Consider the following 114,255-nt stretch of genomic DNA (forward strand, 5'->3'; position numbering starts at 1 on the left):
GGAGCGCGCAGATCGGGTCGATCTCGGTGACGATCACGCGCGCGCCCTGGCCCCGCAGCGACTCCGCGCAGCCCTTGCCGACGTCGCCGTAACCGCAGACGACCGCGACCTTGCCGCCGATCAGGACGTCGGTGGCGCGGTTGATGCCGTCGATCAGGGAGTGGCGGCAGCCGTACTTGTTGTCGAACTTCGACTTGGTGACGGCGTCGTTCACGTTGATCGCCGGGAAGAGCAGCGTGCCCTCGTCCATCATCTCGTAGAGACGGTGGACACCGGTGGTGGTCTCCTCGGTCACGCCGCGGATCTCGGACGCGAGCTGCGTCCACTTCTGCGGGGCCTCGCCGAGGGTGCGGTTCAGCAGGGTGAGGATGTGCGCGTATTCCTCGGAGTCCGCCGTGGACGGGTCCGGGGCCGCGCCGGCCTTCTCGAACTCGACGCCCTTGTGGACCAGCAGGGTGGCGTCACCACCGTCGTCGAGGATCATGTTCGGGCCGCCGGTGGGGGTGTTCGGCCAGGTCAGCGCCTGCTCCGTGCACCACCAGTACTCCTCCAGGGTCTCGCCCTTCCAGGCGAAGACGGGGACGCCCTGCGGGTTCTCCGGGGTACCGTTCGGGCCCACCGCGATGGCGGCGGCCGCGTGGTCCTGGGTGGAGAAGATGTTGCAGGAGGCCCAGCGGACGTCGGCGCCGAGGGCGACGAGGGTCTCGATGAGCACGGCCGTCTGCACGGTCATGTGCAGGGAGCCGGTGATGCGCGCCCCGGCCAGCGGCTGGGCGGCCGCGTACTCGGCGCGGATCGACATCAGGCCCGGCATCTCGTGCTCGGCCAGCGTGATCTCCTTGCGGCCGAACGCGGCAAGGGAAAGGTCTGCGACCTTGAAGTCCATGGGTGCTGCTCCTCATGGTTCGAGAGGGTGGGTACGGCTGAGCCGTGCGCCTGCCGTGCCTGAGCAGGGGGCGGCGCACCGAGCACAGTCCGTCGGGGGCCCTCTCTCCCCTCGGCCGGTCGCGAGACCGCCCGACCGCCATCAGCAGCGACGCCTGACACTGATGACGAATCTACACCGATCGAAGCAGCGCGCCCCAGTCGGCCGAGGGGGAAGTCTGCCGGGGTTTCAGGTCTTACGGCGGCGTTCCGTACGCTGCCCGCGCACACGGAAGCTTCTGAGGGGGATGAGCCGATGGAACGCAGGCGCGGCCGGAGACGGGGCATCTGGGCGATCGTGCTGTTGGTGGCCGGCGGCCTGCTGGTGATCGGCGGGCTGATCTGGGCGGCGATGTCGGACCGGCACCCCGACGTGGCGTACGAGAAGCACGTCATCGCGAGCCAGAACATGCGGCCGACGTACGAGGAGGGAAGCACCGGCTGGTTCGCCATGGGCGGCGGCGGCCACGAGCTGGAGATCGGGCGCGGAGACGTGGTGCTCCTGTCGGTTCCGGAGTGGGTGCCGGACGGGCTCCTGCTGTCCCGGGTGGTGGCGGCCGGCGGCGATCGGATCGAGTACCGGCGGGGCGAGACCGCGCTCAGGCTCAACGGGGAGCCGCTGGACGAGCCGTACGTCCTGGACCGGTCACTGCCGTCGACGGTGCCCTTCGACGTGACGGTGCCCGAGGGGCGGATCTTCCTGATGGGAGACAACCGCGGGAACTCCTTCGACTCCTCGCTGCGCCCCGGGAAGGAGCAGGGCACGGTCCCTCTGTCGGCGGTCCGCGGCGAGGCCGTCGCGCGGCCGACGGATCTCGTGGTCGCGGGCGGGGTCATGGTGTTCGGGGCCGTAGCGTTCCTGGTCGGGGGCGGGCTGGGGGTCTGGGCGCTGGTGGTGCGCCGACGGCGTCCGGAGCCGGTCCTGCCGACCTGGCCCGTGCCCTGACCTGATCCTGAGCGGCCGGGGCCGGGGCCGGGGCCGCCGGGGCCGCCGGGAACGTAACGAAGGCCCCCGCGGGCTGCTGCTCGCGGGGGCCTTCGGGCGTCCGTGGATGTGGATCACGTGGATTACTTGGCGGCGGCTTCCGGACGGTAGATGTCCGGCTCCAGGTAGATCACCCGGGCGATCGGGACGGCCTCCCGTATGCGCGCCTCGGCGGCGTCGATCGCGTGCGCCACCTGGCTCGCGGTCTCGTCGTGCTCGACCGCGATCTTGGCGGCGACCAGCAGCTCCTCCGGGCCCAGGTGCAGGGTGCGCATGTGGATCACGCGGGTGACGGTGACCCCGTCGACGAGCGCGGCGTTGATCTTCTCGATCTCTTCGGTGCCCGCGGCCTCACCGAGCAGCAGGGACTTGGTCTCGGCGGCCAGGATGATCGCGATGACGATCAGCAGGGCGCCGATGCACAGGGTGCCGATGCCGTCCCAGACGCCGTTCCCGGTGGCCAGGGCGAGGCCGACGCCGCCGAGGGCCAGGACCAGGCCGACGAGGGCCCCGAAGTCCTCCAGGAGGACGACGGGCAGCTCGGGTGCCTTGGCGCGCCGGATGAACTGGGTCCAGGTCTGGCGGCCGCGGAGCTCGTTCGACTCCGTGATCGCGGTGCGGAAGGAGAAGGACTCGGCGATGATCGCGAAGAGGAGGACGCCGACGGGCCAGTACCAGGCCTCGATCGGGTGCGGTTCCTCGATCTTCTCGATGCCCTCGTAGATGGCGAACATGCCACCGACGGTGAACAGGACGATGGAGACGAGGAAGGCGTAGATGTAGCGTTCGCGCCCGTACCCGAAGGGGTGCTGCGGCGTCGCCTCGCGCTGGGCCTTCTTCCCGCCCAGGAGCAGCAGCGCCTGGTTTCCGGAGTCGGCCAGCGAGTGGACGCTTTCCGCGAGCATCGACGAGGAGCCGCTGAAGAGGAATGCCACGAATTTGGCCACAGCGATGGCGAGGTTGGCGGCGAGTGCCGCCACGATCGCCTTGGTACCGCCCGACGCGCTCATGGGTGCAGGGTGTCCTTCCTAGCCACTGACTACCGGCCGCACATTGTTGCAGCTGACACCGGGGTCGCTGCGTCAGACCAGCACGGTGGCACGGAAGACGGTACCCGTTCCGGACAGTTCGGCCTTTTCGCCCACCGGTACGAAGACCGACTCGCCGGGGGACAGGGACAGTTCGCCGACCCGCGGTGAACCCGCCGTGCACAGCAGGATCTGCGGGGTGTCCCCGGGGAGCACGCGGGAGGCCCCGCCGGGCGCCAGGAGGAAGCGGGAGAGCCGGAATTCGTCGATGGGGGTCTCGTAGACCTCCTCGCCTTCGTCCTCCGGGCGCAGCAGGTGCGGGTCGCCCGACTCCAGCTTCACGATCTTCATCAGCTCCGGCACGTCCACGTGCTTGGGGGTGAGGCCCGCGCGCAGCACGTTGTCGGAGTTGGCCAGCAACTCGACGCCGAGGCCCTGGATGTAGGCGTGCGGGATGCCCGCGCCGAGGAACACCGCCTCGCCCGGCTGGAGTCGGAAGTGGTTGAGCAGCATGGCCGCGATGACGCCCGGGTCACCGGGGAACTCGTGGGCCAGAGCGACGTACGGGGCGTACGGGCCGCCCAGGCGCTCGGCGGCGGCCGCGACCTCGGTGACGGTGTGGGCCATCTCCTCGCGGTCCGCGGTCAGGACGGCGGTGAGCATCTCGCGCAGCGCGGCGTCCTCGGGGTGGGCCCGCAGCAGGTCGGCGTACGGCTTGAGCGAATCGACCCCGAGGCCTTCGAGCAGATCGGCGGACTGCTGCGGCGGCCGGAAACCGCACAGTCCGTCGAACGGGGTGAGCGCACAGAGCATCTCGGGCTTGTGGTTGGGGTCCTTGTAGTTGCGGTGGCCCGCGTCGATCGGGATCCCGCGGCGCTCCTCGTCCTCGAAACCGGCCTTGGCCTGGGCGAGGTCGGGGTGGACCTGGAGGGAGAGGGGGGCGCCCGCAGCGAGGATCTTGAGGAGAAACGGCAGCCGGGGACCGAACTTGGCGACGACGGCGGCGCCCAGCTCACCCTCGGGGTCGGCGGCGATGACCTCCGACAGAGCCGTCTCCCCGGCGCCGCGGTCGACGCGGGAGGGGGCGCCCGGGTGGGCTCCCATCCACATCTCGGCCTGGGGCTCACCGGTGGGCTCCACGCCGAGGAGCGTGGGGATGGCGGTGGTCGATCCCCAGGCGTAGGGGCGGATCGTGTTCGTCAGGCGGTCCATCGTCGTCTTCCTGGATAGAGCCGGGTACGGACGTACCTCAGCTGTGACCCGCGGAAGCCAACGCCAGGTAGGCGGTGGCGAAATCCGTGACGGCGAGGAGTTCGGCGAGCTGTTCCAGCTCCACGCCCTCCTCCGGTTCGAGTTCGCTGATGGCCGTGTCGTGGCTGAGGGCGAGCTCGCGGGCGGCGGGGGCGGCGCTGAGGCCGCCGGCCGGCCGGTCACGCAGCAGGACGACGCGGGCACGCAGGGCCTGGGGCTCTTCGACCCGGTCACGGAAGAAGTCTTCGGGGTCGGCGCCGGCGGCGAAGGAGCCGGCGAGCAGGACGCCATGGGCGGGGAGCGCCTCGGGGAGCGCCGCGGACAGTGCGGGACGGCCCGCGAGCTCGGCGAGGGTGGCGGCGAAGCGCCGTCCCGCCGGTCCGGCTCCGGCGCCCTCGCTCCAGATGAGGGGGAGGGAGTCGGCCAGCTCGGCCGCCAGGGTCTTGGCCGGGTTGGAGTAGGTGGCGATGGCGGGTCCGCAGCGCTCGGCGGTGCGGTCGAGCCGGTCGGCGACGAGCTGGAGGGTGTCGGGGGCGGCGGAGACCAGGCCCACCTTGTCGAGGAGCACCAGCAGTGGCGTCAGCAGGGCCCACAGGGCGCCGGGTCCGGCCGCCGCGGACTCGTCGTACTCCTGGTACGGGGCCTTGGCCATCGGTACGAGGAGTCCGTGCGCGCCGTCCACCGCCTCGCTCAGCGGTGAGCGCTCGGGGGCGACCGCGACGACGCTGCAGCCGCGCCGGTAGGCCTGCTCGGCGAGGAGGCCGAGCCCGGGCTCGGTGCCGTCGGTGGTGGCGATGAGCAGCAGGTCGACGGGGCCGGCCCAGCCGGGCAGGGCCCAGCGCAGGGCGCCGGCGGCGTGTGCCACGCCGGTGGGGTCCAGCCGGGTGACGGGCGCGGAGGCTCCGGCGAGGGCGCCGAGCAGGTCGGCGACGCCGGTGGCGGCCGTGCCGGGCCCGGCGATCAGGACGGAGCGGGGGCGGCCGTCCGGGTGAAGGTCGCCCAGACCCGCCTCGGCCGCGTGCCGGGCCGCGGTGCGGACCCGGGCCCCGGCTTCGGCGGCGCCGCGGAGCAGGCCCCGCCGGTCGGCGCGGGCTAGATCATCCGGTGCGTCGAGGAGCGACTCGTCGAGCATGGTGGCCTCCGGCTGTTGTGTGACGGAACCAGTCTGCGCGTCTCGTGGTGCGGAGGGGAGCGGCGCGGCCTAGGCGGGGCGGCGGGCCTCGTCCACGAGGAGCACGGGGATGCCGTCCCGGACCGGGTAGGCGAGGCCGCAGTCCTGGCCGGTGCAGATCAGCTCGGGGGCCGTCTCGTCGGCCGACTTGTCCTCAAGGGGCGAGTGGCAGGCGGGGCAGGCGAGGATCTCCAGAAGACCGGCTTCGAGCGGCATGGGGCGCGTTCCCTTCGAACATGCGGATTGGGCGTGGTCAGCGTACCGCCGAGTCACCTCCGGTGCGGTGTTGTGCCGTCCGCAGGTGCCGCCGGGGCGGGTGTGGCGCCGCGGCCCGGGCTCCGCGCGGCGCGATCCGGGCTCCCTGCCCCGGGCGTGGGCGCCGGGCGGGGCCGGCCGGTGCGGCCTCGGCGCCGGGCGGGGCTGGATCCGCGCGGGGCGCGGTCCGGTCCCGCCCGGCACTCCCATCAGGCCCGGATGAGGGACAGGACCTCGTCGCGGACCTTGGCGAGGGTGGCCGTGTCGCGGGCCTCGACGTTGAGGCGCAGGAGCGGCTCGGTGTTGGAGGCGCGGACGTTGAACCACCAGTCGGCGCCGGTGACGGTCAGGCCGTCCAGCTCGTCGAGGGTGACGCCGTCGCGGTTGCCGTAGGCCTCCTTGACGGCGGCGAGGCGGGCGGCCTGGTCGGCGACGGTCGAGTTGATCTCGCCCGAGCCGGCGTAGCGGTCGTAGGAGGAGACCAGCTCGGACAGCGGGCCGTCCTGGCCTCCGAGGGCCGCCAGGACGTGGAGCGCGGCGAGCATGCCGGTGTCCGCGTTCCAGAAGTCCTTGAAGTAGTAGTGCGCCGAGTGCTCGCCGCCGAAGATGGCGCCGGTCTTGGCCATCTCCTCCTTGATGAAGGAGTGGCCGACGCGGGTGCGGACGGGGGTGCCGCCGTTCTCCCGGACGACCTCGGGGACGGACCAGGAGGTGATCAGGTTGTGGATCACGGTGCCGGTGCCGCCGTTGCGGGCGAGCTCGCGGGCCGCGACCAGGGCGGTGATCGCGGACGGGGAGACGCCCTCGCCGCGCTCGTCGACGATGAAGCAGCGGTCGGCGTCGCCGTCGAAGGCGATGCCGAGGTCGGCGCCCTCGGCGAGGACGCGGGCCTGCAGGTCGACGATGTTCTTCGGGTCGAGGGGGTTGGCCTCGTGGTTGGGGAAGGTCCCGTCCAGCTCGAAGTACATCGGTACGAGGTCCAGCGGGAGGCCCTCGAAGACGGTCGGGACGGTGTGGCCGCCCATGCCGTTGCCCGCGTCGACGACGACCTTGAGGGGGCGGACGCCGGTGAGGTCGACCAGGCCCTTGAGGTGCGCGGCGTAGCCGGTGAGGGTGTCCTGCTCGGTGATCGTGCCGGGGACGGTGCCGGCCGCGATGGCGGGGGCGCCCTCGTCGGACCACTTCTCGACCAGTTCGCGGATCTGCGAGAGGCCGGTGTCCTGGCCGACCGGGGCGGCGCCCGCGCGGCACAGCTTGATGCCGTTGTACTTCGCCGGGTTGTGCGAGGCCGTGAACATGGCGCCGGGCAGGTTCAGGGAACCGGAGGCGTAGTAGAGCTGGTCGGTGGAGCACAGCCCGATGAGGGTCACGTCGACACCGCGGGCGGCCGCGCCGCGGGCGAAGGCGGCGGACAGGCCCGGGGAGGAGGGGCGCATGTCGTGGCCGATCACGATCGCCGTGGCGCCGGTGACCTCGACGAACGCGGCACCGAACAGCTCGGCCAGGGACTCGTCCCACTCGTCCGGTACGACACCGCGTACGTCGTACGCCTTGACGATGTTCGAAAGATCTGCGGCCACTGCCTGCCCTCCTGAAGGTCCTGTGCGGTACGCAAACCTACCCTGCCCACTGCGGGGCCCTTCAGGCGATCGGAGTGTCAGGAATCGGGCGAACGCAGGACGCGCAGGTGTCCGCGACGGGTCTCGCCGCCGCCCGGGCCCCCTTGGCCGGTAGCTCCCCCGGAGTCCTTCCGGGCGGATCCCCAGGCCTCGGCGGCGCGCTGGGGCGGGCGGGCCGCCTCGCGCACCGCGTTGGCGAGGGCTTCGAGGTCGTCGCCACTGGGGCGCGACGGCGCGGAGCCGTCGGACAGGCGGACGACTTCCCAGCCGCGCGGGGCGGTCAGGCGCTCGGAGTGCTCGGCGCACAGGTCGTAGCAGTGGGGTTCGGCGTAAGTGGCGAGCGGGCCGAGAACTGCGGTCGAATCGGCGTAGACGTACGTCAGTGTCGCGACGGCAGGGCGGCCGCACGCGGTGCGCGAACAACGACGTACAAGGCTCACGACGTTGGACGGTACCGCACTCTTGACCGGGCCGCGACGACTCTCCCGCCGCTCACTCCCCCGTGTCGTACTGGGAGATACCCTGCGGGGGTGACCGACAGCCCTCTGACTTCCCGTCCCGCCGAGCCCCCGGCCGAGCCCCGGCCGCGTCGGCGGGACCGGCACGGGCGCGGGATGCGCGGGCCCGTGGCGCCGCCGCAGGTGCCGCTGTCGGCGAGCCGGTCGGAGCTGTTCGGGGACCTCGTACGGGACTCCGTGGAGCGGCTGGAGCGGCGCTGGCCGCAGCTGGCCGAGGTGGAGTTCCTCGTCGGTGACGTGCCGGGGCCGCCGGGTGGCGCGGACGGCGGCTGGAACGACGAGGCGGTGCCGTTGGGCGCGGTCGCGGAGCCCCGCCAGGGCCTGCCGGCCCGGATCGTGGTCTTCCGCCGACCGGTGGAGATCCGTACCAAGACGCGGGACGAGAAGGCGCTGCTGGTCCACGAGATCGTGGTGGAGCAGGTCGCGGAGCTGCTGGGACTCTCGCCGGAGACCGTGGACCCGCGCTACGGCCAGGACTAGGGGCTGTCTGACGGTCCTGGTGTAGCGCGGGGCCGAGCGGTCAGCGGGTCAGGACCGACAGGTCCTGCGTCGCTCTGGGGACCGAGACCGTGGAGTGGTCGTCCGACAGGGTCTGGACGGTGAACATCGCGATGCCCTCGTGCGGGAGGGACAGGGTGCGGGCCGCGTGGACCGGGCCGCCGGAGAGGGTCTCGACGGTGAGGGCGTAGGAGCCTTTGGCGCCCGCCGGGGCCACGGTCACCGTCTGGGTGGTGCCCGCCTTGACGGTCACCTCCTGGGAGGACGCCTCCCCGCCGCCGGTGCCCGGCGAGGCCGTCACCTTGACCTTCGCGTCCTTGTCGCCCGGCGCCGTCAGCGACAGGACGGTCGCGTTCTCCTCGGGCCGGTTGTCGGCCACGGTCGCCCGCGTGCCCACCGGCCCGGAGGCCGGGACGAAGCCCAGATCCTGCTTCGCGCCGGTGCCGCGCACCACCCGTACCGCCGCGACCAGTGGGGAGACCTTCTTGGCGTCGACCGGCGTCAGCAGCAGTGAGCCCGGCTCGCCGCGGGTCACGTCCTTGAGGTCCACGCTCGCCGTCATACCGGCTTTGACGTGCAGTTGTTCGTTGCCCGCCGGGGTGATGGCGCCGCCGGGCCCGGCCAGTCGGATCTTCAGGTCCGCGTCCTCCTCGCCGGGCACGAAGGCGACCAGCCTGACGGAGGCGGCATCGGCCGGGATGCCCGGCAGGACCAGGGAGCCCGCCGGGTCGGTGGCGGCGGGCAGCCAGTCGGCGCCCACGCCTTCCTCGCCGACCTGCACGGAGGCGCCGACCCGGCCGGCCCGGGTCGTCACGTGGGCGGTGGCGTCCGCGAGCTGGGCGCCCGGGATCAGGGAGGAGAGCAGGACGGACTTGCTGGACTTGGGGTCGATGCGGATGTTCTCGCTGGTGCCCGCGTCGGGCTTGGCCACGCCGTCCGGGCCGAAGAGCTTGATGTCGACGACGGCGGCGGCGTCGTCGGGGTTGGTGAGGTGGACGTAGTCCTCGCGCCCCTTGGCGGTGCTCACCGCGGGGAACCAGAAGTCGGTGCCGGGAGCGGTGCAGCCGGCGCCGAGGACGCCCCGGGCCCGGCCGACGGAGACCTTGGTGGTCAGCTGCGCGGTCCAGCCGGGGGCGAGGATCCCGTCGGCGCTGCCGGTGAGCGCGGGGGCGTCGGCGCCGGAGGCGGTGGCCCCGAAGGGCTTGCCCGCCTCCTTGGGCTCCAGCACCGGCTTGGCGTCCTTGGTGGCGCCGAGCAGCCGGGCCGAGCCCTTGCCCTCGGCGGATCCGGCCGCGCCGGGGGTGAACGCCGTGTACGTGGTGTCCGCGATGTCCGAGGAGCTCGGCGCCGGGCAGACCAGCAGGGACCGCTCCACCGGCATCCGGGCGGCGGCCGCGGCCTTGCCGTCGGCCGCGGTGCCCCCGGTGGCGGGGGCCGTGAGGGCGGCGACGCCGGTGAGGGCGGCCAGCGCCGCGGTCACGGCCGCGAGCGTCAGGGGTGCGCGCTGCTTCACTGCTGGGGGCTCCCGTCCGGACGCGGGTCGTACTGTCCGTAGGTGTCGTACGGGTAGGGGTACTGCTGCTGGTCCGGCTCCTGGACCGGCTGCTGTTGCTGCGGGTACGGGTACTGCTCGTACCCCGGCGCCTGCCCGCCGTACGGCTGCGCCTGCGGCTCGTAGGCGTAGCCGCCCTGGTCCGGGTGGGGCTGGTAGGCGTACGCGTCCTGCCCGTACGCCTCGTCGCCGTACACAGGCTGCGCCGGGATGTCCGCGTACGGGTCGGCGGCCACGGCGGCCTCGACCGGTGCGGGGGCGGGCGCGGCCTCGGCGCGCAGGCGGCGGGCGCGGCGGCCCTCGCCGGCCTCGCCCGGGCCGGGCTGGGCGGGGATCGCGGCCTCTTCCTCGGGCAGGTCGTCGTCGAGCCGTTCGCGGCGGCCGGGCAGGGCCATGACGAGCAGGACCAGGGCGAGGACGCCCTGCGCCCAGTGCCAGACGGTCCGCACGAGGGAGTGCTCGTGGACGAGGTCGAGGCGGCCGGCGTCGGCGGGCAGTTCGAAGCCCTGTGCCCAGCCGTCGAGGGTCTTCGGCTTGAGGGGCTTGCCGTCGAGGGTGGCCCGCCAGCCGGAGTCGGCGCGGTCGGCGATGCGCAGCACGCGGCCCGCCTCACCGGCCGGGATCTTGCCGTGGGCCTCGACGGGACCGGCGGCGACCGGGATCGGGGCCTCGCCCTGCTTGCCGGAGACGATGACGGCGCGCGGCAGCCAGGGCTCGACGCCCCAGAGCGCGGTGCCGTCCTGCTGGTGGCGTCGGCTGAGCCCCGGGGTGGCGTCGAGGACGCGGCGGATGTCCTCGGGTCCGCCGGGGCGGAACATGACGAAGCGGATGGCGTAGGCGCTGAGCTGGCTGGACTGGTCGGCGCCGGAGCCGGCGACGAGGTTGGAGACGACCTTGTCGAGGCGGGGGTCGCTGCCGGTGCGGGCGGCGGTCTCGGCGTCGCCGAGGCGGCCGCCGGAGCCGCGGACGAGGCTGTAGGAGACGGTGGCGGGCGGGTCCACGGCGAGGATCAGGGTGCGGGTCTGGTTGTCGTCACCGCCCGCCTCGGCGACGAAGGCGGGCACCTGCACCGGGTCACGGCGCTGGAGCGGGCCGTCCGCTCCGCCGATGAGCCAGCCGGCCGCGGCGAGGAGTGGTCCGGCGGCGGCGGTGAGGGCGATGAGCGCGGCCAGCGGCTGGCGCCAGCCGAAGTTGCGGGCGGCGACGCGCTCCCTGGCGCCGTCCGCGCCGAGCGCGGCGGCCGCCAGCAGGGCGAGCCCGTAGACGAGGGTGGCGGGTCCGGCCCAGGCGGTCCGGTTGAGGAGCACCGCGAGGAGCAGCCCGGCGAGGGCGGTGGCCCAGGCGGCTCGGACGGCGAACCGCCGGTCGGTCCGCAGCAGGGCGCCCAGGGCGGCGAGGACGATGCCGAGCAGCAGCACGCCGCCGGTGGTGCCGGGGCCGCCGGGGCTGGTGCCGAGCAGGTCCAGGGCGGAGGCGGAGCCGGTTCCGTAGGGCAGTCCGGCCTCGTGCAGCAGGCGGCCGGGGTGAGTGAACAGGCCCAGCGACCAGGGGGCGAGCACGAGGACGGGGACGGCGAGGCCGGCGATCAGCCGCGGTCCGTACGTCTTCCACTGCGCTCGGCGCATGACCAGCGCGGCGACTCCGAGGGCGGCGGCGAGCGGCCACGCGACGGGGGTGAAGGCGGTGGCCAGGCTCAGCAGGAGGGTGTACGTCCACACCGCGCGCCAGCCGGTCCGTTCCCCTTCGGCTCCGCCGAGGGCGAAGGCGGCGACGGCGGAGCGGGCGATCAGCGGGAGCAGGACGGCGAGGACGGCGGTGCCGAGGCGGCCGCCGGCGAGGGCTCCGGTGACGGCGGGCAGGAAGGCGTAGGCGACGGCGGCCCAGGCACGCAGCAGCCGGGATTCGACGAGCGGCCGGGAGGCGAAGTACGCGGTGAGTCCGGCCAGCGGGACCGAGCCGACGAGCAGCAGGGTCAGGGCGGCCTGGGTGGAGCCGAAGAGCAGGGTGGCGAAGGCGCCGAGGACGGCGATGTACGGGGGTGCGGGGGCGGTGGAGCCGGTGGAGACGGGCTGCCAGCCGTCGGTGTAGGCGCGCCAGAGCTCGGTGCTGCTGTCGGGGGCGGGGAGCAGGGCGCCGCCCATGAGGGAGCCGCCGCCGATGAGGGAGCGGCAGGCGGCGAGGGAGACGAGCAGGAGGAGGCCGAAGAGGACGGGCGCGGGGTTGCGGGCGATCCGCTTGAGGCGCGCGAACCGCTCGGTGTCCCGGAAGTCGTCCTCGCCGGGCGCGTTGAGGATGCTGCCGCCGCCGTGCCGGCCGGCGGGGGCGGCTTCGGTGTCGCGGCCGTCGGCGAAGTAGCCGGCGAGCTGTTCGGCGTTGGCCCGCAGGGAGGCGCCCGGCGGGGGGAAGAGCGGGCGCAGGTCCGCGGCGGGGACGACGGGACGGCGGCGGCGCCTGCGGGCGGCGAGGATCCGGCCCGGGCGGAGCAGGGTGGCCAGGAGGCCGGTGAACTCGTCGACGGCCTGGCCGGGGGCCTTGCCGACGAGGTAGGCGAGGGTGCGCAGCACGGTGCCGAGCAGGACGCGCAGCAGGACGTAGGGCAGGGCGCGGCCGGAGCTGTTGGCGAGCATCGTGTAGACGGCGCCGGCCTTGTCGACGCGGTGCGGGCTCGCGCTCGTACGGCCCGCGCAGTCGACGGTGCGGCGTTCGCGGGCGGAGGCCTCGGCGTGGCGCATGACGGCGTCGGGGGCGACGAGGACGGTGTGGCCGGCGCTCTGGGCGCGCCAGCAGAGGTCGACGTCGTCGCGCATGAGGGGCAGGCGTCTGTCGAAGCCGCCGAGCTCGTCGTAGACGTCGCGGCGCACCAGCATGCCCGCCGTGGAGACGGACAGGACGGGGCGGACCTGGTCGTGCTGGCCCTGGTCCTGTTCGCGGCGGTCGAGTCCGGTCCAGCGGCGGCCGCTGCGGGCGATGGTGACGCCGGCTTCGAGGAGCTGCTTCTTGTCGTACCAGCCGCGCAGCTTGGGGCCGATGACGGCGGCGTCGGGGTTCTCCTCGGCGACGCGGAGCAGTTCGGTGAGGGCGTCGGGCTCGGGCGCGCTGTCGTCGTGCAGGAGCCAGAGCCACTGGACGGGTTCGCCGTGGGGGAGGTCGGGGAGGTCGTACGCGTCGTCGCGCCAGGTGCGGCTGACGGGGTCCCAGCCGCTGGGGCGCTTGAGGTACGGGAGGTCCTCGGGGGTCAGCGTGCCCGCGCTGCGGGCGGATTCGTCGACGGCGGTGCCGAATCCGGTGCGGCGGGCGAGGTGCAGGACGCGTTCGTCGCCGAACGCCTCGGTGAGCAGCCGCGCGGATTCGTCGGCGCTGCCGGTGTCGGCGGCGATGTGGTTCTGCGCGGGGCGTTCCTGGCCGAGGAGGCCGGCGAGTGTCCGGGGCAGCCAGCGGGCGCCGTCGTGGGCGACGAGGACCGCGGTGACGACGTGCCGGGGGAACTCGGGTGTGGCGGGGGCCTGATAGGAGGCCGCCGACTGGCTGTGCAGGGACATCGCGCTACTGGCCCTCCGGCCTGGGGGTCCTCCCGGACGGAGTCCGGGGGGAGGGTCCGGGGGTGGTGTGCCCTCGGAGGCTGCTGGACAGCACCCCACACTAACGGCTGGAAAAGCGACGGTCCGCCTCCTGCGGGGAAGGTGCAGGAGGCGGACCGTTTGCTCTGCTCGGTGAGTTGCAGGCCGGGCAGTTCGATATGTCGTGCGATGTGCGGTAGGTGCGGAAGGTACCTGTTGGGAAGCGTCCCGGGCGGATCAGACCGCTGCCTTTTTCAGCCGGCGGCGCTCGCGCTCGGACAGACCGCCCCAGATGCCGAATCGCTCGTCGTTGGCGAGGGCGTACTCAAGGCATTCGGAGCGGACCTCGCAGGCCAGGCAGACCTTCTTGGCCTCGCGGGTGGAGCCGCCCTTCTCGGGAAAGAAGGACTCGGGGTCGGTCTGGGCGCACAGTGCGCGCTCCTGCCATCCGAGCTCCTCGTCCGCCTCCTCGACCAGCAGTTCCTGAAACAGCTCGGTCATGTGCGCCCCTCGCTCTGTCTGTGCGTCCCCGTGGTGATGTCGTTACTGATCGCTACGTAACGACACGAGTGAAATTACAAGTGCGTGGCTCCGGAGCAGTCAAGCCGAGATCTGCTATTGGGCCCCTTATTCACTCTGCGGAACCAAGCCTATGCAGAAAGTGTTCATATCGCCAAAAATCGTGACACATGCAACGGGCGTCACATGATGCCCGCCTTTACCCCTAATCCACGCGTCACCCCGGGGCAGGGTTGCGATCCAGCCAAAGAAGCGGCGCAGATCACATTCCGGTCACGAAGCTGCCGGATCTGGTTTGAGCTCGATTGCAGCGCCACATCCCCGGACACCGACTGCACAAACCTTTCTCCGCGCACAGCAACCGGATGAGGTGAAACTTTTCCCCCGAACCGGACATTGGGTTGACAGTCCGACCCTCGACCCGCTCTCCTTGTTCCCATGTCAGCGAGCGCAACCACCACCCGAACCCCCATTCGTGGGTTCCTGTGCGCTGCCCAGGTTCGCTGTTGCTGTTGCAGCTGTTGATGCCTCCGGAGCCCCGGCTCCGTACCGCTCCAGCCAGCCCCCGCAGCAACCGCCAGCACCACTGACATCCGTCGAGGTATCCCCACGATGAACAGCGCCAGCACCCCCACGTACGCCGAGAGCGACCTCCAGATCGCCGGCGACATCCTCGCCGTCCAGCACCTCCTCCAGCCCGCCCGCGAGCACCCGGCCACCGTCGCCGAGTTCGTCGGCCTCGCCCGCTCCATCGCCGAGGACCGCGCCTCCTGGGAGCACCTCGTCCAGTACGACGCCACCACCCGCTGGTACCACCGGCTGCGCACCGGCCCCGGCTACGAGGTCTGGCTGCTCAGCTGGGTCCCCGGCCAGGGCAGCGGCCCGCACGACCACGGCGCCTCCTCCGGCGTCCTGACCGTCCTCGAAGGCGAGCTCACCGAACACCACACCCGCGGACAGCTCGCCCTCGGCGCCGGCTCCCAGCGGGTCTTCGCCCCCGGCTACGCCCACGAGGTCGTCAACGACACCCTCGAAGGCGCCGTCAGCCTGCACGTCTACTTCCCCGGCCTGACCGAGATGCCGATGCACAGCTGCTCCCCGGCGCGCCAGGAGTCCGTCCCCGCCTGACCCCGGCCCGGCCCGACCACCGCCCCTCGACGACAGCCTGCGGCTGACAGGCCCGCCCGTCGCCCGACCACCACCCCTCGACGACAGCCTGCGGCTGACAGACTGTCTGCATGCGCATTGTTGTTCTGGCCGGCGGTATAGGCGGCGCCCGGTTCCTCCGCGGCCTCAAGGTCGCAGTCCCCGACGCGGACATCACCGTCATCGGCAACACCGGTGACGACATTCACCTGTTCGGGCTCAAGGTGTGCCCCGATCTGGACACGGTGATGTACACCCTCGGCGGTGGCATCAACGAGGACCAGGGCTGGGGCCGCACCGACGAGTCCTTCACCGTCAAGGAGGAACTCGCGGCGTACGGGGTCGGGCCCACCTGGTTCGGCCTCGGCGACCGCGACTTCGCCACCCACATCGTCCGTACGCAGATGCTCGGCGCGGGCTACCCGCTGAGCGCCGTCACCGAGGCCCTGTGCGACCGCTGGCAGCCCGGGGTACGGCTGCTGCCCATGTCCGACGACCGGGTCGAGACCCACGTCGCGATCACCGATCCCGACACCGGCGAACGGCGGGTCGTCCACTTCCAGGAGTACTGGGTCCGGCTGCGCGCCGCCGTGGACGCGGAGGCCGTCGTCCCCGTCGGGGCCGAGCAGGCCAAGCCCGCGCCGGGCGTCCTGGAGGCCGTCGCGGCCGCCGACGTGATCATCTTCCCGCCGTCGAACCCGGTGGTCTCGGTGGGGACGATCCTCGCCGTGCCCGGCATCCGGGAGGCCGTGGCCGCCGCCGGGGCGCCGGTCGTGGGCCTCTCCCCCATCGTCGGGGGCGCGCCGGTGCGCGGAATGGCGGACAAGGTGCTGGCCGCGGTCGGCGTGGAGGCCACGGCCGCCGCGGTCGCCCGCCACTACGGGACCGGGCTGCTGGACGGCTGGCTGGTGGACACGGCCGACGCGGACGCCGTAGCCGAGGTCGAGGCCGCCGGGATCCCCTGCCGCGCGGTGCCGCTGATGATGACCGACCTGGCGGCCACCGCGGAGATGGCCCGGGCGGCGCTGGAGCTGGCGGAGGCCTCGCGGTGACCGACGCGCACGCCTCCGTCGCGCCCGTTCCCTCCTACGAGGTGCGGGCCGTCGACGGGATACCCGAGGTCAGGCCGGGCGACGACCTGGCGAAGCTGATCACGGTGGCCGCGCCCGACCTGCGGGACGGGGACGTCCTGCTGGTCACCTCGAAGATCGTCTCCAAGGCCGAGGGCCGGATCGTGGAGGCCCGCTCGCGCGAGGACGCCATAGACGCGGAGACCGTACGGGTGATCGCGCGCCGGGGCCCCCTGCGGATCGTGGAGAACCGGCAGGGCCTGGTGATGGCGGCCGCCGGGGTGGACGCCTCCAACACCGCCCCCGGCACGGTGCTGCTGCTGCCCGAGGACCCGGACGCCTCGGCCGCCGCGATCCGCGAGGGCGTGCGCGACGTCCTCTCCGTGGACGTGGGCGTGGTCGTCACCGACACCTTCGGGAGGCCCTGGCGCAACGGGCTCACGGACGTGGCGATCGGCTCGGCCGGGGTGCGGGTCCTGGACGACCTGCGCGGCGGCACCGACGCCCACGGCAATCCGCTGAGCGCGACGATAGTGGCGACGGCGGACGAGCTGGCCGCGGCCGGAGACCTGGTCAAGGGCAAGGCGGCCGGGCTGCCGGTGGCCGTCGTACGCGGACTGGACCGCGTACTCGGCGAGGGCTCCACGGCCCGCGACCTGGTGCGCCCCCCGGCCGACGACATGTTCCGGCTGGGCACCTCGGAGGCGGTACGGGAGGCCGTGACGCAGCGCCGTACCGTACGGGCCTTCACGGCCGAGCCGGTGGACCCGGGCGCGGTGCGGCGGGCGGTGGCGGCGGCCGTGACGGCGCCGGCCCCGCACCACACGACGCCGTGGCGGTTCGTGCTGCTGGAGTCCGAGGCCTCGCGGGTGCGGCTGCTGGACGCGATGCGGGACGCGTGGATCGCGGACCTGCGGTCGGACGGCAAGTCCGAGGAGTCCATCGCCAAGCGGGTGCGGCGGGGTGAGGTGCTGCGCAGCGCGCCGTACCTGGTGGTGCCGTGCATGGTGACGGACGGCTCGCACGACTACGGGCACGCCCGCCGGGACGCGGCGGAGCGCGAGATGTTCGTGGTCGCCATGGGCGCGGGCGTGCAGAACTTCCTGGTGGCGCTGGCCGGGGAGCGGCTGGGCTCGGCCTGGGTGTCCTCGACGATGTTCTGCCGGGACGTGGTGCGTCAGGTGCTGGGGCTGCCGCAGGACTGGGACCCGATGGGGGCGGTGGCCGTGGGTCACGCGGCGGAGCCGCCGCGGGAGCGGCCCTCGCGGTCCGCCGCCGACTTCATCGAGGTGCGGTAGGCCCGTACGGTCGGCGCGGTCAGAGCCTTCCGATGTCCGTCCGGGGCATGCGGGGCATGCGGCGGGGCGGTGTGTGACCGGCGAGGAGGATGAGGCGGGCGGCGCGGTGGCGCTGGCCTTCGTACGGGGCGAGGAGCTCCAGCATGGCGGCGTCGTCGGCGTCGCGGTCCCCGGCGAGGGCGTAGCCGATGATGCCGGGGAGGTGGAGGTCGCCGGTCGTGACGGCGTCGGGGTCGCCGTTGCTGCGCTGGAGGGTCTCGGCGGAGGTCCACGGGCCGATGCCGGGAACGGCCTCCAGCCGTCGCGCGGCTTCGGGCAGGGCCATGGCGGCCGCCTCCTCCAGGCGGTTCGCCACGCGGGCGGCCCGGACGATCGCCGCGGAACGCTTGGCGTCGACCCCGGCCTTGTGCCAGTCCCAGGACGGGATCATCGCCCAGGTGCGGGCGGAAGGCATGACGTGGAGGCCGAGGTCCTGCGGACCGGGGGCGGGCTCGCCGTACTGGCGTACGAGTCGGCGCCAGGCGCGGTAGGCCTCGTCGGCCGTGATCTTCTGCTCCAGCACGGTGGGGATCAGGGACTCCAGGACCAGGCCGGTACGGGTGAGGCGCAGGCCCGGGCGGCGGCGGTGGCTGGCGTGCACGAGGCGGTGGCGGGGGACGAAGACGGCGGGGTCGTCGCCGTCGCCGAGGAGCGCGGGCAGCTGTTCGAGGATCCAGTCGGCGCCGGGGCCCCAGGCCTCGGCGTGCACCTCCTGGCCGGGCCGCCCGGCCAGGCGCAGGGTGGCGGCGCCGTCGGGGGTCCGGGTCGCCCTCCAGACCGATCCGTCGGGGGTGGTGCGGAAGGTGGGGTCGGCGGGACCCCGTCTGAGCGGGCCGAGGGTGAGCCCGAGGTCGAGCGGGCCCCCGGGGGTCCAGCGGCGTTCCTTGGCGCCCGCGCCGACCGGGCGCCCCTGCCCGGCGGGCACTGCGGTCCGGCCGCCGCGCACGGTGGTGGGGGTGAGGGGATCGACGGGGTCGAAGCGGCCGGCCATGCGTCGAGCGTAGCCCTGCGGGGCCCCGCCCGGACCCGCGGTCGAGGCGCGGGTCCGGGCGGAGCCCCGGCAGCGGCGGCGCGCCCCGGACACCGCCCACCGCCGGCGGCTGCTAACGGCCCTGGAGCTTTGCCGAGGAGGTGCGGGTCGTCGGGAGTTTGCCGTAGAGCTTCTTGCCCGGGCATTCCGTCGCGAAGCCGTCCCGGTGGCCCGAGATGACGTTCATCTTCACGTTCGTGCCCTTGGCGTAGAGGTTGCCGCCGCCCGACTTCAGGGTGGTCTTCGCGCGCGGGTCCCTGCCGAAGAGGCCGAGCTTCCAGGCCGTGAGGCGGGCGACCGCCTCGACCGCCGCCGCGGGGGGCGCCGTGGAGGTGTACGTGCCCAGCACCGCGACGCCCATGCTGTCGGCGTTGAAGCCCATGGTGTGCGCGCCGAGCACCGGATTGGAGACTCCGCCCGCGCGGCCCTCGTAGACCGTGCCGCACTTGTCGACGGCGAAGTTGTAACCGAAGTCGCGCCAGCCGCTGCTGAGCACGTGGTAGCGGTACAGGCTGCGCAGCACCGCCGGGGCGTCCTTGCAGGCGTAGTTGTTGCCCGAGGCGCTGTGGTGGACGAAGGCCGCCTTCACGGTGTTCGTGTAGAGGAAGCCCTTCTCGCGCAGGCTCTCGTCCGCGCCCCACCCCTTTCGCGTGACGATCCGCGGGCGCGGACCGATGAACGGAACGGCCGCCGCGCTCAGTGCGCCCTCACTCGCGTAGATCGCGTCGGCGGTGGAGTCGGCCTTGTCGAGGGCGATGATCTCGTTCGCGCCCAGCTCGGCGTGCGGGAGGTTCGCCGCGGAGGACTCGGCCATCTCCATCGTCAGGCCGGGCGCAACCATGTCTCCCTTGTCGTCGCCGACGGGGCCGCCGTTCTTGCCGTCCGCCCCCGCGCCGGGCACCTCCGCGCCCGGGTCGATCAACTCGATCCGCATGCCCGTGGGGAGCCGGGACGGAGCGCGGCTGGACGGGGCCGCCGGTTCCGCCTGGACGCGGACCTCCACGCCGTCGGACTCGCCGACCCACAGCGGGGCGGTGGCGCCGCGGACCCGGCCGGAGCCGCTCTCCACCGCGTCGGGGTCGGCGGCGTGCTCGCTGTTGTGGGTCTCGACGTCCTGCCAGCCGGACCAGGCCGAGGTCTTCGCCGAGCGGGTACGGACCTGGACCCGGCCGTGGAGCTGGGTGGCGACGTCGTCCCAGACGACGCCGACCAGCGAGAACGTCTTGACCTCACGTGCGGCCAGGCCCTGTGCCTCGGGGAGTCGGGGCGAGGCGCTCATGCCGGGAACGCCGGGGGTCCGGTCCGCGGAGGGTCCCAGTGGGACGAGCGGCAGCGACTGGGTGGAGCCGGCGGGGGTGACTTGGGAGGCCTCGGCCAGGGCCGGAGTAGGAAGCGCGACGGGGAGGGCCAGTGCGGCAGCCGTCACGACGCCGATCGAGGAAGCAAGGAATCCACGCATGAAAAGGATGGTGAGCAGGCTCAGCCCCCGGCGCCATCCGGGAACTGACGCCCCGTCTGGTGACACGCCGGTACCCCTCCCCCGTACGGCGTAGTCACGGGCCGCCGGACGGAGGACGCGCCCGCGTAACCTGTGCCGGGTGAACTCCACTGACCGCACCCCTGCCGACCTGCTGCGATCCGCGCTCGCCGCCGATCCGGGCCGCCCGCTCGTCACCTTCTACGACGACGCCACGGGCGAGCGCGTGGAATTGTCCGTCGCCACCTTCGCCAATTGGGTGGCCAAGACCGCGAATCTGCTCCAGGGCGACCTGGGCGCCGGGCCCGGTGACCGGCTCGCGCTGATGCTGCCGGCGCACTGGCAGAGCGCCGCCTGGCTGCTCGCCTGCGCCTCGGTCGGGGTGGTCGCCGAGGTCGGCGGCGACCCGGCCGAGGCCGACCTCGTAGTGAGCGGGCCGGACTCGCTGGAGGAGGCCCGGGCCTGCTCCGGGGAGCGCGTGGCGCTCGCGCTGCGGCCGCTGGGCGGGCGGTTCCCGCAGCCGCCGGCCGGGTTCGCGGACTACGCGGTGGAGGTGCCGGGGCAGGGCGACCGGTTCGCGCCGTTCGCGCCGGTGGACCCCGAGGGGCCCGGGCTGGTCGTCGGCGGCGAGGAGCTCTCGTACGCGGAGCTCACGGACCGCGCCCGCGAGGACGCGGCGAGGCTCGGCCTCGGGGACGGCTCCCGGGTGCTGAGCGGGCTCGGCTACGACACGTGGGAGGGCCTCTCGGCCGGGCTCTACGCCGCTCTGGCGTCGGGCGGATCCGTGGTGCTGTGCCGGAATCTGGACCGGCTGCCGAAGGACGCGCTGGCGCAGCGGATCGAGAGCGAGCGCGTCACCCACACGGTCTGATCACTGCCTGACCGCGGTCGGCCCGCCCGTCACCCGGACTGGCCAACGGCAGGAACGGGCGATTTGTCACCCGCATGGTCCTAGACACACCCCTGCCCCCGGGCCGCTGCCACGGCCCGGGGGCAGGATCGGCAGTGGCCGTACTCACCCGTACGGCCCGCGGTCTCAGCGGCGAGGGGACGGACGCCAGTGTCGGACAGCGCAGGCATACCAGGCGGAACGCAGTCGGCCGCAGGCTTCCCGAAGCCTCCGCGCAGCCGTCGGCGCCGGCTGCTGCGCTGGATCGGAGTCGGGGCGGCCACCGTGGTCCTGGCGGGCTCTGCCACCGGGTGGTGGCTCTACCGCAAGCTCGACGGGAACATCACCGAGGACGCTTCGGCGGAGGCCGAGCTGCGGCGCTACGAGCGCGACCGCCCGGCGCACTTCGTGAGCGGCGCCCAGAACATCCTGCTGATCGGCTCGGACTCGCGCTCGGGCAAGGACAACGCCCGCTACGGGCAGGACCAGAGCGGGCAGCGCTCGGACACCACCATCCTGCTGCACCTGCCGGCGGACCGGCTGAGCGCGACGGCCGTGTCGATACCGCGGGACCTGATGGCGGACATCCCCGCCTGCCTGATGGCGGGCGGAAGCCGTACCCGCGAACAGTTCGCCCAGTTCAACTGGGCCTTCCAGTGGGGCGGGGCCGCCTGCACCATCCGTACGGCCGAGAAGCTCACCGGGATCCGGATCGACCACCACATGGTGATCGACTTCGGTGGCTTCAAACAGATGGTCGACGCCATCGGCGGCGTGGAGGTCTGCCTCAAGCAGCCGGTCAACGACTCCGAGGCCAAACTGAGGCTGCCCGCCGGGCGGCAGACCCTCCAGGGCGAGCAGGCGCTCGGCTTCGTGCGCGCCCGCTACAGCCTGGGCAACGGCAGCGACACGAAACGGATGGAGCGCCAGCAGCAGTTCCTCGGCTCGCTCGTCAAGAAGGTGCAGAGCAACGGGGTGCTGCTGAACCCGGCCCGGCTGTACCCGCTGCTGGACGCGGCGACCTCCTCGGTGACCACGGACCCGGGTCTGGCCTCGCTGCGCGGCCTGTACGAACTCGTACGGGGCGTACGGGACATACCGACCAACCAGGTGAAGTTCCTCACCGTGCCCCGCAGACCGTACTCCGGGAATCCGAACCGCGACGAGCTGGTGGAGCCCGACGCGGAGCGATTGTTCGAGCAGTTGCGGACGGACAGGCCCGTGACGGTCGCCCCGCCGAAGCCCGAGAACGAGATCGCGCCGGTGGAGTCCACGCCGAGCGCAGCCAAGACGGGCGGAGCAGATGAGGGGCGCGAGGGAACCGCCACGCCCTCCGCACCCGTCCCCACCTTTACCGGAACTACGGCGGGAGTCGCCGACTGCCGGTAAAGCAATCCCAAAAGCCGGTGACCGAACCGAGTGGGATGGGCAGTTCGCCCCGTTATAAGGGGAGTGGAATTTGTCACCAGCATGGTTTGCAGCCGAACCTGACGGATAGGGTGAGCGATCCGGTGCCCCGGCCGAACCAGAGGCCGGGCACCAGTAGCCGGATCGTTGACCCTGCGTCTTGGGGGAGGCGCGTCGCGAGGCACCGACGGAGGATTCGAGCAACCGTGGATGCGCAAAGCCGTGGCCGGGCCGACGAGATCGACCCCGCAGACCAGTGGGTGCTCAACCCCCGCACCGGTCACTACGAACTGCGACTGGCCGACTCCGAAGCGCAGCAGCGGCCCAAAGTCTCAGCCCCCCGCAAAGCGACGGCGCCCTCGGCGCCCACCGCCCCCTCCCCTTCCCCCGCCGTGCCGAAGCCGCGGCGCGGCGACGCGCCGCCCCGTCGGCGCGGTGGCCGCTCCCGCAAGGGCGCAGGCGGCGGGCGCCGCAAGAAGGCGCTGATCATCACCGGTGGGACGCTGGCGTTCCTGCTGGTCGGCGGTTCCGTGGCGGCGTACCTCTACTACGAGCACCTGAACGGCAACCTCAGCGTCACCGACGTGGCGGGAGCGGGCACCGGCGGTTTCAAGAAGGACCAGCCCATCAACATCCTGGTCATCGGAACCGACAAGCGCACCGGTGCGGGCAACGAGAGCTACGGGGACAAGGACAGCGTCGGCCATGCCGACACCACGATCCTGTTCCACGTCTCGAAGGACCGGACGAACGCGACCGCGCTGTCCATCCCCCGCGACCTGATCACCAACATCCCGGCCTGCCCGACGAAGCAGCCGGACGGATCGACGAAGACGATTCCCCCCACCAAGGGCACCCGCTTCAACACCAGCCTGGGCCAGGAGGGCCGCGACGCGGGCTGCACCATGCGAACGGTCAAGGAACTCACCGGCATCGAGGTCGACCACTTCATGATGGCCGACTTCAACGCCGTCAAGACGCTGAGCACGGCGGTCGGCGGAGTACCGGTGTGCCTGGCCAAGCCCGTCGACGACGAGGAAGGCTCCCACCTCAAGCTGGACGCCGGCGAACACCGGTTGGAGGGCGAACAGGCCCTCGCCTTCGTCCGCACCCGGCACGGCTTCGGCAACAACAGCGACCTCGACCGGATCAGGATCCAGCAGCAGTTCCTGGGTTCGATGATGCGCGAGATGAAGTCGAAGGAAACGCTGACCAGCCCCAAGAAGTTCCTCTCCCTGGCGGAGGCCGCCACCAAGTCGCTGGGGGTGGACTCGGGAATCGGGTCCATCGGCAAACTCACCGATCTGGCAGGTGAGTTGAAGAGCATCGACACGAAGAACATCACCTTCACCACCCTCCCGGTGCTCGACAACCCGGCCGAACCGGAGGGCAAGAAGGCGACCGTCGTCGTCGACAAGACCCTGGCCGAACCGCTGCTGCAGATGATCCGGGGGGACGTCTCGCTCACGGAGGTCGAGAAGAAGGAGCAGGCCGCGAAGGAGTCGGCCGACGCGGACGCGAAGGCCAAGCAGGACGCGCTGCTCCAGGGCAACAAGGCACCCGCGGCGGACGTACGGGTGGACGTGTACAACGGCGGCGGCCCCTCGGGCTCCGCCTCCACCACCCTGAAGTGGCTGCAGATCACCAAGGGCGTGTCCAAGGCCGGCAACCTCGGCAACGCGCCCGCGAAGGTCGGGGCCACGCAGCTGGAGTACGCGCCCAACCAGGCCGACCAGGCCCGGGCGCTGGCGGAGATGATGGGGCTGTCGGCCTCGGCGATGAAGATGGGGACGGCCGACGCCGCGGCGAAGACGCCGATGAAGCTGACGCTGGGCCCTGACTTCCAGCAGCCGGGCACCCCGCTGGCGCCGCCCGTTCCGCAGGAGTTGCCCAAGGACGTCCAGCAGGCCCAGGCCGACAAGGCCGTCTGCGCCAAATAACGGGCCGTAGCAGGCAATACCGGCACCATGCCGGGTCATCAGGACCTTTTAGGGGGAGTACGCGTGAGGCAGAGCAGCGTGCGGGGGGAGGGGGCGACCGCCCGCGCCGCCGACGACACGTCCGGGGACATATCCGGCGGTGGTACGGGCGCGACCGGCTCGGTACCCCCACCGCGGGGCGGATCCCGCGCCGCCGGCCGGACGGCGGGCGGCGGCCCGAGCAGGCGGGGCCGTCGACGCGTGCTGCGCTGGGTGGCCTCCGTACTGTCCCTGCTCATACTCGGAACGGCGGCGGCCGGTTACCTGTACTACCGCCATCTCAACGGCAGCATCAAGACGGACCCGCTGAACCTGGGCGAGACCAAACTGGGCGGTTCCAAGCCCAACGCCTTCGGGCAGACCCCGCTGAACATCCTTCTCATCGGCTCCGACGCGCGCAACGACGCGGCGAACCAGGCCCTCGGCGGGGCGACCGACACCTTCGACGGACCGCCGCTGGCGGACGTACAGATGCTGCTGCACCTGTCCGCGGACCGCAGCAACATGTCCGTGGTGTCGATGCCCCGCGACACGATGCTGATGATGCCCAAGTGCACCGAGCCGAACGGCAAGGTGCACCCCGCCAGCAAGGGGCTCGTCCAGACGAACGAGTCGCTCCAGCGCGGCGGACCGGGTTGCACGGTCGCCGCCTGGACCGAGCTGACGAAGATTCCCATCGACCACTTCATGATGATCGACTTCAAGGGCGTGGTCTCGATGGCGGACGCCATCGGCGGCGTCCCCGTCTGCGTCGAGCAGAACGTCCACTCCCGCACCCGCGACGGCAAGGGCTCCGGCCTGAAGCTGGCGAAGGGCACGACCGTCATCCAGGGCGAGCAGGCCCTGCAGTGGCTGCGCACCCGCTACGGGTTCGAGGACGGCACGGACATCGGCCGGACCCACGCCCAGCACCAGTACATGAACTCGATGGCCCGCGAGTTCCGCAAGAACGCCAAGCTCACCAACCCGGTCAAGCTCAACAGCCTGGCGCAGGCGGCCATCGAGGCCATGGTCGTGGACCCCGGCCTGAACAAGATCGACAAGCTGTACGACCTCAGCATGGAGCTCAAGAAGGTTCCCCCGGGGCGGATCACCATGACCACCATGCCGTGGGTCTACAGCACGAAGCCCGGCATGGACGGACGGGTCGAGCCCATGGCGGGCGAGGCCGAGTCCGTCTTCCGGATGGTCCGCGAGGACATCGCGCTCGACGGCAAGGGATCGGGAACGCCCGGCGACGCCGCCTCCCCCGGGGCGGCCGCCTCCGCGACCGCGACTCCCCCGGCCGCCCCGACCACGGCTCCCGCGTCGGCTCCTTCGAAGATCGCGGTCTCGGTCCGCAACGCCACCGGCGGCAAGGACGGCGCCCAGGCCAAGGCCAAGGGCCGGGCGAGCGAGGTCGCCACGCTGCTGACCGGCAAGGGCTTCACCAAGGCCACCGCCGACGTCCAGACCGGGGCCGAGGACACCACGGTGATCCGCTTCGCCTCTGACGGGCAGGCGGCCGACGCCGCCGCCGTGGCCACCGCGCTCGGTCTGCCGGCCTCCTCCGTGCAGAAGTCCGACGAGGTACCGGGGATCACGCTGTTCGTCGGCAAGGACTGGCGGACCGGCGACGCACCGACCCCGCCGCCGCCCGCCCCCACCAAGGCCCCGGACTCCGCCCACGCGCTCAACGGCGACAACGACCAGGCCTGCATGCCGGTACAGCCGGGCTTCACCTGGTAGGCGCGTACGCGAAAGGGGCCCGGCGCGGCGGCTGTGATCAACACAGCCGCCGCGCCGGGCCCCTTCGTACGTCTCAGACCTGCGAGGGGTTCTGGTGCACGGCCGGGCGGCGGCTCGCGATCAGCTTGTTCGCGAGCGAGCGCGGGCTCGTCAGGAAGCCGTAGCCCCAGCACAGGTGCATCGTGGCCAGGGCGACCGGGATCTGCGCCCGGGCCTTGAGGGAGAGGCCCTTGCCCGCCGGGACGGAGCCCGCGGCGATCGCCGCGAGGTAGCCGGCCGGGACGGCGAAGCCCAGCGGGCTCACGGTCGCGCCCACGACCACGCCGGCCGCGATCGCGCAGACCAGGGTCGGCGGGGCCAGGTAGCGCAGGTTGATGGAGCCCTCGTGGTAGCGGGCCACCACGTGCCGCCACCGGCCGTAGTCCTTGTACTGCTTGGCCAGGGCCCGTACGGAACGCCGCGGGCGGTACTGGACCTTCAGCTCCGGGGAGAACCAGATCAGGCCGCCGGCCTCACGGATGCGGAAGTTCAGCTCCCAGTCCTGGGCGCGGATGAACTCCTCGTTGTAGCCGCCCTGCTGCTCCAGCGCCTCGCGGCGGAAGACACCGAGGTAGACGGTCTCGGCCGGTCCCGCCTGGCCGCCGGTGTGGAAGGGCGCGTTGCCGACGCCGATCTTGGACGTCATCGCGGCGGCGACGGCGTCTTCCCAGGCGTTCTGGCCCTCGGCGTGCATGATGCCGCCGACGTTCTGCGCACCGGTCTCCTCCAGGAGGCGGACGGCGGTGGCGATGTAGTTCGGCGAGAGCATGCCGTGGCCGTCGACGCGTACCACGATCGGGTGACGCGAAGCCTTGATGGCGGCGTTGAGCGCCGCCGGGGTCCGGCCGGTGGGGTTCGGGACGGTGTGGACTCGGGGATCCTCGGCGACGAGCTCGGCGGCGATCTCGTCGGTGCGGTCCGTGGAGGGCCCGAGCGCGATCACCACCTCCATCTCGCCCGCGTACTCCTGTTCCAGGATGTGGCGGACGGAGTCGCGGAGGTAGTGCTCCTCGTCGAGCACCGGCATGATCACCGAGACTGCGGGCTGCTGGGCGGGCATGTGGTCCTTCAAGGTCGGGTATCGGTGTCACGTTACCGCTTACGGGGGAACCGGGTGCGCGCCGAGCGAGCGGTACGGACAGATGCTGATCGTATGGGCCTACTGTTCTGGCGAATCAGACCGATCTGGCCCGTCCGTCGACCGGGGTTCCTGCTGATCCCCGCGGAGGTGTCCACCGTGCCCCAGCCGCACCGTCCCGCCCGTCCCGCCAGGCGGCCCCGGCCGCAGCCGCAGCGCGGCGGTGCGGGCGGCGGTCCGGCCCGGCACCGGGGCGACAGACCCCGGTGGGGGGTGCGGATCGCGGCCGGGCTGTCGCTGGTGGTGCTGGGCTCCGGGGCCGTCGGGCACGCCGTGATGACCGGGCTGGACACCGGGATCGAGCGGGTGGACCCGTTCAAGGACATGAAGAACCGCCCGCAGGCCGGGCACGGCCTGAACTTCCTGCTCGTGGGCACCGACGGCCGGGAGAAGGTCAGCCCCGAGGAGAAGCGCGAGTACCGCCTCGGCGGAGCGCCCTGCCACTGCACCGACACGATCATGCTGGTGCACCTGTCGGCGGACCGGAAACGGGCGAGCGTGATCAGCCTGCCCCGCGACAGCTACGCCGAGATCCCCGAGCACCAGGACCTGAACAGCGGCAAGCCCCACAAGGGGCACCCCGTGAAGCTGAACGCCGCGTACGCGGAGGGCGGGCCCAGCCTGACCGTGCGGACCGTCGAGAGCATGACACGGGTGAAGATCGACCACTACCTGGAGGTCGACTTCACCAGCTTCATGAAGACGGTCGACGCGGTCGGCGGCGTGGAGATCTGCACCTCCAAGACCATGCGTGACGCGAACACCGGCCTCGACCTGCTGCCCGGCACCCACCGGCTGACCGGCGGGCAGGCCCTGCAGTACGTACGCTCACGCCATGTCGACGGGGCCTCCGACCTCGGCCGGATGCAGCGCCAGCAGCGGTTCGTCGCCGCCCTGATCCAGCAGGCGACCGGTGGCGGGGTGCTGCTCAACCCGGTGAAGTTCAAACAGGTCAGCTCCACGCTGCTCGGCTCGGTCCGGGCCGACACGGGCTTCGGCTCGGAGCAGATGCTCGCGCTCGGGCAGGCCATGCGGGACTTCACCCCGTCCTCCTCGGAGTTCGCCTCCGTGCCCGTCGGCGACCCCTCGTACCCCGTCAAGGGCATCGGCTCCACGGTGAAGTGGGACGAGCCGAAGGCCGCGAAGCTGTTCGAGGCGCTGCGGCAGGACCGGCCGCTCGCCCCGGCCCGGCCCGGGAAGCCCGGCGGCCCGGAGGCGGTACCGGTGGACGTGCCCCCGGAGCAGATCCGGGTCCAGGTGGAGAACGGGACCCGGATCGACGGACTGGGCGGCCGGGTCGACGCGGCGCTGCGCGCCACCGGCTTCGACACCACGCGGGCGCCGGGCAACGGCGCCAGCCGCGACGTCAAGCGCACGGTGGTCTCCTACGACCCGCGCTGGGACCGCTCCGCCCGCTCGGTGGCGGCCGCACTGCCGGGCAGCGAGCTGCGGGCGGTGGCCGGCCAGGGGCGGACGGTGCTGGTGGTCGCGGGCTCGGACTACCGCAAGGTGGTGCCGGTGCGCGCGGAGGACCCGTACCAGGGCGGTGCCACCGGGGTGATCACGGGCAACGACGTGGTCTGCGGGCACTAGGTGCGGGGCACCCCGTGCAGCCCGGCGGCCGTCATTCGTCGAAGCCCTGGGCCGCCCGCTCCTCGCGCAGGGCCCTGATCGCCTTGCGGCGGGCGAGCCGGTGCGTGCGGCGGATCTGGGCCTCCTGGTAGCGCCGCTCGTCCTGTTCCGTCTCCGGGAGGACGGGCGGGACCGGGCGGGGCTTGCCGTCGGCGTCCACGGCCGCGAAGACGAGGTAGGCGCTGCCGACCTGGGTCGCGGGGGTGGACTCGTTCCACCGCTCCGCGAGGACCCGTACGCCGATCTCCATGGAGGACCGGCCGGTCCAGTTGCACTGGGCCTTCACGTGCACGAGGTCACCGACGCGTACGGGGGCGAGGAAGACCATCTCGTCCATGGACGCGGTGACCGCCGGGCCGCCGCAGTGGCGGCCGGCCACGGCGCCCGCCGCGTCGTCCACCAGCTTCATGATCACGCCACCGTGCACCGTGCCCAGGAGGTTGGTGTCGTTGGCGGTCATGATGTGGCTGAGGGTCGTACGGGAGGCCGCGGTCGGCTTCCCGGGCAGCTCGCCCGGTATCTGTGTCATACGGACACCTTAGATGCGTATCGGAGGCATCAGCTCTGCAACAGCCCCGGTACGGATCGCACCCCGGGCTGTCGGACGACGCGCCCGGGCAGGCATCCTAGGGCGCATGAATGACTGGCCAGAGGGGTGGAGCGGCGACCGCGACGAGCGTGGCCGCCGTGACGACGGGTACGGGCGCGGCAGCGCGCAGGCGCAGCCCGAGGGCGCGCAGCGGATGCGGCACGTCCAGCGGCAGCAGGCTGCGCGCCCGGCGGTCCCGCCGCCCGCCCGGCGGCCCGGAACGCCGCCGTCCGCAACCGGTGTGCCCTCGCAGCAGACCCAGAGCCCCGACACGTTCGGCGGCTACGACAGCGGCTACAACACGGGCCAGGTCTACGGCTCGCCCGCGGGGCCCGGCGGCGGCGCGCAGCCGCCGTCCGGGCCCGGCGGCCCCGGCGGCCCCGGGCGGGCGCCCGGCCCGGCGCCGGACTGGCGCAAGCGGATCAAGATCGGCTCGGTCGTGCTGGTCTCCGCACTGCTGGTGACCACCGTCTCCACCTACTTCTGGGCCGACTCCAAGGTGCGCCGCGAGGTGGACCTCTCCAAGGTCATCGAGCGCCCGAAGGAGGGCGACTGCACGACGTACCTGATCGTGGGCTCCGACAGCCGCGAGGGCATGTCCGACGAGGAGAAGAAGAAGCTCCACACGGGCTCGGCCGAGGGCAAGCGGACCGACTCGATGATGATCCTCGCGAAGTGCTCCAGCGGGAACACGATGATCTCGCTGCCGCGCGACTCGGACGTGGAGATCCCGTCCTTCGTGGGCTCCGAGTCGGGCAAGAAGTTCCCGGCGCAGGGGCGGCGCGTGAAGCTGAACGCGGCGTACGCGGAGGACGGCCCCGAGCTGCTCGTGCGGACGGTGGAGTTCAACACCGGCCTGCGCATCGACCACTACGCGGAGATCGGCTTCGCCGGCTTCGCGAACATCGTGGACTCGCTCGGCGGGGTGGAGCTCGACATCGAGCAGGGCTTCAAGGACGAGAAGTCGGGCGCCGACTTCAAGGCGGGCAAGCAGACGCTGAACGGCGAGCAGTCCCTGGCCTTCGTCCGGACCCGGTACGCCTTCGCGGAGTCGGACCTCCAGCGGACGAAGAACCAGCAGAAGTTCCTGTCGGCGCTCGCCAACCAGGCGGCGACCCCGTCCACGATCCTCAACCCGTTCAAGCTCTACCCGCTGATGGGCGCGGGCCTGGACACGCTGATCGTGGACAAGGACATGGGCCTGTACGACATGGGCCAGATGTTCTTCGCGATGAAGGGCGTCAACGGCGGCGACGGCGTCTCGATGAACATGCCGATCTCCGGCCAGCGCGGCGGCAACCTCGTGTGGGACAAGGCGAAGGTGCAGCAGCTGGTGAAGCAGATCCAGAACGACGAGAAGGTCACCGTCCGCGGCAACTGACCGGGCCGGTCCGGGCGCCTGCCTCCAGGCGCCCGGGATCAGGCGCCCGGGCTCAGGCGCCTGGGCTCAGGCTCCTGGGATCAGGCGTCCGGCTCAGGCGTCCGGGGAGAAGCGGATGGCGGCGGCGGGCAGCTGCGCCCCGCACCACACCCGGGCGCCCGCGCGGAGTTCGTTGTCGGCTCCCACGACGGCGTCGTCACCGATGACGGCGCCGTCCAGCACGGTCCGCGCGCCCACCGAGGCGCGGGCACCGATCAGGCCGGCGGTCACCTGCGCGTCGGGGCCGATGAACGCGCCCTCCAGCACGATGGAGCCCTGGACGACCGCCCCCGCTTCGATCCGGGCGCCGGCGCCCACGACGGTGCCTCCCGACAGCTTGGCCCCGGCGTCCACCTGAGCGCCCGGCAGTACGAGGAACTCGCCGCGCCGTCCGGGGACGGCCGGGGAGGACACCACGCCGCGGACCAGGTCCGCGGAGGCCTGGACGATGGCCTCCGGCTTGCCGAGGTCCATCCAGTACGTGTTCTCGGTGACGCCGTGCAGCTTGGCCCCGGAGGCGAGCAGACCGGGGAAGGTCTCGCGCTCGACGGAGACCGGGCGGCCGGCCGGGATGGAGTCGATCACGCTGCGCCGGAAGACGTAGCAGCCGGCGTTGATCTGGTCGGTGATGATCTCCTCGGGGGTCTGCGGCTTCTCGGTGAAGGCCAGCACCCGCCCCTCGGAGTCGGTGGGGACCAGACCGAAGGCGCGCGGGTCGTCGACCTGCACCAGGTGCAGCGAGACGTCGGCGTCGGCCGTCTCGTGGGCCTCCACGAGGCCGGCGATGTCCAGGCCGGTGAGGATGTCGCCGTTGAAGACGAGGACGGAGGAGTCGGGGCCGCCCGTGAGCAGCTGCGCGGCGTTGCGGATGGCACCGCCGGTGCCGAGCGGCTCGTCCTCGACGACGTACTCCAGGTCGACGCCGAACTCGGATCCGTCGCCGAAGTAGGGCTCGAAGACCTCGGCGAGGTAGCAGGTGGCCATGACGATGTGCGTGACACCGGCGGCGGCGGCCCTGGCTATCTGGTGGGCGAGGAACGGGACGCCGGCCGTGGGGACCATGGGCTTGGGCGTGTTCACCGTCACGGGACGCAGCCGCGTCCCCTGTCCGCCGACCAGCAGGATCGCTTCCGTCATTGCGTTCTCCCCAACCGATTCCGGCGTACGAAGGTCCAAATTTAGCCCATCCGGGGGCGCCCGGAGGCCGGTGCCGGATGTGTCCACCGGCGCGCGCACGCCTACGGACGCCGCGCTCGATGTGTCATGAAATGAGTATTTCGTTCGCCCGGTCAGGGGGCGAACGGATTGGCATGGCCGGGCAGTTGCTGCCCGGGCCGCAGGAAGCTCTGCCTGCCGCGCTCGTCCCGTACCGGGACGAACCCGGCGTCCGTCAGCCGCCGGGCGATCCGCTGTCGGCGGATGTCGTTCAGCTTGAACGCGCCGGCCAGGAACGCCGCGAGCACGCCTCCGCCGGCCAGCGCGACCAGCGGCTTCCCGGACATGAGCAGGACGAGGGTCAGGACCACGCACATCCCGTAGCCGGCCAGCTTCCGGCCGCCGTCCGCGGCGTGGGAGGACAGGGCGTCGAACATGATCCGGTCCTTGACCCGGGCGACGTCGTCGACCGCCCCGGGGAGGGGCCGGAAGGACCCCTGCTGCATCCCGGGCACCGCGCCGCCGTTGCCCGCCTGCGGGTACGCGGCGATGGTGGCCGCCTCGCGGGCCCGGGCCACGGGGCGGGGGTCCCGGTACATCTCGACCAGGGCGAGCTGCTTCTTGTGCCCGGTCCTGTGCGTGCGCCCGTACTCGAAGCCGTAGTGCTCCGCCACGTGGGCCAGGGCCGCCATCCGCCCCAGGGCGGCCGAGGGGCCGATCTCGATGACGTCCTTGCGGGCAATCTGCCGCAAGAGCCCCGATATCTCGCGTTCCACGGACATCTTTCCCCGCCCCCACCCCACGCGCCGACGACTGGATCGGCGCACAGCCTAGCCCGCCGCCCCATGCGCGAACGTCCCCGGCGGGCTGCCGGGGGCGTTCGCGTCGATGCAGGTCAGACCATGGGTTACGGCAGGTTGCGGGCCATGACGATCCGCTGGACCTGGTTGGTGCCCTCGTAGATCTGGGTGATCTTGGCGTCGCGCATCATGCGCTCGACCGGGTAGTCACGGGTGTAGCCGTACCCGCCGAGGAGCTGGACGGCGTCCGTGGTGACCTCCATGGCGATGTCGGAGGCGAAGCACTTGGCCGCGGCGCCGAGGTACGTCAGGTCGGCGTCGCCGCGCTCGGAGGCGGCGGCGGCCTGGTAGGTCAGGGCGCGGGCGGCCGAGACCTTCATGGCCATGTCCGCGAGCATGAACTGCACGCCCTGGAAGTCGCCGATCGGCTTGCCGAACTGCTTGCGCTCCTGGACGTAGCCCTTGGCGTAGTCCAGGGCGCCCTGGGCGATGCCGAGCGCCTGGGCCGCGATCGTGATGCGGGTGTGGTCGAGGGTCTTCATCGCGGTGGCGAAGCCGGTGCCCTCGGCGCCGATCATGCGGTCGGCGGGGATCCGGACGTTGTCGAGGTAGACCTCGCGGGTCGGGGAGCCCTTGATGCCGAGCTTCTTCTCCGGGGCGCCGAAGGAGACGCCCTCGTCGCCCTTCTCGACGACGAAGGCGGAGATGCCCTTGGAGCGCTTCTCCGGGTCGGTGACGGCCATGACCGTGTAGTACTCGGAGACGCCCGCGTTGGTGATCCAGCGCTTGACGCCGTTGAGGACCCAGAAGTCCCCGTCGCGCACGGCGCGCGTCTTCATGCCGGCGGCGTCGGAGCCGGCGTCCGGCTCGGAGAGCGCGTACGAGAACATCGCGTCGCCCTTGGCCAGGGGACCGAGGTACTTGGCCTTGAGCTCCTCGGAGCCGGAGAGGATCACCGGGAGGGAGCCGAGCTTGTTGACGGCCGGGATCAGGGAGGAGGAGGCGCAGACGCGGGCCACTTCCTCGATCACGATCACGGTCGCGAGGGCGTCGGCGCCCGCACCGCCGTAGGTCTCGGGCACGTGGACGGCGTGCAGGTCACTGGCGACCAGGGCGTCCAGGGCCTCCTGCGGGAAGCGGGACTCCTCGTCGACCGCGGCGGCGAACGGGAGGATCTTCGCCTCGGCGAGCGAGCGGACCGACTCGCGGAGCATGTCGTGCTCCTCGGCCGGGCGGTACAGGTCGAAGTCGGCAGAACCCGCCAAGATCTCTCACTCCCCAAGGGTGATGCGTGATGCTAACTACCGTTAAGTAACCCAAGCTTAGTCGCCCGGTCACGGATGGCGATATGGACGGCCGACGTGAGTTGCGTGACAGCAGTGGTGCTCCTGGGGAACGTCCCCGCGGGTGGGCCCGACTATGCTCAGTGGCCGCAATCGGCCCCGCACCTCTGGAGCACCCATGGCCCCCCTCAGGATCACTGTGATCGGCACCGGATACCTCGGCGCGACCCACGCCGCGGCGATGGCGGAGCTGGGCTTCGAGGTGCTGGGGCTGGACGTGGTGCCGGAGAAGATCGAGATGCTGGCGGCGGGCCGGGTGCCGATGTACGAGCCCGGGCTGGAGGAGCTGCTCGCCTCGCACGTGGCCGGGCTGCCGGGTTCGACGGGGCGGCTGCGGTTCACGACCTCCTGGGAGGAGGTCGGGGAGTTCGGCGACGTCCACTTCGTGTGCGTGAACACTCCGCAGAAGCACGGCGAGTACGCCTGCGACATGTCCTACGTCGACGCGGCGATGGCCTCGCTGGCCCCGCACCTGACGCGGCCGGTCCTCGTGGTCGGCAAGTCGACGGTGCCGGTGGGGTCGGCGGAGCGGCTGGCGGCGAAGCTCGTGTCGCTCGCTCCGGCGGGCGCGGACGTGGAGCTGGCCTGGAACCCGGAGTTCCTGCGCGAGGGCTTCGCGGTGCAGGACACCCTGCACCCCGACCGGATCGTGATCGGCGTGCAGGGCGAGCGCGCGGAGAAGCTGCTGCGTGAGGTGTACGAGACGCCGATGTCGGAGGGAACCCCGCTGGTGGTCACCGACTTCCCGACCGCCGAGCTGGTCAAGACCGCCGCCAATTCCTTCCTCGCCACCAAGATCTCGTTCATCAACGCGATGGCGGAGGTGTGCGAAGCCGCCGGCGGTGACGTGGTGAAGCTGGCGGAGGCCATCGGCTACGACGAGCGGATCGGCGCGAAGTTCCTGCGGGCCGGGATCGGCTTCGGCGGCGGCTGCCTGCCCAAGGACATCCGGGCCTTCATGGCGCGCGCCGGTGAGCTCGGCGCCGACCAGGCGCTGACCTTCCTGCGCGAGGTCGACTCCATCAACATGCGGCGCCGCGGGCACATGGTCGAGCTGGCCCGGGAAGCGGTGGGCGGGTCCTTCCTCGGCAAGCGGGTCGCGGTCCTGGGTGCGACCTTCAAGCCGGACTCGGACGACGTCCGCGACTCCCCCGCGCTGAACGTGGCCGGGCAGATCCACCTCCAGGGCGGCCAGGTCACCGTCTACGACCCCAAGGGCATGGACAACGCCCGGCGCGTCTTCCCCACCCTGGGGTACGCGGACTCCGCGCTGGAGGCGGCGCGGGGTGCGGAGGTGGTCCTGCACCTGACCGAGTGGCGCGAGTTCCGCGACCTGGACCCGGCGGAGCTGGGCCGCGTCGTCACCGACCCGCTGATCCTGGACGGCCGCAACGCCCTCGATCCCGAGCTCTGGCGCGCGGCGGGCTGGACGTACCGGGCGATGGGCCGCCCCCGCGCGTAGCGCCGGGCCGCCGGGCCGCGGCCCCGGACCCCGCCCCGCCCCGCCGAAGCCCGGGGGGGCCGGTCAGGGCCGGGGCGCACGAGGGCCCGTCGAGAGGCGCGTCATGAAGGGCCGCGCCGGTGTTGGGCGGCGCGGGAGGTGAATTCCGCGTCGCGGAGGACCCGTTGGGCGTTGCCCCAGGTCAGCAGGGCCAGGTCGGCCTCCGGCCAGCCTCGGTCCAGGAGTTCCGCGATCAGGCGGGGGTAGCCCGAGGGGTCGGTCAGGCCGGTCGGGCGGGAGGCGCCCTGTTCGGTGCCGAAGGCGGCGCCGAGGCCGACACCGTGGGGGCCTGCGACCGCGCGGACGTGGTCGACGTGGTCCGCCACCGCGTGCAGGGAGTCCCCGGTCCGCGTGGCGTCGAAGGTGACCATCGCCAGGCCGTTCGCCTCCCGCAGCGCGAGCAGGACCTCGTCCGTGACGTTGCCCGGGTGCGGGTTCAGGGCCGCGGCGGCCGTGTTCGAGATGACCACCGGGGCCTTCGAGGCCGCCGCGATCTGACGGGCCGCAGTCGGCGCGCACCCGGTCAGGTCCAGCACGATCCCCAGCCGGTTGGCCTCCTGGACCACCTCGTGGCCGAAGGCCGTCAGGTCCTGCTGGGCCCAGGGCGCTCCGGCGGGCGCGAAGATCCGTACGCCCAGCGCGTGGAAGGCGTGCAGCGCGCCCAGGGAGTCGGTCAGGGTCCGGCCGGGCACCGGGCCGAGGAACGAGGCGATCCGGCCGCGGTTGCGGGCGTCGGCCATGTCGTCGGCGGTCAGCGCGAGGCAGAGGCTGTCCGGGTAGCGGCGGATCAGGGCCAGCGCCACGTCGATCTGTTCCAGGGTGTCGGAGACGACCTGGTCGGTCGGGGTCCCCGCCTCGTGCGGGGTCAGGAGCGACCAGAACTGCGCGCCGACTCCGCCGGCGCGCAGCCGGGGGATGTCGGTGTCGACTCCGCTGTCCCCCGGCTTGTCGATGTCGTGGTACGGGCTCTGGCGCAGCGTCCAGACGAGCGTGTTGCACCCGTCGGCGACGGGCTGCACCGACAGCAGCGCGGCGGCCCGTTCCAGGGCGCCGACCGCCGTTTCGCTCGGTGCGGGGAGGTCTTCTGCTCCGATGCCCACGGAGTGGGGTTCATCCTGCAGGTCGGCCATGGCGTTCGCTCCGGTCTCGGCGGCAGCAGGGAGAGGTGCTGCCACCGTGACATGCGGGAGGCCCGGGTCGCCCGGCAGATGTGGCATTCGGGTGTAACCCGCAGGTCAGCGGGTCACACCCGGTCGCCGTACCGCCCGGCTCCCGTTAGATCACCGCGTTGGACGGGCCCCGGGACGCCGAGAGGTCCCGCGCCACCGCCTCCGCGTCGCGCAGCGCCCGTACCGCGTTCGACCAGGTCAGCTTGGCCAGGTCGGCCTTCGACCAGCCGCGCGTCAGCAGCTCCGCGATCAGGTTCGGGTAGCCCGCCACGTCGTCCAGGCCGGACGGGGTGAAGGCCGTGCCGTCGTAGTCCCCGCCGATGCCGATGTGGTCGATCCCGGCCACCTCGCGCATGTGGTCCAGGTGGTCGGCGACCGTGGCGGCGGTGGCCACCGGGCGCGGGCGCCGCGCCTCGAAGGCCCGGTGCAGGGCCATCGCCTCGGGCGTGGTGTCCAGGTGGTGGAAGCCGTGCGCCCGCAGGTTCGCGTCCGCGGCCAGCGTCCACTCGACGGCCGCCGGGAGGATGAACTTCGGTACGAAGGTGGCCATAGCCACCCCGCCGTTGGCCGGGAGCCGCTCCAGCACGTCGTCCGGGATGTTGCGCGGGTGGTCGCACACCGCGCGCGCCGAGGAGTGCGAGAAGACCACGGGCGCGGCCGAGACGGCCAGTGCGTCGCGCATCGTCGTCGCCGCCACGTGCGAGAGGTCCACCAGCATGCCGACGCGGTTCATCTCGCGGACGACCTCGCGGCCGAAGTCGGTGAGGCCACCGTGCCGGGGCTCGTCGGTCGCCGAATCCGCCCAGTCGATGGTGTCGTTGTGCGTGAGCGTCATGTACCGCACGCCCAGCTGGTGCAGGGCCCGCAGGGTGGCGAGCGAGTTGTTGATGGAGTGGCCGCCCTCGGCGCCCATCAGCGAGGCGATCCGGCCGTCGGCGCGGGCCGCCTCCATGTCGTCCGCCGTCAGCGCCCGCACCAGGTCGCCCGGGTAACGGTCGATCAGCTGGTCCACCGCGTCCACCTGTTCCAGCGTGGCGCTGACCGCCTCGTCGCCGGTCAGTTCGGTGCTCACGTACACCGACCAGAACTGCGCGCCGACCCCGCCGGCCCGCAGCCGCGGGATGTCGGTGTGCAGGTACGCCGACTGGTCGCCGGCGATGTCCCGCTGGTCCAGGTCGTAGCGGACCTGCTTGCGCAGCGCCCAGGGGAGGTCGTTGTGGCCGTCCACGACGGGGTGCTCGGCCAGGAGCTCTCGCGCCTCGTCCAGGCGCTGCGCCGCGCTCACTTGCCGAATCCGAAGGACTCCGCGCCCGCGACCTTCGTACGCAGCCGCTTGCCCTTCTCGGTGGCCTGGTCGTTCAGCTCCTGCTGGAAGTCGCGCATCCGGGCCAGCAGCTCGGTGTCGTGCGCGGCCAGCATCCGTACGGCCAGCAGGCCCGCGTTGCGCGCCCCGGCGACCGAGACGGTGGCGACGGGAACGCCTGCGGGCATCTGGACGATCGACATCAGCGAGTCCATGCCGTCGAGGTACTTCAGCGGCACCGGCACGCCGATGACCGGCAGCGGGGTGACGGAGGCGAGCATGCCGGGCAGGTGGGCGGCGCCGCCGGCCCCCGCGATGATCGCCTTGAGGCCGCGGCCGGCGGCCTGCTCCCCGTACTCGATCATCTCGCGCGGCATCCGGTGGGCGGAGACGACATCGACCTCGTACGGGATCTCGAACTCGTCCAGGGCCTGGGCGGCGGCCTCCATGACCGGCCAGTCGGAGTCCGAGCCCATGACGATGCCGATGACGGGACCAGCGGCGGAAGTGCTCATTGCGTGACCGTTCCTCTGAGGTAGTCGGCAGCGTGGCGTGCGCGCTCCAGCACATCGTCCAGGTCGTCGCCGTAGGTGTTGACGTGGCCGACCTTGCGGCCGTGTTTCACGTCCTTGCCGTACATGTGGATCTTCACCTGCGGGTCGTGGGCCATGCAGTGCAGGTACGCCGCGTACATGTCGGGGTAGTCCCCGCCGAGCACGTTCGCCATGACCGTCCAGCGGGCACGCGGGCGCGGGTCGCCCAGCGGGAGGTCCAGGACGGCCCGCACGTGGTTGGCGAACTGCGAGGTGATGGCCCCGTCCTGGGTCCAGTGGCCGCTGTTGTGCGGGCGCATGGCCAGTTCGTTGACCAGGATCCGGCCGTCGGCGGTCTCGAACAGCTCCACGGCCAGGTGGCCGGTCACGTCGAGCTCCTTGGCGATGCGCAGGGCGAGCGCCTGGGCCTCGCCGGCCAGCTCCTCCGAGAGGTTCGGGGCGGGGGCGATCACCGTGTCGCAGACCCCGTCCACCTGGACGGACTCCACCACCGGGTAGGCCACCGCCTGGCCGTGCGGGGAGCGGACGATGTTGGCCGCGAGCTCGCGGACGTACTCGACCTTCTCCTCCGCCAGGACGGGGACGCCCGCCCTGAAGGGCGCCTCCGCGTCGTCGGGGGTGCGGACGAACCACACGCCCTTGCCGTCGTATCCGCCGCGCACCGTCTTGAGGATGATCGGGAAGCCGCCCACCTCGTCCGCGAAGGCCGCCACGTCCGCCGGATCGCGCACGATCCGGTGGCGGGGGCTCGGCGCGCCGATCTCGTCGAGCTTGGCGCGCATCACCCCCTTGTCCTGGGCGTGCACCAACGCGTGGGGCCCCGGGCGGACGGGGATGCCGTCCGCTTCCAGAGCCCTGAGGTGTTCGGTCGGTACGTGCTCGTGATCGAAGGTGATCACGTCGCAGCCGCGCGCGAAGGCGCGCAGCGTCTCCAGATCGCGATAGTCGCCGATGACGACGTCGCTCACGACCTGGGCCGCCGAGTCCTGTGGGGTGTCACTGAGGATCTTGAATCTGATGCCGAGGGGGATGCCCGCCTCGTGGGTCATGCGGGCGAGCTGTCCGCCGCCGACCATGCCGACTACCGGGAACGTCACTCCTCCAGGGTATCCGGCGGGATTCCGCCATATGGACGTGGCCTGGCGCGGACCTGTCGGTGAGGCCCCCGGTGTGCCGTGCGTCGCACGCTTCCCGAAGGCACAGACGGGCCACAGGGGGGACACTTACCATGTGGGGGTTGACGGAGATGACCGGACGCCCCGCGCGGGGCGGTGACCTACAGGGACTGACCATTCAGATGAGCACGCCGGGGAACGGATCGGTTCTCGAACGCGTACGCGGTCTCGTTCGGGAGGTCGCCAAGTTCGGGGCGGTCGGCGGTCTGGGTGTGCTGGTCAACCTGGGTGTCTTCAACCTGATCCGCAGCACGACCGACCTCCAGGTCGTGCGCGCGAGCGTGATAGCCACCATCGTCGCCATCGCCACGAACTACCTCGGCTTCCGCTACTTCGCGTACCGGGACCGCGCCCAGAGCGGCCGCACCCGCGAGCTGGCCCTGTTCGCCGCCTTCAGCGCGATCGGCCTGGTCATCGAGAACGGCGTGCTGTACGCGGCCACGTACGGCTTCGGCTGGGACAGTTCGGTCGCCAGCAACGTCTTCAAGTTCATCGGCATCGGCGCCGCCACCGTCTTCCGCTTCTGGTCGTACCGGACCTGGGTCTTCAAGGCCCTGCCCGTGGCCGTACCCGTGGCCGCAGCGGCATTCGAGCAGTCCGAGCCGATGCCCGATCCGGCGCCGCTGCCCCGGCCCGAGCCCGGCCCGGAGCCGATGCCCGATCCGCTGCCGGATCCGGTGCCCAGTCCGATCCCGGCGCCCGCGAACACCTAAGGGGTGTCTGACGGATCAGGGTCGGGCCGGACCCGGCCGGTCCCCTACCGGACGGTGGCCTGCTCCGGCTCCGTCCGCCGCGGCGCCGTACGGCTGAGGAAGAGCGCGAAGACCGGCGGCTGCGCCTGGAGCAGTTCGAGACGGCCGCCGTCCGCCTCCGCGAGGTCCCGGGCGACCGCCAGGCCGATCCCGGTGGAGTTGCGGCCGCTGATCGCCCGCTCGAAGATCCGGCTTCCCAGATCGGGCGGGACCCCCGGACCCTCGTCCGTGACCTCCAGCACCGCCTGGTTGCCGACCACCCGCGTGCGCAGCGCGACGGTGCCGCCGCCGTGCATCAGCGCGTTCTCCACCAGGGTCGCCACCACCTGCGAGACCGCTCCCGGAGTGCCGACGGCCCGTACGCCCTGCTTGCCGGAGCGCACGATGGCCCGGCCCGCGCTGCGGTAGGCGGGGCGCCACTCCTCCACCTGCTGTTTGACGACCTCGTCGAGGTCGAAGGGGACCGCCGAGCCGGTCCGCGGGTCCCGCGAGTTCGTCAGGAGGCGCTGCACGACGTCCGTGAGCCGCTCCACCTGGGTGAGGGCGATCGACGCCTCCTCCCGCACGGTCTCCAGGTCGTCGGTGACGGTGATCTCCTCCAGCCGCATCGACAGCGCCGTGAGCGGGGTGCGCAGCTGGTGGGAGGCGTCCGCGGCGAGGCGGCGTTCGGCGGTCAGCATCCGGCCGATCCGCTCGGCGCTGGAGTCGAGGACGTCGGCGACCCGGTCCAGCTCGGGCACCCCGTACCGCTTGTGCCGGGGCCGCGGGTCGCCCGACCCCAGCCGCTCCGCCGTCTCGGCCAGGTCGGTGAGCGGGGAGGCCAGCCGGTTCGCCTGCCGTACGGCGAGCAGTACGGCCGCCACCACGGCCAGCAGCGCCACGGCGCCGACCACGGCCAGGGTCCGCCCGACCTCCTTGGTCACGGTGGAGCGGGACTCCTCGACGGTCACGATCTCGCCCTGCTCGCCGCGCGCGGTGCCCCGGATGACGTCGTCGTCGATGCGGTCACCGACCTCCACGGCCGACTGCCCGGGGACGGTGATCCTGGCGTGGTGGCCGATGTCGAGCTGGTCGGCGAGCGCCTGGGGGTCGATGGGCTTCTTCTCCAGGACGTTCGCCTCGACGATGCCCACCAGGCGCAGCGCCTCGGACTCGATGCGGTCCTGGGCGCTGCTGGTGATGGTCCGGGTCTCGACGATGACCAGGGAGACCCCGAAGACGGCGATCACGACGAGCACCACGGCGAGCGTGGAGTTGATCAGGCGGCGGCGCATGGCTCAGTCAACGCTCAGCTCTTCTCGAAGCGGAAGCCGACGCCGCGGACGGTGGCGATGTAGCGGGGGTTGGCGGCGTCGTCGCCGAGCTTCTTGCGCAGCCAGGAGATGTGCATGTCGAGGGTCTTGGTGGAGGACCACCACGTGGTGTCCCAGACCTCGCGCATGAGCTGGTCGCGGGTGACGACCCGGCCCGCGTCGCGGACCAGGACCCGCAGCAGGTCGAATTCCTTCGCCGTGAGCTGGAGCTCCTCCTCCCCCATCCAGGCGCGGTGCGACTCGACGTCGATGCGCACGCCGTGGGTGGCGGGGGCCTGGGCGGTCTCGTTCGCGCCGCGCCGGAGCAGGGCCCGGACCCGGGCCAGCAGTTCGGCGAGCCGGAAGGGCTTGGTCACGTAGTCGTCGGCGCCGGCGTCCAGGCCCACGACCGTGTCGACCTCGTCCGCGCGGGCGGTGAGGACCAGGATCGGGAAGCCGTGGCCCTCGGCGCGCAGCCGGCGGGCGACCTCCAGGCCGTCCATGCCCGGCAGGCCCAGGTCCAGGACGACCAGGTCGACGCCTCCCTGCAGTCCGGCGTCCAGGGCCGTGGGGCCGTCCTCCCGGACCTCGACCTCGTACCCTTCCCGGCGCAGGGCGCGGGCCAGGGGTTCCGAGATGGATGCGTCGTCCTCGGCGAGCAGTACACGCGTCATGTGGGTGATGGTAGTCCGCAGCGGCTGCCCCGAGGGGCACGCCTGCGGGACCCTCCTGATCTGTGGTTATGAGCAAGTGGGCGCCTTCGAATATGGTTGATCGGTTCCCGGCTTGCCTGTGATCCATGTCTCAAGTCCTTCCATATGGCGCAGTGTCCTGTCGTATGGTGGCGAGACGCCTGATGCACCACTCCGGGGATCTTTGTGCCGAAAAGCGAGCCAAAGACCTCAAATCCTGCTCTGGTCGGTTTGTCCGACCCAGCTGGCAGTGAATGACCTGTGGGCCGGGCCTTGTCAGCGCGAAGGTGCGCGACAGGGCGTGGATCCCGGTTACGGCTGACCCTTCGCCTCCGATCCGTCGGAGGCGGGACCCCAGGGCGTGGGGCGGGTCACCCGCTGCCGGTGCCGGCCACCCCCCACCGGGCGTTGAACAGCTCACGAAGCGAAGCGCGTCCCGACCAAGCAAGGATCGACCATGGCTTCCAGCCTGACGAGGGACTCGGCGGATCCGTCCAACGAGAAGACCTTCTTCGGCCACCCCCGTGGCCTGGCCACGCTGTTCATGACCGAGATGTGGGAGCGTTTCTCCTACTACGGCATGCGCGCACTTCTCGTGTACTACCTGGTCTCGGGCGGCGCCGACGCAGCCACCGGCAGCCAGGGCGGCGGTCTGGCCATGACCGCGGCCACGACCACCGCGATCTACTCCGTGTACGTCTCCATGGTCTACCTGATGGCCATGCCGGGCGGATGGTTCGGAGACCGCGTCTGGGGCGCCCGCAAGACGGTCGCCATCGCCGGCTTCGTGATCATGGCTGGTCACCTCTCGCTGGCCGTCCCCGGCCAGGCGATGTTCTTCGTCGGTCTGATCCTCGTGGCGGCCGGTTCCGGTCTGCTGAAGGCCAACATCTCGACGATGGTCGGCCACCTGTACGACGGCCCGGAGGACCCGCGCCGCGACGGTGGCTTCACCCTCTTCTACATCGGCATCAACCTCGGCGCCTTCGTCGCCCCGCTCGTCGTCGGCACGGTCGGCAAGGAGCACAACTGGCACCTGGGCTTCGCCCTCGCCGCCCTCGGCATGGGCCTGGGTCTCACCCAGTTCCTGCTCGGCACCAAGCACCTGAGCCCGAAGAGCAGCGTGGTCCCGAACCCGCTGTCCCCGGAGGAGCGCAAGGCCGTCCTCACGAAGCTCGTCTTCGCGGTCCTGGGTATCGCCGTCTTCTACGGCGCCGTGGTCGCCCTGGGTGCCTACACGCTGAACTGGGCCCTGGTCCCGCTGACGCTGGCCGGCCTGTTCATCCCGATCGCCGTGCTGGTGCGCATCAAGCGCGACAAGGACCTGTCGGGCTCCGAGCAGTCGAAGATGACCGCGTACATCTGGTTCTTCATCGCGGCCGCCGTCTTCTGGATGATCTACGACCAGGGTGGCTCCACGCTGTCCCTGTTCGCGGACGACAAGACCGCCGGCACCATGTTCGGCTTCGACTTCTCGGCCACCTGGTACCAGTCGCTGAACCCGCTGTTCGTGATGGCCCTGGCCCCGGTCTTCGCCTGGCTGTGGCTGTGGCTGGCCCGCAAGAACCAGGAGCCGAACACCATCGTGAAGTTCGCGATGGGCCTGGTCCTGATCGGCGCCTCGTTCTTCGTCTTCATCGTCCCGATGGGCATGGCGACCGGCGACGTCAAGGTCTCCCCGATGTGGCTGGTCTCGATCTACATGATCCAGACCATCGGTGAGCTGTGCGTCTCCCCGGTCGGCCTCTCCGTCACCACGAAGATGGCCCCGCAGAAGTACGCCTCCCAGATGATGGGTGTCTGGTTCCTCGCGGTCACCGCCGGTGACTGCATCACCAGCCTCCTGTCCATCGGCGGGGTGGACCTCAACGGCACCTGGGTGATCGCCTTCCAGGCGCTCGCCGCGGTCCTGGCCGGCGTCGCGGTCTACGCGTACCGCAAGAAGGTCCAGACCCTCATGGGCGGCGTGCACTGACGCACCCCCCTGGCACGTGAGCGGCCCGGCACACCGAACGGTGTGCCGGGCCGCTCGCGTTTCCGGGTCAGCGCGTGCCGCGCAGGCGGCGCCACGGAGTGAAGGTGAAGACCGCGCCGCCGAGCAGGATCACCGTGCCGGCGACCAGGGCCAGGGCCTGGATGCCGCCCTCGTCCTCGGCGCCGGTGTCGGCGAGGCCGCCCGAGGTGCTGGTGCCGGTGCTGGTCGAGGAGCCGGAGCCGCCCGCCTGGGCGGTGGTGTCCAGCTCCAGCGAGACGCCGCTGCTGGCCGCCTTGCAGGGGACGTTGATCGGCGTCGAGCCCGGGGCCATCGTGACGTCGATCGTCAGCTGGTCCGGGCTGAGCGTCACCTTGCCGGTCTTGCCGGGCTTGTAGGTGCCGGTCATGTCACTGAGGCTGACCGGGCCCTTGTCCGGGATCGCCTCGGCGTTGGCCGGGCCGGAGACCTTGACCGTGCCGCTGTCGGCGCCGCCGAGTTTGACGTCCATCGAGGGCTTGAGGGCCCCCGCCGGCAGGGCCATGGGCGCGGCCATCGCGCCCTTGGCGGTCTTGACGGTCAGGTCGTAGCTGCCGCCGTTCTTCTTGGCGTTGATCGTGACCGGGGTCTTGATGCCCCCCGGGACGACCGGACCGCAGTCGAAGGAGACCTCGACGGGCTTGCCCGGGAAGTCGGTCTGGCCGCCGCCTCCCCCGGTGGTGGAGCCGCCCGAGGTGGTGGTGGAGCCGCCGGTGGTGGTGGAGCCGCCGGTGGTGGTGGAGCCGCCGGTGGTGGTGGAGCCGCCGGTGGTCGCTCCGCCGGTGGTCGCTCCGCCCGTGGTCGCCCCGCCCGTGGTCGCGCCACCGCTCGTGGTGCCCCCGCTGGTCGTGCCGCCGCTGGAGCCGGCCGACACGTCGATGGTCGCCCCGCCCTTCACCTCGCCCACCGGTGCGCACTTGGTGACGAAGGTGCCGAAGGAGAACGTGACGGCGACGTCGTACTTGCCGGGGGTCAGGGTGATCTTGCCGGCCTTGGTGAGCTTCAGCTTGCCCTTCATGGGCGACATGACCATCGGGGCCTTCTTGGGGATCGGCGGGTTCTTCTTCTCCCCGACGACCTTCAGCTCGCCCATTCCCTCGCCCAGCGCGATCCAGCCGGTGGGCTGGACCGCGTCCTTGGGGATGTCCATCAGGTCCGTGTTGTTCGAGGCGGGCTTGACCGTCTCCCAGACCACGTCGACCTCGTCTCCGACCTTGGCCGCGGCCGGGGCGGTGATCTTGGCAGTGGTCTCGCCCTCCACGGGGTCGCCGCCGCCGGCCGGCGGCACGCATTTGACCTTGTACGTGGCCTCGGCGGCCACGGCGGGAGAAGCCGAAATGGCGATACCCGCGCCGCCGAGCAGCAGCGCGACCACGGCCGCGCTCACCCTCCGTTGGGTCTTCACGAATGTCCCTTCGTCGTCGAACGGTTCTCAGACGGTGCGGACGTCTGTGGTGCTGTCTCCGGCGCGCTGTCCGGGTTGAACCACGGCAGGACCGCCGTGGTGGTCTCAGGTGGCTCCGGCACCAGCCCGGAGCGGGCCGGCCCGGGCCCCCGGTGGCGGCCTGCGGCGGCCGCGGCGCGCGGCCGGACCTTGTCGACGACGGCCATGCCGACGCGGAAGAGGGCGGCCGGGATCACCAGCAGGAGCAGGCCCCAGAAGAGCAGGACCCCGTACGGCCGGTCCACGCCCCAGGGCTGGGTGGCCACGACGGTCTCGCCGTACTTGAGGGAGATCGTGTAGTCGCCGTAGGCGCCCGCGGTGAGGGCGACGTCCAGGGCGATCTCCGCCTTGCCGCCCGGCGGGATGCTGCCCTTCCACCGGGCCTCCTCCCACAGGGGCGCGAACACCCCGTGGGCGGTGCCGAGCTGGAAGACCGGGTCCTTGACCGGGGCCGAGCCGAGGTTGCCGACGGTGACCTTGAACTTCCGGCTGGGCGGGGCTCCGAACCAGGTCAGCACCCCGTCCTCGCCTTCCAGCCGGACCCCGGTGAGCATCGCCAGGCGGGGCGTGCCGGATTCGGCGGGCAGTTCGGCCACCGGGTGGTCGGTGATCTTCAGGGGCGCGGCCACGGTGGACTGGTCGCCGTTGACGGAGGTGACGTTGACGACGCAGGGGCAGGGCTTGGGCGGCGCCACCACGGGCAGCTGCGCGGAGAAGCGGCCGTCGTCGGCGACCGAGACGGCCGCCCCGTCGGCGTTGGCGCAGCTGTTGGTGCCGCCGATCATGTTCTGCCCGCAGACCAGCAGCATCACCAGCGTCCTGGGCCGCCACCCGGTGCCGGTGACGGTGATCCCGGTGCCCTTGGCGGCCTCCTGGAGCGAGAGCGCCACGGCGGGCTTGCCCTCGTCGGCGGCGGCCGTGGGCGCCGGGAACAGCGCCAGCGCGCACACCGCCAGCCCCGCGGCGAGCAGGGCTCCGACTCTTCTCACCTGGAGGCTCCCGTCAGTTCGTGGTCGGGTGCGGGGGTCGGCGCGGGCGGCTCGTCGCCCGGCGCGTCGTCCGACGCGCGCCGGCGGGGCCGCCTGCCGCGTACGAGGAACAGCGCGGCCGCGGCGGTTCCGCCGAGGCCGAGCAGGCCCAGACCCGTCCAGCCGGCGAGGTCCCAGGGCACGAGCCAGCGCGTACCGCTCCCGACGGCCGGGGCGGCGCCGGGGGCGGTGACCGTGAGGGCGACGCGGACCCGGTCCGCCACGGGGGCGCCGGGCCAGGGCTCGGTCAGTTCCACCCGCTGACCGGGGAGCAGTTCCACCGGCAGGGGCCGGGCGCCGCGGCCCGGGACCTCGCCGAGGAGACCTTCGGCGTGGATCGCGAGCTCGGGGGCGAGGGCCACGTTCCCCCGGTTGACCAGGGTGTAGGCGACGACCGCGGCCGGGCCCCGGCCCCGTACGGCGACGTCCTCGACGGTGAGGGCGGCCAGGGTGGGGCCACTGACCCTCAGGTGGATCCGTACGCCCACCTCGTGGCCGCTTGCCGTCGCGACCACCGCGGCGGGGTGGTCGCCGGGCGGGGACGCGGGCGGCACGGTGACGGTGAAGGGGACCACCGCGCGGGTGCGCGGCGGGATCTTCACCGTGGCACCGGCGCCGAAGCTGATCCAGGCTCCGGCGCCGTGCGCGGCACCTGCCGAGCGGCCTTCGGCAGCGGGCCCGGCCGGGCGCACCGCGAAGGCGCCGTCGGCCGTGTTGTAGGCGTCGGCCCCGCGCAGGGTGACGGTGCGTTCCCGGTCGGTGGTGTTGACCAGGGCGAGGCGGTCCTCCAGCACGGTGCCGGGGGTGCCCGACAGATAGAAGTACGGGCGGACCGCGCCGGGCCGGGCGGCCGTCCCGGCGGCGGGCTCGGCGGTCCAGCCCGGGTCGTCGGCGGCCGCGGGGGCCGCGCCGGCCGCGTACAGCGCGGTGGCCGCGAGGAGCAGCACCCCGAGCCGTCGGAAGGTGTGGAGCACGCGCATGGCCGGGGTGCTCCGATCAGGACCGGGCCCGCTGGCCGCGCCGGGTCAGCCAGAGCACCCCGGCGGCGCCGGACAGCAGCACGGTGCCGCCGAGGGTGCCGAGGGCGAGGGCGGAGTCGGTGGGGCCGGTCTGCGGGAGGGTGCCGTCCGTGTCGCCGCCGGACTGCGCGGCGGCGCCGCCCGCGGCGGTGACGTCCAGTTCCAGGGACGGGCCCGGGCTGTTGCCGGGGGTGCAGGTGGTCGTGGTGCCCATCGCCTTGATGGTGAGCACTCCGGCGGTGAAGGTGACCTTGCCGCTCTTCTTGGGCGTGTAGGTGCCCGACAGGTCGGTGATCTTGATGGGGGTGTTGGCGGGCGCGGCCTCGGGGTTGGGCGGGCCCGAGACCGGTACGGAGACCTTCTCGGCCCCGCCGACGAGGATGACGGCGCTGGGGTTCATCGCGCCCTTGCCCAGTTCGATCGGGCTGGACGAGACACCCTTCTGGAAGGACATCGTCAGCTTGTAGCCGTCGCCCTCCTTGACGGCCTTGATGTCGATGGGCGATACGGCCGACTTGTCCCCGATCGGGGTCTTGCAGTCGTAAGCCACGTCGACGACTGCGGCGTGCGCTGCGGGGGCGGCAAGCAGGACCGCCGATCCGGCCAGCGCGGACGCCAGCGCGAGCGCGGTGGAACGTTTCCGGTCGGACACCTTCGTCTTCCCCTCGGGCCACAAATTCCTGACGACACATCAGATTGGTGGCTCAAGGTACGCCCGGGACCTTACGGAGGGAAGACAAAGGGCAGGCCGGAATTGACCGTTCGTCAGCGGACGCGGACACCCTTCTGCCACACCGCGGAAACGAGCGGGACACCGGGGCGGTAGGCCAGGTGGACGTGGCTGGGGGCGTCCAGGAGGGCCAGGTCGGCGCGGGCTCCGGGCGTGACGGCGCCGATGTCGGTGCGGCGCAGCGCGCGGGCGCCGCCGGCCGTCGCGGACCACAGGGCCTCGTCGGGGGTCATCCGCATGTCGCGGACGGCGAGCGCGATGCAGAACGGCATCGAGCTGGTGTAGGAGGAGCCGGGGTTGCAGTCCGTGGACAGCGCGACGGTGGCTCCCGCGTCGATCAGGCGCCGGGCGTCGGGCCACTGGGCGCGGGTGGAGAACTCGGCGCCGGGCAGCAGGGTGGCCACCGTGGTGGCGGCGGCCTGGGCCAGGGCGTCGACGTCCGCGTCGGTGAGGTGGGTGCAGTGGTCCGCGGAGGCGGCTTCGAGCTCGACGGCGAGCTGGACGCCGGGGCCGTAGGAGAGCTGGTTGGCGTGGACGCGCGGGATCAGCCCGGCGGCGGCGCCCGCGGTGAGGATCGCGCGGGCCTGGTCCCCGTCGAAGGCGCCCTTCTCGCAGAAGACGTCCACCCAGCGGGCGTACGGGGCGCAGGCGGCCAGCATCTCGCCGGTGACGAGGTCCACGTAGCCGGCCGGGTCCTCGGCGTAGTCCGGGGAGACGATGTGCGCGCCGAGGTAGGTGACCTCCTCGGTGTGCGCGGCGGCGATGCGCAGGGCGCGGGCCTCGTCGGCGGTGGTCAGGCCGTAGCCCGACTTGGTCTCGAAGGTGGTGGTGCCCTGGCGGCGGGCCTCGTCCAGGTGGCGCACCAGGTTGGCTTCGAGCTCGGCGTCGGTGGCGGCGCGGGTGGCGGCGACCGTGGTCCGGATGCCGCCGGCGGAGTAACTGCGGCCGGACATGCGGGCGTTGAACTCCGCAGTGCGGTCGCCGGCGAAGACCAGGTGCGAGTGGGAGTCGACGAAGCCGGGGATGACGGCGCGGCCGTCGGCGTCGTACGTGTCGTCCGCCGCCGGAGCCCGGCCGGCGGGGCCGACCCAGGCGATGCGGTCCGCGTCGACGACGACCGCGGCGTCCTGGATCAGGCCCAGAGGGGATCCGTCGCCGAGGGCGGGGTCGTTGGTGACGAGGCTGCCGATGTTGGTGATGACAGTGGTGGCCATGGGGGTTCCTCTCAGAGGGTTCCCGGGGAACCCCCACAACGTCAGCCGCGGACGGCCGCGATGGACTCGATCAGGGCGGACGGGACGTCCGGGACCAGGGTGTGGGCGCCGTCGCGGACCACGTGACGGCCGCCCACCACCGTGTGGCGGACATCGGCGGCCGACGCGGCGAAGACGGCCGTCTCGGCGCCCAGGCGCGGCAGCGGGCCCGCCGTCCGTACGGAGTCCAGGGCGATGGTGGTGAAGTCCGCGAGCGCGCCCGCCTCCAGGCGGCCCGCGTCGGGCCGGCCGAGCGCAGCGTGGCCGTCGGCGGTGGCCGCGGTCAGCAGCGCGTTCGCCGTCCAGTGGCCCCGGGTACGGCTGCGCAGGCGCTCGTCGAGCTCCATCGCGCGGGCCTCTTCGAGCAGGTCGATCACGGCGTGGCTGTCGCTGCCGAGGGAGAGCGGGCTGCCCGCGCGCTGGAGGCGGGTCGCCGGGCCGATGCCGTCGGCGAGGTCGCGTTCCGTGGTGGGGCACATGCAGGTGCCGGTGGTCGTGGTGCCGAGGAGGGCGATGTCCTCGTCGGTGAGGTGCGTGTTGTGGACGCCGGTGGTGCGCGGGCCGAGCACGCTGTGGTCGGCGAGGAGCTGGGTCGGGGTCCGGCCGTGCGCGGCCTGGCACGCCTCGTTCTCCGCGGTCTGCTCGGAGAGGTGGACGTGCAGCGGGGCCCGGCGCTCCTCGGCCCAGCGTGCGACGGTGGCCAGCTGGTCGGCGGGCACGGCGCGCACCGAGTGGATCGCCGCGCCGATCAGGGCGTGCTCGCGCGGCTTGAGGGCGCTCACCCGCTCCGCCCACGCGTCGGCGGTGCCGTCGGAGAAGCGCAGCTGGTGCGGGTTCGGGGCCTCGCCGAAGCCCGCCGAGAGGTAGGCGGTGTCGAGGAGGGTGATCCGGATGCCCGCCTCGGCGGCGGCCTCGATCAGGGCCTCGCCCATGGCGTTCGGGTCGGCGTACGGGGCGCCGCCCGGGGCGTGGTGGACGTAGTGGAACTCGCCGACGTTCGTGATGCCGGCCAGCGCCATCTCGGCGTACACGGCGCGGGCGAGCGCGAAGTACGTGTCGGGGGTGAGGTTCTGGGCGACCTTGTACATGAAGTCGCGCCAGGTCCAGAAGGTGCCCGAGCCGACCTGGACCAGGGAGCGCAGGGCCCGGTGGAAGGCGTGGCTGTGGGCGTTGGCCAGGCCCGGGAGGGTGAGGCCGCGCAGGACCTCGGCGCCGAAGGGCGGGGTCCCGGTCCCGGTACGCAGGGCGGCGATCCGCCCGTCGGCGCCCACCTCCAGGGCGACGCCCGGCTCGACATGGGTGCCGAGCCAGGCGTGCTCCAGCCAGTACGTCTTGTCCGCGATCAGCGACACGCGAGGCCTTCCAGTACGTCGGCGAGGGCGAGGACGCCGGCCACGCAGTCGTCCTCGGCGGCGAACTCCCGCGGGGAGTGGGAGACGCCGGTGGGGTTCCGTACGAACAGCATCGCGGTCGGGACGGCCGCGGAGAGGATTCCGGCGTCGTGTCCCGCCCCGGTGCCGAGCACGGGGACGGCTCCGCCCAGGATCCGGTTCATCTCGTCGCGCAGGGCGTGCTCGAACTCGACGACCGGGGTGAAGGACTCCCGGACGATGCCGAGGTCGATGCCGTCCTGGTCGGCGCGCTCGCGGGCGGCCTTCTCGATGGCGGTGACGACCGTGTCGAGGGTGGCCTGGTCGGCGGCGCGGGAGTCGAGCCAGCCCCGCACGAGGGAGGGGATGGCGTTGACCCCGTTGGGCTCGACCGAGATCTTCCCGAAGGTGGCCACGGCCCCGGCGAGGGCCGCCTCGGTACGGGCGGCCAGCACGGTCGCCGCGTACGTCAGCATCGGGTCGCGGCGGTCCACCAGGCGGGTGGTGCCCGCGTGGTTGGCCTCGCCGCGGAAGTCGAACCGCCACCGGCCGTGCGGCCAGATGGCGGAGGCGATGCCGACGCGGTCCCCGGACAGGTCCAGGGCCCGGCCCTGCTCAACGTGCAGCTCGACGAAGGCGCCGATCCGGCCGAGACGTTCGGGATCGGCCCCGATGCCCTCGGGGTCGTATCCGGCGGCCTCCATGGCCTGGGGCAGGGAGATTCCCTCGGCGTCGCGGAGCTCGTACGCCTTCTCCTTGGTCAGCTGCCCGGCGGCGAGGCGGGAGCCGACGCAGGCGAGCCCGAAGCGGGCCCCTTCTTCGTCACCGAAGTTGGTGATGGCGAGCGGCCTGCTGAACTCCGCGCCCTTCCTGCGGAGTTCGTCCAGGGCCGCGAAGGAGGACACCACTCCGAGGGGGCCGTCGAAGGCCCCGCCGTCGGGGACGGAGTCCAGGTGGGAGCCGGTGACCACGGCGTCCCCCGCGAGGGGGTCGCCGAGCCAGGCCCACTGGTTGCCGTTGCGGTCGGTCTCGTACGTCAGCCCGCGCGCCTCGGCCTGCTCCTGGAACCAGGTCCGGCAGTCGGCGTCGGCCCCGCTCCAGGCGTACCGGCGGTACCCGCCGGTACCGGCATCGCGCCCGACCGGCGCGAGTTCCGCCCACATGGAGTGGAAGGAGGAAGCCTCACTCACGCGGAGTCACCCTCGCGCATGGGGACGCGGACGCCGCGCTCGTCGGCCACCGTCTCGGCGATGTCGTAGCCGGCGTCGACGTGGCGGATGACGCCCATGCCCGGGTCGTTGGTGAGGACGCGGCGGATCTTCTCGCCCGCGAGCTTGGTGCCGTCGGCGACGGTGACCTGGCCCGCGTGGATGGAGCGGCCCATGCCGACGCCGCCGCCGTGGTGGATCGAGACCCAGGAGGCGCCGGAGGCGACGTTGACCATGGCGTTGAGCAGCGGCCAGTCGGCGATCGCGTCGGAGCCGTCGAGCATGGCCTCGGTCTCGCGGTACGGGGAGGCCACCGAACCGCAGTCGAGGTGGTCGCGGCCGATGGCCAGCGGGGCGGCCAGCTCGCCGCTCGCGACCATGTCGTTGAAGCGCTCGCCGGCCTTGTCGCGCTCGCCGTAGCCGAGCCAGCAGATGCGCGCGGGCAGGCCCTGGAAGTGGACGCGCTCGCCCGCCATCTTGATCCAGCGGTGCAGGGACTCGTTCTCCGGGAAGAGCTCCAGCATCGCCTTGTCGGTCTTGGCGATGTCCGAGGCCTCGCCGGACAGGGCGGCCCAGCGGAAGGGGCCCTTGCCCTCGCAGAACAGCGGCCGGATGTAGGCGGGGACGAAGCCGGGGAAGGCGAAGGCGCGGTCGTAGCCGGCCAGCTGGGCCTCGCCGCGGATGGAGTTGCCGTAGTCGAAGACCTCGGCGCCCGCGTCCATGAAGCCGACCATGGCCTCGACGTGCTTGGCCATGGACTCGCGGGCCCGCGTGGTGAAGCCGGCCGGGTCCTTGGCCGCGTAGGCCGCCATGTCGTCGAAGTCGACGCCGGTCGGCAGGTAGGCGAGCGGGTCGTGCGCGGAGGTCTGGTCCGTCACGATGTCGATCGGGGCGCCCTCGGCGAGCATCTGCGGGAGCAGGTCGGCGGCGTTGCCGAGCAGGCCGATGGAGAGCGGCTTGCGGGCGTCGCGGGCCTCGACGGCGAGCTGGAGGGCGTGCTGGAGGCTGTCGGCCTTCACGTCCAGGTAGCGGTGCTCGATGCGGCGCTCGATGGCGCGCGGGTCGACGTCGATGCAGATCGCGACGCCGTCGTTCATCGTCACGGCCAGCGGCTGGGCGCCGCCCATGCCGCCGAGGCCGGCGGTCAGGGTGATGGTGCCGGCGAGGGTGCCGTTGAACTTCTTGGCGGCGACCGCGGCGAAGGTCTCGTACGTGCCCTGGAGGATGCCCTGGGTGCCGATGTAGATCCAGGATCCGGCGGTCATCTGGCCGTACATGGTCAGGCCGAGGTGCTCCAGGCGGCGGAACTCCTCCCAGTTGGCCCAGTCGCCGACGAGGTTGGAGTTGGCGAGCAGGACGCGCGGGGCCCACTCGTGGGTCTGCATGACGCCGACCGGGCGGCCGGACTGGACGAGCATCGTCTCGTCCTGCTTGAGCGTCCGCAGGGTGCGGACCATGGCGTCGTACGAGCGCCAGTCGCGGGCGGCCTTGCCGGTGCCGCCGTAGACGACGAGCTTGTCGGGGTGCTCGGCGACCTCGGGGTCGAGGTTGTTCTGCAGCATGCGGAGGGCGGCTTCCTGCTGCCATCCCAGGGCGCTGAGCTCGGTGCCTCGCGCGGCGCGTACGGGGCGGGGTCCTGACATGGCGGTGCCTCCTCCGATGTTGGTCAATCTATTCACATCCTGACTTCCTGAATAGATTCAGTCAACAGCTGCGGGCCGACCCGCCGGATGATTGGCTGACGGACATGGCTGCCGAGGTGCCTGCGGGCATGCACGCGAGGACGCACGAGGAGGGCGCCGCAGGGCGCCGTGACCTGGCCGTACGAGCCGCGGTCGAGCAGGGTCTGGTGGGCGGGGCGGACGGCTCCGAGCCCCTGGTCTGCCTGCTGGACACGGCCGGGATCCGGTCCTCCGCCGCCGCCCTGACCAGCGCCTTCGAGGCCGTGGTGGCGCCCGGGACCCCCGTCCTGCACGCCTTCGCGGTGAAGGCGTGCCCGCTCGTGCCGGTGCTGCGGCTGCTGGCGGACTGCGGCCTCGGCTGCGAGGTGGCCAGCCCCGGCGAGCTCGCGCTGGCCCGGGCGGCCGGGGTGGAGCCGGAGCGGACCGTCCTGGACTCCCCCGCCAAGACGGCGGCCGAGCTGCGCGAGGCCCTGGCCCTCGGCATCGCCGTCAACGCCGACAACCGGCAGGAGCTGGAGCGGCTGGACGCCCTGGTCGCCGCGGCCCCGACCCGGTCACCGATCGGGGTCCGGATCAACCCCCAGACCGGGGCCGGATCCATCGACGCCCTGTCCACCGCCACGGCGACCTCGAAGTTCGGGATCGCGCTGCGCGACCCGGGCGCGCGCGGGTGGCTCGTACGGGCCTTCCTCGACCGCCCGTGGCTGACCCGGCTGCACACCCACTCAGGCTCGCAGGGCGTCCCGCTGCCGCTGATCGCGGAGGGCGTACGGGAGCTGCACGCGCTGGCCGAGGAGATCAACGCGGCGGCGGGCCGCCGCCAGGTCGACACCCTCGACATCGGCGGCGGCCTGCCGGTGAACTTCACCTCGGACGAGCCGACCCCGACGTACGCGCAGTACGTGAGCGCCCTGCGCGAGGCGGCTCCCGCGCTCTTCGACGGCTCGTACGGCCTGGTCACTGAGTTCGGCCGGTCCCTGCTGGCCAAGCACGGGCTGGTCCTCGCCCGGGTGGAGTACACCAAGACAACCGGGTCCCGCCCGATCACCCTCACCCACGCGGGGGTCCAGCTGGCGACCCGGACGGTGTACGCCCCGGCGGCCTGGCCGGTGCGGATCCTGCCGTACGACGCGAAGGGCGCCCCGAAGGACGGTGACCCCGTCGCCCAGGACATCGCCGGACCGGCCTGCTTCGCGGGCGACCTGCTCGCCACGGCCCGGGAGCTGCCGCGGCTGGACCCCGGCGACCTGATCGGCGTCCCGGACACGGGCGCGTACTTCTTCACCGCCCACTACGGCTACAACAGCCTGCCGCGCCCGGCGGTCCACGGCTTCACGGTCGCCCCGGAGGGGGAGGTCCGCTTCGCCCTGGTCCGCCCGGCGCAGTCCCTCACGGAGATCGTCGCGGAGGCCGGCGGCGCGTTCGGGGACGCTCTGCTGCTCTAGGCCCTGCCCTGCCCTGTCCGCCTAGCCGTTGACGGTCTTGTCGTAGCGCAGGGCGACGTAGCCGGAGGCGGCGTGGCCCGCGATGCGGCCGTCGGAGCCGCCGTTCAGGTAGTCCTGACCGCGCATCATGTCGTCCGAGGTGTTGGCCTCGTGGATGTACGAGAACTTGCCGGCGGCCTTGTCGACCCACTTCTCGAAGAGCACGACGTGCCCGTCCTGGGTGTTCAGGGCGTCGCCCGGCTGGAGGTCGGACTTGGAGATGACGCTGCTGACGCCCGGCAGGCTGTAGGTCGTGTAGCTGGTGTTGGCGTGCCAGGCCATGGAGACGAAGCCGGAGCAGTCGGTGCGGTAGGTGTGGTCGCCGTCCGGGTCGCTCGCGTAAGCACCCTGGTTGTACGGGATGTCGCGGTTCAGCCAGTTCACGGCGCGGCTCATGATCTCGCTGCGGGCGATCTGCCCTCCCTGGGTGGAGGGCGTGGGGGTGGGGGGCGCCGGCGGCTGGTAGGTGCAGTCGCTCGCGTAGGCGGAGAGCAGGGTCTGGGTCCAGCCGCTCGCGTCGACCGGGTCGCTGGAGTGGTAGGCGATGTCGGTGCCCTTGCCGTCGGTGGGGTCGGCGTCGTGGTACCAGTACATGCCGCCGTTCGTACGGCCGTAGTAGAGGCCGCCGCCGGGCGAGACCAGGCTGTCGACCGCGGACCAGCCGTCGCTCTTGAGCTCCGAACGCTCCCAGTCCCCCACGCCGTTGACCTGGTAGGAGAGCAGTTTGCCGTCGGCGGTGCTGGCGATCAGGACGTCGTCACCGGCGGCGGCGAGCGTCTTGAGGACGAAGCCCTCGTCGATCACCGCGTGCTTGGCGATGTGCTCGGGGCCGGCGGGCTTGGCCTGGGAGACGTTGTAGCGGTGGAGCTGGCCGGCGACCGTGCCGTAGAGGTGGCCGTAGCCGTCGTAGACCATCTTGTCGAAGGTCCAGCCGCTGTCCCAGAGCTTCGTGACGCCGGCCAGGGCCAGCGCGTTGTCGTTGGTCTGGATGTCGACGCGGTACAGCTCGCCGGCCGTGGACGTGACGAGCACGGTGTTGAAGTTGAGGGTGGCCATCGCCTTGGGCGTGAAGCCGAGGCCGGGGCCGATCAGGGTCTTGACCCGGTCGCCGGTGTTGGGGGATATCGCCGTGTAGGTGAGGCGTCCGTCGGCGAGCGTGCCGTAGATCGACACGTTGCCGCCGCAGATGGCGGCGGCCTGGGCCGGCGTCGAGGTGAGGGTGACCATGCCCAGGGTCGTGGCACCGAGGGCGAGGGTGGCGGCGGACCGGCGGAGGGCGCGGCGGAGCGACATGGCTTTCTCCTGCGGAGAGAAGTGGGAAGGGGCGCGGGAGGTCCACCCGACCGACGACAGCTGCCCTGCAGGTGCAGCTGTGCGGTCTGTTGCGGGTGTGGCGCCCGGTGACGTCCACTAATTTCGTTGCCCGGCCCGGGAGTTGGAAGGCCGGCCGGCTGGACGGAAGCGGTCCTGGCCGGTTCGGTCCGCGGGCGGGGCAGGCCCGGGTCAGGGCGGGCCGGAGCGGGGCAGGGCAGGCCGGAGGGGGGCAGGGCGGGCCGGAGGGGGCCGGAGCGGGGCGGGCCGGAGCGGGGCCGGGCGGGGCAGGGCGGGTCAGGGCGGGCCGGAGCGGGGCGGGGCAGGCCGGGTCAGGGCGGGCCGGAGCGGGACGAGGCAGGCCGGATCGGGACGGGGCGGGGCGGGCCGGAGCGGGGCAGGCCGGAGCGGGGCGGGGCGGATCGGGACAGGTCAGGGCAGGCCGGAGGGGGGGCAGGGCAGGCCGGAGCACGCCGGAGCGGGGCAGGGCGGATCGGGACGGGGCAGGCCGGAGCGGGGCCGGGCGGGGCAGGCCGGGGCAGGCCGGGGCAGGGCGGGGCGGGCCGGAGCGGGGCAGGGCGGGACGGAGCGGGGCAGGGCGGGGCGGGCCGGAGCGGGGCAGGGCGGATCGGGACGGGGCAGGCCGGAGCGGGGCGGGGCGGATCGGGACAGGGCAGGGCAGGCCGGAGCGGGGCAGGGCAGGGTCGGGCCGGAGCAGGCCGGAGCGGGGCAGGGCGGGGTCGGCCAAAGGCAGGGCGTCAGGCCGGGACGGAGCCGGACGGGGCCCGGACGGGGTTCAGCCGGCGAGCGTGACCGCCACGGCGGGGGCCAGGCCCGCGACGAGGCCCTCCGGGGTCAGGGCGGTCACCGCGGGCAGCCGCAGGAGGTAGCGGGTCAGCGCCAGGCCCAGCAGCTGGGCGGAGACCAGGCCCGCCACGCGGGCGGCCCGCTCGGGACCGAGGGCCGCCGCCAGCGCCGGGGCGACCTGGGCGGCGAACACCTCCCGCATCCGCTCCGCCGCCCGCTCGTTCGTCACCGCCGAGCGCAGCAGCACCAGGAGCGCGTCGTCGGCCGGATCGCCCTCCCACCGCGCCACGAAGTGCCGCACGAGGGCGCCGGCGAGCTCGGCCGCCGGCACGGCGCCCAGGTCCGGCAGCCGCAGGTCCACGGCCAGGGCGGCGTCGAAGAGCTGCTCCTTGCTGCCGAAGTAGCGCATGACCATCGACGGGTCGATCTCCGCGTCCGCCGCGACGGCCCGGATGGTGGTGCGCTCGTACCCCTGCGCGGCGAAGCGCTCCCGCGCCGCCTGCAAGATGGCCGTTTTGGTGGTGTCGGAGGTGCGTCGCGCCGTCATGCCAACAACCGTAGGCCAACAACCGTTGACACACCAGCCCCGCAGGCGCATCCTGATGTCAACAGCCGTTGGCCAACAAACGTTGGCCCGCCGGAGGAGGCCCGCATGACCAGCACCGCACTCCCCGCCACCACGGACGTCGCCATCGTCGGCGCCGGACCCACCGGCCTCGCCCTCGCCGTCACCCTGGCCGAGGCGGGCGTCGGCTTCGTCCTCCTCGACCGGCAGGCCGAGGGCGCCAACACGTCCCGCGCGGCCGTCGTGCACGCCCGGACCCTGGAGGTGCTGGACGAGCTCGACCCGACCGGCACCCTCTCGGCCGACCTGATCGGCCGCGGCATCCCGGTCAGCCGGTTCCGGATCCGCGACGGGGCCCGCCCGCTCGCCTCGATCCCCTTCGACGGCCTGCCCACCGCCCACCCGTACGCGCTGATGGTCCCCCAGTACGAGACCGAAGCCGTGCTCCTGGGGCGCCTGCGCGCCCTCGGCGGGGACGTCCACCGCCCGTACGAGGTCACCGGAGTCACCCAGAGCGCGGACGGGGTCACCCTCACGACGGCCACCGGCGAGACCCTGCGCGCCTCCTACGCCGTCGGCGCCGACGGAATGCACAGCAAGGTCCGCGGGGCCGCCGGGATCGGCTTCAGCGGCAGCCCGTACGAGGAGTCCTTCGTACTGGCCGACGTCGCCATGGACTGGGCCCCGGGCCCGGGCGAGGTCTCGCTCACCTTCGGCGCCGCCGGGCTGGCCGTGGTCGCCCCGCTGCCCGCGGGCAGCTCCCCCGCCGGAGGCCGTGGGGGAGGGCGCTACCGGGTCGTCGCGACCGTCGCCGAGGCCCCCGCCGAGCCCGACCTCGCCTTCGTGCAGCGCCTGCTGGACGAGCGCGCCCCCGGCCAGGCCACCGTCACCGCCCTCGCCTGGTCCTCCCGGTTCCGGATCCACCACCGGGTCGCCGACCGCTACCGCGCCGGCCGGCTGCTCCTCGCCGGTGACGCCGCCCACGTGCACAGCCCGGCCGGCGGGCAGGGCATGAACACCGGCATCCAGGACGCGTACGCCCTCGGCCGCGCGCTGGCCACCGGCGACCTCGACGGCTACGAGGCGCGCCGCCGCCCGGTCGCCCGGCGGGTGGTCGCCCTCACCGACCGGATGACCCGCGTCGCCACCACCCGGAACCCGGCCCTGCGCGCCGTACGCAACACCCTGCTCCCCGTCCTCGCCCGCATCCCGGCGCTGCGCACCCGCCTGGCGACCGAGCTGGCCGAGCTCGACTACCGCTGAGCCCTACTCCACGAACAGCCCGCGCGCCGCGGCCCGCGTGTCGAAGACCTCCAGCCGGGCCTGCGCGTCCGGCAGGGCGTCCGCCATCGCCTCCAGCAGCACCCGGCCCAGCAGCATCGGCGCACACGCCGTGTCGAAGGCCAGCCCGGTCCCGACCGGCGCCGGGATCAGCAGGTCCGAGTGGCGGGCCACCGGCGCGAAGACCGAGTCCGCGACCGTCACCACGGTCAGCCCGGCCCGCCGGGAGCGCTCCAGGGTGTCCACGACCTCCCGGGGGTGGCGGGGCAGCGCGAAGCAGAGCAGCGCCGAGGCGCCCGCACCGACGGCCGCGTCGATCCGGTCCTCCAGCATCGAGCCGCCCTCGTCGAAGAGCCGTACGTCCGGGTGCACCTTCGCGGCGAAGTACGCGAACCCGCGCGCCTGCGAGGACGCCGCCCGCAGCCCCAGCACCGGCAGCGGGGTCGAGGCCGCGAGCAGCCGGCCCGCCTCCTGGACCGGCGCGGGATCGGCGAGCATCGCCGCGAGCCGGCGCAGGTTCTCGATCTCGCCCTGGACTGCCTGCTGGTACTCGTTGTACGCGTCCTCGTCCCCGGGCTCCGCCCGCTCGGCGGGCGCCACCTCGCGCAGGTGCCGGCGCAGCGCGGGATACCCGTCGAAGCCCAGCGCCACGGCGAACCGGGTCACCGACGGCTGGCTCACCCCGGCCAGCTCGGCGAGCTCCACGCTCGACAGGAACGGCACCTCCGCCGCTCCGCGCACCATGCAGTGCGCGATCCGCCGCTGGGTCGGCGTCAGCCGGTGCCCCTCGAAGAGCTTCTGCAGCCGCGCGGCCGGGCTGTCACTCATGCCCGTCCCCTCCGTCCCGGTGAGATATTCAGTCACCGAGCACTCTGCATGTGGTTATGCAGCACGGCAAGCCGCGCCCGCGATCCGGATACGGGGGCTAGCCCCAGTGCCCGGGCCCGCGGCCGTTCCTACGGTGGGGGGATGGACGCGCATGCCCGAGAGCTGAAGAAGGAACTCGACGCCACGCTGGACGCCCGGCGGGAGCTGGGTCCGGAGTACGAGGCCGCGCTGGTGGACTCGTTCGTCGAGAAGGTCGACACGCAGGTCCGGCGGCGGCTCGCGGAGGACCGTCTGTCCGCCGCGCGGGGCCCCGCCGGTCCGTCCGCCATGGCGGACGGGAACTTCGGCGAGCGCTTCGGCTTCGCCATCGTGACGCTGGTCCTGGCGATCCCGCTGTCGGCCATCGGCGCCGCCCACGCCCACCTGAGCGGGCTCCTGGTCACCTGGGCCGGGATCCTGGGCGTGAACTTCGTGCACGCCTCGAAGCGGCTGCGACGCATCGGGAAGAGTTAGCGCGGGGACCGCCGCACCCCGGTTTCCCGGGGTCGGGACGACGGCGGTCCCCGCGAAGGACACGGGCCGGGTCAGGGCCGTCCGCGTCCGGTGGCGTCCACGCGGTCCGGGAGCCGCTCCGGAGGCACGCAACGCCGTTCGGTGGTGCCGGCCGGGCCCCGGTCTCCCGGGCTTCCCTGCCGACAACCACCACTGTGCCGGAGGCGTGTTAAGCCGGTGCTGCCGTCACGTGTCGCGCGCGTACCGTTTGCGCGACGGCCGTGCACCTGTGCGTAGCCGCTACTTCGCGCCCTTGGCCAGGAACGCCAGCAGGTCCTGGCGGCTGACGACGCCGGTCGGCTTGCCCTCCACCAGCACGATCGCCGCGTCCGCCTCGCCCAGCACCGCCATCAGCTCGGACACCGGCTCGCCGGAGCCGACCTGGGGCAGCGGCGAGCTCATGTGCTTCTCCAGCGGGTCGCCCAGCGAGGCCCGCTTCGCGAACAGCGCCGCGAGCAGTTCCTTCTCGACCACGGAGCCGATGACCTCGGCGGCCATCACGTCCGGGTGACCGGCGCCCGGCTTGACGATCGGCATCTGCGAGACGCCGTACTCGCGCAGCACGTCGATCGCCTCGCCGACCGTCTCCTCGGGGTGCATGTGGACGAGGGAGGGGATGCCGCCCTCCTTGTCGTTCAGCACGTCGCCGATGCGGGCGGACGGTCCGGCCTCCTCCAGGAAGCCGTGTCCCGCCATCCACTCGTCGCTGAAGATCTTGCTCATGTAGCCGCGGCCGCTGTCCGGCAGCAGGACGACGACGACGTCGTCCGGGCCCAGGCCCTCGGCCGCCTTCAGCGCGGCGACGACCGCCATGCCGCAGGAGCCGCCGACGAGGAGACCCTCCTCCTTGGCGAGGCGGCGGGTCATCTGGAAGGAGTCCTTGTCGGACACCGCGATGATCTCGTCCGTCACGTTCGGGTCGTAGGCCGTCGGCCAGAAGTCCTCGCCGACACCCTCGACGAGGTACGGACGGCCGCTGCCGCCGGAGTACACCGAGCCCTCGGGGTCGGCGCCGATGACCTTGACCTTCCCGCCGCTGACCTCCTTGAGGTAGTTGCCGGTACCGGAGATCGTGCCGCCCGTGCCGACGCCGGCGACGAAGTGGGTGATCTTCCCGTCCGTCTGCTCCCACAGCTCGGGACCGGTGGTCTCGTAGTGCGAACGGGGGTTGTTCGGGTTGCTGTACTGGTCGGGCTTCCAGGCGCCCGGGGTCTCGCGCACGAGGCGGTCGGACACGTTGTAGTACGAGTCCGGGTGCTCGGGGTCGACGGCGGTCGGGCAGACCACGACGTCGGCGCCGTACGCGCGCAGCACGTTGATCTTGTCCATGGACACCTTGTCAGGGCAGACGAAGATGCACTTGTAGCCCTTCTGCTGGGCCACGATGGCGAGTCCTACACCCGTGTTGCCGCTGGTCGGCTCCACGATGGTGCCACCGGGCTTGAGGGCTCCGCTCTGCTCGGCGGCCTCGATCATCCGTACGGCGATCCGGTCCTTCACGGATCCACCTGGATTGAAGTACTCGACCTTGGCAAGGACGGTGGCCTGCAGGCCTTCGGTCACACGGTTGAGCTTCACCAGCGGGGTGTTGCCGACGAGGCTGATCATCGAGTCGTGGAATTGCACCATGTTCTCCAAGGAGGGGACTCCACGGGTTCTCCGGGAGGCATGGCCAGACTATGCGGAAAGGGATTGACCGACCGTACGTACGGGGCAGGTACGTCAACACGGCCCGACAAGGGAGCGAGGTGGCCTGAAGGGTGTCCAGGGCGAGAACGGCCCGCCGGATCGCGGCGGGCGCAGCGTACGGCGGGGGCGGACTCGGGCTGGTCGGGGTCGCCGCCGTGGGGCTGGTGCTGGCGGAGGTGCAGTTCGCCAAGCGGACCGTGGGCACCGGGCTCGGCGATCCGCCGCGCGCGGACGGGCTGTACGGGAGCGAGTTCAGCGGCGCGGAGCTGAACCCCGGCCCGCTGCGCCTGGGCATGCTGGGCGACTCCACGGCCGCGGGGCTCGGCGTACGGCGGGCCCGGCAGACTCCGGCCGCCCTGCTGGCCTCCGGGCTGGCGGCGGTGGCCGAGCGGCCGGTCGAGCTGCGCAACGTGGCCCTGTCGGGTGCCATGTCGGACGACCTGGACCGGCAGGTGAACGTGCTCCTGGACGGCGGCTCGCCCGCCCCGGACGTGTGCGTGATCATGATCGGCGCGAACGACGTGACCCGGCGGATGCCGCCGACCCAGTCCGTGCGGTGCCTCACCGGGGCGGTACGCCGGCTGCGGCTGGCGGGCTGCGAGGTCGTCGTGGGCACCTGCCCGGACCTGGGCACCATCGAGCCCGTGTACCAGCCGCTGCGGTGGCTGGCCCGGCGCGTCTCGCGCCAGCTGGCCGCCGCGCAGACCATAGGGGTGGTCGCCCTGGGCGCCCGTACGGTCTCGATGGGGGACCTGCTGGGCCCCGAGTTCGCCGCGAACCCGCGCGAGATGTTCGGCCCGGACTCCTACCACCCGTCGGCGGAGGGCTACGCGACCGCCGCCATGGCCATGCTGCCGACCCTGTGCGCGGCGCTCGAACTGTGGCCGGAGTCCGACCGGCTGGACCTGTCCCGCGACGAGGACATGCTTCCGGTGGCCAAGGCCGCGTCGGCCGCGGCCGGGCAGGCCGGTACGGAGGTCACGGCGGCCCGCGGCCCCTGGGCCCTGCTCAAGCACCGGCGCCGCCGGCGGGTCCCGGGCGAGGAGCTCCCGGCCGTCCACGCGGCCGGGGCGACGGGGGCGGCCGCCCCGGGCGCCGGGGCCCCGGACTCCCCGGCGAGCAGCGGAGCGACCGGCATCACACCCCAAGGCCGGTGACCTCGACCATACGGGGCGGTAACTTCGCTTGCGGTCCGGATAGAGCCGCAACACACCCTTGGAGCCTTCGATGCCCGAAGCCGTCATCGTTTCCACTGCCCGCTCCCCGATCGGGCGCGCCGGCAAGGGGTCCCTCAAGGACGTACGACCGGACGACCTGACCGCGACGATCATCCAGGCCGCCCTCGCCAAGGTTCCCGAGCTGGACCCGCGCCAGATCGACGACCTGATGCTCGGCTGCGGTCTCCCCGGCGGCGAGCAGGGCCACAACCTGGCCCGCATCGTGGCCGTGCAGATGGGCATGGACTACCTGCCGGGCACCACGATTACCCGGTACTGCTCCTCTTCGCTCCAGACCTCCCGCATGGCGCTGCACGCCATCAAGGCCGGCGAGGGCGACGTCTTCATCTCCGCGGGCGTCGAGACGGTCTCCCGATTCGCGAAGGGGTCCTCGGACGGCCTGCCGGACACGCACAACCCGCTCTTCGCGGACGCGGAGGGCCGTACCGCCGCCGTCGCGCAGAGCGAGGGCGCGTCCTGGCACGACCCGCGCGAGGACGGCCTGATCCCGGACGCCTACATCTCGATGGGGCAGACCGCGGAGAACCTGGCCCGGCTCAAGGGCGTGACCCGCCAGGACATGGACGAGTTCGGCGTCCGCTCCCAGAACCTGGCCGAGGAGGCCATCAAGAACGGTTTCTGGGCCCGCGAGATCACCCCGGTCACCACCCCCGACGGCACGGTCGTCTCCACCGACGACGGCCCGCGCGCCGGTGTCACCCTGGAGGGCGTCTCGGGCCTCAAGCCCGTCTTCCGCCCCGACGGCCTGGTAACGGCCGCCAACTGCTGCCCGCTCAACGACGGCGCCGCGGCGCTGGTCATCATGAGCGACACGAAGGCGCGGGAGCTGGGCCTGACCCCGCTGGCCCGGATCGTCTCCACCGGTGTCACCGGCCTCTCCCCGGAGATCATGGGCCTCGGCCCGGTCGAGGCGTCGAAGCAGGCCCTGAAGCGGGCCGGGCTGACCGTTGGCGACATCGACCTGTTCGAGATCAACGAGGCCTTCGCGGCCCAGGTCATCCCGTCCTACCGGGACCTGGAGATCCCGCTGGACAAGCTGAACGTCAACGGCGGGGCCATCGCCGTCGGTCACCCGTTCGGGATGACCGGCGCCCGCATCACCGGCACGCTGATCAACAGCCTGCAGTTCCACGACAAGCAGTTCGGTCTGGAGACGATGTGCGTGGGTGGCGGCCAGGGCATGGCCATGGTCATCGAGCGGCTGAGCTGAGCCGGAGCGGAGGGTAGGGGTCGTCGCGAGGAACGAGCGGCGGCACCTGCCCGCAGCGGTGGCGAAGCGCAGCGCGACCAAGAAAGCGAGCGGCTGAGCTGAGCCGGAGCGGAGGGTAGGGGTCGTCGCGAGGAACGAGCGGCGGCACCTGCCCGCAGCGGTGGCGAAGATCGGCGCCGATCTTCGCCACCGCTGCGGGGCCCAGTCGCCGCAAGGGATCCGGCCGGATCCCCTGGCCCCTACTGACACCGGATCTAACCCCGTCGCGGCCGACCTGTGACCGAATCTCCCCCAGGATGTGACCTATGTCCCGGGGGAGTGGCATGTGCGCAGGTCAGAGACGTTTCGGGTGGGCCGGGTGTGACCAAAGCCCTGTCCAATTCGTGACGTAATGCACTGCACGCCATTCCCAGGTCGGGACACTCTGATGTAGGAAGTCGGGGGATCGAATCACCTCAGGAGTTAGTCAGTGAGCGCCATGTCTCTTGCCCTGTTGCTGACCACGGCCGCTGCCACGGCCGTGGGCGCTGCTGCGCTGCACGCCGTCCACGGTCTCCGTAAGCAGGTCACGGCCCTGCGCGGCGAGCTGGCGATGCCGGCCCACGCCCGCGCCGCGACCGTCCCGCACGCCCGCGGCGCCGTGGAGTCCCCCGCCGCCGAGATACGAGCCGCCGTGGCCGAGGCCCTCGCCGAGGAGCGCGAGCGCGAGCTCGCCGAGGCGCGCGCCTTCTGGGCCGCGCAGGAGGCCCGCGACTCCGCCGACGCCCCGTCGCTGCTGGGCGGCCTGCCCGGCCTCGGTGAGGACAGCCCCCTCTTCCTGCCCCGGCAGGCCGACATGGTGGGCCTGGAGCCGCTGCTCGGCGAGGACTCAGTGGAGGAGTACCCCGAGGATTCGGCCGAGCTGGCCGCCGCCCGCCGGCGCCACCCCTCGCACCCCGACTTCGTTCCGGTCCAGGCCCCGGCGCCCGGAGCCGACCACGAGCGCACCGTCAGCCGCCTGGAGGAGCTCGCGGAGGCCCGTACGGCCCTCGCGGACGTCCGCCCGGGCCCGCTGGGCACGCTGGACGTGTACGTCTTCACGGACGGCACCACGCTGTGCATGACCCCCGGCCACCGGGAGACCGCGGAGCGCCTCGCCGAGGCCCTGCGCTCGGGCACCGCGCCGGTCCTGCTGGGCGGCTCGGGCATCTCCGGCGCCTACGCGCTCACCTTCTCGTGCGGCGACGCCGAGGACCCCGACAGCAACGTCTACATCCTCGCGGACCGCGTCATCGCATCGCTCTGACTTCCGCCTGCTCCACCAGCCCCACGGCCTCGTCCAGCATCTCGGACGGGGCCGTCGTGCCGTCCCCCTCGCGTACGGCGCGCAGCGCCTCGGCGAGGTCCAGCCCGGCCACCGCCACCTGGTCGCCGACGACGAACATCCCCGCGTCCGGCATCTCCCGTACGGGCACGCCCTCCAAGGCCTGTGCCCGTGCGGAGAGTTCACGTGCCAGTTCCAGCGCCGCCGCGGCGGCTCCCTGCTGCAGGCGGCTTTGAGGCGCGGCCCGCAGCCGGTCTGCGAAACGTTCCACGACGGCGGTCAGGGGTGAGGTATCGAGCACCCGGCCGACCTTACGCGCCGCCCCGGCACCATTGCCAACGGGCGAACTCTCCGGCACGGTGTCGTGAAGAGAACAGCACGGCAACCTTCCGGAGGCGCCCATGTCCGTAGAGTTCTCCGAACAGACCCACCGCAACATGATCGACAGAATCCCCCAGGCCACCGGTCGTGAGCTCTCCGACTGGCTCCGCACCGTCGACGAAGGCCCCTCCCTCGTCCGGTTCGAGGAGAAGGTCAGCTGGCTGCGCGGCGCGCACGAACTGTCGTACGGCCACGCCAAGGCGATCATCCACGAGTACGACCTGCGCAGAGCCGCCCGCCGGTTCGGCTGACCCCTCCCCCGACTCCGACCCCCAGATGCGGGAAGGCCCCGCGAGCTTGTGCTCGCGGGGCCTTCCCCAGGCTGTGGACGGCAGTCGGGACGACTGCCGGCCCTGCTAGTCGTCGCCCGACAGGATCTGGAAGATGCGCAGCATCTCCATGTAGATCCACACCAGGGTCATGGTGAGGCCGAAGGCCGCCAGCCAGGACTCCTCGCGCGGGGCGCCGTAGGCCACGCCGTCCTCGACCTGCTTGAAGTCCAGGGCGAGGAAGCAGGCTCCGAGGATGACGCCGATGGCGCCGAACAGGAGGCCCAGGCCGCCGCTGCGGAAGCCGAGGCCGTCACCGCCGCCGAAGACCGCGAACAGCGTGTTCGCCAGCATGAGCAGGATGAAGCCCAGGGCCGCGGCCATCACGAAGCCGTAGAAGCGGCGGTTGACCCGGATCCAGCCCATCTTGTAGGCGAGGAGCACGGCGGCGAAGACGCACATCGTGCCCATCACGGCCTGGATGACCACGCCGGCACCCAAGTAGGTGCTGGTGGCCGCGCTGATGACGCCGAGGAAGACACCCTCGAACGCCGCGTAGCCCAGGATCAGAGCCGGGACCGGCTTGCGCTTGAACGACTGGACCATCGCCAGCACGAACGCGACGATGGCCGCGCCGACGCCGATGGCGTACGACTTGTTCAGGTTGGCCGGGTCGACGGGCAGCAGGACCCAGGCGAGGGTCGCCGTCAGGATGACCGTGCCGAGCGTCATGGCCGTACGGCTCACGACGTCGTCCATGGTCATCACGTTGGCGCGCGCCGGCGCCTGCGGCATGCCCGTGGCCGGGTCGGTCGCGTACGGGTTGGTCGCGTACGGGTTGGTCGCGGTCCCGGCCTGCTGGTACTGCGCGTCAAACCCCGCGTAGCCACCGTTGTCGCGGCTGAACCCCCGTCGCGAGAAGACCGGGTTACTGCTCCTCATCTCACTCCTCCGTGGCCACCGAGCGCGGCCTCGCATCAAGAGTAATGCGCTCGCAAAGAAAGCACCCTACTGCTGGAGGAGGATCTTAAGAGAAGGCGCGGCGAAGCGCAGGTGATAAACGAAGGGGACCTCGGGGAGCTCCGCCGGGCCTCGCGGGAGGTGCAGAGAGCTGCGGAGTGCCCGGAGCCGGACTTGAACCGGCACGGCCCGAAGGCCAGCGAGGTTTAAGCTCGCCGTGTCTGCATTCCACCATCCGGGCAGGTGCGTGGCGGCCCCCGTGAAAAAGCCTTGAACGCTGAGCCGAGCCTATCCGGAACGCCATCGCGGCCAACGGGCCGTCTATCCGATGTTGTCTGATTTTATTGGCGCTTGAGGGTGCGTCAGGCCCGAGAACGCGCGGTGGGCCCCTTCTCGGCGATGATCACGCGCGACCTGGGAATGACGGGATTTCGATGGCCGCGCCACCCGTGCGCCACCCCGCTCCCGCGCCGGGCTTCCGCCCCGGCTTCGTCCCGGCCGTCAGGGGCTCCCGTCATACCAGAGGAGGACAGGGGCGTGCCCACGTCAGACTCCAGTGGGCCAAGGAACGGGCACCTCGGCTGATCCGGAGCGGGGGTGGGCGCGGCGACGATGGAAACGTCCCGCCGATGAGCGGACCACGACCGGTCCGCAGTCCCCGCCCTGACAGGAGTCGCTTCCGTGACCACCACGAACTACGCCCCGCGCACCATCCAGGCCGTGGCCGCCCGCGCCACCGGCCTCTCCAAGGTGTACGGCCAGGGCGAGACCCAGGTGGTCGCCCTGGACAACGTCTCCGTGGACTTCGCCCAGGGGCAGTTCACCGCGATCATGGGCCCCTCGGGCTCCGGCAAGTCCACGCTGATGCACTGCGTCGCGGGCCTGGACACCTTCTCCTCCGGCTCCGTGCGCATCGGCGAGACCGAACTGGGCTCCCTCAAGGACAAGCAGCTCACCCAGCTGCGCCGGGACAAGATCGGCTTCATCTTCCAGGCCTTCAACCTGCTGCCGACCCTGACGGCCCTGGAGAACATCACGCTCCCCATGGACATCGCCGGGCGCAAGCCCGACAAGCAGTGGCTGGAGTCGGTGATCAGCATGGTCGGCCTGGCCGACCGCCTCGCCCACCGTCCCACCCAGCTCTCAGGCGGCCAGCAGCAGCGCGTCGCCGTGGCCCGCGCCCTGGCCTCCCGCCCCGAGATCATCTTCGGTGACGAGCCGACCGGAAACCTCGACTCCCGCTCCGGTGCCGAAGTCCTCGGCTTCCTGCGCAACTCGGTGCGCGAGCTGGGCCAGACCGTCGTGATGGTCACCCACGACCCGGTCGCCGCCTCCTACGCGGACCGCGTCATCTTCCTCGCCGACGGCCGCATCGTCGACGAGATGCTCAGCCCCAGCGCCGACGGCGTGCTGGACCGCATGAAGGCGTTCGACGCCAAGGGCCGCACCAGCTGAGGCCCGGCCGCCCAGCGGCTTCCCGCAGCCCTCCGCACAGACCTCCAGCCCCAGGACCGAGATCCCATGTTCCGTACCGCGCTGCGCAACGTCCTCGCGCACAAGGCCAGGCTGCTGATGACGGTGCTCGCCGTCACACTCGGCGTCGCCTTCGTCTCCGGCACCCTCGTCTTCACCGACACCCTCAGCAACGCGATGTCCAACCAGTCCGCGAAGTCGTACGACGGCGTCGCGGTCTCCGTCACCGACCACGGGGCCTCCCGCAACGAGGACGGCGAGAAGCAGGGCGACCCCGGCATCAGCCAGCAGACCCTCGACAAGGTCAAGGCGCTGAAGGGCGTCGACTCCGTCTCCGGCCGGGTCACCGGCTTCGCCGGCGTCGGTGACGAGCACGGCAAGCTGATCGGCAGCGGCTGGGCCAACGCCGGCTCCAACTACGCCCCCGTCAAGGACGGCAAGGACCCGCGCTACGACTTCAACGAAGGCACCGGCCCGGCCAAGGCCGCGCAGGTCGCCCTCGACAAGGAGACGGCCACCAAGGGCAAGTACAAGGTCGGCGACAAGATCCGCGTCGCCACCAACGGGCCGGTCAAGGAGTACACCCTCTCCGGCGTCTTCACCACGGAGGACGGCGCCGTCAACGCGGGCGGCAGCCTGGTCCTGTTCGACACCGCGGTCGCCCAGGAGCTCTACCTCCAGCCCGGCTTCTACAGCGAGCTCTCCGTCGGCGCCAAGGCTGGCACCACCGCGGACCAGCTGCTGACCGAGATCAAGCCCCTGTTGGGCAAGAACTCCCAGGCCAAGACCGGCGCCGCCCTCGCCGCCGAACAGGCCAAGGCCATCGAGCGGGCCATGTCCGGCATGAGCACCGGCCTGCTGATCTTCGCCGGTGTCTCCCTCTTCGTCGGCATCTTCCTCATCTACAACACCTTCACCATGCTGGTCGCCCAGCGCACCAAGGAACTGGCCCTGCTGCGCGCCGTCGGCGCCAACCGCGGCCAGGTCAGGCGCTCGGTCCTGCTGGAGGCCGGTGTCGTCGGCCTCGTGTCCTCGGCCATCGGCATGGTCTCCGGCATCGGACTGGCCGTCGCCATGCGCTCCGCGATGGGGCTCTTCGACGCCAAGATCCCGGCCGGTTCGCTGATCATCGCCCCCGCCACCGTCGTCATCGCGCTGGTCATCGGCGTCATGGTGACCATGCTCGCCGCGCTGCTGCCCGCCTGGCGGACCTCCCGGATCGCCCCGGTCGCCGCCATGGGCAGCGCCCACCTGCCCGCCACCATGAAGTCCCTGGTGCTGCGCAACTCCATCGGCAGCGTCCTGGCCCTCGCCGGCATCGGCGTGGTCTTCCTCGGCGTGAGCCAGAAGAGCGACGGCCGCACGACCATCGCGGGCGGCGCCTTCCTCCTCCTCATCGGCCTCTTCGTCCTGCTGCCGATGCTCTCCCGCCCGGTCATCGCCACCGTCCGCCCGTTGCTGTCGAAGGTCTTCGGCGTCGCCGGCAAGCTGGCCGCGCAGAACGCGGTCCGCAACCCGCGCCGCACCGCCGTCACCGCCGCCTCCCTGACGATCGGTCTGACCCTGGTCACCGCGATGTCGGTGATGGGCATCACCGTCGGCCAGGCCGTCGACAAGGCCACCACGCAGAACATCAAGGCCGACTACCGGGTCACGATGGCGGGCGAGGGCATGAACCTCGACACGTCCGTGCTCCCCGCCCTGGAGAAGGGCAAGGGCGTCACCGCCGTCTCCCCGAAGACCAGCGAGATCGTCAAGCTCGGCGACACCTCCCAGCTGGTCAACGGCGTCAACCCGGCCGCGCTGGCCGCCGTGCTGGACGTCAGGACCACCGGCGGCAACCTCGCCGCGCTCGGCGAGGGCAAGCTGATGGTCTCCGCGAAGGAGGCGGAGAAGAAGGGGCTGCAGGTCGGCTCCACGGTCGACGCCCAGTTCTACGACGGCCAGAAGGGCAAGCTCCAGGTCGGCGCGATCTTCGACGGCAAGGACCAGCTCGGCGACTACGTCCTCGACAACAAGGTCCTCGCCGCGCACAACGACGAGCAGTACCTGCCCGAGGTCCTCGTCAAGACCGCCGGCGGCGCCTCCGAGGCGAACCAGCAGGCCGTCATCGACGCCCTGGGCAAGAGCCCGGCCATCAAGGTCTCCGACAAGGCCGACATGCGCAACGAGATGGCCGGCGAGATCAACACGGCGCTGAACATCATGTACGGCCTGCTCGGCATGGCCCTGATCATCGCCGTCCTCGGTGTGGTCAACACCCTCGCGATGTCGGTCTACGAGCGCCAGCAGGAGATCGGCATGCTGCGGGCGGTCGGGCTCGACCGGGGCCGGGTCAAGAACATGATCCGCCTGGAGGCCGTGGTCATCTCCCTCTTCGGCGCGGTCCTCGGCATCGGCGTCGGCGTCTTCCTCGCCTGGGCCGGCGGCAAGACGATCGCGGGCTCGATCCCGGGCTACTCCCTGGTCATCCCGTTCGACCGGATCGGGATCTTCTTCGCCCTCGCCGGACTGGTCGGTGTCCTGGCCGCCATGTGGCCGGCCCGCAGCGCCGCCCGGCTGAACATGCTGACCGCCATCAAGACCGAGTAGCCCGCCGGGCGACGGAACGCACGACGGGACACGGAAGGGCCCGGGGCACACGCCCCGGGCCCTTCCGGCGCCCCTACGCGGCGCCCCAGGTGCGCAGCCGCAGCGGCAGCCCGGATGCGCCGCCGTATCCCGGCCGCACCGCCAGCACCTGGTTGACGCCGAGCCGGCCGTGCTCGAAGGCGAGCGCGCAGGCCGCCATGTACAGCCGCCAGACCCGGGCCCGGCCGGGGGAGGTCAGGCGTACGGCCTCGTCCCAGTGCTCCTCCAGCCGCGCCACCCAGGCCCGCAGCGTCAGCGCGTAGTGCTCGCGCAGCGCCTCCACGTCGCGGACCTCGAAGCCGGCCCGCTCCAGCTCGCTCACGGTGCTGCCGAGCGGGGACAGCTCCCCGTCGGGGAAGACGTACGCGTCGATGAACTCGTCTACCCTGTACGCCTCTTCGTCTGGCTCCGGGGGCCGGGCGATCTGGTGGTTCAGCAGCCGGCCGCCGGGGCTCAGCAGGTCGAACAGGGTGCCCGCGTACTCGCGGTAGCGGTCGGAGCCGACGTGTTCGGCCATGCCGATCGAGGAAATGGCCTCGTACGGGCGGTCCTTGACGTCCCGGTAGTCCTGGACCCGGATCTCGATCCGGTCGGCCAGACCCTCTTCGGCGACCCGCTTGCGGGCGTATGCGGCCTGCTCGCGCGAGAGCGTGATGCCGGTGACCTGGGCTCCGTACTCCCGGGCCGCGTGCAGGGCCATGGAGCCCCAGCCGCAGCCGACGTCCAGGAGCCGGGCGCCGGGCGCGAGGTCGAGCTTGCGGCAGACCAGGTCGAGCTTGTCGCGCTGGGCCTTCTCCAGAGTGGAGCCGGGGCTCCAGTAGGCGCAGGAGTACACCATGGACGGGCCGAGCACGTGCCCGTAGAACTCGTTGCCGACGTCGTAGTGGTGACTGACCGCCGCGCGGTCGCGGCCCTTGGTGTGGACGGCCCCGTTGCGGCGGACGCTCGCCTCCTCGGGCGGCGGCGCGGGCGCGGGCCACGGGCGTGCCAGCGCGGCGAGTTCGCGTACGGCGGCCCGCGCGGCCGGGTCGCGCAGCAGCGCGAGCGTGCCGGAGGCGCTCCCGACGGCGCCGGAGGCGCGCGCGGGCAGGTACGGGCGCAGGGCGCCCAGCTTGGCCAGGCCGGCGCGGGGAACGGCCGGGGCGGCCGAGGGGGCCTCCCGTTCCCAGAGCAGGCCCCCGACCCGGTCGAGCAGCTCGAACAGGTCGCCGTCGACCGTCAGGTCCCCGGCGACCCAGGCCCGGGCCAGGCCCAGCTCGCCCGGCTTCCACAGCATGCGGCGCAGGGCGCGCCGGTTCGTCAGCACGAGGACGGGACCGCTGGACGGTCCGGCTTCACTGCCGTCCCAAGCCCGTATGCGCACGGGCAGCGGGGCACCCAGCAACGTCTCGGCAAGAGCGGCCAGCCGCGGCGCGGCGTCGGTCATGGCAGGCACCTCCGATGAGTTCCGACGGAACGGCCTACCCGTTTCCGGTGGCGATCAATCGGAAAACACGCCGAAGGGGCCGCCCGCACCACGGATGGCGGGCGGCCCCTTCGGGGTCGTGCTGGAAAGCTCCGGTCAGAACCGGGTCAGGAGGCCTTGGCCTTCTGGGCCGGAGCCGCGGCGGCCGGGGCCGGCTTGGCGGCCTCGTAGAACTCCTCGCGCGGGGTCTCCAGCGCACCGAGGGAGACGACCTCGCGCTTGAGGAACATGCCGAGGGTCCAGTCGGCGAAGACGCGGATCTTGCGGTTCCAGGTCGGCATGGCCATGCCGTGGTAGCCACGGTGCATGTACCAGGCGAGCCGGCCCTTGAGCTTGATCTTCATCTTGCCCATGACGATCATCGCGACGCCCTTGTGGAGGCCGAGGCCCGCCACCGCACCCTTGTTGGAGTGCGAGTACTCGTGCTGCGGGAAGCCGCGCATGCCCGAGATGACATTGTCGCCGAGGACCTTGGCCTGGCGCAGCGCGTGCTGGGCGTTCGGCGGGCACCAGGCGTTCTCGACGCCGGCCTTGCGGGCGGCCATGTCGGGAACCTGGGCGTTGTCGCCGGCGGTCCAGATGTAGTCCGTGCCCTTGACCTGGAGGGTCGGCTCGGCGTCCACGTGGCCGCGCGGGCCCAGCGGCAGGCCGTAGCGGGCCAGCACCGGGTTGGGCTTGACGCCCGCGGTCCACACGATGGTGTTGGAGTCGACCTCGAGGCCGTTCTTCAGCACCACGTGGCCGTCCACGCAGGAGTCCATGGAGGTGTTGAGGTAGATCTCGATGCCGCGGGACTCGAGGTGCTCCTTGCCCCAGGTGCCGAGCTTGGGCCCGACCTCGGGAAGGATCTTGTCGGCCGCGTCGACCAGGATGAAGCGCATGTCCTCGCGCTTGATCGTGGAGTAGTACTTCGCGGCGTCGCGGGCCATGTCCTCGACCTCGCCGATGGTCTCCGCACCGGCGAAGCCGCCGCCGACGAAGACGAAGGTGAGGGCCTTGCGGCGGACGTTCTCGTCCGTCGTGGACTCGGCCTTGTCGAGCTGCTCAAGGACGTGGTTGCGCAGGCCGATGCCCTCTTCGACGCCCTTCATACCGATGCCCTGTTCGGCGAGGCCGGGGATCGGGAAGGTGCGGGAGACGGCGCCGAGCGCGATCACCAGGTAGTCGAAGGGCAGCTCGTACGCCTCGCCGACCAGCGGCGTGACGACGGCGACCTTGCGGTCCTGGTCGATGCTGGTGACCCGGCCGGTGAGAACCTCTGCCTTGGGCAGCACGCGTCGCAGCGGGACGACGACGTGCCGAGGCGAGATGCTGCCTGCGGCCACTTCGGGGAGGAAGGGCTGGTAGGTCATGTACGACCGCGGGTCGACGACCGTGACGGTCGCCTCGCCATAGCGCATCTTCTTCATGATCCGCTTGGCCGCGTACAGGCCTACGTACCCACCTCCTACAACGAGGATCCTGGGACGCTCCGTGGTGCTCATGGAACGAGTATCCAGCACCCAAAGGGGTGTCGCTCGTGAGCCCCTTCACAAGGAGTCGGAAGGCCTCTGCTACACTCCGCCGCCCACGTGACGTGGGTCATGGTGCACAACGGGAACCACGGTGTAACGGGAGTCGTTGAATACCCGTTCTGAGCTGGCCTTCAGGCTCTCAAGCGGACTGGACCACCAGGGTTCGTCGGTACCTCTGACACGGAACACGTCGTGTCCGCACTTCGCACAAACGGACGCCAAAACGGCCCCGAGGTCCTCTGAAGGGGCCCGAACGGCCCTTCCGCCGACCCGTCCGGCACCTTTTCCTTGTGAAGAACTTCACGAAGTTCATGTGGATCAATGGACCTCAGGCCCCCTCGGACCCCCCTTTTCCTTCGAAGTCCCCCTCATGGGCGGAGGATTCGAAGGGCCCGCGGAGGCTCGTCCGGACCTCGGCCTCTTCCGCGGCGCTGATCGCCATGCCGTCCGGCATCTCCCACACCGAGGACATGGCTCGGCGATTTCAACGCGCTGGAAGACGCTGCCGACGAGCTGCTCGCGCGCGAGGCCCAGGCCGTGCTCGCCGAAGGCGGACCGATCGTGGCCATGGCCGAGCTCCTCGCCGACCTGTTCGGTGAACGGGGTGACGGCGCGGCGTGAAGTACGCGTTCCGGTTCACGCCGCTGCGCAAAGGCAGCTCCAGGCTTCTGAAGGCAGAACACGGCAGCGGCGCTCCGGTGAACCCACCGGAGCGCCGCCGTCCAGCCGTGCAGCGGGTCAGGACCGCTACCTGGCGGCCTCGGCCTCTTCCGCGGCGCTGATCGCGATGCCGTCGAGGATGTCGTGCTCCGAGACCACGACCTCCGAGGCTCCGATGCGCTCCATGATGGCCAGCAGGACCAGCGCGCCGGCGCCGATCACGTCCACCCGGCCGGGGTGCATCACGGGGATCGCCGCGCGCTCGGCGTGGGTCGACGTCAGCATCCGGCCGGTGATCTCGCGGACCTGGTCGTAGGAGATCCGGGAGTGGTGGACGGCCGCCGAGTCGTACTCCGGCAGCCCGAGGGCGATCGCGGCGACCGTGGTCACCGAGCCGGCCAGGCCCACCAGGGTGCGGGCCTCGGCCAGCGGGACCGTCTCGGCCGCCAGGTCCAGCGCCGCCTCGATGTCGGCCCGTACGGCGGCGATCTGCGCCTCGGTCGGCGGGTCGGTGACCTGGCCGTCCACCACCAGGTGGCGCTCGGTCATCCGGACGCAGCCCACGTCCACGGAACGCGCCGCCCGGACGTGCTCCTCGCCGACCACGAACTCCGTCGAGCCGCCGCCGATGTCCACGACCAGGAACGGCCGCGCCAGGTGCTCGTGCGCGGTGAGCTCCTTGGTGGCGCCGGTGAAGGAGAACTCCGCCTCCTGGTCGCCGGAGATCACCTCGGGCTCGACGCCCAGGATGTCCACGACGCCCCGGACGAACTCGTCCCGGTTCTCGGCGTCCCGGGAGGCTGAGGTCGCCACGAAACGCACCCGCTCGGCGCCCAGTTCCTCGATGACCGCCGCGTACTCGCGGCAGGCGGCGAAGGTGCGCTCCAGCGCTTCCGGGGCGAGGCGGCCGGTCTTGTCCACGCCCTGGCCGAGGCGGACGATGATCATCCGCCGGTCCAGCTCGACCAGTTCGCCCGTCGCGGGGTCGTAGTCCGCGACGAGCAGCCGGATGGAGTTCGTACCGCAGTCGATGCCGGCGACCCGGGTCATGCCTGGTCCTCCTTGTCCCCGCACGGCGTGACGCAGGGGCCCTTGGCCCACCACTCCGGCAGCATCGCCAGGGCCTCGTCGCCGAACGGGTTCACGCCCGGGCCCGCGGCCAGGGAGTGGCCGACCAGCACGTGCAGGCACTTGACCCGGTCCGGCATCCCGCCGGCGCTCGGGAAGCCCTGGAGCACGTCGATGGCGTCGCGGCGCCGGATGTAGTCCTCGTGCGCGGCCTGGTAGGCGGCGGCGAGCTCGGGGTCCTCGGCGAGCCGGGCCTGCATCTCCTTCATCACGCCGTTGGCCTCCAGCGTGCCGATCGCGGAGGCCGCGCGCGGGCACGTCAGGTAGTACAGCGTCGGGAAGGGGGTGCCGTCGGGGAGCCGCGGCGCGGTCTCCACCACGTCCGGCTGGCCGCAGGGGCAGCGGTGCGCGATGGCGCGCAGCCCGCGCGGCGGGCGGCCGAGCTGCTGCTCGAACGCCTCGATGTCCGCGTCGGTCGGCTCGGTCCGGTCGGTCTGGGGCGGGGGCGTCTGCATGCCTGGAGGAAGTCTCTTCGTTCGCGGTTCTATGACGGGTGGAACTGGTTCAGTCGCCGGGGCGGTCGGCCTTGTCGACGCCGTCCCAGACGTTGGAGTACCAGGGGCGGTCCGAGCCGGCCTGGCCGGTCCGGTGCTGCTCGGCGCCCTGCGCCCCGGGGTCGGTCATGATGTAGCCGATCTCCCCCGGGCGCAGGAAGTGCAGGTGCTTGCGCGCCTGCTGCTCCGCGTAGGCGTTGTCCTGCCAGCGGGCCTTCTCGTCGCGGAGCCGTTCCAGGCGCTCCCGCGCGGCGGCGGCGGCCCGCTGCTGCTTCGCGATCTCCGAGCGCTGGGACACGTACTGGCGCATCGGATACGCGAGGGCGACGACCAGCGTACAGAGGACGAGCACGAGGAGGGCCGCGCGGCCGGTGAGCCGGCTGCGGCGGACCTGGCGGCGCGACTGCGAGCGGTAGACGTGGGCGGCGGTCCGCTCGCCGAGCTGCTTGAGCCTGGTCGCGGTCGAGAAGGTGGAGAACCGATCACGGTTCCCGGCCATTGATCCCGCCTCCCCTGTGTCCGCACTACGCAATACGTCCCCGCACACGGTACGGGACCGAGTGCGGGGACGTACGGAAGCAAGAGCGTGATTAGCCCTTGAAGCGCGGGAAGGCGCTGCGGCCCGCGTACACCGCGGCGTCGTCGAGGATCTCCTCGATGCGCAGCAGCTGGTTGTACTTGGCGACACGGTCCGAGCGGGCCGGGGCGCCGGTCTTGATCTGGCCGCAGTTCACGGCGACGGCGAGGTCGGCGATGGTGACGTCCTCGGTCTCACCGGAACGGTGCGACATCATGCACTTGAAGCCGTTGCGCTGGGCCATCTCGACGGCGTCCAGGGTCTCGGTCAGCGAACCGATCTGGTTCACCTTCACGAGCAGGGCGTTCGCGGAGCCCTCCTCGATGCCGCGGGCCAGGCGCTCCGGGTTGGTGACGAAGAGGTCGTCGCCGACGATCTGGACCTTGGCGCCCAGGCGGTCGGTGATGGTCTTCCAGCCGGCCCAGTCGTCCTCGAACAGCGGGTCCTCGATGGAGACCAGCGGGTACGCCTCGACGAGCTCGGCGTAGTAGTCGGTCATCTCGGCGGCCGAGCGGGACTGGCCCTCGAACTCGTACTTGCCGTCCTTGAAGAACTCGGACGCGGCGACGTCGAGCGCGAGCGCGATGTCCTTGCCCGGGGTGTAGCCGGCCTGCTTGATGGCCTCGATGATGAGGTCGAGCGCGGCGCGGTTGGACTCCAGGTTCGGGGCGAAGCCGCCCTCGTCACCGAGACCGGTGGACAGGCCCTTGGTGTGCAGGACCTTCTTGAGGGTGTGGTAGACCTCGGCACCCCAACGCAGCGCCTCGGAGAAGGACTCCGCGCCGATCGGGGCGATCATGAACTCCTGGATGTCGACGTTGGAGTCGGCGTGCGACCCACCGTTGAGGATGTTCATCATCGGAACGGGCAGCAGGTGCGCGTTCGGGCCGCCGAGGTAGCGGAAGAGCGGAAGGTCCGAGGCCTCCGACGCGGCGTGCGCGACGGCGAGGGAGACGCCGAGGATGGCGTTGGCGCCGAGCGAGCCCTTGTTGTCGGTGGCGTCCAGGTCGAACATGGCCTGGTCGATCAGACGCTGCTCGGTGGCGTCGTAGCCGACGAGCTCCGGGCCGATCTGCTCGATGACGGCGAGGACGGCCTTCTCGACACCCTTGCCCATGTAACGGTTGGGGTCACCGTCACGGAGCTCGATGGCCTCGAATGCACCGGTGGAGGCGCCGGACGGAACTGCAGCACGGCCGGTGCTGCCATCGTCGAGGCCCACCTCGACCTCGACCGTGGGGTTGCCTCGGGAGTCCAGGATTTCCCGGGCTACGACGACGTCGATGGACGGCACGAGCATCTCCTTCTGGGATGTGACGCTGGGTGTGCGGTGGCGTCAGGCCGTGGGATGGCCTGGCCGCCTAGAGCCTAACCGGATCCGGGCACTCACCCTGCCGACCGCCCGGGTCCTGGGACGAAAAAGGGCCCGAATACCCCTCTTCCAGGACATAGAACCCCGGATGACGGGTGTTCTGCTGCCGCACACACCGCCGCCCGGCGCGTGGGGGGAGACGCGCCGGGCGGTGGGGATGGTGAGCGTTGCTGCGACTCCTGCGGCTATTGCCGCAGTGTTCAGCTGAGCTTCAGCTTCTGACCCGGGAAGATCAGGTCGGCGTCCGAGACGATGTCCTTGTTCAGCTCGAAGAGCTTCTCCCAGCCGCCCTTGACGCCGTTGGCCTCGGCGATGGTGCCCAGGGTGTCGCCCGACTTGACCTCGTACGCGCCGTTGCCGGTCTTCGGGGCCGGGGCCTCGGAGCGCTCGGAGCGGGTGGTCGGAGCCGGGGTCTCGGAGCGCTTCGTCTCCTTCTTCGGCTCGGTCTTCTTCGGCTGGGTCTTCTTGGTCTCGGTCTTCTTCTCCGTCTTCTTCGGCGTTTCGGCCGCACCGCCCCCGGTGTAGGAGGAGTTCGACAGACCCACGCCGCAGGACGGCCAGGCGCCCTTGCCCTGGCCCTTGAGGACCTTCTCCGCGATGGCTATCTGCTGGGACTTCGAGGCCTGGTTGGCCTGCGCGGCGTACGACTTGCCGCCGTACGCGGCCCAGGTGGACGACGAGAACTGCAGGCCGCCGTAGTAGCCGTTGCCCGTGTTGATGGCCCAGTTGCCGCCGGACTCGCACTGCGCGACGCGGTCCCACTCGGAGGCGCTGGCGGCGCTGGCGGAACCGGCGGCCATCAGGGGGGCGGCGACGGCCACACCGGCGACACCGGCGAGCGTGACGATGCGGGCGGTGCGCTCGATGGCGGTACCGCGGCGGTGCTTGCCCTTGCCGGAAAGCAGCATGGAGTTTCTCCTCACCGACGCCTACGAGGTGAGCTGTCGGGTTCGGGCGAGTGAGTTGCCCGGCCGTGCGACCTAGCGCACGTCTTAACCCCTAGCCGGTGGCGTGACCGTCTCTCAACGGCCGCTCCCGGCACCTACCTTGGTTCCCCCGCTCCTGCCTTCGGCGCTTGACGCGACGACTGTTCCCTCCGTCCGCCGGCAGGATTCGGCGATGCGGTCGAAGGAGCTCGCGGTGGCGAGCGATTCAGAAGGTAGACAGGTCCCTCCCCGATGTTCAACGACCGCCATCGGGGAGGAACGACCCCTACTTGCGCTCCTCGTACGGGTGTTTGCGCAGGTGAGGGCGGGGTTTGCGGAAGCCCCAAGGCGAGACACGCCAGTTGACCGGAAGAGATGCATGTCTCACTTGCCGAAAAGGGGCAATCAACTCTTTCCGGGTGGCGTAAGTGCCCTTATTGCACGGTTAGATCCAGGTTCTGTCCGGGCTTGATCAGATCGGCGTCCCCGCCGATGACCTGCTCATTGGCCGCGTAGAGCCCCTTCCAGCCGCCCTTGACCCCCTTGGCATCCGCGATGGTGACCAGGCTGTCGCCCGCCTGCACGGTGTACGAGGGCTTCGACGCGGCATCAGATGTGACCGGTGCCTCGGCCGCGGGGGCCCCGCGGTGCTTGCCGCTGCCCTCGGCCGCCGTGACGGGCGGTGCGGTGGGGCTGGTGGAGGCGCCCGGGGTGGCCGGGGCGCCCTGGGTGACCGGTGCCTTCGGGTCGGTCGTGGCGCCCGGAGCTGCGGGGGCCGTGGGGTCGGCCGGGGTCACTGGGGGCTGGCCCGGGGTGCCGGGCGGCGTGGTGGGCGCGTTCGGGTCCACGGGGGCGGTCGGCGTGCCCGGGGCGGTCGGGGTCGGCGTCACCTCGTCGGGCGAGGGCATGACGGGCAGTCCGAGGGACGGCGCGAGCGGGCCGTCGGGGATGACGAACGAGGGGGTGGCCGACGGGCTCGGGGCGGGGGTCGGGGCACCGAAGTCCGTGGACGGCTTTCCCTTCCCCGTGGAGGGCACTTCCTCGTCCGGCCGGGACGGCGCCGGGCCCTTCAGGGCGGAACCGCCGGGCAGGCCGGGGTCGACGGCCGCGGCGGGGCTCTGCCCCTCCAGCCCGGCCGACGCCGCGCACAGCGGCCACGCCTGCGGGCCCTGGGAAGCCAGTACGCGCTCGGCCACGGCGATCTGCTGGGACCGGCTCGCGAGGTCGGGCCGCTTGGCGAACTCGGAGCCGCCGGCACTCTGCCACTCGTCCTGGGTGAACTGGAGACCGCCGTACTCGCCGCTGCCGAAGTTGGCGCTCCAGCTGCCGCCGCTCTCACATTCGGCGACCTTGTCCCACGTGGAGGTGTCGGCCGCGGAGGCGTTGGTGGCGGCAAGAAGCGGCAGTGCCAGCGCGGAGCCTGTGACTCCTGCGGTGACGACTATCGCGGGCACCTGACGGGGGCGTCTGTGACGGCCGTTCCCGGAACGCATGAGGCTGCACCTTTCGCATAACGGCTGGGTAACGGCAGAACCTAGCGGCCCTCGAACGATTGTCACAACTCGGGTCGGCAACTGACTTCCGGTCAGTTGACCTTCAAATGTTTCGGGGTGTGAAGCGCACGGGTAGGGTCCGCAGACCGCGCATGATCAGACCACCGCGCCAACGCAGGTCAGTTGACGGAATCGCGAGTTCCAGATCTGGCAGACGCGTGAGCAAAGTCGCAAGCGCCGTCTGTCCTTCAAGTCGTGCGAGCGGAGCACCCAGGCAGTAGTGGATGCCGTGCCCGTATCCGAGGTGCTGGTTGTCGGTGCGTGAGAGGTCGAGGGTGTCCGGCTCGGCGAACCGCCCGGGATCACGGTCGGCGGCCGCCAGGACGACCAGGACCGGGTCCCCGGCCGCGACCGACTGCCCGCCGAGGGTCAGCGGCTCGGTGGCGAACCGCCAGGTGGCCAGCTCCACCGGGCCGTCGTAGCGCAGGAGTTCCTCGATCCCGGTCTCCAGCAGGCCGCTCTCGCCCGCGGCGAGGGAGCGCTGGAGGCGCTCGCGCTCGCCGGGGTTCATGAAGAGGGAGTGGACGCCGTTGCCGATGAGGTTCACGGTCGTCTCGAAACCGGCGAAAAGCAGGATGAAAGCCATGGCGGTGGCCTCGGCCTCCGTGAGGTGGTCGCCGTGGTCGCTCGCCCGGATCAGGTCCGAGATCAGATCATTGCCCAGATCATCCCTTTTGCGGTGGATGAGTTCGCCGAGATAGGTCCGCATCTGCTTCACCGAGCGGGCGACACCGCCGCGCGGTCCGCCGCCGTGCCGGATCATCATCCCGGCCCAGTCGCGGAAGTCGTCCTGGTCCTCGCGCGGTACGCCGAGCATCTCGCAGATGGCGTAGATGGGGAGCGGGAAGGCGAACTCGTGGATGAGGTCAGCCTCCCCCCTCTGGGCGAACTGGTCGATGAGGTGGTCGGTGAGCTCCTGCACGCGCGGGGTGAACTCGGCGACCCGGCGCGGGGTGAACGCCTTCGACACCAGCCGCCGCAGGCGGGTGTGGTCCGGCGGGTCGATGTTGAGCAGATGCGTCATCAGCTCCGCCTTGCGCTCCCCCGGGATCCCGGTCTTGCCCTTGGCGTGCGCCGGCTCCGCGTGGTGCGCCGGGTTCTTGCTGAGCCGCTGGTCGGCGAGGGCCTGGCGGGCGTCCGCGTACCGGGTGACCAGCCAGGCCTCGACCCCGCTGGGGAGCTTGGTGCGGTGCACCGGCGCGTGTTCGCGCAGCCAGGCGTAGGCGGGGTAGGGATCGGTCGCGAACTCCCAGTCGAACAGGGTCGGTCCCTGGCCGGAAGGGGAGGTCGAAGGGGTGTCGGCGGAGGCTGCGGGGGTCTGCTCATGCACCTGCTGACCGTATCCCGCCGCCCACCCCCCGATCCCAAATGGGTGGTTCGTCGCGGCTGTCCGTAGATCAGCCATCACTTGACCTCACCTTGTCCGACATTCCTACTTTCGGTTTTGTGGATGTGAGGATCTTGAAAAGCAGCTTCGCGGTGGTGGAGAGACGGGCCGAGCACACGGTCAAGTTCTTCTACTCCCACCTGTTCTGGCACAACCCCGGAGTCCGTGAGCTCTTCCCGGCCTCCTTCGAGGAAATGGAGAGACAGCGGGACCGGCTCTTCGCCGCACTCACCCACGTGATCGCCCATCTGGAGAACGAGACCCTCGTCCCCTATCTCCACGAGCTGGGCCGCGACCACCGCAAGTTCCAGGCCCGCCCCGAGCACTACGCGGCCGTGGGCGAAAGCCTGCTCGCCGCCCTCGCCGCGACCTCCGGATCGGCGTGGACCCCGGCGGTGGAGAAGGCCTGGAGCGAGGCGTACCAGGTGGTAGCCGACACGATGACGGCCGGCGCCGCCGCGGCCAAGGACCCGCCCTGGTGGGACGCGGAGGTCGTGCGCCACCTCCAGTACGGGCAGGACATCGGCGTGCTGACCCTGGAGCCGCACGCCCCCTTCCCCTATGTACCCGGCCAGTACACGAGCGTGAGCTGCGAGCGGGTCCCGAAGACCTGGCGCACGTACTCCATCGGCAACGCACCCCGCCCCGACGGCACCCTGGACCTGCACGTCAGCCGGATCCAGCGGGGGCGGGTCAGCACCGCCCTGGTCCGCGACGTCCAGCCGGGCGAGCGCCTGCGGCTCGCCGCCGCCGGCGGGCAGCTGACCTTCCGCCGCGCGGACCGCCCGGCCAGCTTCATAGCCGCCGGGACCGGCTGGGCGCCGGTCCGGGCCATGCTGGAGGATCTCGGGAAGCACCCGCCCGAACACGACGTGCGGCTCTTCGTGGTCGGGCGGGACCCGGCCCACCTCTACGACCGCCCGCTGATCGACGAGTGGGCCGCCGCCTGCGACTGGCTCGGCGTCACCTACATAACGCCCGCTCCCGGGCGGCACCGCAACCAGGCCACCGACCGGCTGGCCACCGCGCTCAGCAACCGGGCCCTGTGGCCCGACCAGGACGTCTACCTCAGCGGGCCGCCGCCGTTCGTCGAGGAGACCGCGTACCTCCTGGAGGAGCTCGGCGCCCGCCCGGGCCGGATCTTCTACGACTCCGTCCCAGCCGCCGGAAAGGGCCACGGCCCGAACGGCCGCCCGCTGGGGTTCGGGGAATGGTTCCTGAACCGCCCGCCGCCGCACTGGCACGACCCCGCGGGCCGCGCGCCCCGGGCCGACTGAGACGCCATACCGCTGCTGAGGGCTACTCGCCGACGCCCTCGGCCGCACGGATCGCGTCCCGGTAGACGCGGGCCGCCGCGCGCAGCGCGGTCTCGGGGTCGATTCCCTCCGCCTCGGCGCGCGCCGCCAGCTCCAGCAGCTCGTACCCGATGCCCTCGCCGCGAGGTAGTTCGACGGCCACGCCGCCCGTACGGACCCGGCCCGCGAGCTTGGCCGCGAGCGCCAGTCCCGGCTGGCCCACCGGAATCCCGTCCGTGACGGACTCCCGCCGCTTCTCGGCCGCCTTGGTGCGCTGCCAGTGGGCGCTGACGTCCTCCGGGGTCTCGGCCTTCTCGTCGCCGAAGACGTGCGGGTGGCGGTGGATCAGCTTCTCCACCAGGGCCCCGGCCACGTCGTCGATCGAGAACGCCTCGTCGCCGTCCCCGGTGCCCTCCTCCGCGATCCGGGCGTGGAAGACCACCTGGAGCAGGACGTCGCCGAGCTCCTCCCGCAGTTCCTCCCGGTCCCCGTCCTCGATCGCCTCGACCAGCTCGTACGCCTCCTCGATCGCGTACTTGGCCAGCCCCCGGTGGGTCTGCCGCGACGTCCACGGGCATTCGCGCCGCACCCGGTCCATCACCTGGACCAGGTCGAGCAGACGGGCCCCCGGCAGGTCGTACGAACCGGGCAGCAGTTCCAGGTCGGGCATGGAGACCCGGCCCGATCCGGCCAGGCGCGCCAGCCCGTCGGTGAGCCGCTTGTCGCCCTCACCGCTCGGGAGCACCACGACGGTGCGGCCGCCGGCGCAGGCCTCGACCAGCGCGTGCGCCTCCGGGCTCTCGTTGACCACCTCGACACCCGCCTCCCGCAGGTACGGGAGCTGCGGGTGGCCGGGGTCGGCGCAGACCACCCGGTCCGCGGCGTGCAGGGCCTGCCACGCGGGCCAGGACAGCACGCCGGGGGCGACCCGGTGGCTGGTGGTCAGCAGGACGATGCGGCCGGTGGGCTCGGCCGTGGTGGATTCGCAGGGGTCGTGGTCGGTCACCCTCCGAACCTACCTCCGTCCGCCGTCCTGCGACCCGGAGGGGCCCCGGTCGGTGTCAGGCTCCGGCGGGTGCCTGCTCGGGCCGGGTCCGCTGGGTGATCCACGGAGTCTCCCCGGTGCCGAGCTTGATCTGCTGGGCGTTCCAGGCGCCGTAGCGCGGGTTGACCTCGATGCGCAGCGCCTTCGCGGCGGCCCGGGCCGGCTCCTCCAGGTTCCCGTTCCCGTACTTGGCCGCCAGCTTGGTGAGCAGCACGCGGTCCCGGATGAACCGGTCGGCCTGGCCGGGGGCCATGTGGCCCTTCTGCAGGAGCAGCGCCTCGAACTGCTCCGCTCCCTTGTTGTCCTCCACGTACGCCTTGCGCTCGTCCTCGACCTCCTTGGTGGAGACCGTGATTCCCGCCGTCGCGGCCATCTTGTCGATGATCCGGTTCTGGAGGATCGAGTCGAGCCGCTCCCGCTCCAGGTTCGGGGTGCTCGCGATGAGCTCGGCGGCGGCCTGCCCGGTCCGGTTCTGCGCCGCGCGCACGTCGTTGACCTGTGCCTGGAGTGCGGAGGTGGTGATGCGTTCGCCGCCGACGACGGCCGCGGTACCGGGGCGGGCTTCGCCCGAGCAGGCGGCCAGCAGAGGGGCCGCCAGGAGCAGGGCGGCGGAGACGGAGAGCGCTGTGCGACGGTGCAAAGGAGCCTCCAGGGCCGGGAGATTGTGCGTCGGTGCACAAGGGCCGTGCGGTGATCGATGGTATGAGGTCGCGGTGGTCCGGGCCACCTGTTCGGCCAACGATTCCCGAGGTGTCGGGGTGCGCGGTTGTTCGTGTCGGAGTCACTCCGCGGCCACCCTCCGGTCCTCCGGCGCTGCCAAGGTCGGCCCACCATGTCGACACCGCACCGCTCGCCGCACGGCTCACCGCGCCGCCTGAGCCTGCTCGGCTCGGCCCTGGCCGCCCTGCTCACGGTGGTGGCCGTGTGCGCCGGGGACGCCGTGGCCCGCGTCTTCCCGTACGGACCGCGCCACCGCAGCATCAACGACCTCGGCAATCAGTTCGTCCCCTTCCACGCACACCTGTGGGACCTCCTGCACGGCCGCGCGGAGGGCGGACTGCTGTTCAACTGGCAGTCCGGATACGGCACGAGCTTCCTGCCCGACCTCGGGACCTACCTCACCAGCCCGTTCTCCGTCCTGGTCGGGCTCTTCCCGCGCGACGGCATAGACCTCGCGGTGTACGTGGTCACCGTCCTCAAGACGGCGGCCGCGGCGGCGGTGATGACCTGGCTGCTGCGCACGCAGCGCCGCGGGGCCTGGTGGGCGGCGGGGCTGCTCGGGGCCTCGTACGCGCTGTGCGGCTGGTCGGTGATCGAGGCCTCCTACAACCCGATGTGGCTCGACGGGCTGATCGCCTTCCCCCTGCTGTGCCTGACCGGTGAATGGGCCCTGCGCGGGCGGCGGATCGTGGCGGCGGCGCTGGTCGTCGCCGTCTGCTGGACGGCGAACTTCTACACCGCCTACATGGCGACGCTGGGCGCGGCGCTCGTGCTGCTGGTGCGGGTGGTACTGACGCGGGAGGGAGTCCGGACCCGGCTGGCGGTGATCGGGCGGGCGGCCGCGACGACCGTGCTGGGGATCGCCCTCGCGGCGCCGGTCCTGGCCCCCCTGTTCCTCAGCTCCGGGCAGGCCTACCCGGGCTGGGTCAAGGAGTTCAGGCCGGTGTCCTGGGCGGACCTCTTCGCCCGGCTGCTGCCGGCCACGTACTCCTTCTCCTCCCCCGCCGTCTTCCTGGGCACCGGGACGCTGCTGCTGGTGGCCGCGCTCCCCTTCCACCGGGCCGCGGCGCCGCGCACCCGGCTGGCGTGGGCGGGGCTGACGGCGGCCGTGGCGCTCTCCCTCCAGTGGGCGCCGACGCACCTGGCCTGGCACCTGTTCGCGACCCCGAACGGAAGCCCGTACCGGCAGACCTTCGTGCTGGCCGGGATCGCCGTGCTCGCCGCGTGGAGCGGCCTGGCGGCGGGGCTGCCGGGGCCGCGCGCGCTGGCGGCGGGCGCGGGCCTGCTGGCGGCCGCGGCGCTGTGGGCACGCGGGAGCACGCTCACGACGGCCTGGGGGTACGCGCTCTTCAGCGGCGGGCTGGCGCTGGCCGCCGCGGGCTGGTGGGCGCTGCAGCTGCGCCACCGCCGCCTGGCGCTCCCGGCGGCCGCGCTGCTGGCGGCCGTACTCGTCGGGCAGGCCGCCGCGACGACCGCGTACGGGCACAAGGGCAAGCTGGGCGGCCTCGACGACTACCCGTCCTGGTCCTCGGCGCACACCGCGCGCGCCGAGGCCCTGGCCGGCGCCGAGGGCTGGCCGGCGTACCGGACCGACCCGAGCCGGCCGGCCCTGACGGGCAACGACCCGATGCTGCTGGGCGGGGAGGGCGGCGCGTACTACAGCAGCCACACCCCGGACGTGTTCACCCGGACGATGGTGGCGCTGGGCGCGGGCTGGACCTCGCGCGGGCGCAACGTCCAGAGCATCGACAACCCGGTGACGGACGCCGTCTTCGCGGTCGGCGCCCGGCTGCGGCCGGACGGCACGGTCGCCCGCGCCGAGGTGCCTCCGCTGGTCACGACCAGACCGCCGGGCCCTCCCGCCGCCTACGGCGACTCCCCCTTCGCCAACCAGGAACTGCTGCTGGGCGCGCGGGTGTACGAGGAGACGACTGCGCCGGGCATCTGCCGCGCGGGCACCGAGGCCTACCTGTGGGCGCCGGAGTACAACGCGACGGCCCGGCTCGCCGGCGGCCCACCGCTGCGGCTGAACGGCAACGCCCCGCGCAACCGGGCGGCCGTCCAGCCGCTGGGCGTCTCGCGGGGGGAGTCCTCACCGCTGGTCTTCGACCAGGCCGCGCCCGCGCGGTGGGCGCTGTCCTGCCTGGACCGGGGCCGGCTGGCCGCGGCCGTGGACCGGCTGCGCGCCACGGCCGCCACCTCGGTCGTGGTCGGCTCCTCGCGGGTCCGGGCCACGCTTCCGCCGGGCAGCACGGGCACGGCGGTCCTGTCGGTCCCCGCGATCTCGGGGTGGAGCTGCAACGACCGCCCGGCGTCGGCGTATCTGGGCCTGGTCGCGGTCCCGTTGGAGCCCGGCGCCACCCGCCTCGACTGCACCTTCCGCCCCCCGGGTCTCGTCCCGGGCGCGATGGTGGCCGCACTGGCCCTGGCGGGCGTACTGGGCCTTGCCCTCGGGCAGCGGCGTCCGGGGCAGCGGCGTCAGCGGACCTGACCGAGCCAGTGCAGGGTGCGGCGGACCTCGCCCGGGAAGGGGTGGTTCGGGCCGTGCAGGCGCTCCGCGTCGAACAGCAGGCGGGCCAGGGTCTCGTGGGCCGCCTGCCGGTCGCCGAGGGAGAGCAGCAGGTGCGCGATCCGGCGGCGGACCTCCAGGGGGAGTCCCGGGTCCGGGTTGGCGTAGTGGTTCTCGAAGAGCGGCAGCAGCGAGCGGTACTCCGCCAGGGCCGCGGCCGGTTCGCCGAGCTGCTCCAGGCACTGCGCCGAGTCGTAGCGGAAGCGCAGCGACTGGGGGTCGCCGGCCGGGAACTCGTCGGCCAGGCGGCGCAGTTCCGGCAGGGCCCGGCGGTACTGGCCGTCGTCCATCAGCGTGGCGGCGTACTGCTTGCGCAGGGAGCGGACCACCGGCGAGTGCTCGCCGTGCTGGGCGGCGGCGGCCGGCAGGATCCCGCCGAGGATGTCGCCGGCCTGGGTCAGCTGCCCCTGGTCCAGCAGCTTGCGCGCCTCGTCCACGGCGCCGGGGATGTCGGGCTGCGCCGTGGGCGGGGACGTCGGCTGGGGCGGGATCACGGTGGCCCGGTCCGGCCAGGGGGCGTGCGGGCGCAGGAACGGGCGGGTGGGGTTAAGGGGGCCGACGGGGGTGCGGCTGCCGGCGGCGGGCAGCAGCGGCGCGAGGGCCTCGTAGACCTCCTGCGCGGAGGCGGGACGGTCCTGCGGGTCCTTGGCCAGCAGGCGCAGCAGGATCGCCTCCAGCTCCGCAGGGATCTCCGGGCGCTTGGGGCGGACCGGGGCCGGGGGCTCGTACAGGTGGCGGTGGAGCACGCCCAGGGCGGTGGACCCGGCGAAGGGGACGTTTCCGCTGAGGAGTTCGTACAGCAGCACGCCCAGCGCGTAGAGGTCGGTGTACGGGCCCACCGCGCCGCTCATGGCCTGCTCGGGCGCCATGTACGCGGGACTGCCGATCGGGGTGCCGGTACTGGTGAGGCGGGTGGTGTCGGTGTCCATCACCGAGGCCACGCCGAGGTCCAGGACCAGGACGGTGCCGTCCGGGCGGACCATCACGTTGCGCGGCTTCAGGTCGCGGTGGACGATCGGCACCGCGTGCACGGCCGAGAGGACCGAGCACAGTTGCGCGGCGACCGAGACCGCCCACTGCCACGGGTACGGGTCGTGCTGGCCGAGGTGGTCGGCGAGGTCGGTGCCCTCGACGTATCCCATGACCAGGAAGAGCTCGTCGCCGTCGCTGCCCGCGTCGTGCACGGTGACCAGACCGGGGTGGTCCACCTGCGCCGTGACCCGGCACTCGCGCACGAAACGGCGGCGCAGTTCCTCGGCGACGGTGCCGGGGCCCGCGACCTTGTCGGGACGCAGCAATTTCACGGCGACGCGGCGGTCCAGGCGCTTGTCGTACGCCGTCCAGACCTGGCCCATGCCGCCCTGTCCCAGGATGGAGGCCAGCTGGTAGCGGTCTCCGATGAGCCGGTCGGTCACTGATTCGGGTCCTGGATCGCGGTCGTGTTCGGGTCCTGGTAGGGACCGCCGGGCGGCGGGGTCTGCTTGCGCAGCAGTTCGCTGAGCTCGTCGAGTTCGGCGCGGACCTGCCCGATGCGCGGGGGCGGGGTCGGCTGCGGCGGGACCTGCGGGGGCAGGGGCGCCGGGGCGGGAGCCTGCGCGGGCGGGTAGCCGTAGGCGGGGCGGGCGGGCTGCGCCGGCGGGTACCACTGCGCGGACGGGACGGCCGCCCGCTTCTCGTGGTGCCGGATGTCGGCGACGAGGAAGTACACGCACGCCGCGAGGCCGGTGAAGAGGGTGCCGAAGGCTGCGGTGTTGCCCTGCCAGCCGTCGTCGTTGGGGGTCGGGTCGAGGTCGATCAGCACGACCCAGCTGACGGACAGCGCGAAACTGACCGCGAGCAGCGTCCAGTCGCGGGCCGCGCGGGTCACGATCGCGAGTCTCAGCATCGAGCCCCAGGCCAGAAAGCCACAGCTCAGGATCGGCAGCAGCGAGAACAGCACGCGCAGGGTCACCACGGTCCCGGAACTGGGCTGGTGACCATGCTGCGGCGGGTAGCCGGGGCCGTGCATCGGTGCTCCTGACAGGCTGTGTGGAAAGAGATTCAGGGTCTGAGCGTATACAGCGATTCCGGCCATGGTGAGGGGATGGACCCAACCGTTGCACGGTCGCCGCAGAGGGCGGTCCGGACAGCGGGCCGCGGACCCCGGCGGGCGGACCACCACGAACGGGAACGCAAGCCGCGCGGGAGCGGCCGCGGCCCGGGACCCCTCGGTCCCCGGCCGCGGCCGGCCGTGTTCCTACGAGCCGAGGATCGTGGCGAGGAACTCTCCCGTCCACGCCAGCAGTTCCCGGCCGACCAACGGCTTCCCGCCGATCTTGCCGGTCTTCGGGCGCGGGATGAGCACCTGCGAGGTGGCGGGCTTGAGCACGGCCCCCGGGTAGAGCCGCTTCAGGCGCAGCTCCTGCGACTCGCGCAGTTCCACCGGCCCGAAGCGGATGTTGGGGCCCTGCAGGGTGATGTCGGCGACCGAGCACGCACGGGCCAGCATCCGCAGCCCGGCCACCAGCAGCAGGTTCTCCACCGGCTCCGGCAGCTTGCCGTAGCGGTCGGTGAGTTCCTCCCGTACGGCCTTGACGTCCGCCTCGGAGTTCGCCGAGGCGATGGACCGGTACGCCTGCAGGCGCAGCCGCTCGCCGGGCGCGTAGTCGTGCGGGACGTGCGCGTCGACCGGCAGCTCGATCTTGACGTCCAGCGGCGGCTCCTCCTCCGCCCCGCCTTCGACGGCCGCCCGGTAGTCGGCCACGGCCTCGCCGACCATCCGGATGTACAGGTCGAAGCCGACGCCCGCGATGTGACCGGACTGCTCGCCGCCGAGCAGGTTGCCCGCGCCGCGGATCTCCAGGTCCTTCATCGCCACGTACATGCCGGCGCCCATCTCGGTGTGCTGGGCGATCGTCGCGAGCCGCTCGTGCGCGGTCTCGGTCAGCGGCTTCTCCGGCGGGTACAGGAAGTACGCGTACCCGCGCTCGCGGCCCCGGCCCACACGCCCGCGCAGCTGGTGCAGCTGGGAGAGGCCGAAGTTGTCGCCCCGCTCCACGATCAGGGTGTTGGCGTTGGAGATGTCGATGCCGGACTCGACGATCGTGGTCGACACCAGCACGTCGAACTTCTTCTCCCAGAAGTCCACGACGACCTGTTCCAGGGCCTGTTCGGACATCTGGCCGTGCGCGGTCGCGATCCGCGCCTCGGGCACGATCTCACGCAGCTTGGCGGCCGCCCGGTCGATGGACTCGACCCGGTTGTGGATGTAGAAGCACTGGCCCTCGCGCAGCAGTTCACGGCGGACGGCCGCACCGATCTGCTTCTCCTCGTACGGACCGACGAAGGTGAGCACCGGGTGCCGCTCCTCCGGCGGGGTGGTGATCGTCGACATCTCACGGATGCCGGTCACCGCCATCTCCAGGGTGCGCGGGATCGGCGTCGCGGACATGGTGAGCACGTCGACGTTGGCACGCAGCTTCTTCAGCTGCTCCTTGTGCTCGACGCCGAACCGCTGCTCCTCGTCGACGATGACCAGGCCCAGGTCCTTGAACTTCGTCTCCTGCGAGAACAGCCGGTGGGTGCCGATGACCACGTCCACCGATCCCTCGCGCAGACCCTCCAAAGTGGCCTTGGACTCCGCCTCGCCCTGGAACCGGGACAGCGCCTTCACCTTCACGGGGAACTGGCTGTAGCGCTCGGAGAAGGTGCCGAAGTGCTGCTGCACGAGGAGCGTCGTCGGGACGAGGACGGCGACCTGCTTGCCGTCCTGGACCGCCTTGAAAGCGGCGCGCACGGCGATCTCGGTCTTGCCGTAGCCGACGTCGCCGCAGATCAGCCGGTCCATGGGGACCGACTTCTCCATGTCCTCCTTGACCTCGGCGATGGTGGTGAGCTGGTCGGGGGTCTCCGCGTACGGGAAGGCGTCCTCCAGTTCGCGCTGCCAGGGGGTGTCCGGGCCGAAGACGTGGCCCGGGGCCGCCATGCGCGCGCTGTACAGCTTGATGAGGTCGGCGGCGATCTCCTTGACCGCCTTCTTCGCGCGCGCCTTGGTCTTGGTCCAGTCGGCGCCGCCGAGCCGGTGCAGGGTCGGGGCCTCGCCGCCGACGTACTTGGTGACCTGCTCCAGCTGGTCGGTGGGGATGTAGAGGCGGTCGCCGGGCTGGCCGCGCTTGGCGGGGGCGTACTCGACGAGGAGGTACTCGCGGGTCGCGCCCTGGACGGTGCGCTGGACCATCTCGATGTAGCGGCCCACGCCGTGCTGCTCGTGGACGATGTAGTCGCCGGCCTCCAGGGTCAGCGGGTCGATCGTCTTGCGCCGGCGGGTCGGCATCCGGCCCAGGTCCTTGGTGGCGGTGCGCTGCCCGGTGAGGTCGGTCTCGGTGAGGACGGCCAGCTTGAGGGCCGGGTCGACGAAGCCGTTGTCGATCGAGCCGCAGGCGACGTGCACGATGCTCGGCTCCAGCGTGCCCAGGTCCGCCTCCAGGCGGGCCGCGATGCCCTCGCCGCCGAGCACCTCGACGGTGCGGGCGGCCGGGCCGTGGCCCTCGGTGAGGTAAACGGTGTGCCAGCCGTCGGCGATCCAGCCCTTGGTGTCGGCGAGCGCGCGGGCGGTGTCGCCGCGGTAGGCCTCGGGGGCGTGCATGCCGAGCTTCAGCGTGTCGCCGCCGGCCGCCTCTTCGTCCGCGGCGAAGGGGGAGACCGACCACCACATCATGCCGAGCTCGCGGGCGTGGTCGCGTACGTCGGCGATGCCGCGCAGCGAGGCCGCGCCGACGTCGATGGGGGCCTCGCCGCCGCCCGCGGTGGCGGCCCAGGACGCCATCAGGAACTCCTGGCTGGTGGCGACCAGGTCGGCGGCCCGGGTCCGTACCCGCTCGGGGTCGCAGACGACGGCCATCGCCCCGGCGGGCAGGACGTCGATCAGCAGCTCCATGTCGTCGACCAGGACCGGGGCCAGGGACTCCATGCCCTCGACGGCGATCCCCTCGGCGATCTTGTTCAGCAGCTCGCCGAGCTCGGGGTGCTCCTCGGCGAGGGCCGCCGCCCGCTCCCGTACCTCGTCGGTCAGCAGCAGCTCACGGCAGGGCGGTGCCCACAGGCCGTGCTCGGCGATCTCCAGCGACCGCTGGTCGGCGACCTTGAAGTAACGGATCTCCTCGACCTCGTCGCCCCAGAACTCGATGCGCAGCGGGTGTTCCTCGGTGGGCGGGAACACGTCGAGGATGCCGCCGCGCACGGCGAACTCGCCGCGCTTCTCGACGAGCTCCACGCGCGCGTACGCGGCCGCCGCCAGCGCCTGCGTCACGTCGCCGAGGTCGGCGCTCTGCCCCTGCCGCAGGGCCACCGGCACCAGATCACCGAGCCCCTTGACCTGCGGCTGGAGCACGGAGCGGATCGGCGCGACGACGACGGAGACGGGCCCTGCGGCCGGGTCGTCCTTGCTCGGGTGCGCGAGGCGGCGCAGTACGGCGATCCGGCGGCCCACGGTGTCGCTGCGCGGGCTGAGCCGCTCGTGCGGGAGCGTCTCCCAGGACGGGTAGTCCACCACCTCGTCGGGCGACGGCATGAGCGAGCGCAGGGCTGCGGCCAGGTCCTCGGCCTCGCGCCCGGTCGCGGTGACCGCGAGGACGGTCCGCCCGGTCTGCCGGGCCAGCGCGGCGATCGCGAAGGGCCGCGCGGCGGCGGGGCCGACCAGGTCCACGTGCATGCGGTTGCCGTCCCCGGCCGCGGTGACCGCCTCGGCGAGGGCGGGATCCCGGGTGACGGCGTCGAGCAGTCCGTGCAGACTCATGTAGAGGCTTTCCATCCGGTGAGGGGGCAACGCGAAGGGCCCGACACGCTCGCGGGCCGGGGGTTCCCACCCTACGACGCCCCCCGGCCCCACGCGCGGGGGATTCGGGTCAGCCGCGGGGGTGACGGAGATGGTTCCTGGCGGGCCGATCTGATTACGCTTGGTCCAGTACTTGGTCCACCCCTGCCCTGGAGACCCCATGGAAGCGGCCCGGCAGTACAACGTCCACGAGGCGAAAACGAACTTCTCCAAGATCCTGGAGGCGGTCGCCACCGGCGAAGAGGTGATCATCAGCAAGGCCGGCGAGCCCGTCGCGAAGGTGGTCCCGCTCGCGGGGAAGGTGCGGCGCACGGATTACGGCTCTCTCGCGGGCCGGATCGAGATCGCCGACGACTTCGACGACCTGCCCGATGGATTCGGCGAGGCGTTCGAGGTCGACGTGTGAAGCTCCTGCTCGACACGCCCGTCGTCCTGTGGTGGATGAACGGGGAGCTTCCCGATGAAACGCGGGAGCTCCTCGCACGTGAGCTCACGGTGTACATGAGCGCCATCACGCCCTGGGAGATCTCCGTGAAGCAGGCCGCGGGCAAACTCACCAGCACCGAGGATCTGGCGATGCAGGCCTGCAACACGCAGTTCCAGGCCCTGCCCGTCGACGCCCACCATGGCGTGCTGGCGGGCAAGCTTCCCCTCCATCACAAGGACCCCTTCGACCGGATACTGATCGCCCAGGCCCAGTCGGAAGGGCTGACCCTCCTCACACACGACAAGTTCATCCCGCTTTACGATGTCCCGGTACTGACCGTCTGAGCTCGCCGCGACGCTTTCCGCCGGAGAGACGCCGACCGGCCGAGGAGCACGAGTCCGTGACGAGCGATGCGATGGCCCGCCCCGCCGTGCCGACGGCCACAGCCGCCGCGAAGGCGGGGAGCCTACGGTGGCCCGGGCCCTGGGCGGTGGCCGCCGGGCTTTTCCTCGTCTACCTCGTACTGTCCGTCGGGCGGTTCCGGCGGATGGAGTGGGCCTCCTGGGACCTGGGCATCTTCGAGCAGGCGATCCGCGCGTACGCGCACCTGCACGAGCCCGTCGCGGATCTGAAGGGGCCCGGGGCCAACATCCTCGGCGACCACTTCAGCCCGGTCATCGCGGCGCTCGCCCCCTTCTACCGGATCTTCCCGGGCCCCGTCACGCTGCTCGTCGCGCAGGCCGCGCTCTTCGCGCTCTCCGCCGTCCCCGTCACCAGGACGGCCGCGCGGTTCCTGGGCCGGCCCCGCGGGCTCGCCGTCGGGATCGCGTACGGGCTGTCCTGGGGGATCCAGCGGGCCGTCGAGTTCGACTTCCACGAGATCGCCTTCGCCGTGCCCCTGCTGGCCTTCGCCCTGGAGGCGGTCCTCGCCCGGCGCTGGCGGGCCGCCCTGCTGTGGGGGCTGCCGCTGCTCCTCGTCAAGGAGGACCTCGGTTTCACCCTCGCCGCCCTGGCCGTGGTCGTCGCCTGGCGGGCCCGGTCCACCGACCGGCGGGCCGCCGCGGTCGCCCTGGGCGTCGCCGCGCTGGCCACCGTCCTGGCCGCCCTGGTGTTCACCGTCGTCATACCGGCCTTCGCCACGGCGGGCTACGGCTACTGGGACAAGATCCACGGCGCGGGCCCCCTCGACGGCTTCGGCACCAAGCTCACCACCCTGGCCTGGGTGCTGATCCCGACCTCCGGGCTGCTGGCCCTGCGCTCACCGCTGCTGCTGGTCGCCGCCCCCACCCTCGGCTGGCGGTTCCTGTCCGGCGACGACCACTACTGGTCCACCGACTGGCACTACAGCGCCGTCCTCATGCCCGTCGTGGCCTTCGCGCTCGTCGACGCGATCGACACCGCCCGGCGCGGTGAGCGGCCCTGGCTGCGCGCGTACGCCCTCCAGCTGCCCACCGCCGTCCTCGCCGCCGGCCTCGCCCTCAGCGTGACCAGCCTGCCGACCGAGAAGCTCGCGCAGGCCCGTACGTACGAGAAGCCCGCCCGGGTCACCGCGATCGAGGAACTCCTCGACCGGATCCCCGACGGGGCGACGGTGGAGGCCGACACCGCGCCGCTGACCCGGCTGACCTCCCGCTGCCGCGTGCTGTGGATCGGCGGCAGCAAGGGCGTCGTCCCCGACTGGATCACCCTCGACAACTCCTCCAAGTGGGCCGGTGAGGACCCGACCGGCTATGCCCGCCAGCTGCACCCCGGCGAGCGGTTCGAGCTCGTGGGCGAGGCCGAGGGCGTCGTCCTGATGCGCCACGAATGACACGGCGCCGGGGGGGGGGGCCCCCCCCCCGGCCCCGGCCCCCCCCCCCCCCCCCCCCCCCCCCCCCCCCCAACCCCCCCCGGCGGGGGGGCCCCCCCCCCGCCCGGGCGGGGGGGCGGGGGGGGGCGGGGCGGGGGGGGGGGGGGGGGGGGGTGGGGTGGGGGGGGGGGGGGGGCCCCCCCCGGCCGGGGGGGGGGGGCCCCCCCCCCCGGGGCCCCCCCCCCGGCGCCTCCCCCGTGCTCCCCCGCTTTCCCCCGTACGAACGCGGCGGCAGGTGACCCCTACTCGCTCGCGATCGCGTTCAGTACGTTCATCCGCCCCGCCCGGAAAGCCGGGACCAGCGCGGCGAACAGGCCCACGAAGGCCGAGGCGGCGAACACCCCGAGGATCGTCGGCCACGGGATCTCCAGCACCTTGAGGCCTTCGAGCGCGAGCAGCTGCTGCGCGGTCGCACCCCAGCCCATGCCCAGCCCGAGGCCGAGCAGGGCGCCGAAGAGGGCGATGACCACCGACTCCAGGCGGATCATGCGGCGCAGCTGGCGGCGGGAGAGGCCGATGGCGCGCATCAGGCCGATCTCGCGGGTCCGCTCGACCACCGACAGGGCCAGGGTGTTCACGACGCCCAGGACCGCGACGATGATGGCGAGGCCGAGGAGCCCGTAGACCATGTTCAGGAGCTGCCCGACCTGGTCCTTGAGCGCCTGCTTGTAGTCGGCCCGGTTGCGCACGTCGTACTGCGGGTACTGCGCCACCGCCGCCTTGACCGCCTTGTACGCGGTGTCGGTCCCTCCGTCCTTCGCGCTGGCCAGCAGCATGAAGGGGAGCGGCATCCGGTCGGCCGGCACGTTCGCCTGGGCGACCGCGGTGCTGACGAACATCATGCCCTTGTCGAAGTTGCCCTCGTCGCTGGTGATCGCCGCGACCTTCAGCTTGACGGTGTTGCCGCCCGTGAAGGCGACCGTCATCTCGTCACCGAGCTTGACGTGGTGCTCGGTGGCGTAGATCGAACCGACCGACATCGAGCCCTTGCCGTACGCCGCCGCCTGCTCGCCGGCGATCATCTTGCGCCGCATGTCCTGGGCGTACGTCGGGTCGGTGGCGCCGATGCCCTCCTCGACGGTGGAGCCGTCGGGGGCGGTGATCTTCGCCTCCACCATGCGGTAGGCGGTGACGTGGTCGAGGTCCTTGACGGCACGCATCGCCTGCTCGGTCTGCGGCATGACCAGCTGCCCGGACTGGGAACCGAGCATGAAGTCGGCGCCGACGGACTTGTCGAGTTCCTCGGTGGCGGAGGCCACCATCGAGGAGCCGACCACCGACAGGCAGGCGACCAGGGCCAGGCCGATCATCAGCGCGGCGGCGGTGGCGCCGGTGCGGCGCGGGTTGCGCAGGGCGTTGCGCTCGGCGAGCCGGCCCACGGACCCGAAGGGCCGCAGCACCACGCCGGAGAGCGCACGCACCACACCCGCGGCGAGCAGCGGGCCGATCACGATGAAGCCGATGAGGGTGAAGACGACGCCAAGGCCCAGCCAGAGCGATCCGGGTCCGGCCTTCTCCGCGGCGCCGGCGAGGTAGAGGCCCGCGCCGCCGATGCCGGTGAGGACCAGGCCGAGGACGGCGCGGACGACGCCGGCCTTCTTGTCCCCCGGGGTGCCGGACTCGCGCAGGGCGGCCATCGGGGACACCTTGCCGGCCCGGCGGGCCGGGATGAAGGCGGCGACCGCGGTGACCTTGATGCCGAGCAGCAGGCCGATGACCGGGGTGGTCCAGGCGACGGTCAGATCATCGGTGGACAGGTGCATGCCCATCTGGCCCATGAGCTCCATCAGGCCGACGGCCAGGCCCACGCCCGCGCCGACGCCCAGCACGGAGCCGACGAAGCCGAGGATGTAGGCCTCCAGGACGACGGACCCCAGGACCTGTCCGCTGTCCGCGCCGATGGCACGCATCAGGCCGATCTCGCGGGTGCGCTGGGCGACCAGCATCGAGAAGGTGTTGAAGATCAGGAAGATGCCGACGAGGAAGGCGATCCCGGCGAAGCCGAGCATCACGTACTTCATGACGTCGAGGAAGGAACCGACGTCCTTGCGGTTGGCGTCCGCGGCTTCCTTGGCGGTCTGCAGCTTGTACGTGTCCGCGCCGACGGCGCTCGCGATGTTCTGCTTGAGCTGCTCGTCGCTCACCCCGTCCTCGGCGGTGACGTTGACGTGCGTGAAGGAGCCGGGGGAACCGAGCAGCGCCTGCTGCGCGGTGGCGGTGTCGAAGTAGACGACGGCCGCACCCGGGTTGGTGACGGTGAAGGCGGCGATACCGGTGATCTCGGCGCGGATGTCACCGGTGACGGCGATGGTGCGCAGTTCGTCGCCGAGCCCCAGGTGGTGCTTGTCCGCGGTGTCGGCGTCGACCATCACCTCGGTGGGGCCGCGCGGCGCCCGGCCGGCGGTGATCTTCATGGACTTGAGCTCGTTGTCGTTCCAGTTGCCCGCGATGGTCGGGGCACCGGTGGTCGAGCCCATGTTCTCGTTCTTGGAGTTGACGACCGTGACGGACGTCGACATGACGGCGCCCTCGGCGCTCTTGACGCCCTCGGCCTTCTTCACCTGCTCGACAGTGGGCCCGGCCAGCGTCTCGGGCTTGCCGCGCTCGGGGGTCTGCTCCCCGCCCTTCGCCTCCTTCGGGCTGACCGTCACATCGGCGCTGGTGACGGCGAACAGCTTGTCGAAGGTGGTGTTCATGGTGTCGGTGAACACCAGGGTGCCGCAGACGAAGGCGACGGAGAGCATGACGGCGACGGCCGAGAGCGCCATCCGTCCCTTGTGCGCGACGAAGTTGCGCCGGGAGGTCTTCAGGACGGTGTTGCTCACGAGGTCCGCCCGCGCGCGTCGAAGTCCTTCATGCGGTCCAGGACCTGCTCGGCCGTGGGCCCGTACATCTCGTCGACGATCTTGCCGTCGGCGAGGAAGATGACCCGGTCCGCGTACGAGGCGGCCACCGGGTCGTGAGTGACCATCACGATGGTCTGGCCGAGCTCGTCCACCGAGCGGCGCAGGAAGCCGAGGACCTCGGCGCCGGCCCGCGAGTCCAGGTTTCCGGTCGGCTCGTCGCCGAAGATGATCTGCGGGCGGGCGGCGAGGGCGCGGGCGACCGCCACGCGCTGCTGCTGGCCGCCGGAGAGCTCGGTCGGGCGGTGCTTCAGGCGCCCGGCCAGGCCGACGGTCTCCACGACCCGGTTCAGCCACTGGGCATCGGGCTTGCGGCCCGCGATGTCCATGGGGAGCGTGATGTTCTCCAGGGCGTTCAGGGTGGGCAGCAGGTTGAAGGCCTGGAAGATGAAGCCGATCCGGTCACGGCGCAGCTGCGTGAGCTTCTTGTCCTTCAGCCCGGTGATCTCGGTGTCGTCGAGGTGGATCTGCCCGCTGGTCACCGTGTCGAGACCGGCGAGGCAGTGCATCAGCGTGGACTTGCCGGAGCCCGAGGGGCCCATGATCGCGGTGAACTGGCCGCGGTGGATGTCCACGTCCACCGTGTCGAGGGCCACGACGCGCGTCTCACCGGAGCCGTAGGCCTTGACGACCTTCCGCGCGCGGGCCGCGACGGCTGCATGCCCCCCGGTGTCCCCGTGCCTGGTTTCGGTCATAGCCGTTGTCACGGTGTTTCTCCTTCTCGTCTTCTGCTTGCGTCGCCGTCGTGAAGTCTGTTGCGCGGCGGGCTCCGGCGCGCTGGTGCCCATCGCCGTATCCGTCCGGGGGTTAACCCCACCCCCCGGGCTCCCGGCCCATGTGAACCAGTTAAGGACGCGCCGCGGCCCGGCTCCTCCTCCGCCGGGACGAAAGACCCCCGGCACCTTGTGCGGAGCGTCCCCTAGGGGTTCTCCGCCGTTCGGGGGACCGGCTCTGGGGGATACCGCCGGATACGGCAGCGGTGAGAAGGTGTTCCCCGCATGTGCGTGCAGGGGGAAGGAATCTTCGTGGGGTCTGGGGAGAGAACGGACGGAAGTCCGGACGGCATAGCCGAGGGGAGCGACGGCCGGTCCGAGGACACGGTTTCGGCCAAAGGCGCGGGGCCCGGCGCGGCAGCGGGGGCCACGGCGGCGGCGCCGGGGCGCCCGCCCGCGCCCGTGGTCGCCTCACTGATGCTCGGCATGGCGCTCGTCGCCCTCGACAGCACCATCGTCTCCACCGCGGTCCCCCAGATCGTGGGCGACATCGGCGGGTTCTCCGTCTTCTCCTGGCTCTTCTCCGGCTACCTGCTGTCCGTCACCGTCACCCTGCCCGTGTACGGCAAGCTGTCCGACACCTTCGGTCGCAAGCCCGTGCTGCTCTTCGGCATCGGGCTCTTCCTCGTGGGCTCGCTGCTGTGCGCGCTCGCCTGGAACATGGCCGCCCTCATCGCCTTCCGGATCATCCAGGGCCTGGGCGGCGGCGCCCTCCAGGGCACCGTCCAGACCCTGGCCGGCGACCTCTACCCGCTCAAGGACCGGCCGAAGATCCAGGCCCGGATGTCGACCGTCTGGGCCACCTCCGCCGTGGCCGGGCCGGCCCTCGGCGGGCTGCTCGCCTCGTACGCGCACTGGCGCTGGATCTTCCTGATCAACCTGCCGCTGGCCGCCCTCGCCCTGTGGATGATCGCCCGTCACCTCACCGAGCCCGTACGGTCCCCCGGCCGCCGGGGCCCGGTCGACTGGGCCGGGGCGCTGGGCATCTTCGCCTGCGGCGGCCTGCTGCTGTTCGCGCTCGTCCAGGGCGGGGTCGCCTGGCCCTGGCTCTCCGCGCCCTCGCTGGGACTGCTGGGCGCCAGCGCCGTGCTGGCCGTGGTGGTGGTCCGGATCGAGCGCCGGGCCGAGGAGCCGATCCTGCCCGGCTGGGTGTGGCGCCGGCGCACCATCGCCGCCGTCAACCTGGCCATGGGGGCGCTCGGCCTGCTGATGGTCGCCCCGATGGTGTTCATGCCCACGTACGCCCAGTCCGTACTCGGGCTCGGGCCCATCAGCGCCGGGCTGGTCATGTCCGTGATGACCCTCAGCTGGCCCATCACCGCCGCGTTCAGCCAGCACGTCTACCGGCGCATCGGCTTCCGGAACACCGCGGCCGTCGGGGTCGCGCTGGCCGCGGTGATCCTGTACTCCTTCACCCTGCTCCCCTATCCCGCCCTGCCCTGGCAGCCCGCGCTGATCATGCTGCTGCTGGGCGGCGCCCTCGGCATCTTCCAGCTCCCGCTGGTCGTCGGGGTCCAGTCCACCGTCGGCTGGGCGGAGCGCGGGACCGCGACGGCCTCGGTGCTGTTCTCCCGCCAGGTCGGCCAGAGCGTCGGCGCCGCGCTGCTGGGGGCCGTCGCCAACGCCACCATCGCCGCCCGGCTGGTGGACGCCCCCATGCCCGGCCTTCCGGACAACCTGGACGACGTGTCCAAGGCCCTGGACCAGCCGGGGCTGCTCCCCCAGGCCGCCGCCGACTACTTGCGGGAGGCCGTGGCCGCCGCCGTGGACCACATCTTCCTCGGCGCGACGGGCGCGGCCGTGGCCTCGCTGCTGGTCCTGCTGCTGGTGGCGCCGAGCAGGTTCCCGGTGCTGCCCGAGCAGAGCGAGGAGTAACGGGCCTCCCCGGCAAGCGACTTGTCATGCCCCGGGCCAACGGGTAAGTGTGGGGCACAACCGTTTCCGGGGGGACGACGACATGGCATCCGCACTCTTCGCACTGGCGTTACTCGCCGCGCTCGCCGGGCCGCTCGCCCTGCGTCTCCGCCACCACCCGGCCTTCATCACCGGACGCGACGGCCGGCTCTCGACCTCCACCGCGCTCGCCCTGGCATGGACGGTGATCCTGGTCTGGCTGCTGCTCACGACCCTCGGCTACGGACTCACCGCGGGCGGCGGCATCGGCTGGTTCCGGGGCGAGCACGGCCCGCTGTCGTCACTGACGACGGTGTACCTGCCGCTGGTCGGGGGCCCGTACGCGGCCATGATCGCCGCGAAGACGGTGGTCGGCATCCGCGTGGAGAACGGCAGCATGACCAAGCCGGCGCCGAAGCCGGCGGCCACGGGCCACCGACCGCTGCGGGAGCTGATCGCGAACGACAGCGGCCGGACCGACCTCGTCGACCTCCAGTACGTCGCGCTCAGCGCGGTCACGATGCTCTACGTCGTCCTGTTCTTCCTCTCCGACGTGGGCGCCGGACTCCCCCGCCTCCCCGACGAGATCTGGGCCCTGACGGGCGCACCGGCGGGGGCGTACCTCGTGAACAAGATGGCCACCCGCGCCAACCCGGTGATCACGGACGTCACCGTCTCCGACGGCCTGCTCACGGTCGAGGGCGGCGGCTTCACCGACCCCCGCCTCACGGTGGCCGACACCACGCTGCCCGCCACCCCGGACCCCGCGACGGGCGCCCTGACGGCCCCGCTGCCGGCCACGACGCAGCCCCCGTTCACGGTGGTGGTCACCTCCCGCGGCCTGCGCAGCGACCCCTACCGCTACGAGGCCCCGGCCGGGGGCTGAGCCCGCACCGCGGCTACGGGAGCTTGTGGCGGGCGTAGTAGCGGGCCACCCGGGCCCGGTTGCCGCAGGCCGACGCCACGCACCAGCGGCGCCTCGGGTGCAGCGGAAGGAACAGCAGGACGCAGTCCTGCGCTTCGCAGCCGCGGACCGACGTCACACGGGGGTCCGTCAGGAACTCCGCTACAGCCTCGGCCAGTTCCGCCGCGAGCCGTCGCGCCGGGTCGGCAGCCCGGTGCGAAGCCGCCGCCAGGCCGGCCTGCGCACTCCAGGCCAGCTCACGGTGGGCGGGCGCCGCGGCCATGGCCTCGTTCAGCGCGCACAGCGCATCGCCCGGCGGCCGCTCCCCGCACCGTACGGCCGCGAGCGCGGGCCGCGCGGCCTCCCGCACGGCCCGTACGGCGGCCACCTCGGCCGCGCCCACGTCCACGACCGGGGTCAGCCGGCCGGCCTGCTCGGCCAGCCATGCCGCGAGACCCGCCGGCCCGGCGACCAGGTCGCTCTCGGCGGTCAGGGTGTTGAGGAGGTCCAGGGCGAGGGGCTCGCCGGTCAGCGGGAAGACCGTCACGCGACTAACGGTACCTCAAGCACTTGACCCGTTAGTCACCCTCGGGCAAAACTAATGGGACCAAGCCACCAGGAGGCATGTGATGATCGCGTCCGTCCAGCACCGAACCGTCGACGTCGACGGTGTGCGCGTCGCCTACCGCGAAAGCGGCCCCGCCGACGGCCCCGTCCTGCTGCTCCTCCACGGCTTCCCCACCGCCTCGCACCAGTTCGCCCGCCTGATGGACGCCCTCGGCGACACCCCGTACCGCCTGATCGCCCCCGACTACCCCGGCTTCGGCCGGACCGAGGCACCGGACGGCTTCACGTACACCTTCGACCGGCTCGCCGACGTCATGGAGGCCTTCACCGACGCCCTCGGCCTCGACCGCTACGCCCTGTACGTCTTCGACTTCGGCGCCCCGGTCGGACTACGGCTCGCCACCCGTCGCCCGAACCGCGTCACGGGCCTGATCGTCCAGAACGGCAACGCGTACGACGAGGGACTCTCGGAGGCGGCCCGCGAGTTCGCCGGCCTGCGGCGCGAGGTGCCCGGCAACGAGGAACGGGTCCGGGGCCTGTTCACCCTGGACGGCACCCGCTTCCAGTACGAGACCGGGGTCGCGGACACCACCCTGATCTCCCCGGACAACTGGACGCTCGACCTCCACTACCTCGGCCTGCCGGGGCGCGCCGACGCCCAGGCCGACCTCGCCTTCGACTACGCCTCCAACTTCGCCCACTACCCGTCCTGGCAGTCCTGGCTTCGCACCGCACGGCCGCCGGTCCTGGTCGTCTGGGGCGCGGGCGACCCCTTCTTCACCCCGGCGGGCGCGAAGGCCTACCTCCGGGACGTACCCGACGCCGCCGTCCACGTCTTCGACGGCGCGGGCCACTTCGCCCTGGAGACCCACCTCCCCGCCATCACCCCCCTGATCGCCACCTTCCTCACGAACCTCCCGTAGCGCCGGGCGAGAACCAGGAGGCGCCGGGGACGGGGCGGGGTGCCGACCGGGACGTAAAACGTGATGTGTGGCGCCCGCCAGGCACGCAAGGGCCGAAGCGCGGCCCAGGGCGCCATAAATAAGGCAGTCCCGGCTGGCACCCCACCCCGTCCCCGGCGCCATCCCGGCACAGCCGAGCCCGACCCCGCCCGACCCCGGCGCAGCCGAGCCCGACCCCGCCCGACCCCGGCGCAGCCGAGCCCCCGACCACGCCCGGCCCTGCCCCGCCCCGCCCTGGCACCGACCCCACCCCGGCGCAGCCGAGCCGCGACCCCGCCCGACCCCGCCCCGCCCCGCCCCCGGCACAGCAGACCCCGACCCCGCCCGACCCCGCCCCGGCACCCGCCGAGCCCCCGACAGGGACCGGCCGAGGCCCGCCCCGCCCCCGTTCAGCCCTCCGCTGGAGCCCGGCCCGTCAGGGCCGCCAAGCTGGACCGCACGTGGTTCATGTGCGCCCGCATCTCCTCCTGCGACTCCGCATGCTCCCGCAGGATCCGCTCCGTCTCCCGGCCCACCCGCTCCTCCGCCACCCGCGCCTGCGCGACCAGCTCGGCGGCCATCGCCTCCGCGTCCTCCTGCCCGTGCCGCGCCGCCTCCTCGGCCTCCGCGAACCCCCGCCGCGCCTGCGCCAGCCGCCCCTCCGCGTACCGCTCCGCCTCCTCCGCCCGCGCCGCGAACTCCGCCTCGCGCGCCGCCAGATCCCGCTCGGCCGCCTCCCACCGCTCCGCCTGCTCCTGCTCGCCCTCCGCGAGCAACGCGTCCGACCGCCGCCGCATCTGCGCCAGCGCGGCCACCGCCTCCGCCCGCCAGCCCTCCGCGTCCGCCCGCGCCTGCGCCCGCGCGCCGTCCGCCTCCTGCTGCGCCCGCAGCAGCCCCTGCCGGGCCCGGACCTCCGTCTGCTCGCGCACCGCCTCCGCGTCCGCCCGGGCCAGCTCCGCCACCCGGTCCGCACACGCCTCGGCCGCACCCAGCGTCTCGGACGCGTCCGCCCGCGCCTCCGCCCGAACGCAGTCCGCCTCCTCCTGCGCCAGCAGCAGGATCCGGCGGGCACGCTCGCTCAGGTCCTCGTACGTCTGCGGAGCCAGCGCGGCCACCGCCTCGCGCAGCCGCGCCGCCTCCTCCTCCATCTGCCTCGCCAGGACGGTCAGCCGGGCCACGCGCTCCCAGGCCTCGTCACGGCTGGCGGAGAGCCGCGCGAGATACCGGTCGACCTCTTCCGTGCGGTAGCCGCGACCGCGCACAGTCGCAATGGGTGCACTCATCCTGGAAGCGCCTCTCTCGCGGGGATTCCTGTCAAGGATGCGCCATTTGCTCCCAGAAGCCGGAATGGCCGGGCCGAGACCCTGTTCGGGGGTCTCGGCCCGGCCACTCAACTGATCATCCGATCAGAGCAGTCCGTCCCACATCTGCTCCAGCAGCACCGACCACCAGCTCTCCGGAGAGGCCAGCGCCGCACTGTCCAGGCCCGCCAGATTCGCCTGGAAATCGACGGTCCAGCGACCCGCCTGTTCCGGCGTCAGATGCTGGCGCAGCCGCCACATGTGACCCAGCATCGCGAGGGACCGCACGAACTGCGGCAGGCTGGAGTTCACGAACTGCGGCGGCACCGGAGCACCGCCCGGACCGCCCTCCACCGGCACCGCCACGATGTGCGCGGTGCCGTACTGCACGCACAGCGCCTTGCCGAAGTCGCTGCCGACGACGAGGTACGAGCCCGCGTCCGAAGCCGGCGCCACCTGCCGCTGCGCGGCCATCTCGGCCAGCGTCGGCACCGGCTGGCCCGGCACCGCCTGCGCCCAGAAGAACGGCCCGAAATCGACGGGCAGGCCCGCCCACATCAGCGTCTGCGCCACGATCTCCGGCACACCCTGACGGGACACCGCCCGCTGGTCGAAGCGGAACACGCCCTGCGGGCCGAACGCCCCCGCCAGCTCCTGCGCGATCGCGTCCAGCGGGATCGCCGGCTGGAGCGGAACCTGCGGCAGGGGCACCCGTACCGGAGCGGGGCGCGCCGGACCGTCCGCCACCTGGTGCAGCTCGCCCTGATGGGTGAGCAGATGGCGCACGCCCTGCTGACGGCCCGCGTGGTCCTTGCCGTACGGAGCCACGCTGGTGATCCGCACCTGCGGCCAGGTCTCCCGGATCATCCTGGCGCAGTATCCGCCGGGCAGCTCGCAGGACTCCAGCTCGGTGTGCAGTTCCAGCACCTGCTGCGGCGGCACGTTCATGGCGCGCAGCTCGTGCAGGATCTGCCACTCGGGGTGCGGGGTACCGGGCGCGGAACGGCGGATGAGCTGCTGCTCGGAGCCGTCGGGGGCGCGGTAGCGCAGTACGGCCTGGTAGCCGGGGCCGACCGTGGGCGCACCGGTGTGCGCCGGGGGCTGCGCGACGGGACCGGCGGGCGCCGGCCCGGGCGGACCGGGAGGCGTCGGCGGCTGACCCGTCACGGCGGGACCGGCCAGCATCGTCGCGGCATGGTCGAGCCCCGCACCGGGGACGCCGGGCGCACCCGGAGCACCGGGCGGACCGGGAGGCGCGGGCGGCTGACCCGTCACCGCGGGACCCGCCAGCATCGTCGCGGCGTGGTCGAGCCCACGACCGTGCGAAGCCCCGGGGGCCCCGGGCGGACCAGGAGGACCGGGCGGCTGCGGCACACCGGCACCCGGAGCACCGGGCGGACCAGGAGGCGCCGGCGGCTGACCCGTCACCGCGGGACCCGCCAGCATCGTCGCGGCATGATCGAGCCCACGACCCTGCGAAGCCCCCGGAACACCAGGCGGACCAGGAGGACCGGGCGGCTGCGGCACACCGGCACCCGGAGCACCGGGCGGACCAGGAGGCGCCGGCGGCTGACCCGTCACCGCGGGACCCGCCAGCATCGTCGCGGCATGATCGAGCCCACGACCCTGCGAAGCCCCCGGAACACCAGGCGGACCAGGAGGACCGGGCGGCTGCGGCACACCGGCACCCGGAGCACCGGGCGGACCAGGAGGCGTCGGCGGCCGAACCGCACCCGAACCCCCCGCACCACCGGCGGGGCCACCCTGGCCGGGGGCCGGCCGGGAGATCTGTGCCTTGCTCGTCGGCGCGTCGGCGATGCTGTCCGCCTGCGGCCCCAGCGTCGGCACCACCGCGGTCCGCGGCAGCTGGCTGCCACCCGGCATCAGCGTGGTCTGCGCCTCCGGCGCCACCCCGGACGACGGCGCCTCGTCCAGGTCCGACCCGGACAGCGGCGGCGCGAACACGGTCGCGGGCAGCGGCACGGAACCGTCGTCCGCACCCGGATTCACATCGGTCCCGGCCCACGGCGTGGCCCCCGTCGGAACGGCCGCCGCGGCAGCCGCCGGAACCCCGTCATTGGCGGTCGGCTCGTAGGGCACCTCGCCCCCGCGCCGCAGCGGCACCACGTCCACCGGCGCCGACGCGGCGGCAACGGCCTCCACGGGAACGGCCGGAGCGGGTACCGGTGCCGGGTCGGCCGGAGCCTGAACCGGCGAAACCGAAGCCGAGGACGAAGCCGAGGACGAAGCCGAGGCAGCCGAAGACGAAGGAACGGCAGCCGGAATCCCCGCCCGGTCCGCGGCCTCCTGCAGCCACTCCGGCGGGCTCAGCATGAACGACGTCTGCTCCGAGTCGATCCGCGGCGGCGGTACCGAAGCCTCCGAAGCCGCCGCGGCAGCCGCCGCCCCGTACTCCTCCTCGTACCGGCGGATCACCTCACCCACCGGCAGCCCCGGCCACAGCGTCACCTCCCCGCTGTCCCGCGCGATGACCAGCCGCTGCCGCCCACCACCGGACACCGGCCCGGCCGCACGGTCCTCCGCCCACACCACGAACCCGAGCCCGAACTCCCGTACACGCACCTCGCGGTGCTGGTACGCGGGCACATCGCCGTTGATCCATTCCTCAGCGCGCTCCTGCGCCTGCGCAAATGTCACCACCGCGCCGTCACCCCTCATCCGAACCGGCACGCACCGCCGCAGCCGGCCCCGCCACGGGAACCGACCGCGCGAATCCGCCGTCCACCATCAGACCGGCCACCGTCTCAAGCTCCGGCGGATTGCCCGCCAACCGCTCAAGAAAGGCGTCGAAATCAACGCCGCACGGCAGCAACAGCCGCTCCACGCGCTCCTGCACCGACCAGCCGTCCTGGTCACGCGCATCGTCGTACGGGGAGAACCACACCGAACCGACGCCCTCGCCCTTCACCTTCAGGGCGAGCAGACCACCCTGCACGAAGGCCACGCACAGGTAGTCCTTCGTCAGGTGGTCCCGCAGACACTTGTTGACGTACACCAGGTCGTTGACCGCCGCCTCCTCACGCACCGTGAAGAACGGCTGGTCCACCAGCAGACCGAGGTCCACGTCCAGCGCCGCGCCGACCGGCGCGCAGCCACCCGCGGCCTTCAGGAACGAGCGGTACGCCTCCGGCAGCCGGTAGCCGAGGTCCTCCTCGACTCCCTGCACCTGCTGCTCGGAAACCGACACCACCGACTTCGGCAGCCCCAGATGGGCCGGACGCAGCTCCTGCAACGGACGCGTCCCGCGCTTGGTGTGGTCCACCGGCGCCGTCACCAGCCCCGCGTGATGCCGCAGCAGGGCCTTCACCTCGACCGGGACCAGCTCCATGCGCCGCGAACCCGACACGTGGTGCCAGGTCCAGCCGTGCGGGGTGGCCACCGCACCGACCGTGTCCCACAAGTCGTGCCCGGCCGCCTTCATCGCGGCGTTCGCGGACACGTAGTCCGTCAGCCGCAACTCGTCCACACCGAAGCCCTCCGGCGGCTCTGCGATCTCCACGGCCGCGCGCGCGTACGCGGAGAAGTCCGGATGCCCGTTGCCGCCCATCCGCACTCCGTGGGGATGCCGAGCGGCCCGGACCGGGTCCGGGAAATGCACGACCTGCCCCGAATAAGCGGCGTTGGGTGGCGCGGCCTGCTGCCCGAGCCGACCTGTCGTCATGGCGGTAGCCCCCTGCTGGATCTGGCTGGTTCACCACAGCCTATGCGCTGGGGCAAGGGGCTCACCCGCGCACGACCGGCACACCCGGCCCGCGGCCGGGAACATCCGAATTGATACGAATATTCGACCCCGCTTCCGCATGACAGGTGACATTTGGCAGGCTGTGCCCTCAGCACGGGGGCGTGCGCGACAGCGGCCACCACCGCCGCCACGGGAGGGAAAGCGCGACCATGCACAACACGGCAGCACGCACAGATCCGGCCGACGCCACCCCGGGAACCCCCGGACCATCAGGCCCGCCCGGACCGCCGGCACCAGTGGGACCACCCGTCCCCATGCCATCACCGGCCACGGCCTCCGAAGCCGGCGGCCCCACGGGCGACCCCCGCCTGCGCTGGAGCAGCACCGACGGCCGCCCCGCCGCACCCGTCCTGCGCTTCCGCCGCGACGGCATCCTCCCCACCATCGCCGCCGCCCTCTCCGTACGCGGCGAAACCCTCACCGGCACCGCAGGAAAAGCCGACCACCCACCCGTACTCCACCCCCTCGTGCAGGACTTCCTCGACACCCTCACCAGCGGCCAGCGCGAACGCTTCACCGGCCGCTGCCCGGAAGCGATCCTGCTCTCCCGCCACCTCGCCGCCATCGAAGGCGCCCGCTCCCGACGCGCTTCCCGCAAACCCCTCTCCCCGAGCGAAGCCCGCCGCTCCCTCAAACACGCGAAAATCACCGCCCGCCGAATCCGCGAGGACGGCGACCCCCTCCACGGCAGCTACGCACCCCCCTGCCGCTCCTGCGACGCACTCCTCGCCCACTTCGGCGTACGCCCCGTCGACCTCACCCCCTCCGAGTAGCCATGACCACCGCCTCAGCCTCCTACGACCGCTCCTCGGCCACCCGCTTCCCCGTCGCCGTGGACTCCGCCCTGCGCACCGCCGGCTGGGAGCCCGGCCGCTGGGACATCAAACAGGCCGAATTCTGGGCCGACGCCCTCCGCGACCACACCACCCCAGCCGGACACCGGCACGAGGTCTTCCCCGCCGCCGTCGAAGCCTGGGCCGAATTCGGCGGCCTCACCGTCAACGCCCCCGGCACGGGACGGCAGATAGCCCCCGCCACCATCCGCCTCGACCCGCTCACCGGCCTGCACCTCGCCCGCACCTTCGCCGACCTCGGCCGCGCCCTGTCCACCCAGCTCTGCCCACTCGGCGTCGAGGCAGACGCAAGCTCCCACCTCGCCATCGACCGCGAAGGCCGCGTCTACGGCATCGACCACACCGGCGACTGGTACCTCGGCGGCAGCCTCGACGAGGCCCTCACCCTCCTCCTCACCGGCCTCCAGCCGACCCGCCTCACCACCGGCTGACCCACCCCTAGCCGGCAGGCAGCACCGCCGACACCTTGAAACCCCCCGCATCCGTCGGACCCGAAACGAACACCCCGCCCAACCCGAGCACCCGCTCCCGCATCCCCACCAGCCCGTTGCCCCCACTGGGCAGCCCCGGCTCCGCGGCCATCCCGTCGCACGGCCCGTTCTCCACCTGCATCGCCACCTCCCCCTCCCGGTGCGCGAGCCGGACGGTCACCCGCGCGCCGGGAGCATGCTTGTGACAGTTCGTGAGCGCCTCCTGCACCACCCGGTACGCCGCCTGCTCCACCTCCGCCGCGTACCCCGCCCCATCGCCCTGCACCACCATCTCCACGACCATCCCGGCCGCCCGCGACTGCCCCACCAGCGCCTCCAGTTCGGCCAGCGAAGGCCCGTCCTCGAAACTCCCCACGTGGGGGTACCTCCCAGCGGTAGCTGGGGGAGCCACCGACGTGGCGGCCACCGCCGCCACCGCCGGCCTCACCGGCTTCTCGGCAGCCCGCAGCACCCCCAACATCTCCCGCAGCTCCGTCAGCGCCTGCCGGCCCATGTCCCCCACCAGCGCGGCATTCTTCGCGGCCCGCGCCGGATCCTTCGCCGCGATCGCCTCCAACGCCGCCGCGTGCACCACCATCAACGACACCCGGTGCGCCACGACGTCGTGCATCTCCCGCGCGATCCGGGTCCGCTCCTCCGTACGGGCCCACTCGGCCCGCTCCTCCGCCCGGTCCGCCAGCAGCGACAACTCCCGCTCCAGCGAATCCGCCCGCTCCTGCAAACTCTCCATCAGCCGCCGCCGGGCCCCCATGTACAGCCCGAACAGCACCGGCGGCACGGTCAGCGCCACCGCCACGAACCCGGACAGCGCGACCACGAGCAGGGGGTCGGCCTCGACATCACCCCTCGTCCGCAGATACATCACCACGAACGTCGCGGCCAGCGACATCGAGGCCAGCGTCGCGATGATCCGCCGCGGCACCTCGGACGAGGCCAGCGCGTACAGCCCCACCACCGCGAGCAGGAACCCCATCGCGGCCGGCGCCACGGCGATCCCCACCAGCACCACCGCGACCGGCCACCGCCGCCGCAGCACGAGCACGGCCCCCACGACGAACCCGAACAGCACCCCGACCACGGTCGGCACCCCGGCCGCACGCGCGAAACCGACGCCCTCCCACGCGCACTCCAGGGCGGACACCCCACCGAGCACCACGTCCCCGACGGCATCCCGCCGCCGCGCCCACCACAAGGGCGGCCCAGCGCGCCCTTCGACTTCCCCCGTACTGGTCATGCCGACCAGCGTACGCAGCGCCCCCAGCACAGACAGGGCGGGATTTCCGGCAAACCCCCGGTAATCGCACGCACGACTGAATCGTCCGCCGACCGAGACCTGAATCCCGCATTCCGGACGACATTGGCGACATGACCGAAATCCGACGTCGCCCCGGCGACGGCACCGGCGGCCTCCGCACGGGCACCACGACCTTCGAATCCCTCCGCGAGCAGGCGGTGACCCTGCGCCGCGAGGGCCTCAGCCTGCGCCAGATCCGCGACCGCCTCGGCATCCACAACAACAACATCCTCAACAGCCTGGTGAAGGGCGAACCGCCACCCGAGTGGACGAAGCGCCCCAACGCCAAGGACGACCTGCGCGACCGGGCCCGCGAGCTCCGCCTCCAGGGCATGACGTACGACGAGATCCAGGTCGAGCTCGGCTGCGCGAAGAGCTCGATCTCCCTCTGGGTCCGTGACCTCCCGAAGCCAGCTGGCCGAAGGACCCCCGCGGAACAGGCTCGGCTCGCCTCCCACCGGCGCTGGGAGCGCGAGAACGCCGTCCGGGACGAGCGGCGAACCCTCGCCAAGGAGTCGGCGCGAGCCGAGATCGGACAGCTCAGCGACCGAGAGCTCTTCATCGCGGGAGTGACGCTGTATTGGGCGGAGGGGACCAAGGACAAGTCGTACGACCGCCGCGAGAACGTCCAGTTCGTCAACAGCGACCCGGGAGTCATCCGGGTGTTCCTCGCCTGGCTGGATCTCATCGGCGTCGACAGAGAGCGGATTCGCTACCGCGTGATGATCCATGAATCAGCCGACACCGGGGCCGCCGAGCAATTCTGGGCCGACTTCGTCGGCGCGGACGCGACCCGGTTCGCCCGGACCACCCTCAAGAAGCACAACCCCAGGACCACCCGGAAGAACGTGGGTGAGAACTACCGGGGCTGCCTGATCCTTTACGTCAGCCGAAGCGCCGACATCTACCGTCGCATCGAGGGCGCCTGGTGCGGCATAGTAGGGGCGTCCAACCCGAACCGGGAAGATCGAATGTCCGGTTTGAGTTGATTTACCATCCCCTGTGGTGTAATCGGCAGCACTGAGGTTTTTGGTACCTTAAGACCGGGTTCGAGTCCTGGCAGGGGAGCAAAGCACGTTCGGGTCCTGACCTCCATGGTCGGGACCCGGCTTCGTTAGCGGGCCGTGGGCCCCCGGTATCCTTCACGGGTCCACCCCCGAAGCCGAAGGGCATCCCCGTGAGCGCCAACCGCCCGGCAGCCGTCGTCGTACTCGCAGCGGGTGAAGGCACCCGCATGAAGTCGGCCACTCCCAAGGTCCTGCACGAGATCTGCGGGCGCTCGCTCGTCGGTCACGTCGTCGCCGCCTCCCGTGAGCTGGACCCCGCCCACCTCGTCGTGGTCGTCGGGCACGCCCGGGAGCAGGTCACCGCGCACCTCGGCGCGATCGACGCCGGTGTGCGCACGGCCGTCCAGTACGAGCAGAACGGCACGGGCCACGCCGTCCGGATGGCCCTCGAAGAGCTCGGCGGGGTCGTCGACGGCACCGTGATCGTCGTCTGCGGCGACACCCCGCTGCTGACCGGCGAGACCCTCAAGCAGCTCGCCGCGACGCACGA

General features: G+C 72.2%; 93 protein-coding genes, 2 tRNA genes, 1 pseudogene and 1 riboswitch (1 of these 97 only partly in view). Of the genes and pseudogenes, 37 read left to right on the forward strand and 59 right to left on the reverse strand.

Features of this window, described 5'->3' with window-relative positions:
• Window positions 1-886: adenosylhomocysteinase (locus tag ACFYOB_RS14365; RefSeq protein ID WP_388559541.1), on the reverse strand; the 886-nt coding region annotated here is incomplete at its 3' end.
• A 294-nt stretch (window positions 887-1,180) separates the two neighbouring features.
• On the opposite strand from ACFYOB_RS14365, the gene lepB reads away from it, so the two are divergent.
• Window positions 1,181-1,870: a signal peptidase I gene (gene lepB / locus ACFYOB_RS14370; protein ID WP_388559547.1), complete on the forward strand. Its 690-nt coding sequence runs from the start codon at window positions 1,181-1,183 to the stop codon at window positions 1,868-1,870.
• Window positions 1,871-1,992: 122 nt separating this feature from the next.
• Here lepB and ACFYOB_RS14375 read toward each other — a convergent pair whose 3' ends face one another.
• From ACFYOB_RS14375 to ACFYOB_RS14400, 6 genes are all read right to left on the reverse strand, one after another.
• On the reverse strand, window positions 1,993-2,919 hold the full coding sequence (locus ACFYOB_RS14375) for a cation diffusion facilitator family transporter (protein WP_388559550.1): 927 nt from the start codon (window positions 2,917-2,919) through the stop codon (window positions 1,993-1,995).
• 72 nt (window positions 2,920-2,991) lie between these two features.
• Window positions 2,992-4,149 (reverse strand): mannose-6-phosphate isomerase, class I, encoded by a 1,158-nt coding sequence (manA, locus tag ACFYOB_RS14380; RefSeq protein ID WP_388559553.1) that lies wholly within the window; start codon window positions 4,147-4,149, stop codon window positions 2,992-2,994.
• A 37-nt stretch (window positions 4,150-4,186) separates the two neighbouring features.
• A complete protein-coding gene (locus tag ACFYOB_RS14385; protein ID WP_388559556.1) occupies window positions 4,187-5,320 on the reverse strand; it encodes an SIS domain-containing protein in 1,134 nt (377 codons plus the stop codon).
• Window positions 5,321-5,389: 69 nt separating this feature from the next.
• Window positions 5,390-5,575 carry a Trm112 family protein gene (locus ACFYOB_RS14390; protein ID WP_037797711.1) on the reverse strand — a complete coding sequence of 62 codons (186 nt, stop codon included), beginning with the start codon at window positions 5,573-5,575 and terminating at the stop codon, window positions 5,390-5,392.
• Window positions 5,576-5,823: 248 nt separating this feature from the next.
• Window positions 5,824-7,194, reverse strand: a complete 1,371-nt coding sequence (locus ACFYOB_RS14395) for a phosphomannomutase/phosphoglucomutase (protein ID WP_388559560.1) — start codon at window positions 7,192-7,194, stop codon at window positions 5,824-5,826.
• A gap of 77 nt (window positions 7,195-7,271) precedes the next feature.
• Window positions 7,272-7,673 (reverse strand): DUF3499 domain-containing protein, encoded by a 402-nt coding sequence (locus ACFYOB_RS14400; RefSeq protein WP_388559563.1) that lies wholly within the window; start codon window positions 7,671-7,673, stop codon window positions 7,272-7,274.
• Between the two features lie 90 nt (window positions 7,674-7,763).
• Here ACFYOB_RS14400 and ACFYOB_RS14405 point away from each other — a divergent pair, with 90 nt between their 5' ends.
• The gene (locus ACFYOB_RS14405; RefSeq protein WP_388559565.1) at window positions 7,764-8,231 is read left to right on the forward strand and encodes a metallopeptidase family protein; all 468 of its coding nucleotides are present in this window, start codon (window positions 7,764-7,766) and stop codon (window positions 8,229-8,231) included.
• Between the two features lie 40 nt (window positions 8,232-8,271).
• Here the strand turns inward: ACFYOB_RS14405 and ACFYOB_RS14410 are convergent, their stop codons facing one another.
• The 3 genes from ACFYOB_RS14410 to ACFYOB_RS14420 form a co-directional block, all read right to left on the reverse strand.
• Complete coding sequence (locus tag ACFYOB_RS14410; protein ID WP_388559567.1) at window positions 8,272-9,762, reverse strand: DUF5719 family protein; 1,491 nt, start codon at window positions 9,760-9,762, stop codon at window positions 8,272-8,274.
• Window positions 9,759-13,340 (reverse strand): glycosyltransferase family 2 protein, encoded by a 3,582-nt coding sequence (locus ACFYOB_RS14415; protein WP_388559569.1) that lies wholly within the window; start codon window positions 13,338-13,340, stop codon window positions 9,759-9,761. Before ACFYOB_RS14415 ends, ACFYOB_RS14410 begins: the two co-directional genes overlap by 4 nt.
• A gap of 255 nt (window positions 13,341-13,595) precedes the next feature.
• A complete protein-coding gene (locus ACFYOB_RS14420; RefSeq protein ID WP_003983763.1) occupies window positions 13,596-13,859 on the reverse strand; it encodes a WhiB family transcriptional regulator in 264 nt (87 codons plus the stop codon).
• Between the two features lie 630 nt (window positions 13,860-14,489).
• Between ACFYOB_RS14420 and ACFYOB_RS14425 the strand changes: the two genes are divergently transcribed.
• From ACFYOB_RS14425 to ACFYOB_RS14435, 3 genes are all read left to right on the forward strand, one after another.
• Complete coding sequence (locus ACFYOB_RS14425; RefSeq protein WP_388559573.1) at window positions 14,490-15,005, forward strand: cysteine dioxygenase; 516 nt, start codon at window positions 14,490-14,492, stop codon at window positions 15,003-15,005.
• Between the two features lie 110 nt (window positions 15,006-15,115).
• A complete protein-coding gene (gene cofD, locus ACFYOB_RS14430; RefSeq protein WP_388559575.1) occupies window positions 15,116-16,075 on the forward strand; it encodes a 2-phospho-L-lactate transferase in 960 nt (319 codons plus the stop codon).
• Window positions 16,072-17,391, forward strand: a complete 1,320-nt coding sequence (locus tag ACFYOB_RS14435) for a coenzyme F420-0:L-glutamate ligase (RefSeq protein ID WP_388559578.1) — start codon at window positions 16,072-16,074, stop codon at window positions 17,389-17,391. The genes cofD and ACFYOB_RS14435 overlap by 4 nt, the downstream gene beginning before the upstream one ends.
• Window positions 17,392-17,410: 19 nt before the next feature.
• Here the strand turns inward: ACFYOB_RS14435 and ACFYOB_RS14440 are convergent, their stop codons facing one another.
• Window positions 17,411-18,421 (reverse strand): DNA-3-methyladenine glycosylase family protein, encoded by a 1,011-nt coding sequence (locus ACFYOB_RS14440; RefSeq protein WP_388559580.1) that lies wholly within the window; start codon window positions 18,419-18,421, stop codon window positions 17,411-17,413.
• A gap of 112 nt (window positions 18,422-18,533) precedes the next feature.
• Window positions 18,534-19,919 carry a peptidoglycan recognition protein gene (locus ACFYOB_RS14445; RefSeq protein ID WP_388559583.1) on the reverse strand — a complete coding sequence of 462 codons (1,386 nt, stop codon included), beginning with the start codon at window positions 19,917-19,919 and terminating at the stop codon, window positions 18,534-18,536.
• Between the two features lie 139 nt (window positions 19,920-20,058).
• On the opposite strand from ACFYOB_RS14445, the gene ACFYOB_RS14450 reads away from it, so the two are divergent.
• The 4 genes from ACFYOB_RS14450 to ACFYOB_RS14465 all read left to right on the forward strand — a co-directional run bounded on the left by ACFYOB_RS14450 (window position 20,059) and on the right by ACFYOB_RS14465 (window position 25,940).
• Window positions 20,059-20,808, forward strand: coding sequence for a TIGR03089 family protein (locus ACFYOB_RS14450; RefSeq protein WP_388559586.1), 750 nt, complete (start codon window positions 20,059-20,061; stop codon window positions 20,806-20,808).
• 189 nt (window positions 20,809-20,997) lie between these two features.
• Complete coding sequence (locus tag ACFYOB_RS14455) at window positions 20,998-22,215, forward strand: LCP family protein (protein WP_388559589.1); 1,218 nt, start codon at window positions 20,998-21,000, stop codon at window positions 22,213-22,215.
• Between the two features lie 224 nt (window positions 22,216-22,439).
• A complete protein-coding gene (locus ACFYOB_RS14460) occupies window positions 22,440-24,173 on the forward strand; it encodes an LCP family protein (protein ID WP_388559592.1) in 1,734 nt (577 codons plus the stop codon).
• A 27-nt stretch (window positions 24,174-24,200) separates the two neighbouring features.
• Window positions 24,201-25,940 carry an LCP family protein gene (locus tag ACFYOB_RS14465; RefSeq protein ID WP_388559595.1) on the forward strand — a complete coding sequence of 580 codons (1,740 nt, stop codon included), beginning with the start codon at window positions 24,201-24,203 and terminating at the stop codon, window positions 25,938-25,940.
• A 73-nt stretch (window positions 25,941-26,013) separates the two neighbouring features.
• On the opposite strand, the gene ACFYOB_RS14470 is transcribed toward ACFYOB_RS14465, so the two are convergent.
• Window positions 26,014-27,039, reverse strand: a complete 1,026-nt coding sequence (locus tag ACFYOB_RS14470; protein WP_388559598.1) for a glycosyltransferase family 2 protein — start codon at window positions 27,037-27,039, stop codon at window positions 26,014-26,016.
• Window positions 27,040-27,330: 291 nt separating this feature from the next.
• Here ACFYOB_RS14470 and ACFYOB_RS14475 point away from each other — a divergent pair, with 291 nt between their 5' ends.
• Window positions 27,331-28,710 carry an LCP family protein gene (locus ACFYOB_RS14475; protein ID WP_388560211.1) on the forward strand — a complete coding sequence of 460 codons (1,380 nt, stop codon included), beginning with the start codon at window positions 27,331-27,333 and terminating at the stop codon, window positions 28,708-28,710.
• 31 nt (window positions 28,711-28,741) lie between these two features.
• Here ACFYOB_RS14475 and ACFYOB_RS14480 read toward each other — a convergent pair whose 3' ends face one another.
• Complete coding sequence (locus ACFYOB_RS14480) at window positions 28,742-29,278, reverse strand: acyl-CoA thioesterase (protein ID WP_388559601.1); 537 nt, start codon at window positions 29,276-29,278, stop codon at window positions 28,742-28,744.
• A 106-nt stretch (window positions 29,279-29,384) separates the two neighbouring features.
• On the opposite strand from ACFYOB_RS14480, the gene ACFYOB_RS14485 reads away from it, so the two are divergent.
• Complete coding sequence (locus tag ACFYOB_RS14485) at window positions 29,385-30,719, forward strand: LCP family protein (protein ID WP_388559604.1); 1,335 nt, start codon at window positions 29,385-29,387, stop codon at window positions 30,717-30,719.
• A 93-nt stretch (window positions 30,720-30,812) separates the two neighbouring features.
• Here ACFYOB_RS14485 and ACFYOB_RS14490 read toward each other — a convergent pair whose 3' ends face one another.
• The 3 genes from ACFYOB_RS14490 to ACFYOB_RS14500 all read right to left on the reverse strand — a co-directional run bounded on the left by ACFYOB_RS14490 (window position 30,813) and on the right by ACFYOB_RS14500 (window position 33,978).
• Entirely contained in the window at window positions 30,813-31,895 is a 1,083-nt protein-coding gene (locus ACFYOB_RS14490; protein WP_388559606.1) for a sugar phosphate nucleotidyltransferase, read from the reverse strand.
• Window positions 31,896-32,047: 152 nt separating this feature from the next.
• The gene (locus ACFYOB_RS14495; protein ID WP_388559609.1) at window positions 32,048-32,689 is read right to left on the reverse strand and encodes a hypothetical protein; all 642 of its coding nucleotides are present in this window, start codon (window positions 32,687-32,689) and stop codon (window positions 32,048-32,050) included.
• A gap of 131 nt (window positions 32,690-32,820) precedes the next feature.
• Window positions 32,821-33,978, reverse strand: coding sequence for an acyl-CoA dehydrogenase family protein (locus tag ACFYOB_RS14500; RefSeq protein ID WP_328926023.1), 1,158 nt, complete (start codon window positions 33,976-33,978; stop codon window positions 32,821-32,823).
• 196 nt (window positions 33,979-34,174) lie between these two features.
• Between ACFYOB_RS14500 and ACFYOB_RS14505 the strand changes: the two genes are divergently transcribed.
• Window positions 34,175-35,518, forward strand: a complete 1,344-nt coding sequence (locus ACFYOB_RS14505) for a UDP-glucose dehydrogenase family protein (protein ID WP_388559611.1) — start codon at window positions 34,175-34,177, stop codon at window positions 35,516-35,518.
• Window positions 35,519-35,619: 101 nt separating this feature from the next.
• Here ACFYOB_RS14505 and ACFYOB_RS14510 read toward each other — a convergent pair whose 3' ends face one another.
• The 4 genes from ACFYOB_RS14510 to ACFYOB_RS14525 form a co-directional block, all read right to left on the reverse strand.
• Window positions 35,620-36,687, reverse strand: a complete 1,068-nt coding sequence (locus tag ACFYOB_RS14510; RefSeq protein ID WP_388559613.1) for a membrane dipeptidase — start codon at window positions 36,685-36,687, stop codon at window positions 35,620-35,622.
• Between the two features lie 145 nt (window positions 36,688-36,832).
• Window positions 36,833-38,011, reverse strand: coding sequence for a dipeptidase (locus ACFYOB_RS14515; RefSeq protein WP_388559615.1), 1,179 nt, complete (start codon window positions 38,009-38,011; stop codon window positions 36,833-36,835).
• Entirely contained in the window at window positions 38,008-38,544 is a 537-nt protein-coding gene (gene purE / locus ACFYOB_RS14520) for a 5-(carboxyamino)imidazole ribonucleotide mutase (RefSeq protein ID WP_388559618.1), read from the reverse strand. The genes ACFYOB_RS14515 and purE overlap by 4 nt, the downstream gene beginning before the upstream one ends.
• Window positions 38,541-39,680, reverse strand: a complete 1,140-nt coding sequence (locus tag ACFYOB_RS14525) for a 5-(carboxyamino)imidazole ribonucleotide synthase (RefSeq protein WP_388559621.1) — start codon at window positions 39,678-39,680, stop codon at window positions 38,541-38,543. The genes purE and ACFYOB_RS14525 overlap by 4 nt, the downstream gene beginning before the upstream one ends.
• Window positions 39,681-39,880: 200 nt before the next feature.
• Between ACFYOB_RS14525 and ACFYOB_RS14530 the strand changes: the two genes are divergently transcribed.
• Window positions 39,881-40,471 (forward strand): GtrA family protein, encoded by a 591-nt coding sequence (locus ACFYOB_RS14530; protein ID WP_388559624.1) that lies wholly within the window; start codon window positions 39,881-39,883, stop codon window positions 40,469-40,471.
• A 44-nt stretch (window positions 40,472-40,515) separates the two neighbouring features.
• Here ACFYOB_RS14530 and ACFYOB_RS14535 read toward each other — a convergent pair whose 3' ends face one another.
• The gene (locus ACFYOB_RS14535; protein WP_388559629.1) at window positions 40,516-41,784 is read right to left on the reverse strand and encodes an ATP-binding protein; all 1,269 of its coding nucleotides are present in this window, start codon (window positions 41,782-41,784) and stop codon (window positions 40,516-40,518) included.
• A gap of 14 nt (window positions 41,785-41,798) precedes the next feature.
• Window positions 41,799-42,476, reverse strand: a complete 678-nt coding sequence (locus ACFYOB_RS14540) for a response regulator transcription factor (protein ID WP_214933356.1) — start codon at window positions 42,474-42,476, stop codon at window positions 41,799-41,801.
• 475 nt (window positions 42,477-42,951) lie between these two features.
• On the opposite strand from ACFYOB_RS14540, the gene ACFYOB_RS14545 reads away from it, so the two are divergent.
• The gene (locus tag ACFYOB_RS14545) at window positions 42,952-44,469 is read left to right on the forward strand and encodes a peptide MFS transporter (protein WP_388559633.1); all 1,518 of its coding nucleotides are present in this window, start codon (window positions 42,952-42,954) and stop codon (window positions 44,467-44,469) included.
• 67 nt (window positions 44,470-44,536) lie between these two features.
• Here ACFYOB_RS14545 and ACFYOB_RS14550 read toward each other — a convergent pair whose 3' ends face one another.
• From ACFYOB_RS14550 to hutU, 8 genes are all read right to left on the reverse strand, one after another.
• The gene (locus ACFYOB_RS14550; protein ID WP_388559636.1) at window positions 44,537-45,910 is read right to left on the reverse strand and encodes a hypothetical protein; all 1,374 of its coding nucleotides are present in this window, start codon (window positions 45,908-45,910) and stop codon (window positions 44,537-44,539) included.
• Window positions 45,907-46,938, reverse strand: coding sequence for a hypothetical protein (locus ACFYOB_RS14555; RefSeq protein ID WP_388559639.1), 1,032 nt, complete (start codon window positions 46,936-46,938; stop codon window positions 45,907-45,909). The genes ACFYOB_RS14550 and ACFYOB_RS14555 overlap by 4 nt, the downstream gene beginning before the upstream one ends.
• A complete protein-coding gene (locus tag ACFYOB_RS14560; RefSeq protein WP_388559642.1) occupies window positions 46,935-47,957 on the reverse strand; it encodes a hypothetical protein in 1,023 nt (340 codons plus the stop codon). The genes ACFYOB_RS14555 and ACFYOB_RS14560 overlap by 4 nt, the downstream gene beginning before the upstream one ends.
• Window positions 47,958-47,973: 16 nt before the next feature.
• Window positions 47,974-48,648 carry an LPXTG cell wall anchor domain-containing protein gene (locus ACFYOB_RS14565; RefSeq protein WP_388559645.1) on the reverse strand — a complete coding sequence of 225 codons (675 nt, stop codon included), beginning with the start codon at window positions 48,646-48,648 and terminating at the stop codon, window positions 47,974-47,976.
• 113 nt (window positions 48,649-48,761) lie between these two features.
• A complete protein-coding gene (hutI, locus tag ACFYOB_RS14570) occupies window positions 48,762-49,940 on the reverse strand; it encodes an imidazolonepropionase (protein ID WP_388559648.1) in 1,179 nt (392 codons plus the stop codon).
• Between the two features lie 41 nt (window positions 49,941-49,981).
• A complete protein-coding gene (locus ACFYOB_RS14575; RefSeq protein WP_388560213.1) occupies window positions 49,982-51,322 on the reverse strand; it encodes a formimidoylglutamate deiminase in 1,341 nt (446 codons plus the stop codon).
• The gene (locus tag ACFYOB_RS14580) at window positions 51,322-52,512 is read right to left on the reverse strand and encodes an allantoate amidohydrolase (protein ID WP_388560215.1); all 1,191 of its coding nucleotides are present in this window, start codon (window positions 52,510-52,512) and stop codon (window positions 51,322-51,324) included. Before ACFYOB_RS14580 ends, ACFYOB_RS14575 begins: the two co-directional genes overlap by 1 nt.
• Window positions 52,513-52,535: 23 nt before the next feature.
• Window positions 52,536-54,200: a urocanate hydratase gene (hutU, locus tag ACFYOB_RS14585; protein ID WP_388559651.1), complete on the reverse strand. Its 1,665-nt coding sequence runs from the start codon at window positions 54,198-54,200 to the stop codon at window positions 52,536-52,538.
• 128 nt (window positions 54,201-54,328) lie between these two features.
• Here hutU and ACFYOB_RS14590 point away from each other — a divergent pair, with 128 nt between their 5' ends.
• Window positions 54,329-55,684 carry a diaminopimelate decarboxylase gene (locus tag ACFYOB_RS14590; protein ID WP_388559654.1) on the forward strand — a complete coding sequence of 452 codons (1,356 nt, stop codon included), beginning with the start codon at window positions 54,329-54,331 and terminating at the stop codon, window positions 55,682-55,684.
• Window positions 55,685-55,705: 21 nt separating this feature from the next.
• On the opposite strand, the gene ACFYOB_RS14595 is transcribed toward ACFYOB_RS14590, so the two are convergent.
• Both ACFYOB_RS14595 and ACFYOB_RS14600 read right to left on the reverse strand, forming a co-directional pair.
• The gene (locus ACFYOB_RS14595; RefSeq protein WP_388559657.1) at window positions 55,706-57,016 is read right to left on the reverse strand and encodes a hypothetical protein; all 1,311 of its coding nucleotides are present in this window, start codon (window positions 57,014-57,016) and stop codon (window positions 55,706-55,708) included.
• Between the two features lie 814 nt (window positions 57,017-57,830).
• Entirely contained in the window at window positions 57,831-58,388 is a 558-nt protein-coding gene (locus tag ACFYOB_RS14600; protein WP_388559660.1) for a TetR family transcriptional regulator, read from the reverse strand.
• A gap of 105 nt (window positions 58,389-58,493) precedes the next feature.
• Here ACFYOB_RS14600 and ACFYOB_RS14605 point away from each other — a divergent pair, with 105 nt between their 5' ends.
• Window positions 58,494-59,669, forward strand: a complete 1,176-nt coding sequence (locus ACFYOB_RS14605) for an FAD-dependent oxidoreductase (RefSeq protein ID WP_388559663.1) — start codon at window positions 58,494-58,496, stop codon at window positions 59,667-59,669.
• Window positions 59,670-59,672: 3 nt separating this feature from the next.
• Here the strand turns inward: ACFYOB_RS14605 and ACFYOB_RS14610 are convergent, their stop codons facing one another.
• Complete coding sequence (locus ACFYOB_RS14610; protein ID WP_388559666.1) at window positions 59,673-60,515, reverse strand: MurR/RpiR family transcriptional regulator; 843 nt, start codon at window positions 60,513-60,515, stop codon at window positions 59,673-59,675.
• Window positions 60,516-60,656: 141 nt separating this feature from the next.
• Between ACFYOB_RS14610 and ACFYOB_RS14615 the strand changes: the two genes are divergently transcribed.
• Entirely contained in the window at window positions 60,657-61,028 is a 372-nt protein-coding gene (locus ACFYOB_RS14615) for a hypothetical protein (protein WP_388559669.1), read from the forward strand.
• 279 nt (window positions 61,029-61,307) lie between these two features.
• Here the strand turns inward: ACFYOB_RS14615 and ACFYOB_RS14620 are convergent, their stop codons facing one another.
• Window positions 61,308-62,693 carry a cystathionine beta-synthase gene (locus tag ACFYOB_RS14620; RefSeq protein ID WP_388560216.1) on the reverse strand — a complete coding sequence of 462 codons (1,386 nt, stop codon included), beginning with the start codon at window positions 62,691-62,693 and terminating at the stop codon, window positions 61,308-61,310.
• A gap of 134 nt (window positions 62,694-62,827) precedes the next feature.
• Here ACFYOB_RS14620 and ACFYOB_RS14625 point away from each other — a divergent pair, with 134 nt between their 5' ends.
• The 3 genes from ACFYOB_RS14625 to ACFYOB_RS14635 all read left to right on the forward strand — a co-directional run bounded on the left by ACFYOB_RS14625 (window position 62,828) and on the right by ACFYOB_RS14635 (window position 66,489).
• Window positions 62,828-63,913 carry an SGNH/GDSL hydrolase family protein gene (locus tag ACFYOB_RS14625; RefSeq protein WP_388559672.1) on the forward strand — a complete coding sequence of 362 codons (1,086 nt, stop codon included), beginning with the start codon at window positions 62,828-62,830 and terminating at the stop codon, window positions 63,911-63,913.
• Window positions 63,914-63,983: 70 nt separating this feature from the next.
• Complete coding sequence (locus ACFYOB_RS14630) at window positions 63,984-65,204, forward strand: acetyl-CoA C-acetyltransferase (RefSeq protein WP_388559675.1); 1,221 nt, start codon at window positions 63,984-63,986, stop codon at window positions 65,202-65,204.
• 478 nt (window positions 65,205-65,682) lie between these two features.
• Window positions 65,683-66,489, forward strand: a complete 807-nt coding sequence (locus ACFYOB_RS14635) for a hypothetical protein (RefSeq protein WP_388560218.1) — start codon at window positions 65,683-65,685, stop codon at window positions 66,487-66,489.
• Here ACFYOB_RS14635 and ACFYOB_RS14640 read toward each other — a convergent pair.
• Window positions 66,473-66,808 (reverse strand): hypothetical protein, encoded by a 336-nt coding sequence (locus ACFYOB_RS14640; RefSeq protein ID WP_388559678.1) that lies wholly within the window; start codon window positions 66,806-66,808, stop codon window positions 66,473-66,475. The genes ACFYOB_RS14635 and ACFYOB_RS14640 overlap by 17 nt on opposite strands.
• 100 nt (window positions 66,809-66,908) lie before the next feature.
• On the opposite strand from ACFYOB_RS14640, the gene ACFYOB_RS14645 reads away from it, so the two are divergent.
• Window positions 66,909-67,139, forward strand: coding sequence for a DUF4287 domain-containing protein (locus ACFYOB_RS14645; RefSeq protein ID WP_388559681.1), 231 nt, complete (start codon window positions 66,909-66,911; stop codon window positions 67,137-67,139).
• A 105-nt stretch (window positions 67,140-67,244) separates the two neighbouring features.
• Here ACFYOB_RS14645 and ACFYOB_RS14650 read toward each other — a convergent pair whose 3' ends face one another.
• Both ACFYOB_RS14650 and ACFYOB_RS14655 read right to left on the reverse strand, forming a co-directional pair.
• Complete coding sequence (locus ACFYOB_RS14650) at window positions 67,245-68,099, reverse strand: Bax inhibitor-1/YccA family protein (protein ID WP_388559684.1); 855 nt, start codon at window positions 68,097-68,099, stop codon at window positions 67,245-67,247.
• Window positions 68,100-68,276: 177 nt separating this feature from the next.
• Window positions 68,277-68,358, reverse strand: a tRNA-Leu gene (locus tag ACFYOB_RS14655).
• Window positions 68,359-68,798: 440 nt separating this feature from the next.
• On the opposite strand from ACFYOB_RS14655, the gene ACFYOB_RS14660 reads away from it, so the two are divergent.
• A complete protein-coding gene (locus ACFYOB_RS14660) occupies window positions 68,799-69,572 on the forward strand; it encodes an ABC transporter ATP-binding protein (protein WP_388559687.1) in 774 nt (257 codons plus the stop codon).
• A gap of 66 nt (window positions 69,573-69,638) precedes the next feature.
• The gene (locus tag ACFYOB_RS14665) at window positions 69,639-72,182 is read left to right on the forward strand and encodes an ABC transporter permease (protein ID WP_388559690.1); all 2,544 of its coding nucleotides are present in this window, start codon (window positions 69,639-69,641) and stop codon (window positions 72,180-72,182) included.
• 73 nt (window positions 72,183-72,255) lie between these two features.
• Here the strand turns inward: ACFYOB_RS14665 and ACFYOB_RS14670 are convergent, their stop codons facing one another.
• Both ACFYOB_RS14670 and ACFYOB_RS14675 read right to left on the reverse strand, forming a co-directional pair.
• Window positions 72,256-73,647: a class I SAM-dependent methyltransferase gene (locus ACFYOB_RS14670; RefSeq protein ID WP_388559693.1), complete on the reverse strand. Its 1,392-nt coding sequence runs from the start codon at window positions 73,645-73,647 to the stop codon at window positions 72,256-72,258.
• A 146-nt stretch (window positions 73,648-73,793) separates the two neighbouring features.
• Complete coding sequence (locus tag ACFYOB_RS14675) at window positions 73,794-75,170, reverse strand: NAD(P)/FAD-dependent oxidoreductase (RefSeq protein WP_388559696.1); 1,377 nt, start codon at window positions 75,168-75,170, stop codon at window positions 73,794-73,796.
• Window positions 75,171-75,674: 504 nt separating this feature from the next.
• Between ACFYOB_RS14675 and ACFYOB_RS14680 the strand changes: the two are divergent.
• Window positions 75,675-75,821, forward strand: a pseudogene (locus tag ACFYOB_RS14680) (prevent-host-death protein); the annotation flags it as partial.
• 126 nt (window positions 75,822-75,947) lie between these two features.
• Here the strand turns inward: ACFYOB_RS14680 and ACFYOB_RS14685 are convergent.
• The 7 genes from ACFYOB_RS14685 to ACFYOB_RS14715 all read right to left on the reverse strand — a co-directional run bounded on the left by ACFYOB_RS14685 (window position 75,948) and on the right by ACFYOB_RS14715 (window position 83,240).
• The gene (locus tag ACFYOB_RS14685; protein WP_388559699.1) at window positions 75,948-76,910 is read right to left on the reverse strand and encodes an exopolyphosphatase; all 963 of its coding nucleotides are present in this window, start codon (window positions 76,908-76,910) and stop codon (window positions 75,948-75,950) included.
• Window positions 76,907-77,443 carry a DUF501 domain-containing protein gene (locus tag ACFYOB_RS14690; protein ID WP_388559702.1) on the reverse strand — a complete coding sequence of 179 codons (537 nt, stop codon included), beginning with the start codon at window positions 77,441-77,443 and terminating at the stop codon, window positions 76,907-76,909. The genes ACFYOB_RS14685 and ACFYOB_RS14690 overlap by 4 nt, the downstream gene beginning before the upstream one ends.
• Window positions 77,444-77,492: 49 nt before the next feature.
• Entirely contained in the window at window positions 77,493-77,981 is a 489-nt protein-coding gene (locus ACFYOB_RS14695; protein ID WP_388559705.1) for a septum formation initiator family protein, read from the reverse strand.
• Between the two features lie 91 nt (window positions 77,982-78,072).
• Window positions 78,073-79,359 (reverse strand): phosphopyruvate hydratase, encoded by a 1,287-nt coding sequence (gene eno / locus ACFYOB_RS14700; RefSeq protein ID WP_376682724.1) that lies wholly within the window; start codon window positions 79,357-79,359, stop codon window positions 78,073-78,075.
• Between the two features lie 272 nt (window positions 79,360-79,631).
• A complete protein-coding gene (locus ACFYOB_RS14705) occupies window positions 79,632-80,339 on the reverse strand; it encodes a transglycosylase family protein (RefSeq protein ID WP_388559709.1) in 708 nt (235 codons plus the stop codon).
• A 3-nt stretch (window positions 80,340-80,342) separates the two neighbouring features.
• A riboswitch (cyclic di-AMP (ydaO/yuaA leader) is annotated at window positions 80,343-80,515 on the reverse strand.
• Window positions 80,516-80,791: 276 nt separating this feature from the next.
• Window positions 80,792-81,811: a transglycosylase family protein gene (locus ACFYOB_RS14710; protein ID WP_388559712.1), complete on the reverse strand. Its 1,020-nt coding sequence runs from the start codon at window positions 81,809-81,811 to the stop codon at window positions 80,792-80,794.
• A gap of 142 nt (window positions 81,812-81,953) precedes the next feature.
• Window positions 81,954-83,240 carry a cytochrome P450 gene (locus ACFYOB_RS14715; protein ID WP_388559715.1) on the reverse strand — a complete coding sequence of 429 codons (1,287 nt, stop codon included), beginning with the start codon at window positions 83,238-83,240 and terminating at the stop codon, window positions 81,954-81,956.
• A gap of 149 nt (window positions 83,241-83,389) precedes the next feature.
• On the opposite strand from ACFYOB_RS14715, the gene ACFYOB_RS14720 reads away from it, so the two are divergent.
• Window positions 83,390-84,574: a globin domain-containing protein gene (locus ACFYOB_RS14720; RefSeq protein WP_388559718.1), complete on the forward strand. Its 1,185-nt coding sequence runs from the start codon at window positions 83,390-83,392 to the stop codon at window positions 84,572-84,574.
• Window positions 84,575-84,596: 22 nt separating this feature from the next.
• Here the strand turns inward: ACFYOB_RS14720 and ACFYOB_RS14725 are convergent, their stop codons facing one another.
• On the reverse strand, window positions 84,597-85,598 hold the full coding sequence (locus ACFYOB_RS14725; protein WP_388559720.1) for a nucleoside triphosphate pyrophosphohydrolase: 1,002 nt from the start codon (window positions 85,596-85,598) through the stop codon (window positions 84,597-84,599).
• A gap of 55 nt (window positions 85,599-85,653) precedes the next feature.
• Entirely contained in the window at window positions 85,654-86,277 is a 624-nt protein-coding gene (locus ACFYOB_RS14730; protein ID WP_388559722.1) for a SurA N-terminal domain-containing protein, read from the reverse strand.
• Between the two features lie 192 nt (window positions 86,278-86,469).
• Between ACFYOB_RS14730 and ACFYOB_RS14735 the strand changes: the two genes are divergently transcribed.
• A complete protein-coding gene (locus ACFYOB_RS14735; RefSeq protein WP_388559725.1) occupies window positions 86,470-88,848 on the forward strand; it encodes a YfhO family protein in 2,379 nt (792 codons plus the stop codon).
• Here ACFYOB_RS14735 and ACFYOB_RS14740 read toward each other — a convergent pair.
• The 3 genes from ACFYOB_RS14740 to mfd form a co-directional block, all read right to left on the reverse strand.
• Window positions 88,836-90,341 (reverse strand): protein kinase, encoded by a 1,506-nt coding sequence (locus ACFYOB_RS14740; protein WP_388559728.1) that lies wholly within the window; start codon window positions 90,339-90,341, stop codon window positions 88,836-88,838. The genes ACFYOB_RS14735 and ACFYOB_RS14740 overlap by 13 nt on opposite strands.
• Window positions 90,338-90,934 (reverse strand): hypothetical protein, encoded by a 597-nt coding sequence (locus ACFYOB_RS14745; RefSeq protein ID WP_388559731.1) that lies wholly within the window; start codon window positions 90,932-90,934, stop codon window positions 90,338-90,340. Before ACFYOB_RS14745 ends, ACFYOB_RS14740 begins: the two co-directional genes overlap by 4 nt.
• Before the next feature lie 228 nt (window positions 90,935-91,162).
• Complete coding sequence (mfd, locus tag ACFYOB_RS14750) at window positions 91,163-94,699, reverse strand: transcription-repair coupling factor (protein ID WP_388559734.1); 3,537 nt, start codon at window positions 94,697-94,699, stop codon at window positions 91,163-91,165.
• Window positions 94,700-94,898: 199 nt separating this feature from the next.
• Between mfd and ACFYOB_RS14755 the strand changes: the two genes are divergently transcribed.
• The 3 genes from ACFYOB_RS14755 (at window position 94,899) to ACFYOB_RS14765 (ending at window position 96,975) form a co-directional block, all read left to right on the forward strand.
• Window positions 94,899-95,144 (forward strand): type II toxin-antitoxin system Phd/YefM family antitoxin, encoded by a 246-nt coding sequence (locus tag ACFYOB_RS14755; RefSeq protein WP_388559737.1) that lies wholly within the window; start codon window positions 94,899-94,901, stop codon window positions 95,142-95,144.
• On the forward strand, window positions 95,141-95,509 hold the full coding sequence (locus ACFYOB_RS14760) for a type II toxin-antitoxin system VapC family toxin (RefSeq protein WP_388559740.1): 369 nt from the start codon (window positions 95,141-95,143) through the stop codon (window positions 95,507-95,509). The genes ACFYOB_RS14755 and ACFYOB_RS14760 overlap by 4 nt, the downstream gene beginning before the upstream one ends.
• A 71-nt stretch (window positions 95,510-95,580) precedes the next feature.
• Window positions 95,581-96,975: a DUF2079 domain-containing protein gene (locus tag ACFYOB_RS14765; RefSeq protein ID WP_388560219.1), complete on the forward strand. Its 1,395-nt coding sequence runs from the start codon at window positions 95,581-95,583 to the stop codon at window positions 96,973-96,975.
• Between the two features lie 281 nt (window positions 96,976-97,256).
• On the opposite strand, the gene ACFYOB_RS14770 is transcribed toward ACFYOB_RS14765, so the two are convergent.
• Both ACFYOB_RS14770 and ACFYOB_RS14775 read right to left on the reverse strand, forming a co-directional pair.
• Window positions 97,257-99,782: an ABC transporter permease gene (locus ACFYOB_RS14770; protein WP_388560221.1), complete on the reverse strand. Its 2,526-nt coding sequence runs from the start codon at window positions 99,780-99,782 to the stop codon at window positions 97,257-97,259.
• 53 nt (window positions 99,783-99,835) lie between these two features.
• Entirely contained in the window at window positions 99,836-100,612 is a 777-nt protein-coding gene (locus ACFYOB_RS14775) for an ABC transporter ATP-binding protein (protein ID WP_388559742.1), read from the reverse strand.
• 330 nt (window positions 100,613-100,942) lie between these two features.
• Between ACFYOB_RS14775 and ACFYOB_RS14780 the strand changes: the two genes are divergently transcribed.
• Together ACFYOB_RS14780 and ACFYOB_RS14785 are read left to right on the forward strand one after the other, a co-directional pair.
• Entirely contained in the window at window positions 100,943-102,565 is a 1,623-nt protein-coding gene (locus ACFYOB_RS14780) for an MFS transporter (protein ID WP_388559745.1), read from the forward strand.
• A gap of 82 nt (window positions 102,566-102,647) precedes the next feature.
• Window positions 102,648-103,469, forward strand: coding sequence for a hypothetical protein (locus ACFYOB_RS14785; RefSeq protein ID WP_388559748.1), 822 nt, complete (start codon window positions 102,648-102,650; stop codon window positions 103,467-103,469).
• 13 nt (window positions 103,470-103,482) lie between these two features.
• Here ACFYOB_RS14785 and ACFYOB_RS14790 read toward each other — a convergent pair whose 3' ends face one another.
• Window positions 103,483-104,034, reverse strand: a complete 552-nt coding sequence (locus tag ACFYOB_RS14790; RefSeq protein ID WP_388559751.1) for a CGNR zinc finger domain-containing protein — start codon at window positions 104,032-104,034, stop codon at window positions 103,483-103,485.
• 82 nt (window positions 104,035-104,116) lie between these two features.
• Here ACFYOB_RS14790 and ACFYOB_RS14795 point away from each other — a divergent pair, with 82 nt between their 5' ends.
• Window positions 104,117-104,977, forward strand: coding sequence for an alpha/beta fold hydrolase (locus tag ACFYOB_RS14795; RefSeq protein WP_388559754.1), 861 nt, complete (start codon window positions 104,117-104,119; stop codon window positions 104,975-104,977).
• Window positions 104,978-105,405: 428 nt separating this feature from the next.
• On the opposite strand, the gene ACFYOB_RS14800 is transcribed toward ACFYOB_RS14795, so the two are convergent.
• The 3 genes from ACFYOB_RS14800 to ACFYOB_RS14810 all read right to left on the reverse strand — a co-directional run bounded on the left by ACFYOB_RS14800 (window position 105,406) and on the right by ACFYOB_RS14810 (window position 109,978).
• Window positions 105,406-106,278, reverse strand: a complete 873-nt coding sequence (locus tag ACFYOB_RS14800) for a DivIVA domain-containing protein (protein ID WP_388559757.1) — start codon at window positions 106,276-106,278, stop codon at window positions 105,406-105,408.
• Between the two features lie 123 nt (window positions 106,279-106,401).
• Entirely contained in the window at window positions 106,402-108,957 is a 2,556-nt protein-coding gene (locus tag ACFYOB_RS14805) for an SUKH-4 family immunity protein (protein ID WP_388559760.1), read from the reverse strand.
• A gap of 7 nt (window positions 108,958-108,964) precedes the next feature.
• Window positions 108,965-109,978 carry an SMI1/KNR4 family protein gene (locus tag ACFYOB_RS14810; protein ID WP_388559762.1) on the reverse strand — a complete coding sequence of 338 codons (1,014 nt, stop codon included), beginning with the start codon at window positions 109,976-109,978 and terminating at the stop codon, window positions 108,965-108,967.
• 335 nt (window positions 109,979-110,313) lie between these two features.
• Between ACFYOB_RS14810 and ACFYOB_RS14815 the strand changes: the two genes are divergently transcribed.
• Both ACFYOB_RS14815 and ACFYOB_RS14820 read left to right on the forward strand, forming a co-directional pair.
• Window positions 110,314-110,832: a YwqJ-related putative deaminase gene (locus tag ACFYOB_RS14815; protein ID WP_388559764.1), complete on the forward strand. Its 519-nt coding sequence runs from the start codon at window positions 110,314-110,316 to the stop codon at window positions 110,830-110,832.
• A gap of 2 nt (window positions 110,833-110,834) precedes the next feature.
• Window positions 110,835-111,344 carry an SUKH-3 domain-containing protein gene (locus ACFYOB_RS14820; protein WP_388559766.1) on the forward strand — a complete coding sequence of 170 codons (510 nt, stop codon included), beginning with the start codon at window positions 110,835-110,837 and terminating at the stop codon, window positions 111,342-111,344.
• 7 nt (window positions 111,345-111,351) lie between these two features.
• Here ACFYOB_RS14820 and ACFYOB_RS14825 read toward each other — a convergent pair whose 3' ends face one another.
• On the reverse strand, window positions 111,352-112,638 hold the full coding sequence (locus tag ACFYOB_RS14825; protein WP_388559767.1) for a sensor histidine kinase: 1,287 nt from the start codon (window positions 112,636-112,638) through the stop codon (window positions 111,352-111,354).
• A 131-nt stretch (window positions 112,639-112,769) separates the two neighbouring features.
• Between ACFYOB_RS14825 and ACFYOB_RS14830 the strand changes: the two genes are divergently transcribed.
• The 3 genes from ACFYOB_RS14830 to glmU all read left to right on the forward strand — a co-directional run.
• A complete protein-coding gene (locus ACFYOB_RS14830) occupies window positions 112,770-113,687 on the forward strand; it encodes a hypothetical protein (RefSeq protein ID WP_388559769.1) in 918 nt (305 codons plus the stop codon).
• A gap of 7 nt (window positions 113,688-113,694) precedes the next feature.
• Window positions 113,695-113,766 (forward strand) — tRNA-Gln (locus tag ACFYOB_RS14835).
• A gap of 109 nt (window positions 113,767-113,875) precedes the next feature.
• Window positions 113,876-114,255, forward strand: partial view of a bifunctional UDP-N-acetylglucosamine diphosphorylase/glucosamine-1-phosphate N-acetyltransferase GlmU gene (glmU, locus tag ACFYOB_RS14840; protein ID WP_388559772.1) — the 5' portion only. Its footprint extends 1,066 nt past the window's final position; 380 of the gene's 1,446 nt are visible here — the first part of the coding sequence; its start codon is at window positions 113,876-113,878; its stop codon lies beyond the right edge, outside the window.

This window comes from Streptomyces sp. NPDC006463, assembly GCF_042870715.1.
Taxonomy (GTDB): domain Bacteria; phylum Actinomycetota; class Actinomycetes; order Streptomycetales; family Streptomycetaceae; genus Streptomyces.

Coding starts and splice junctions, on each gene's coding strand:
- lepB (WP_388559547.1), top strand. CDS start 1,181: ATGGAACGCAGGCGCGGCCGGAGACGGGGCATCTGGGCGATCGTGCTG.
- ACFYOB_RS14375 (WP_388559550.1), bottom strand. CDS start 2,919: ATGAGCGCGTCGGGCGGTACCAAGGCGATCGTGGCGGCACTCGCCGCC.
- manA (WP_388559553.1), bottom strand. CDS start 4,149: ATGGACCGCCTGACGAACACGATCCGCCCCTACGCCTGGGGATCGACC.
- ACFYOB_RS14385 (WP_388559556.1), bottom strand. CDS start 5,320: ATGCTCGACGAGTCGCTCCTCGACGCACCGGATGATCTAGCCCGCGCC.
- ACFYOB_RS14390 (WP_037797711.1), bottom strand. CDS start 5,575: ATGCCGCTCGAAGCCGGTCTTCTGGAGATCCTCGCCTGCCCCGCCTGC.
- ACFYOB_RS14415 (WP_388559569.1), bottom strand. CDS start 13,340: ATGTCCCTGCACAGCCAGTCGGCGGCCTCCTATCAGGCCCCCGCCACA.
- ACFYOB_RS14420 (WP_003983763.1), bottom strand. CDS start 13,859: ATGACCGAGCTGTTTCAGGAACTGCTGGTCGAGGAGGCGGACGAGGAG.
- ACFYOB_RS14425 (WP_388559573.1), top strand. CDS start 14,490: ATGAACAGCGCCAGCACCCCCACGTACGCCGAGAGCGACCTCCAGATC.
- cofD (WP_388559575.1), top strand. CDS start 15,116: ATGCGCATTGTTGTTCTGGCCGGCGGTATAGGCGGCGCCCGGTTCCTC.
- ACFYOB_RS14440 (WP_388559580.1), bottom strand. CDS start 18,421: ATGGCCGGCCGCTTCGACCCCGTCGATCCCCTCACCCCCACCACCGTG.
- ACFYOB_RS14445 (WP_388559583.1), bottom strand. CDS start 19,919: ATGCGTGGATTCCTTGCTTCCTCGATCGGCGTCGTGACGGCTGCCGCA.
- ACFYOB_RS14465 (WP_388559595.1), top strand. CDS start 24,201: ATGCCGGGTCATCAGGACCTTTTAGGGGGAGTACGCGTGAGGCAGAGC.
- ACFYOB_RS14470 (WP_388559598.1), bottom strand. CDS start 27,039: ATGCCCGCCCAGCAGCCCGCAGTCTCGGTGATCATGCCGGTGCTCGAC.
- ACFYOB_RS14480 (WP_388559601.1), bottom strand. CDS start 29,278: ATGACACAGATACCGGGCGAGCTGCCCGGGAAGCCGACCGCGGCCTCC.
- ACFYOB_RS14485 (WP_388559604.1), top strand. CDS start 29,385: ATGAATGACTGGCCAGAGGGGTGGAGCGGCGACCGCGACGAGCGTGGC.
- ACFYOB_RS14490 (WP_388559606.1), bottom strand. CDS start 31,895: ATGACGGAAGCGATCCTGCTGGTCGGCGGACAGGGGACGCGGCTGCGT.
- ACFYOB_RS14505 (WP_388559611.1), top strand. CDS start 34,175: ATGGCCCCCCTCAGGATCACTGTGATCGGCACCGGATACCTCGGCGCG.
- ACFYOB_RS14510 (WP_388559613.1), bottom strand. CDS start 36,687: ATGGCCGACCTGCAGGATGAACCCCACTCCGTGGGCATCGGAGCAGAA.
- purE (WP_388559618.1), bottom strand. CDS start 38,544: ATGAGCACTTCCGCCGCTGGTCCCGTCATCGGCATCGTCATGGGCTCG.
- ACFYOB_RS14530 (WP_388559624.1), top strand. CDS start 39,881: ATGAGCACGCCGGGGAACGGATCGGTTCTCGAACGCGTACGCGGTCTC.
- ACFYOB_RS14535 (WP_388559629.1), bottom strand. CDS start 41,784: ATGCGCCGCCGCCTGATCAACTCCACGCTCGCCGTGGTGCTCGTCGTG.
- ACFYOB_RS14540 (WP_214933356.1), bottom strand. CDS start 42,476: ATGACGCGTGTACTGCTCGCCGAGGACGACGCATCCATCTCGGAACCC.
- ACFYOB_RS14545 (WP_388559633.1), top strand. CDS start 42,952: ATGGCTTCCAGCCTGACGAGGGACTCGGCGGATCCGTCCAACGAGAAG.
- ACFYOB_RS14560 (WP_388559642.1), bottom strand. CDS start 47,957: ATGCGCGTGCTCCACACCTTCCGACGGCTCGGGGTGCTGCTCCTCGCG.
- hutI (WP_388559648.1), bottom strand. CDS start 49,940: ATGGCCACCACTGTCATCACCAACATCGGCAGCCTCGTCACCAACGAC.
- ACFYOB_RS14580 (WP_388560215.1), bottom strand. CDS start 52,512: ATGTGGGCGGAACTCGCGCCGGTCGGGCGCGATGCCGGTACCGGCGGG.
- hutU (WP_388559651.1), bottom strand. CDS start 54,200: ATGTCAGGACCCCGCCCCGTACGCGCCGCGCGAGGCACCGAGCTCAGC.
- ACFYOB_RS14590 (WP_388559654.1), top strand. CDS start 54,329: ATGCACGCGAGGACGCACGAGGAGGGCGCCGCAGGGCGCCGTGACCTG.
- ACFYOB_RS14595 (WP_388559657.1), bottom strand. CDS start 57,016: ATGTCGCTCCGCCGCGCCCTCCGCCGGTCCGCCGCCACCCTCGCCCTC.
- ACFYOB_RS14600 (WP_388559660.1), bottom strand. CDS start 58,388: ATGACGGCGCGACGCACCTCCGACACCACCAAAACGGCCATCTTGCAG.
- ACFYOB_RS14605 (WP_388559663.1), top strand. CDS start 58,494: ATGACCAGCACCGCACTCCCCGCCACCACGGACGTCGCCATCGTCGGC.
- ACFYOB_RS14610 (WP_388559666.1), bottom strand. CDS start 60,515: ATGAGTGACAGCCCGGCCGCGCGGCTGCAGAAGCTCTTCGAGGGGCAC.
- ACFYOB_RS14615 (WP_388559669.1), top strand. CDS start 60,657: ATGGACGCGCATGCCCGAGAGCTGAAGAAGGAACTCGACGCCACGCTG.
- ACFYOB_RS14630 (WP_388559675.1), top strand. CDS start 63,984: ATGCCCGAAGCCGTCATCGTTTCCACTGCCCGCTCCCCGATCGGGCGC.
- ACFYOB_RS14635 (WP_388560218.1), top strand. CDS start 65,683: ATGTCTCTTGCCCTGTTGCTGACCACGGCCGCTGCCACGGCCGTGGGC.
- ACFYOB_RS14645 (WP_388559681.1), top strand. CDS start 66,909: ATGTCCGTAGAGTTCTCCGAACAGACCCACCGCAACATGATCGACAGA.
- ACFYOB_RS14650 (WP_388559684.1), bottom strand. CDS start 68,099: ATGAGGAGCAGTAACCCGGTCTTCTCGCGACGGGGGTTCAGCCGCGAC.
- ACFYOB_RS14665 (WP_388559690.1), top strand. CDS start 69,639: ATGTTCCGTACCGCGCTGCGCAACGTCCTCGCGCACAAGGCCAGGCTG.
- ACFYOB_RS14670 (WP_388559693.1), bottom strand. CDS start 73,647: ATGACCGACGCCGCGCCGCGGCTGGCCGCTCTTGCCGAGACGTTGCTG.
- ACFYOB_RS14675 (WP_388559696.1), bottom strand. CDS start 75,170: ATGAGCACCACGGAGCGTCCCAGGATCCTCGTTGTAGGAGGTGGGTAC.
- ACFYOB_RS14685 (WP_388559699.1), bottom strand. CDS start 76,910: ATGACCCGGGTCGCCGGCATCGACTGCGGTACGAACTCCATCCGGCTG.
- ACFYOB_RS14690 (WP_388559702.1), bottom strand. CDS start 77,443: ATGCAGACGCCCCCGCCCCAGACCGACCGGACCGAGCCGACCGACGCG.
- ACFYOB_RS14695 (WP_388559705.1), bottom strand. CDS start 77,981: ATGGCCGGGAACCGTGATCGGTTCTCCACCTTCTCGACCGCGACCAGG.
- eno (WP_376682724.1), bottom strand. CDS start 79,359: ATGCTCGTGCCGTCCATCGACGTCGTCGTAGCCCGGGAAATCCTGGAC.
- ACFYOB_RS14705 (WP_388559709.1), bottom strand. CDS start 80,339: ATGCTGCTTTCCGGCAAGGGCAAGCACCGCCGCGGTACCGCCATCGAG.
- ACFYOB_RS14735 (WP_388559725.1), top strand. CDS start 86,470: ATGTCGACACCGCACCGCTCGCCGCACGGCTCACCGCGCCGCCTGAGC.
- ACFYOB_RS14745 (WP_388559731.1), bottom strand. CDS start 90,934: ATGCACGGCCCCGGCTACCCGCCGCAGCATGGTCACCAGCCCAGTTCC.
- mfd (WP_388559734.1), bottom strand. CDS start 94,699: ATGAGTCTGCACGGACTGCTCGACGCCGTCACCCGGGATCCCGCCCTC.
- ACFYOB_RS14755 (WP_388559737.1), top strand. CDS start 94,899: ATGGAAGCGGCCCGGCAGTACAACGTCCACGAGGCGAAAACGAACTTC.
- ACFYOB_RS14765 (WP_388560219.1), top strand. CDS start 95,581: ATGGCCCGCCCCGCCGTGCCGACGGCCACAGCCGCCGCGAAGGCGGGG.
- ACFYOB_RS14770 (WP_388560221.1), bottom strand. CDS start 99,782: ATGGCGCTCTCGGCCGTCGCCGTCATGCTCTCCGTCGCCTTCGTCTGC.
- ACFYOB_RS14775 (WP_388559742.1), bottom strand. CDS start 100,612: ATGACCGAAACCAGGCACGGGGACACCGGGGGGCATGCAGCCGTCGCG.
- ACFYOB_RS14785 (WP_388559748.1), top strand. CDS start 102,648: ATGGCATCCGCACTCTTCGCACTGGCGTTACTCGCCGCGCTCGCCGGG.
- ACFYOB_RS14795 (WP_388559754.1), top strand. CDS start 104,117: ATGATCGCGTCCGTCCAGCACCGAACCGTCGACGTCGACGGTGTGCGC.
- ACFYOB_RS14800 (WP_388559757.1), bottom strand. CDS start 106,278: ATGAGTGCACCCATTGCGACTGTGCGCGGTCGCGGCTACCGCACGGAA.
- ACFYOB_RS14810 (WP_388559762.1), bottom strand. CDS start 109,978: ATGACGACAGGTCGGCTCGGGCAGCAGGCCGCGCCACCCAACGCCGCT.
- ACFYOB_RS14815 (WP_388559764.1), top strand. CDS start 110,314: ATGCCATCACCGGCCACGGCCTCCGAAGCCGGCGGCCCCACGGGCGAC.
- ACFYOB_RS14820 (WP_388559766.1), top strand. CDS start 110,835: ATGACCACCGCCTCAGCCTCCTACGACCGCTCCTCGGCCACCCGCTTC.
- ACFYOB_RS14825 (WP_388559767.1), bottom strand. CDS start 112,638: ATGACCAGTACGGGGGAAGTCGAAGGGCGCGCTGGGCCGCCCTTGTGG.
- ACFYOB_RS14830 (WP_388559769.1), top strand. CDS start 112,770: ATGACCGAAATCCGACGTCGCCCCGGCGACGGCACCGGCGGCCTCCGC.